The sequence below is a fragment of the Ruegeria sp. CH6 genome (assembly GCF_056537005.1).
Window position 1 is genome coordinate 113,759 of sequence record NZ_JBQFQS010000006.1, and the last position, 103,734, is coordinate 217,492.

Annotated in this window: 95 protein-coding genes (1 of these 95 running past the window's edge); 46 read left to right on the forward strand and 49 right to left on the reverse strand. The window is 54.8% G+C overall.

Translation table 11 applies throughout. The annotated features are described in order from the left end of the window. The 4 genes from ACR0CW_RS14290 to ACR0CW_RS14305 form a co-directional block, all read left to right on the forward strand. Positions 1-491, forward strand: the 3' portion of a protein-coding gene (locus ACR0CW_RS14290) for an alpha-amylase family glycosyl hydrolase (protein WP_480788296.1). The gene continues 1,165 nt to the left of window position 1, outside the view; the window shows 491 of its 1,656 coding nt (coding positions 1,166-1,656); the start codon falls outside the window, past its left edge; it ends in the stop codon at positions 489-491. Between the two features lie 3 nt (positions 492-494). Then, a complete protein-coding gene (locus tag ACR0CW_RS14295) occupies positions 495-1,577 on the forward strand; it encodes an ABC transporter ATP-binding protein (protein ID WP_480788297.1) in 1,083 nt (360 codons plus the stop codon). A 219-nt stretch (positions 1,578-1,796) separates the two neighbouring features. After that, complete coding sequence (locus ACR0CW_RS14300; RefSeq protein WP_155149352.1) at positions 1,797-2,105, forward strand: ArsR/SmtB family transcription factor; 309 nt, start codon at positions 1,797-1,799, stop codon at positions 2,103-2,105. Beyond that, complete coding sequence (locus tag ACR0CW_RS14305; protein WP_170334562.1) at positions 2,102-2,494, forward strand: VOC family protein; 393 nt, start codon at positions 2,102-2,104, stop codon at positions 2,492-2,494. The genes ACR0CW_RS14300 and ACR0CW_RS14305 overlap by 4 nt, the downstream gene beginning before the upstream one ends. 210 nt (positions 2,495-2,704) lie before the next feature. Here ACR0CW_RS14305 and ACR0CW_RS14310 read toward each other — a convergent pair whose 3' ends face one another. Further along, positions 2,705-3,691 carry an aldo/keto reductase gene (locus ACR0CW_RS14310; protein WP_480788298.1) on the reverse strand — a complete coding sequence of 329 codons (987 nt, stop codon included), beginning with the start codon at positions 3,689-3,691 and terminating at the stop codon, positions 2,705-2,707. A gap of 80 nt (positions 3,692-3,771) precedes the next feature. On the opposite strand from ACR0CW_RS14310, the gene ACR0CW_RS14315 reads away from it, so the two are divergent. From ACR0CW_RS14315 to ACR0CW_RS14345, 7 genes are all read left to right on the forward strand, one after another. Continuing rightward, positions 3,772-4,599, forward strand: coding sequence for a LysR family transcriptional regulator (locus ACR0CW_RS14315; RefSeq protein WP_480788299.1), 828 nt, complete (start codon positions 3,772-3,774; stop codon positions 4,597-4,599). Positions 4,600-4,968: 369 nt separating this feature from the next. After that, positions 4,969-5,856: a helix-turn-helix domain-containing protein gene (locus ACR0CW_RS14320; RefSeq protein WP_480788300.1), complete on the forward strand. Its 888-nt coding sequence runs from the start codon at positions 4,969-4,971 to the stop codon at positions 5,854-5,856. Between the two features lie 112 nt (positions 5,857-5,968). Further along, positions 5,969-6,922 carry an alpha/beta hydrolase gene (locus ACR0CW_RS14325; RefSeq protein ID WP_480788301.1) on the forward strand — a complete coding sequence of 318 codons (954 nt, stop codon included), beginning with the start codon at positions 5,969-5,971 and terminating at the stop codon, positions 6,920-6,922. 61 nt (positions 6,923-6,983) lie between these two features. Beyond that, positions 6,984-7,478 carry a nuclear transport factor 2 family protein gene (locus tag ACR0CW_RS14330; RefSeq protein ID WP_480788302.1) on the forward strand — a complete coding sequence of 165 codons (495 nt, stop codon included), beginning with the start codon at positions 6,984-6,986 and terminating at the stop codon, positions 7,476-7,478. A 33-nt stretch (positions 7,479-7,511) separates the two neighbouring features. Beyond that, complete coding sequence (locus ACR0CW_RS14335; protein ID WP_480788303.1) at positions 7,512-8,018, forward strand: nuclear transport factor 2 family protein; 507 nt, start codon at positions 7,512-7,514, stop codon at positions 8,016-8,018. 18 nt (positions 8,019-8,036) lie between these two features. Continuing rightward, complete coding sequence (locus ACR0CW_RS14340) at positions 8,037-8,411, forward strand: Cif family virulence factor (protein WP_480788304.1); 375 nt, start codon at positions 8,037-8,039, stop codon at positions 8,409-8,411. A 21-nt stretch (positions 8,412-8,432) separates the two neighbouring features. Next, positions 8,433-9,125 carry an SDR family oxidoreductase gene (locus ACR0CW_RS14345; RefSeq protein ID WP_480788305.1) on the forward strand — a complete coding sequence of 231 codons (693 nt, stop codon included), beginning with the start codon at positions 8,433-8,435 and terminating at the stop codon, positions 9,123-9,125. Positions 9,126-9,127: 2 nt separating this feature from the next. On the opposite strand, the gene ACR0CW_RS14350 is transcribed toward ACR0CW_RS14345, so the two are convergent. Next, on the reverse strand, positions 9,128-9,964 hold the full coding sequence (locus ACR0CW_RS14350) for a LysR family transcriptional regulator (protein WP_480788306.1): 837 nt from the start codon (positions 9,962-9,964) through the stop codon (positions 9,128-9,130). A gap of 90 nt (positions 9,965-10,054) precedes the next feature. Here ACR0CW_RS14350 and ACR0CW_RS14355 point away from each other — a divergent pair, with 90 nt between their 5' ends. Both ACR0CW_RS14355 and ACR0CW_RS14360 read left to right on the forward strand, forming a co-directional pair. Further along, positions 10,055-11,050, forward strand: a complete 996-nt coding sequence (locus tag ACR0CW_RS14355) for a quinone oxidoreductase family protein (protein ID WP_480788307.1) — start codon at positions 10,055-10,057, stop codon at positions 11,048-11,050. A gap of 26 nt (positions 11,051-11,076) precedes the next feature. Further along, positions 11,077-11,826 (forward strand): SDR family oxidoreductase, encoded by a 750-nt coding sequence (locus tag ACR0CW_RS14360; RefSeq protein WP_480788308.1) that lies wholly within the window; start codon positions 11,077-11,079, stop codon positions 11,824-11,826. A 61-nt stretch (positions 11,827-11,887) separates the two neighbouring features. On the opposite strand, the gene ACR0CW_RS14365 is transcribed toward ACR0CW_RS14360, so the two are convergent. Continuing rightward, positions 11,888-12,805: an MBL fold metallo-hydrolase gene (locus ACR0CW_RS14365; protein ID WP_480788309.1), complete on the reverse strand. Its 918-nt coding sequence runs from the start codon at positions 12,803-12,805 to the stop codon at positions 11,888-11,890. A gap of 95 nt (positions 12,806-12,900) precedes the next feature. Between ACR0CW_RS14365 and ACR0CW_RS14370 the strand changes: the two genes are divergently transcribed. Further along, entirely contained in the window at positions 12,901-13,797 is an 897-nt protein-coding gene (locus tag ACR0CW_RS14370; RefSeq protein ID WP_480788310.1) for a GlxA family transcriptional regulator, read from the forward strand. 183 nt (positions 13,798-13,980) lie between these two features. Here the strand turns inward: ACR0CW_RS14370 and ACR0CW_RS14375 are convergent, their stop codons facing one another. Next, positions 13,981-14,925 carry an alpha/beta hydrolase gene (locus ACR0CW_RS14375; RefSeq protein ID WP_480788311.1) on the reverse strand — a complete coding sequence of 315 codons (945 nt, stop codon included), beginning with the start codon at positions 14,923-14,925 and terminating at the stop codon, positions 13,981-13,983. Between the two features lie 118 nt (positions 14,926-15,043). Here ACR0CW_RS14375 and ACR0CW_RS14380 point away from each other — a divergent pair, with 118 nt between their 5' ends. Then, complete coding sequence (locus ACR0CW_RS14380; RefSeq protein WP_480788312.1) at positions 15,044-15,634, forward strand: TetR/AcrR family transcriptional regulator; 591 nt, start codon at positions 15,044-15,046, stop codon at positions 15,632-15,634. A 168-nt stretch (positions 15,635-15,802) separates the two neighbouring features. Then, positions 15,803-16,057, forward strand: a complete 255-nt coding sequence (locus ACR0CW_RS14385) for a DUF1289 domain-containing protein (RefSeq protein WP_155149318.1) — start codon at positions 15,803-15,805, stop codon at positions 16,055-16,057. Position 16,058: 1 nt separating this feature from the next. Here ACR0CW_RS14385 and ACR0CW_RS14390 read toward each other — a convergent pair whose 3' ends face one another. The 3 genes from ACR0CW_RS14390 to ACR0CW_RS14400 all read right to left on the reverse strand — a co-directional run bounded on the left by ACR0CW_RS14390 (position 16,059) and on the right by ACR0CW_RS14400 (position 17,438). Then, the gene (locus tag ACR0CW_RS14390) at positions 16,059-16,529 is read right to left on the reverse strand and encodes a Dps family protein (RefSeq protein ID WP_155149316.1); all 471 of its coding nucleotides are present in this window, start codon (positions 16,527-16,529) and stop codon (positions 16,059-16,061) included. A 111-nt stretch (positions 16,530-16,640) separates the two neighbouring features. Then, a complete protein-coding gene (locus ACR0CW_RS14395) occupies positions 16,641-17,087 on the reverse strand; it encodes a hypothetical protein (protein WP_480788313.1) in 447 nt (148 codons plus the stop codon). 135 nt (positions 17,088-17,222) lie between these two features. Continuing rightward, complete coding sequence (locus tag ACR0CW_RS14400) at positions 17,223-17,438, reverse strand: hypothetical protein (RefSeq protein WP_480788314.1); 216 nt, start codon at positions 17,436-17,438, stop codon at positions 17,223-17,225. Between the two features lie 523 nt (positions 17,439-17,961). Here ACR0CW_RS14400 and ACR0CW_RS14405 point away from each other — a divergent pair. The 3 genes from ACR0CW_RS14405 to ACR0CW_RS14415 all read left to right on the forward strand — a co-directional run bounded on the left by ACR0CW_RS14405 (position 17,962) and on the right by ACR0CW_RS14415 (position 22,247). Next, complete coding sequence (locus ACR0CW_RS14405; RefSeq protein WP_480788315.1) at positions 17,962-18,615, forward strand: TetR/AcrR family transcriptional regulator; 654 nt, start codon at positions 17,962-17,964, stop codon at positions 18,613-18,615. Positions 18,616-18,737: 122 nt separating this feature from the next. After that, a complete protein-coding gene (locus tag ACR0CW_RS14410) occupies positions 18,738-20,042 on the forward strand; it encodes an MFS transporter (RefSeq protein WP_480788316.1) in 1,305 nt (434 codons plus the stop codon). Positions 20,043-20,066: 24 nt separating this feature from the next. Further along, complete coding sequence (locus ACR0CW_RS14415) at positions 20,067-22,247, forward strand: TonB-dependent receptor (protein WP_480788317.1); 2,181 nt, start codon at positions 20,067-20,069, stop codon at positions 22,245-22,247. A 97-nt stretch (positions 22,248-22,344) separates the two neighbouring features. Here ACR0CW_RS14415 and ACR0CW_RS14420 read toward each other — a convergent pair whose 3' ends face one another. From ACR0CW_RS14420 to ACR0CW_RS14465, 10 genes are all read right to left on the reverse strand, one after another. Continuing rightward, complete coding sequence (locus ACR0CW_RS14420) at positions 22,345-23,190, reverse strand: TonB family protein (protein ID WP_480788318.1); 846 nt, start codon at positions 23,188-23,190, stop codon at positions 22,345-22,347. Further along, entirely contained in the window at positions 23,187-23,600 is a 414-nt protein-coding gene (locus tag ACR0CW_RS14425) for an ExbD/TolR family protein (RefSeq protein ID WP_480788319.1), read from the reverse strand. Before ACR0CW_RS14425 ends, ACR0CW_RS14420 begins: the two co-directional genes overlap by 4 nt. Beyond that, on the reverse strand, positions 23,575-23,946 hold the full coding sequence (locus ACR0CW_RS14430) for an ExbD/TolR family protein (protein ID WP_155149305.1): 372 nt from the start codon (positions 23,944-23,946) through the stop codon (positions 23,575-23,577). The genes ACR0CW_RS14425 and ACR0CW_RS14430 overlap by 26 nt, the downstream gene beginning before the upstream one ends. A 4-nt stretch (positions 23,947-23,950) precedes the next feature. Beyond that, complete coding sequence (locus ACR0CW_RS14435; RefSeq protein ID WP_480788320.1) at positions 23,951-24,904, reverse strand: MotA/TolQ/ExbB proton channel family protein; 954 nt, start codon at positions 24,902-24,904, stop codon at positions 23,951-23,953. 270 nt (positions 24,905-25,174) lie between these two features. Next, positions 25,175-26,236 carry a siderophore-interacting protein gene (locus tag ACR0CW_RS14440; RefSeq protein WP_480788321.1) on the reverse strand — a complete coding sequence of 354 codons (1,062 nt, stop codon included), beginning with the start codon at positions 26,234-26,236 and terminating at the stop codon, positions 25,175-25,177. A 12-nt stretch (positions 26,237-26,248) separates the two neighbouring features. Beyond that, positions 26,249-27,031 carry an ABC transporter ATP-binding protein gene (locus ACR0CW_RS14445; protein WP_480788322.1) on the reverse strand — a complete coding sequence of 261 codons (783 nt, stop codon included), beginning with the start codon at positions 27,029-27,031 and terminating at the stop codon, positions 26,249-26,251. Between the two features lie 2 nt (positions 27,032-27,033). After that, positions 27,034-28,044 carry a FecCD family ABC transporter permease gene (locus ACR0CW_RS14450; protein ID WP_480788323.1) on the reverse strand — a complete coding sequence of 337 codons (1,011 nt, stop codon included), beginning with the start codon at positions 28,042-28,044 and terminating at the stop codon, positions 27,034-27,036. Continuing rightward, positions 28,041-29,072, reverse strand: a complete 1,032-nt coding sequence (locus tag ACR0CW_RS14455; protein WP_480788324.1) for a FecCD family ABC transporter permease — start codon at positions 29,070-29,072, stop codon at positions 28,041-28,043. The genes ACR0CW_RS14450 and ACR0CW_RS14455 overlap by 4 nt, the downstream gene beginning before the upstream one ends. Before the next feature lies 1 nt (position 29,073). Further along, entirely contained in the window at positions 29,074-30,060 is a 987-nt protein-coding gene (locus tag ACR0CW_RS14460; protein ID WP_480788325.1) for an iron-siderophore ABC transporter substrate-binding protein, read from the reverse strand. 59 nt (positions 30,061-30,119) lie between these two features. After that, positions 30,120-32,369: a TonB-dependent siderophore receptor gene (locus ACR0CW_RS14465; RefSeq protein WP_480788326.1), complete on the reverse strand. Its 2,250-nt coding sequence runs from the start codon at positions 32,367-32,369 to the stop codon at positions 30,120-30,122. Between the two features lie 960 nt (positions 32,370-33,329). Between ACR0CW_RS14465 and ACR0CW_RS14470 the strand changes: the two genes are divergently transcribed. Continuing rightward, positions 33,330-34,112, forward strand: a complete 783-nt coding sequence (locus ACR0CW_RS14470; protein ID WP_480788327.1) for a class I SAM-dependent methyltransferase — start codon at positions 33,330-33,332, stop codon at positions 34,110-34,112. A gap of 10 nt (positions 34,113-34,122) precedes the next feature. On the opposite strand, the gene ACR0CW_RS14475 is transcribed toward ACR0CW_RS14470, so the two are convergent. Continuing rightward, positions 34,123-35,304, reverse strand: coding sequence for a GSCFA domain-containing protein (locus tag ACR0CW_RS14475; RefSeq protein WP_480788328.1), 1,182 nt, complete (start codon positions 35,302-35,304; stop codon positions 34,123-34,125). Between the two features lie 194 nt (positions 35,305-35,498). Between ACR0CW_RS14475 and ACR0CW_RS14480 the strand changes: the two genes are divergently transcribed. Continuing rightward, positions 35,499-37,238, forward strand: coding sequence for an FkbM family methyltransferase (locus ACR0CW_RS14480; protein ID WP_480788329.1), 1,740 nt, complete (start codon positions 35,499-35,501; stop codon positions 37,236-37,238). Positions 37,239-37,314: 76 nt separating this feature from the next. On the opposite strand, the gene ACR0CW_RS14485 is transcribed toward ACR0CW_RS14480, so the two are convergent. From ACR0CW_RS14485 to ACR0CW_RS14515, 7 genes are all read right to left on the reverse strand, one after another. Beyond that, entirely contained in the window at positions 37,315-38,241 is a 927-nt protein-coding gene (locus ACR0CW_RS14485; protein WP_480788330.1) for a hypothetical protein, read from the reverse strand. A 142-nt stretch (positions 38,242-38,383) separates the two neighbouring features. Next, a complete protein-coding gene (locus ACR0CW_RS14490; protein WP_480788331.1) occupies positions 38,384-40,456 on the reverse strand; it encodes a hypothetical protein in 2,073 nt (690 codons plus the stop codon). A gap of 18 nt (positions 40,457-40,474) precedes the next feature. Then, on the reverse strand, positions 40,475-42,610 hold the full coding sequence (locus ACR0CW_RS14495; RefSeq protein ID WP_480788332.1) for a sulfatase-like hydrolase/transferase: 2,136 nt from the start codon (positions 42,608-42,610) through the stop codon (positions 40,475-40,477). 2 nt (positions 42,611-42,612) lie between these two features. After that, positions 42,613-43,527 (reverse strand): hypothetical protein, encoded by a 915-nt coding sequence (locus ACR0CW_RS14500; RefSeq protein ID WP_480788333.1) that lies wholly within the window; start codon positions 43,525-43,527, stop codon positions 42,613-42,615. Positions 43,528-43,532: 5 nt separating this feature from the next. After that, entirely contained in the window at positions 43,533-45,149 is a 1,617-nt protein-coding gene (locus ACR0CW_RS14505) for a hypothetical protein (RefSeq protein ID WP_480788334.1), read from the reverse strand. 103 nt (positions 45,150-45,252) lie between these two features. Then, the gene (locus ACR0CW_RS14510) at positions 45,253-47,265 is read right to left on the reverse strand and encodes a glycosyltransferase family 2 protein (protein WP_480788335.1); all 2,013 of its coding nucleotides are present in this window, start codon (positions 47,263-47,265) and stop codon (positions 45,253-45,255) included. 503 nt (positions 47,266-47,768) lie between these two features. Beyond that, positions 47,769-48,833, reverse strand: coding sequence for a glycosyltransferase family 2 protein (locus tag ACR0CW_RS14515; protein ID WP_480788336.1), 1,065 nt, complete (start codon positions 48,831-48,833; stop codon positions 47,769-47,771). 516 nt (positions 48,834-49,349) lie between these two features. Here ACR0CW_RS14515 and ACR0CW_RS14520 point away from each other — a divergent pair. After that, positions 49,350-50,225 (forward strand): hypothetical protein, encoded by an 876-nt coding sequence (locus ACR0CW_RS14520; protein ID WP_480788337.1) that lies wholly within the window; start codon positions 49,350-49,352, stop codon positions 50,223-50,225. 88 nt (positions 50,226-50,313) lie between these two features. Here the strand turns inward: ACR0CW_RS14520 and ACR0CW_RS14525 are convergent, their stop codons facing one another. The 9 genes from ACR0CW_RS14525 to ACR0CW_RS14565 form a co-directional block, all read right to left on the reverse strand. Then, positions 50,314-51,264: a formylglycine-generating enzyme family protein gene (locus ACR0CW_RS14525; protein WP_480788338.1), complete on the reverse strand. Its 951-nt coding sequence runs from the start codon at positions 51,262-51,264 to the stop codon at positions 50,314-50,316. A gap of 525 nt (positions 51,265-51,789) precedes the next feature. Further along, a complete protein-coding gene (locus ACR0CW_RS14530; protein WP_480788339.1) occupies positions 51,790-52,632 on the reverse strand; it encodes a fumarylacetoacetate hydrolase family protein in 843 nt (280 codons plus the stop codon). Positions 52,633-52,649: 17 nt separating this feature from the next. Then, complete coding sequence (locus tag ACR0CW_RS14535) at positions 52,650-53,405, reverse strand: SDR family oxidoreductase (protein WP_155149266.1); 756 nt, start codon at positions 53,403-53,405, stop codon at positions 52,650-52,652. An 8-nt stretch (positions 53,406-53,413) separates the two neighbouring features. Beyond that, positions 53,414-54,916, reverse strand: coding sequence for an aldehyde dehydrogenase (NADP(+)) (locus tag ACR0CW_RS14540; RefSeq protein WP_480788340.1), 1,503 nt, complete (start codon positions 54,914-54,916; stop codon positions 53,414-53,416). 12 nt (positions 54,917-54,928) lie between these two features. After that, on the reverse strand, positions 54,929-56,041 hold the full coding sequence (locus ACR0CW_RS14545; RefSeq protein ID WP_480788341.1) for a fumarylacetoacetate hydrolase family protein: 1,113 nt from the start codon (positions 56,039-56,041) through the stop codon (positions 54,929-54,931). Between the two features lies 1 nt (position 56,042). Then, positions 56,043-56,870 carry an amidohydrolase family protein gene (locus tag ACR0CW_RS14550; RefSeq protein ID WP_480788342.1) on the reverse strand — a complete coding sequence of 276 codons (828 nt, stop codon included), beginning with the start codon at positions 56,868-56,870 and terminating at the stop codon, positions 56,043-56,045. Continuing rightward, on the reverse strand, positions 56,870-57,298 hold the full coding sequence (locus ACR0CW_RS14555; RefSeq protein WP_155149259.1) for an RbsD/FucU family protein: 429 nt from the start codon (positions 57,296-57,298) through the stop codon (positions 56,870-56,872). Before ACR0CW_RS14555 ends, ACR0CW_RS14550 begins: the two co-directional genes overlap by 1 nt. After that, positions 57,288-58,340, reverse strand: a complete 1,053-nt coding sequence (locus ACR0CW_RS14560) for an aldo/keto reductase (RefSeq protein ID WP_480788343.1) — start codon at positions 58,338-58,340, stop codon at positions 57,288-57,290. The genes ACR0CW_RS14555 and ACR0CW_RS14560 overlap by 11 nt, the downstream gene beginning before the upstream one ends. After that, positions 58,337-59,074 carry a GntR family transcriptional regulator gene (locus ACR0CW_RS14565; protein ID WP_480788344.1) on the reverse strand — a complete coding sequence of 246 codons (738 nt, stop codon included), beginning with the start codon at positions 59,072-59,074 and terminating at the stop codon, positions 58,337-58,339. The genes ACR0CW_RS14560 and ACR0CW_RS14565 overlap by 4 nt, the downstream gene beginning before the upstream one ends. Before the next feature lie 84 nt (positions 59,075-59,158). On the opposite strand from ACR0CW_RS14565, the gene ACR0CW_RS14570 reads away from it, so the two are divergent. The 4 genes from ACR0CW_RS14570 to ACR0CW_RS14585 are packed head-to-tail and all read left to right on the forward strand — an operon-like array spanning position 59,159 to position 64,277. Continuing rightward, complete coding sequence (locus ACR0CW_RS14570; protein WP_480788345.1) at positions 59,159-60,712, forward strand: UxaA family hydrolase; 1,554 nt, start codon at positions 59,159-59,161, stop codon at positions 60,710-60,712. A gap of 41 nt (positions 60,713-60,753) precedes the next feature. After that, a complete protein-coding gene (locus ACR0CW_RS14575; RefSeq protein WP_480788346.1) occupies positions 60,754-62,280 on the forward strand; it encodes a sugar ABC transporter ATP-binding protein in 1,527 nt (508 codons plus the stop codon). After that, the gene (locus ACR0CW_RS14580) at positions 62,277-63,284 is read left to right on the forward strand and encodes an ABC transporter permease (RefSeq protein WP_480788347.1); all 1,008 of its coding nucleotides are present in this window, start codon (positions 62,277-62,279) and stop codon (positions 63,282-63,284) included. Before ACR0CW_RS14575 ends, ACR0CW_RS14580 begins: the two co-directional genes overlap by 4 nt. A 48-nt stretch (positions 63,285-63,332) precedes the next feature. Beyond that, entirely contained in the window at positions 63,333-64,277 is a 945-nt protein-coding gene (locus ACR0CW_RS14585; protein WP_155149249.1) for an ABC transporter substrate-binding protein, read from the forward strand. Positions 64,278-64,752: 475 nt separating this feature from the next. Here ACR0CW_RS14585 and ACR0CW_RS14590 read toward each other — a convergent pair whose 3' ends face one another. After that, positions 64,753-65,667: a LysR family transcriptional regulator gene (locus tag ACR0CW_RS14590; protein WP_480788348.1), complete on the reverse strand. Its 915-nt coding sequence runs from the start codon at positions 65,665-65,667 to the stop codon at positions 64,753-64,755. A gap of 106 nt (positions 65,668-65,773) precedes the next feature. Between ACR0CW_RS14590 and ACR0CW_RS14595 the strand changes: the two genes are divergently transcribed. From ACR0CW_RS14595 to ACR0CW_RS14610, 4 genes are read left to right on the forward strand one after another with little or no spacing between them, the layout of a single operon-like run. Then, positions 65,774-66,076 (forward strand): DUF1330 domain-containing protein, encoded by a 303-nt coding sequence (locus ACR0CW_RS14595; protein WP_480788349.1) that lies wholly within the window; start codon positions 65,774-65,776, stop codon positions 66,074-66,076. Between the two features lie 56 nt (positions 66,077-66,132). After that, complete coding sequence (locus ACR0CW_RS14600) at positions 66,133-66,918, forward strand: CmcJ/NvfI family oxidoreductase (protein ID WP_480788350.1); 786 nt, start codon at positions 66,133-66,135, stop codon at positions 66,916-66,918. Continuing rightward, positions 66,918-67,919 carry an LLM class oxidoreductase gene (locus ACR0CW_RS14605; protein WP_480788351.1) on the forward strand — a complete coding sequence of 334 codons (1,002 nt, stop codon included), beginning with the start codon at positions 66,918-66,920 and terminating at the stop codon, positions 67,917-67,919. The genes ACR0CW_RS14600 and ACR0CW_RS14605 overlap by 1 nt, the downstream gene beginning before the upstream one ends. After that, complete coding sequence (locus tag ACR0CW_RS14610) at positions 67,916-68,680, forward strand: SDR family NAD(P)-dependent oxidoreductase (protein ID WP_480788352.1); 765 nt, start codon at positions 67,916-67,918, stop codon at positions 68,678-68,680. The genes ACR0CW_RS14605 and ACR0CW_RS14610 overlap by 4 nt, the downstream gene beginning before the upstream one ends. Before the next feature lie 106 nt (positions 68,681-68,786). Here the strand turns inward: ACR0CW_RS14610 and ACR0CW_RS14615 are convergent, their stop codons facing one another. The 8 genes from ACR0CW_RS14615 to ACR0CW_RS14650 form a co-directional block, all read right to left on the reverse strand. Then, positions 68,787-70,586, reverse strand: coding sequence for an aminopeptidase P family protein (locus tag ACR0CW_RS14615; protein ID WP_480788353.1), 1,800 nt, complete (start codon positions 70,584-70,586; stop codon positions 68,787-68,789). Then, positions 70,579-71,574, reverse strand: a complete 996-nt coding sequence (locus ACR0CW_RS14620; protein WP_480788354.1) for an ABC transporter ATP-binding protein — start codon at positions 71,572-71,574, stop codon at positions 70,579-70,581. The genes ACR0CW_RS14615 and ACR0CW_RS14620 overlap by 8 nt, the downstream gene beginning before the upstream one ends. Continuing rightward, complete coding sequence (locus ACR0CW_RS14625; RefSeq protein ID WP_480788355.1) at positions 71,571-72,569, reverse strand: ABC transporter ATP-binding protein; 999 nt, start codon at positions 72,567-72,569, stop codon at positions 71,571-71,573. Before ACR0CW_RS14625 ends, ACR0CW_RS14620 begins: the two co-directional genes overlap by 4 nt. 3 nt (positions 72,570-72,572) lie before the next feature. Further along, a complete protein-coding gene (locus ACR0CW_RS14630) occupies positions 72,573-73,430 on the reverse strand; it encodes an ABC transporter permease (RefSeq protein WP_480788356.1) in 858 nt (285 codons plus the stop codon). Further along, positions 73,427-74,368 (reverse strand): ABC transporter permease, encoded by a 942-nt coding sequence (locus ACR0CW_RS14635; RefSeq protein ID WP_155149231.1) that lies wholly within the window; start codon positions 74,366-74,368, stop codon positions 73,427-73,429. The genes ACR0CW_RS14630 and ACR0CW_RS14635 overlap by 4 nt, the downstream gene beginning before the upstream one ends. 56 nt (positions 74,369-74,424) lie before the next feature. After that, positions 74,425-76,008, reverse strand: coding sequence for an ABC transporter substrate-binding protein (locus ACR0CW_RS14640; RefSeq protein WP_480788357.1), 1,584 nt, complete (start codon positions 76,006-76,008; stop codon positions 74,425-74,427). 144 nt (positions 76,009-76,152) lie between these two features. After that, positions 76,153-76,746 carry a helix-turn-helix domain-containing protein gene (locus tag ACR0CW_RS14645; protein WP_155149228.1) on the reverse strand — a complete coding sequence of 198 codons (594 nt, stop codon included), beginning with the start codon at positions 76,744-76,746 and terminating at the stop codon, positions 76,153-76,155. Positions 76,747-76,995: 249 nt separating this feature from the next. Beyond that, on the reverse strand, positions 76,996-77,457 hold the full coding sequence (locus ACR0CW_RS14650) for an Lrp/AsnC family transcriptional regulator (protein WP_480788358.1): 462 nt from the start codon (positions 77,455-77,457) through the stop codon (positions 76,996-76,998). A gap of 114 nt (positions 77,458-77,571) precedes the next feature. Between ACR0CW_RS14650 and ACR0CW_RS14655 the strand changes: the two genes are divergently transcribed. Further along, the gene (locus tag ACR0CW_RS14655) at positions 77,572-78,714 is read left to right on the forward strand and encodes an amidohydrolase (RefSeq protein WP_480788359.1); all 1,143 of its coding nucleotides are present in this window, start codon (positions 77,572-77,574) and stop codon (positions 78,712-78,714) included. 507 nt (positions 78,715-79,221) lie between these two features. Here the strand turns inward: ACR0CW_RS14655 and ACR0CW_RS14660 are convergent. The 3 genes from ACR0CW_RS14660 to ACR0CW_RS14670 all read right to left on the reverse strand — a co-directional run bounded on the left by ACR0CW_RS14660 (position 79,222) and on the right by ACR0CW_RS14670 (position 83,433). Beyond that, positions 79,222-80,835, reverse strand: coding sequence for a GMC family oxidoreductase (locus ACR0CW_RS14660; RefSeq protein ID WP_480788360.1), 1,614 nt, complete (start codon positions 80,833-80,835; stop codon positions 79,222-79,224). Positions 80,836-80,837: 2 nt separating this feature from the next. Beyond that, positions 80,838-82,373, reverse strand: a complete 1,536-nt coding sequence (betC, locus tag ACR0CW_RS14665; protein ID WP_155149221.1) for a choline-sulfatase — start codon at positions 82,371-82,373, stop codon at positions 80,838-80,840. Between the two features lie 76 nt (positions 82,374-82,449). Beyond that, positions 82,450-83,433 (reverse strand): Bug family tripartite tricarboxylate transporter substrate binding protein, encoded by a 984-nt coding sequence (locus ACR0CW_RS14670; protein WP_196223550.1) that lies wholly within the window; start codon positions 83,431-83,433, stop codon positions 82,450-82,452. 93 nt (positions 83,434-83,526) lie between these two features. Here ACR0CW_RS14670 and ACR0CW_RS14675 point away from each other — a divergent pair, with 93 nt between their 5' ends. From ACR0CW_RS14675 to ACR0CW_RS14695, 5 genes are all read left to right on the forward strand, one after another. Continuing rightward, complete coding sequence (locus tag ACR0CW_RS14675) at positions 83,527-84,726, forward strand: ROK family transcriptional regulator (RefSeq protein ID WP_480788361.1); 1,200 nt, start codon at positions 83,527-83,529, stop codon at positions 84,724-84,726. A gap of 2 nt (positions 84,727-84,728) precedes the next feature. Beyond that, on the forward strand, positions 84,729-85,244 hold the full coding sequence (locus ACR0CW_RS14680; protein WP_480788362.1) for a tripartite tricarboxylate transporter TctB family protein: 516 nt from the start codon (positions 84,729-84,731) through the stop codon (positions 85,242-85,244). 13 nt (positions 85,245-85,257) lie between these two features. Continuing rightward, complete coding sequence (locus ACR0CW_RS14685; RefSeq protein WP_480788363.1) at positions 85,258-86,766, forward strand: tripartite tricarboxylate transporter permease; 1,509 nt, start codon at positions 85,258-85,260, stop codon at positions 86,764-86,766. Positions 86,767-86,788: 22 nt separating this feature from the next. After that, positions 86,789-88,591: a metallophosphoesterase family protein gene (locus ACR0CW_RS14690; protein ID WP_480788364.1), complete on the forward strand. Its 1,803-nt coding sequence runs from the start codon at positions 86,789-86,791 to the stop codon at positions 88,589-88,591. A gap of 119 nt (positions 88,592-88,710) precedes the next feature. Further along, positions 88,711-90,561, forward strand: coding sequence for an SLC13 family permease (locus ACR0CW_RS14695; RefSeq protein ID WP_480788365.1), 1,851 nt, complete (start codon positions 88,711-88,713; stop codon positions 90,559-90,561). A gap of 240 nt (positions 90,562-90,801) precedes the next feature. On the opposite strand, the gene ACR0CW_RS14700 is transcribed toward ACR0CW_RS14695, so the two are convergent. Together ACR0CW_RS14700 and ACR0CW_RS14705 are read right to left on the reverse strand one after the other, a co-directional pair. Beyond that, a complete protein-coding gene (locus ACR0CW_RS14700; RefSeq protein WP_480788366.1) occupies positions 90,802-91,020 on the reverse strand; it encodes a GDCCVxC domain-containing (seleno)protein in 219 nt (72 codons plus the stop codon). Between the two features lie 483 nt (positions 91,021-91,503). Then, positions 91,504-92,370 (reverse strand): LysR family transcriptional regulator, encoded by an 867-nt coding sequence (locus ACR0CW_RS14705; RefSeq protein WP_480788367.1) that lies wholly within the window; start codon positions 92,368-92,370, stop codon positions 91,504-91,506. Between the two features lie 110 nt (positions 92,371-92,480). Here ACR0CW_RS14705 and ACR0CW_RS14710 point away from each other — a divergent pair, with 110 nt between their 5' ends. From ACR0CW_RS14710 to ACR0CW_RS14755, 10 genes are all read left to right on the forward strand, one after another. Further along, positions 92,481-93,674: a TauD/TfdA family dioxygenase gene (locus ACR0CW_RS14710; RefSeq protein ID WP_480788368.1), complete on the forward strand. Its 1,194-nt coding sequence runs from the start codon at positions 92,481-92,483 to the stop codon at positions 93,672-93,674. Further along, positions 93,671-94,780, forward strand: a complete 1,110-nt coding sequence (gene leuB / locus ACR0CW_RS14715; RefSeq protein ID WP_480788369.1) for a 3-isopropylmalate dehydrogenase — start codon at positions 93,671-93,673, stop codon at positions 94,778-94,780. The genes ACR0CW_RS14710 and leuB overlap by 4 nt, the downstream gene beginning before the upstream one ends. A gap of 131 nt (positions 94,781-94,911) precedes the next feature. Beyond that, the gene (locus ACR0CW_RS14720; protein ID WP_480788370.1) at positions 94,912-96,012 is read left to right on the forward strand and encodes an MHYT domain-containing protein; all 1,101 of its coding nucleotides are present in this window, start codon (positions 94,912-94,914) and stop codon (positions 96,010-96,012) included. Between the two features lie 139 nt (positions 96,013-96,151). Beyond that, complete coding sequence (locus ACR0CW_RS14725; RefSeq protein ID WP_480788371.1) at positions 96,152-96,985, forward strand: FAD binding domain-containing protein; 834 nt, start codon at positions 96,152-96,154, stop codon at positions 96,983-96,985. Positions 96,986-96,997: 12 nt separating this feature from the next. Then, entirely contained in the window at positions 96,998-97,492 is a 495-nt protein-coding gene (locus tag ACR0CW_RS14730) for a (2Fe-2S)-binding protein (RefSeq protein WP_155149197.1), read from the forward strand. Beyond that, entirely contained in the window at positions 97,489-99,906 is a 2,418-nt protein-coding gene (locus ACR0CW_RS14735) for an aerobic carbon-monoxide dehydrogenase large subunit (protein ID WP_480788372.1), read from the forward strand. The genes ACR0CW_RS14730 and ACR0CW_RS14735 overlap by 4 nt, the downstream gene beginning before the upstream one ends. Positions 99,907-99,959: 53 nt before the next feature. Continuing rightward, the gene (locus tag ACR0CW_RS14740; protein ID WP_480788373.1) at positions 99,960-100,826 is read left to right on the forward strand and encodes an AAA family ATPase; all 867 of its coding nucleotides are present in this window, start codon (positions 99,960-99,962) and stop codon (positions 100,824-100,826) included. Then, the gene (locus ACR0CW_RS14745; protein WP_480788374.1) at positions 100,826-102,013 is read left to right on the forward strand and encodes a vWA domain-containing protein; all 1,188 of its coding nucleotides are present in this window, start codon (positions 100,826-100,828) and stop codon (positions 102,011-102,013) included. Before ACR0CW_RS14740 ends, ACR0CW_RS14745 begins: the two co-directional genes overlap by 1 nt. 12 nt (positions 102,014-102,025) lie before the next feature. Further along, complete coding sequence (locus ACR0CW_RS14750; RefSeq protein WP_480788375.1) at positions 102,026-102,838, forward strand: XdhC family protein; 813 nt, start codon at positions 102,026-102,028, stop codon at positions 102,836-102,838. Between the two features lie 106 nt (positions 102,839-102,944). Then, positions 102,945-103,397, forward strand: a complete 453-nt coding sequence (locus ACR0CW_RS14755) for an SRPBCC family protein (RefSeq protein WP_480788376.1) — start codon at positions 102,945-102,947, stop codon at positions 103,395-103,397. Positions 103,398-103,534: 137 nt separating this feature from the next. Here ACR0CW_RS14755 and ACR0CW_RS14760 read toward each other — a convergent pair. Next, positions 103,535-103,734 (reverse strand): electron transfer flavoprotein subunit alpha/FixB family protein (locus ACR0CW_RS14760; RefSeq protein ID WP_480788377.1); only part of this gene is annotated, 200 nt, incomplete at its 5' end.

Genomic DNA, 103,734 nt, shown 5'->3' on the forward strand with positions numbered 1-103,734 from the left:
CAGATGTTCCATTCGAGAAACTGCAAGACCCCTACGGCATCGAGTTCTGGCCCGAGTTCAAGGGGCGCGACGGATGTCGCACGCCAATGGTTTGGGCGACGCAGGACGAACATTCAGGTTTTAGCACCGGTGAGCCTTGGTTGCCGGTCAGTACGGCCCAAACGGAAAGAGCCGTAGACCGGCTCGAGGCGAACGACCAATCGATGCTGCACCATTATCGCCGCGCAATCGCGCTGCGCCACGCCCACCCGGCGTTAACTTCGGGTGCGCAGTCCAACATGAAACAGATTGGACCTGTGCTGACATTCCAGCGTGAGGATGCGTCTGAAGCGGTGTTTTGTGCTTTCAACCTTGGAACGGAAGCTCAGCGGGTCGACTTGCCCTTGGGCGATTGGAGGGTCATCGGGCAGGAGCTCGGCGGTAGCGACGGTGCGGGAAGCGTTACGCTGCACCCCGCACAGTTTTGTCTGATGGCTAAGGACAAGGGGTAAACCATGTCAGAACTCAAACTTACGGATGTGGCGAAATCCTATGGTCCGATCGATGTTCTGAAGCATATCGATCTGGACATCGAAAAGGGCGAGTTGATCGTCTTTGTCGGTCCATCGGGTTGTGGAAAATCAACCTTGTTGCGAATGATTGCCGGGCTGGAAAAGATCACCGGCGGCACCTTGGAGATCGAAGGGCAGGTCATGAATGATGTGCCGCCTGCCCAAAGGGGCATTGCCATGGTGTTTCAGTCCTATGCGCTTTATCCGCATTTGACCGTGCGCGAGAACATGGCATTTGCACTGAAGATCGCCAAGATGCCTGCCGCCGAGATCGATGCCGCCGTTGAACGCGCGGCCCAGACCCTTCAACTGGATCCGCTCTTGGATCGTTTGCCCAAGGCTCTGTCCGGAGGGCAACGCCAGCGTGTCGCTATCGGGCGCGCCATCGTGCGAGACCCCAAGGTCTATTTGTTCGACGAACCGCTCTCGAACCTCGATGCTGCGCTGCGCGTTGCAACCCGGATCGAGATTGCGCGCCTGAAAGAGGCGATGCCCGAAAGCACGATGATCTACGTGACCCACGATCAGGTCGAGGCGATGACACTGGCCAGCCGGATCGTCGTTCTCGCCAACAAAGGCATCGCGCAGGTTGGTACGCCACTAGAGCTGTACGAAACGCCGGATAACGAGTTTGTGGCGCAATTCATCGGATCGCCCGCTATGAATCTGCTGTCTGGCAAAATTTCCAAAACCGGAGATCTGACTGAAGTCACACTTGATGCGGGCGGAACAGCGGTTTCATCCATTCCAACTGAGCCCGAGGAAATGGGTTTGCAGGTCAATGTCGGCGTACGGCCAGAGGATTTCGTTGCCGACGATGCCGCCGGGTTTCTGGACGGCACAGTCGATTTTGTCGAAGCCCTGGGTGAAGTAACCTTGCTGTATTTTGCCAGCAGGCCGGGGGCTGAAAATATCGTCGCCAAGTTTCCTGGCGTTGAAAGAAACCGACGTGGAAAAGCTGTCAAATTGAATGCGGACCCGGGCAAAGTGCATCTGTTTCACAATGGTCTGTCGATGCGGAAATGAGGATCGATCGATCCACTCAGTGCTTAGATTGATTTGGGTTTGTTTAACCTCAGTCGAGGTGCACAGAAGAGTTAAGGAACTAAGGAGCAACTGATGTTTGCTCTGCGGACTCTGGAGCTTTTCTTTTGCTAGTCAATGACGTTCGTATTTCAACGCCCGGCAGTTATGCAGTAAATTTACTGCACTTGACATGCAGTGATTATACTGCATATAGGGCGCATGACAGATGACCAGCTCGACTTAATTTTCAAGGCTCTTTCGGACAGCACCCGACGTCGCATCATCGACCATCTGAGCAAAAGGCCAGCTCAATCGTTGTTCGAGGTGTGCGCGGCCTCGGTTGCAGAGGATGGGATTGCGTTGTCCCGACAAACGGTCTCCCAGCATCTCGCCGTCTTAGAGAAAGCGGGATTGATTGAGATCGAGTGGAAGGGGCGAACAAAGGCGCATTCTCTGAGCGTCAGCGAAGACGACATTGCGGCGGCATCATGGCTCACGAAATACAAACCGAAGGGAACCAAGACATGAAAATCTATGTCACAAGCGTCTTTGTTGACGACCAAGACAAGGCCGAAAAATTCTACACCGAAGTCCTCGGCTTCAAGGTGAAGCACAACATTCCATTGGGCACCAACCGCTGGTTGACAGTTGTTTCAGAAGAAGACCCAGATGGAATAGAGTTGCTACTTGAGCCAAGCGACCATCCTGCCGTTAGGCCCTACAAAGAAGCGATTGTTTCCGATGGCATCGCCGCGCACTCATTTCAGGTGCAAGACCTCGATGCCGAGTGGAAGAAGCTGACTGATCGAGGCGTGGAGTTCACAACCGAGCCAATGGATGCGGGCGCTGTTCACATGGCTGTTTTTGATGACACCTGCGGTAACCTGATCCAGTTGATCCAGATGAAAGACGCCTGAACAAAGCTAATCCTTGAACGAACGCAACAAAAAATTGTCGTTCGGCCAATATGCAGAATCTGGTAGATTTAAACTCTCGCAGTTCACAAGAACTCTGGCATATCGCGTTTCTGCGCACGCCACTTTCAAGGCAGGTTGCCGCGCTCTATCGGGGCTCAACAAACCACCTCGAAAGCACTCGGTGCGGAGTTTTTTGTGCCGTACTTTAGGTTATCTCGGGCGGTCTGGTTCGTCGGGGATGCGTGTGACCAGGGTTTCTATTTCATCCATTATTTCGACCGGCAAAGCACCGAAGTTTAGCGCTCCTGCAATACCCTCGATTTGCTCTTCTGTCCGTGCACCCGGGATCGGAACATAGGTTTCAGATTGGCCCCATATCCACCCGAGAGCTCCTTGCACAAGTGTTCTGCCATTTGAGGTCAGTAAGTCGCGAACTGCATCTAGTTTTCGCATGAAGTCAGGGTTTGCCTTACCATCCTTGAAGTATTCCATCCAACTTTCGCCGGATGCACGTACGTCGTCCGATGCAATGGTAGCGTTCTGATCGTATTTCCCTGAAAGCAAACCCATCGCGAGCGGTGAGCGAATAAGAGACAATAGCCCTTCTTCTTGCACTACGTTCTGCATGCGGGGTGCATCAAAGAACACGTTCATGACATATTCAACTGCCTTGAAGTTGTTTCTCGCTGCAACGGCTCGGGCGCTTTGAGAATAGTCGGTGCTCCAGCCGTAGGCGCGTAGTTTTCCGGCGTCTTTCAACTGATCCAGTTCATCGAATACGGCTTCGGCCATGCCTATCGACATATCGTTCACGTGTAGCAGCATCAGATCGATCCGATCACGGTCCAAACGCGACAGACACCCGTCAACGGCTGGAGAAACTTGATCAGGGGAGAAGGGTTCGAATGAGATCTGTTTGCTCGTCTCGTCAATTCCGACACCGATCTTTGTAACAACCAAGGCATCGGGTCGATGTTTTAACGCTTTACCCAGCAGCCGTTCCGAATGTCCTGCACCATACGCAGCTGCCGTGTCGAACAGGGTGATCCCGCCATCTAAGGCAGCGTGGATCGTCCGAATGGAAACATCGTCGTCTGAACGGGTGTAACCCAGGGATTGTTCGCCCCAATACATTTTGCCGCCGATTGGCCAGCATCCCATGCCAAGTGGGGAGATTTCGGTTTCGAGAAATTTCATCTGTGGGTCTCCTATGTGACCCTTTGAAAAAATGTGATCTCTATCTTTTCATCAACAATACAGAATGTAAGCATTGTTTCATGAATGAACGTGACTTTGACTGGGATAACCTGCGGCTTTTTCTTGCGGTCGCCAGAGCAGGTGGACTTGGGCCAGCGGCAGCACAGACCGGCAAGAGTGCACCAACGCTGGGCCGACGTATGATCGAGCTTGAGCGCAATCTTGGGATCGAATTGTTTCGGCGCAAGCCGCGAGGCTATGACCTGACTGAGGATGGGCAAGCATTGCTGGAAAAGGCGGCAGGCATCGAAGCGCGTGTTTTGCCTATCACCGAAACCAGCCTCGCAACTGCACCACCTTTGGTTAAGATTTCGGCTGGAACCTGGGTTACCAGATTATTGGTAGGTGCTGTTGGAAAGCTCTACGGATCAATACCGGTGCGGTTGCGGTTCATTTCCTCGGAAGAGGTGCTGAAAATCGGGCACCGGGAGGCGGCGATTGGAATTCGAAACCACCGGCCTGAAGAGATTGGCTTGGCTGGCCGCAAAATCGGACGGGTCCGGTTTGCCGTCTACGCCGTAGATGAGAGAGTTTCGACCTGGGCTCGGGTCTTGTCCAATACACCTTCCGCAAATTGGCTGAGGGAGAATTCGCAAGGAGACGAGGCCATTGAAGTAACTGCGCCGCAAAACGCCCTTGATCTTGCAAATGCAGGAATAGCTCGGGCTGTTCTGCCAACATTCATCGGAAATGCGCAGCGAAGGCTAAAGCCGGTGTCACCTCTGATTGTTGATCTAGAACATGATCAGTGGCTTGTGTCCCACCAAGACGACAGGTTTCTCCCTGAGGTGCGACACGTCATAGATCGCACCTACGCAACGCTGTCAGAAGCTTGTGAGAGCGGGTGAGCCGACACACGAAGAGGATTGCATGAAATCAGGCTTGTGGTTCTCGATTGCGGACCCGAGCAATATGTGTCGTGAACAGCGGCAACGCAAAGCTGAATTCCAAAAGCAGTTATCAGTCCCGATAGAGTGCGTAAGTCAATGCTGTTGAAACTAGACAAAATTCAGGAGCGTCCTTGATTTCCAGCGCGGTTGAACACCCCGCTCAACCGCTGTTGCAGCTCAATTAGGTGCTGGGACACCATTGTAGGGTGATCTTGTTTTTCTCGGATGGGCTTAGTGCAGTTAGACATCACTTGATGATATCCTGCGGCTTTGTCACTTTGGCCGGACCCATCAAGAATTGATCCCGCCCGCTTCAGGACCCAGAGATTGCCGATAAAATACGCTGACATCTACCCGTCTGAACCGCTGCTCAACAGTGATGCGATGGACCGTCCTTCGGCGGCGGGACTGATGTCTGTCCGATATTTTCAGGCCGAACCGGATCAGATGCCCGAAGAGGTGTTTGAGGAACATCACGTGCTTCTGAATCTTAATCCCAAGGCGCATCGCGTGCAAAATTGGCGAGATGGTGAATTGCGCGATTTTACGTTCTTGGCCGACGAGATTGTCGTCACGCCGGCCGGGATGCGATCGGGCTGGCGCTGGCATGAAAAGTCAGATGTGATCGTGATTACGCTGGATCCCGCCAAGATAGAGCAGTTTGCACAGTCCGAGTTAGGCATGTTGCTGGATCCTCAGCAGTTTCGGGATTTGCCACAGTTTTCCGACCCCGACCTTTGCGCTGCTGGTGTCATTCTGAGGGATGCGCTGGAAACGGACGACATGTCCTCCGCCGTTATGTTCGAGGCGATGAGCCGCGTGTTCCTGGTGAAGCTGTTGCAGAAATATGGGAAACGCCGCGCAGAAGATGTCGAACTCTCTTCGCGTTTCACCTCGCGGCATTACCAACGTGTTCTGTCCTTTGTACAGCGTCGGTTGGATCAGACGATCACGGTGGATCAACTGGCTGCCGAGGTAGGAATGAGCCCGTCTCATTTTGCTCGGGTGTTCAAAGAAACGCTTGGATCAACACCCATGCAATACGTCATGGCTTATCGGATCGAGCAGGCCATTAAGATGATGGATAACGCAGAACGCCCGTTAGGAGACATTGCTCTGGCCTGCGGATTTGCGGATCAGGCGCATTTCACACGCAGCTTCAAGCAAGTTGTGGGTCAGACTCCGCGGGCGTATCGGGCTGCAAATCCAACCTGAGCAGGATCTTTCAAAAACCCGGCAGTCAGGTGCAATTAATCTTGGCGAGGACGTCGTATCTCTTTGGTCATAGGGCCTGAGCCCAGTTGAACCAATCAACGGAGATACAACTATGAAACTGACTGCTTTGACCACTGCGACCACGCTGCTGGCTTCCACTGCTGCCATCGCTCAGGTCGAAACTCGCACCGTGACGTTTGAAAACGAAGGCACCACTCTGTCAGGCACGCTGTATCTACCAGAAGAACGTGGTGACTCCCCGCTGCCGACTGTCGTCGTGACCGGCGCATGGACTTCGGTTCAGGAACAGATGCCCGCCAACTATGCCCGCGAAATGGCTGAACGTGGCTTTGCCGCCTTCACCTTTGATTTTCGGGGCTGGGGAAAATCAGGTGACCTTCCAAACAAAGTGCGTTTCGTAGAAAGCCCCGAAGCTAAGACCTCGGACATCAAGGCTGCGTTTGAATTTGTCGCAACCCTGCCCGAAGTCGATGTGGATCACATCAACGGTCTGGGGATCTGTGCCTCGGCTGGCTACATGGTTGACGCTGTGGCGGGCAACCCGCTGGTGGATCGCCTTGGTCTGGTAGCCCCGTGGTTGCACAACAAAGAGATTGTTGAGGCCGTTTATGGCGGGGAAGAAGGTGTTGCTGGCCTGATCGAAATCTCGCATGCCGCTGAAGCCAAAGGGGGCGAGATAATTCCCGCGGCAGGTCCTGAAGGGGCAGAGGGCGTTCTGATGCCGATCGGTGGTTATTATTACGAAAGCGATCGTGGCGCGATCCCGGAATATGACGACAAGTGGAACAACGCAGGCTGGGAAGGCTGGCTGACCTATCATCCTGCCGATAATCCGCAGCGTTTGGACAAGCCTCTGGCCATCGTGCATTCGGAAAGCGCCGCCATCCCGCAAGGTGTGCAAACCTTCCTGGCAGGCTTTGCCGGCGAGGCTACCGCACAGTGGCTCGAGGATGTGACTCAGTTCGATTTCTACGACAACCCCGAGGATGTAACCCGCGCTGCTGACACCGTGGCCAACCACTTCCGCCTCGGCCTTGACGGCTGAATCGATCCGGTAGGTGCCGGGCCATGCTGCCCGGCATCACCTCTATTTCGGAGAAAAACAAATGACCCGCAAAACTCTCGCTACCTTTGTAACCGCAACCCTTGTCGGAGGCGCCGCTATGGCCGGAACACCCGAAGAAAACATGAAAGTCGTTCAGGACTTCTTTGCCGCATACGGCGCAAATGACCTTGGTGGGATAGCTGCCGTCATGGATGAAAACGTGAAATGGCACATTCCGGGTCGCCATCCCCTCAGCGGTACCAAGAATGGTCGCGATGAGGTTCTGGCCTTTTTTGACCAGCTTGGCGTGGCCGGATTTCAGGCAGACCCGATCTATTTCGGTGCTGATGGCACCCACGTGGTTGATATTCACCGAGGCTGGTCCAATGCCGAAGGCAAGCCGAATGTCGATACTACCTGGGCGTTGGTCTACCGGATCGAGAACGGCAAGATCGTTGAGGCAACCAACCTCAGTGCCGATCAGGATGCAGCCAACACTTTTTTCTGGTCGCAATACCAATTGGCTCCTGTGCCCGAGCGCTTAGCCAATGAGTGAAGTGACGCCTCCAATCGAAGTAAGGACACTGAAATGACCCGCAGAGTTATCGCAACCCTCGCAGCCGCAACCCTTATCGGAGGAGCCGCAATGGCCGATCAAACCGAGATCACCCGCACCTTGACCGACATCGCCGCCGGTGCCGACCGTCACGATTGGATCCGCGTGCGTGATGCCTTTGCCGACACCGTAACCACCGACTACACCAGCCTTTGGGGCGGAGATCCGGTCACCCAGCCCGCAGACGATCTGGTCACAGGTTGGGCTGCTTTCCTGCCGGGGTTTGATGTCACTCACCACATGGTGACCAACCACACGGTGAACGAGATGACCGACACCATTGCCAAGGCCGAAGCTGACTTCACCGCCACCCACCGGATTGATGATGAGTTATGGGTGTTGGGTGGACGCTACAGCTATGAACTGGAGAAGGACGGTGCCGATTGGCAGGTCACCTCAATGACCATGACGGCCCTGTGGGAAACCGGTGACCGCGCCCTTGTGGCACAGGCTGGCGAACGCGCTGCGGCAGCGAACTAATCCCGAAGGTACCGATCCATGTTCAGATTGACGTTTTTGGCAGGCCTAGTCACCCTTGCGATCCCGACTTGGGCCGACGACCTGCCCGCCGCGATCAGCTGTTACCAGACCGCGACCAACTCACAGGACATTGAAGCATATCTGGCCTGCTTCACTGATGACGCCGTGATGATCGATGTCAATCGCGAGTTCGTCGGACATGATGCTATCCGAGTCTGGGCTGAGCGCGAGGTCATGCCCGGTGGACAGAGCTTCAAACATCTCCAGATCCTGGAATACAAAGACGGTTACGCCAAAACCGAGGTCAATTGGGCCTCCTTAGTGGTGCACTATCACTATTGGTGGAACGGCGAAGGTAAGATCACCAAAATGTCGCTTCAATATGCCGACTGAGAGACTTGGGAGTGCATTCTCATGACCAAACAACGTATTGCCCTTGTGACCGGTGCCAATCGTGGCATCGGTAAAGAAGTTGCTCGCCAGTTGTCCCACGATCACGGATTGAAAGTCCTTATCGGGTCACGCGATCTGGAGAGGGGACAGGCGGCGGCGCATCAGATCGGGCACGGCGCGGAAACCTTGCAGCTAGATGTGTCAGATCCAACTTCGGTCGTGGCCGCCTTTACACATATTGAAGCCGCGTATAGCCGCCTCGAAATCCTCGTGAACAACGCCGGCGTGGATTATGACACTGATCAACAAGCGCATACCGCAAATCTCGCTCGCGTCCATCGCGCGTTTGAGACCAATCTTTTTGGTCCTTGGGCTACGACAATCGCTGCGGTACCGCTTTTGAAACAGGGCCAAAACGCCCGGATCGTGAACGTATCTTCCGGAGCCGGGGCGTTTAGCGGCATGTCTTCCGGCACACCGGGCTATGGCATTTCAAAGGCGGCTCTGAATGCTCTGACACTCAAGACCGCAGCGGAATTGAAATCAAAACGTATCCTCGTTAACGCTGTTTGTCCGGGTTGGGTAGCGACTGACATGGGGGGCGGTGGTCGCGCCGTGTCCGAAGGCGCAGCGGGTGTTGTTTGGGCTGCAATGCTCCCTGATACAGGCCCGACTGGTGGCTTCTTCCGAGATGGGCAACCCATTGATTGGTGACATTAGCCGGACGCCATGTGATCGATCAGCTTCCTGACCCGCACCGGCAACAAGCGGCGGCTTGGGTAGACCGCAAACATGTCTCTGGTCAGCGGAGTGGCATTCTCTACCTGCAAAGGTTGAATACCGTCCCCGACCATGTCACGTGGCAACATCGCGATCCCCAGATTACGGCGAACTGCCTGTTCGATAACATCCAGGTCAATGAAATTGTGGGAAATCTGGGTTGGCTGAAGCACCTCTCCGGTTTCGAGTACCCATGACTGTCCCGCGACTAGCGCGGGAAGGTTTAGAAACTCTTCCCGAGACAATTGTCCCCTCAAACCACGGTCAGAGATGAACTTCGCCCCGGCGCAAAAGCAATAGTGAACGGACCAAAGTCGTTTAGCTACGAGGGTGGAATCCGATAGCGGCCCCAGTCGAAAAGCCAAGTCGATGTTGTCGCGAAAAAAATCCAGAAACAGGTTGGTCGTCGTCAGTTCAAACTCCACTTCTGGGTGCTGCTGTGCAAAGTCCACTAGGCGGGGACCAATAGTTTTACGGGCGGCCAGCGGTGGGGCTGTGATACGGATCTTGTGTCGCCGTGTATCATCGGCAAAACCCGCAACCTCTTGAAGCGCATCTATCGGATCCTGGCACCGATCCAGCAGACGGCGCCCCTCTTCGGTTAAGCGGACATGACGGGTCGTGCGTTCAAACAGTTTGGAGCCAAGGTGGTCTTCAAGTTCAGCAATCCTGCGGCTGACCCGGCTGAGCGGTATGCCCAATTGTTTAGCGGCGGCGGAAAAGCTGAGATGATTGGCGACAGCGGTGAACAGGGCAAGGTCGTTGTAGATCATTATCCCATGATTGGGATTATATCTTCCTGAATCAACTATTATCCCAAACGATCCCGATCTTTATCTTCTCCCTAACACAAGGAGAACACCATGACTTATGCACTCGAAATCACCCGGATCGGTGGACCAGAAGTCTTGCGCAAAACTGAACTTGCAGTGGTTGCTCCGGGTGAGGGCCAAGTCCTGATCCGAAACTATGCAAGCGCAGTGAACTTTATCGACACGATCATCCGCCGGGGCGAAATGCCCGAAGGAATGATGCCCGATCTGCCTTTTGTGCCGGGTGTTGAAGGGGCCGGGGTTGTTGAAACTATTGGCGCAGGTGTTGACGGGATTGCTGTGGGTGACCGAGTGGCTTGGATGGGGCCTGTTGGCGCAGGTGGCTATGGTACGCATTCAGTAATCGAAGCGTCATTTGTAACCCGGTTGACTGATGACGTCAGCTTTGAAACCGCCGCTTCGATTCCGGTGAATGCAATGACCGCCTATCACATGCTGGTCAATCTGGGCGCTGCCAAAGCAGGAAAAACGGTACTGGTTCATGCGGCTGCTGGGGGCGTTGGCACTATGGCCCTACAGATCGCAAAACATCTGGGTTTGACAGTGATCGCCTCAGTCAGCACCGACAAGACCAGCTATGCGCGCGAGCAAGGTGCCGATCATGTGATCAACTATCGGAAAGAAGACGTGACCGCACGGGTAATGGAACTCACCGGTGGACGCGGCGTTGACCTGACGCTGAATCCGGTTTCGGGCGATACGCTCAAATTCGATCTCGACGCGCTGGCCCCTCTGGGAACGGTGGTGCTCTTTGGGTTCCTTGGCGGTCCGCCCGCAGGCAACTTCGCTGAGGACCTGGCGAAGCATTTCCAGAAGTCGGTGGCAGTGCGCGTCAGCGATATCTACACCTATTTCACCAATCACCCCAATGCGTTCAATGCAGATATGGCGACCGTATTTGACCTGTTGAAGCAAGATGTGTTGCGCCCGCAGGTCACGACCCTGCCCATTGAAGAGGCGGCAGAAGTACATCGTCGCCTGGAAGCGGGCGACACCACTGGGAAACTGGTGCTGCGCATCGACTGACCCATTCAAATCGACCGATTTATGGAATGACTGAAATGAACACTGTTTTTGAAACTGCCCTTGCAAACAAACACGTCGTCATCGTTGGCGGCAGCAGCGGGATGGGAAAGGCCACGGCCAAGTTGGCCGTAACTCTTGGGGCAAAGGTCACCATCGCCAGCCGCAACACCGCAAAGCTCGAGGCTGCCGCAACAGAGATTGGGAGCGCCGTACAAGTTTCTACGCTGGATATGACGGATGAAGTCGGCGTGAAAGCCTGGGCCGGAAAACTTGGTAGAGTGGACCACTTGGTGATCTCGGCCTCCAGTGCGGTGCACGGAGCCTTTACTGACCTGCCGACAGATGAGTTGCGCAGCATGTTCGAGGCCAAGTTTACAGGCCCCTATGTCACAGCAAGAGAAGTGCTGCCGTCATTGACCGATGGGGGCTCGATTACCTTCTTCTCAGGTGTCTTGAGTCGACGTCCTTCCGTAGGGGCGACGGGTCTTGGGGCTGTGAATGCGGCGGTCGAAGCGTTGACTAAAGGATTGGCGCTTGAACTTGGCGGACGCGCGCGCGTGAACTGCATCAGCCCCGGCATGGTCGACACAGAGGCATATAAGGAGATGCCTCAGCAAGCGCGGGATGCCATGTACGACGAGGTCGGTGGCAGATTGCCGGTTGGGCGTGTGGGGCAGGCCGAAGACATCGCGCAGGCCGTTATCATGGCTATGACAAACGATTATCTGTCAGGCGCAGTGTTGGACGTGGATGGCGGGCATCTGGTGCGGGCCTGAGGCATCTGTCGCAATCGCAGGGGATGAAAGCGCAAGGCGCGCTTTCTCCCGCTTGTGACCATCATGTCAGTGGAACAAAGTCAAACCCGTCGCCCATGCGTGTGACACGCCCGGTTCCGGGGTAACTCAGATGGGTGGCCGAGAAGATGGTTTGATCGTCGGCCAACTGGCCAAGAAGTTCTGTTCGGGTTGCAATCGCCTGTTCCGGGTCGGAATCGAGGGCATAGCGCACTGTTGGGTTCGCGAACTGAAGAGCTTCTGAGATGATGGCGTCGCCAACAATGAACAATTCCTCGCCATTGTCGGCCAAGATACGCACACCGCTGTGCCCTGGGGTGTGACCAACCAGCGGCACTAATGTGATACCGCCACCCAAATCCGCTTCACTCGCATAGGTCTTGATGCGACCCGCAAGCGGGGCTGCGATGGATTGCAACAGATCAATCATGGGCTTGTCAGCATCCGGCGCGGCTGCTGGCAGGTCCGGGTTGGTCCAGAAAGCCCATTCGGCCTCTGCGACATGGATGGTCGCATTCCGGAACCCGCCCGCATCCGGCCCCATCAAACCGCCGATGTGATCGGCATGCATATGGGTCAGGATGATGTCGGTGATCGTGTCTTTTCCAATTCCCTCAGCAGCAAACAATGCGTCCAGTTTGCCAACGGTTGGGAACATCTCGGACAGGGCTGCACCCGAGCCTGTGTCGACAAGGATGGTGCGCTCCCCGTCATGTACCAACCAGACGGTCGCCCCAATGTCGATGGGGTCACCTGCCAACGTCATCGCCGCGCCGTCGGCACCCTGAAAGAAGGCGGATGGGATTTCGAAATGACCGTCGGACAGCATCGAAACGGTTGTTGTGCCAATTTTCAAAGTAGCGATTTCTGCTGCAAAGGCGGCCTTGGGTAATCCGGCGATGGTGGCGGCCCCAAGAAGAGCTGTGGAGAAAGTGCGGCGGGTAAGCTCTGGAGTTTTCATCGGCTGATCCTTTCATGTTTCTGGATCCCAATTTGCTGTTTCCCAGATTTTGAGCTACTGGCATGGAAGACAAAAACTATGCATGAACTGCCATTATGACCGATCAATCACGTATTGCGATTGTCAGATACCGGGGCGCTTTGACTTCAGCCGTTCACGGCATCGAAGAAATGTTGAGTTTTGCCGGAGGTCTTGATGGGTATCGTTCTTTGCGTGTGACCATCACCGACACAGTGGTTCCCGGATATGACGCTTATATCTTGCCGCCCGCGGGACAGGAGGTTGATGTCTCAGCCCAGCCTGACATTCCCAAATTTCTGAAACAAGAACATACGCGCGGGGCGCTTGTATGCTCGGTTTGCGTGGGATTGGTTTGGTTGGCAGAGGCGGGAGTTATAGGCAATCGACCTGTGACAACCCATTGGGGATTAGAAGCCCTCATGGCCGAGCGCTTCCCCAGCGCTGCGACGGACGTCGATCAGATCCTGATTGAACATTCTGATCTGGCAACTGCAGGAGGCATGATGGCCTGGGTGGATCTGTCTATGGCGCTCATTGAACGCTTTGTTGGCCGCGATGCGATGATCGAAACCTCGCGCCGGTTTGTCGTCGACGTGGGCCGCATGGATCAACGGCGCTATCGCAGTTTCACACCGGATCTTTCGCATCAGGATGCTGCAATTCGAAAGGCACAATTGGCCATCGAAAGTGACTATGCGTCGCGTCTTTCGGTGGATGATCTTGCCCAACAAGCGGGGCTGGCAGAACGAACATTCATCCGACGCTTTACATCTGCGACAGGCATGACGCCGATGACTTATGTGCAAGCCATCAGGATAGAGAAAGCCAAAGATCAGCTGATCCATTCGACAAAGCAAATCCAGCAAATTGCGTTTGACACAGGGTATGCTGACCACTCTGCCTTTGGTCGAAAATTCCATCAGGCAACTGGAATGACGCCCAAAGATTTCCGACGCAAGTTCTCTGCCTGAGTCGAAGCCGGGATTTTGTTCAGCACGCTCATCAGTGGTGGCAAAGTGAATGTCACCACTGATGAGCAGGTCTTTCGCTAAACGGCACGGTGCCTTAGGTTTTTCGAGAAACCGTACCGCCTCGCCGGTGCTTAAGTTTGCCTAAAAAGGTAGAGGTGCAAGTGTGACCTTTACCAAATTTACTCACTTGTTGAAGAATTCCGCCACAGCGTCGGTTGACGCTTTGACGGCATCTGGCTTGTGGTAGAAATCAACATGGCTGAATTCATCGAAGGCCAGTTCTTCATGCTCGTTGGTTAGCTTTTCGACAAATTGGGTCGAGCAGATCGCTGTAAAAGCCGACTTGCTGTAGATCACCAAAGAAGGCTGAACGATCTTGTCTGCATAAGCTTCACCGATCGAAATCAGAGACTGCATGCCTTGATCACCGATATGCATGTTGGTGTAGGTCGATACAGCCTTTGGTCCTTTGACCCCATCGCGTCCGTAATAGTCATAGGTCTCTCCGGCCATCGGATTCACGCCCAGGTCAATAAACTCCTGCCGTGATTGCTCATCGTTGAGACCGAACGGGGTAACATAGTCAGGCTCGCCGGTTTCGTACATTTTCTGCATCGACGCGTTTGCAGCTGCGATCTGCTGATTGGCCATGTCGCGATCGGCCCATTGGAAGCCATCGGCCGCCATCATGCCGGAAACCATCGCGATCTTCTTGATGCGGTGGTCGGTAACGGCTGCCGACGCGATAATCGAGCCCCCTTGGCACACGCCAAGGCCATAGATCTCATCAACGAAGGACAGGGTTCCAAGATAGGAAACCGCATCCCATGTGTTTTCAATCAAACGGAACATGTACCGCGATTGCTTGAACTCTCCAGGAAGCGCAGGTGACTCACCCATGCCCAGATAATCGAAGCCAAGGTAGATGAACCCTCTTGCAGCCATTTCCGGCCCATAGGTTGCGGGAATTTGGTCTTTGACCTGAGGGAACGGGCTGGCGCCCACGATTGCTTTATATGTCTTGGTCTCATCAAAACCTTTTGGAAGATAGAGGTCTCCGACCAAATCCACTCCGAAGGATTTGAAGGTTACTTTGTTTCTTCCGGCTGTTAGGGTTTGGGTTGCCATCTTCTTGGTCCTTTCGGGTCGACCGGCATCTTGCCTTGCAAAAGTAAATTGCACTGTTTACTTATGAAGTGTGGGACGTGTTTGTAAACACATCTTTTTACTTTTTGAGATGAGAATCGTGAAACGCACTGAAAAGAAAAGAAAATATATTATCGATGCGGCCATCGAGGAGTTCCGAGAGCAAGGATTTCTGGGGGCTAAGACGACCACGATCGCCAAGAATGCGAACGTATCAAGTCGCACGCTGTACAATCATTTCGAAAGCAAAGAGGCGCTGTTCGAAGCGATTTCCGAGATCATGATCGAGCGCAACTGGAGCATGGAGCCGGTGCCCTACGACCCAGATCACGACTTCGTCGAGCAATTGAAGGACGCTCTTTGGCGCTACATTGAGGTGATCACGGAAGAGACCGCGCTCGGATTGAACCGGATGGTCATATCTGAACTAATCCGTGACCTTGATCGATCCCGGCAGTTCTTCACTGAATCCGCAACCCATGACTACCCGATAACAAGGCTGATCAGCGAAGCCATGGATGCAGGTGTAATCCGTCAGGCCGACCCGGTCTTCGCGACCAACCAGCTTCTTGCACTAGTTAAAAACTTCTTCTTCTGGCCAGAGTTCTTCCTTGGCGAAAACCCTACGCCCAAAGAGATAATGGACGATTGCATCGCAATGTTTATGGCACATTACAAACCGAAAGATTGAAGCCAGTAGCTGCTGGCTGCTTTAGATTGATTTTGATTACACTAAATGTTGTGACACACCCGGATTAATGGAATGCCTGCTCGACAAAATTAGTGAACTGGACCATTAGCTTCTGATCAACCAGCCACACGCCGCAGATTCAGCCAATCGTATAAGCGAGTATCAGTGATGAGCAAAAAAGTCCCGTCACCCTGTATCGATGTTTGCAAGTTCCGCCGCGAGGGGCATTGCATCGGGTGTTCGATGACAAAAAGCCAAAAGAAGCTTTTTAAATCGATCAAACGACCCGATCAGCAGGAGGCGTTCATACAGATGCTGATCTGTCAGCAGGAAAAAATGGGCCGGTACACCCATTGGGGACCGGCCTATCTGAAAAAGCTGAAAAAGAAGAAGGCCAAAGTAAACATCACTCTGGCCAAATAGGTCAGCGCAGGTGCGAGCGCAGGAACCACGCGAATTTCTCGTGGGTCTGACCGCGGCTGATGCACAGATCTTCGGTTAGTGTATCGCCATGTTCGGCCGCAAGCTCACCACAGCCCGCGAGGGTTGATGCAAGAGTTTCCTGAGCGTCCAACATGATCTTGATCATTTCCTTGTCAGAAGCGTCACCTTCGTGTTCGCTTACCTTGGATCGTTTGAGCATGCCGGCCAGCGTGCCTTCTGCATGCGCATCCAGGGCCTTTACACGTTCGGCCAGATCATCCTGTGCTACGAAGTGATCCTCGTAGATCTTCTGGAAAAGCTCGTGCAGTGGGCCAAACGCCATACCGGTTACGTTCCAGTGAAAGTTCTGGGCGAGCATGGTTGTCACGGCTGTTTCCGCGACAGATTGGTTCAAAGCGTCTGCAATGGCCGCACGGGAATCCTTGGTGAGGTCAATAGCTGTTTGGGTCATAATACTTCCCTTGATCCTGCTTGTTACAATGCTGATTTGAGGAACAAATACAGCGCTCCTCTCCATATCTAGAGGATCAGGGAATTTTTCCAAGTACTTTTTAGAATAATTCTAAGTCCGATGAAATTGCTCGGAAATTGAACGGATTAGAAAGGCCAGGTTTCGTTGTGTCCAGCGCGGAACGCGTGATTGAATCAGAAACCGAAAGCTGTGGTCATCATTCTGTTCAACAGCTTCGAACAAACGTCCAAGCCATGCCTCGTCAAACGAAAGATCGGTTGTTCCAGGCCTATAAAACACCGGCCGATTTGAGACAGCCTGTCTGAACCCGCGCATGAGCGTTTCCGCATGGCGCATCTTTGCGTCTGCAGGATCAGCCAGCAGCAGTGCACAAGCTTGCTCAAGATCAACGCGTGCGGCTGATCTGCTTCGGCGGGCCACTATCCGAAGATGATCAATAATACGCAGCGACCGCTCCGACATCGTGGGAACAGGAGGCGTATAGGCGTATTCTTCAATTTTGAAACCGATTGCCTGCATCACGTGGGACCGTTTCATTACTCTGACACTCTCAGGTGCCACCATCGTAACCTGACAATAGTAGTAAGGTATAGTTTCATCAAGTAGCGTTACAGATTTTTTGGAACAGGTCTTCAGCGCTTTAGCAGTTTTCGGGTTTGTCCGCCTCGGCATCTAGAGTCGCGTGAAACGGAAAAGAAGCTTCCAATTTGAATAGACCTCAAGGCGATCCACGTCTGTTGGGAAGTAAGCGCTTGGCCCTTCCAAGGGTATGAAGGCGTTTGCCATGAACCGACTGACCGAAACTTCAAACCCTGCATCCCGAAATGCTGTGGCAATGTCCTCGGTGCTATGATCCGGCACTTCGATGTTGGAAAACTCTTGTATCATCGGACGCCAGCTAGCCCACAATGGGCTGTCCCTGTGACAGCAGGTTACTGCGTAATAGCTACCGCTAAGTTCGGTACATTGCCGCCTACGATTATCAACCCGACCATGTCCCATTCTTAGTGCGGTACGTATATGTGCGCGTATATACCGGGGACGGTGAACTCGACTGTCAGTTCCTCGTCAATCGCAACATTCCATGGGGCGGTGCATTCAGGGATCATTCCGCGCTTTGAGGCTGAGTTATAACCAGCATCCGTTACAAGAAATGTGACTGCGTCTCCGGCTTAAATAATCAGACTTAAGGGTTCAAACACATTGGGAGTTTCGTGATACTCCATTAGGCAAGACTGCATGTCCCTCGAACAAAGCATGATTGTGTTTTGCTTCCGACTTGATACAGCAAAAGAACATGTGCTCAACCGGACAATCCGGGAATTCAACCGCGACAGAAGCTCATAGCAGTGGCCGAAAGAAACGCGCTCTGCTACAAAAATTGAGCAAAATTCGTTCTTTAGCTGAGATCATGCCAGATTCCCAGAATTCCTCTGTTTCCCCGCGCAAAGCAGCTCAACAACTGCGGTCACAAAAGAAGGTCGAGACCATTCTGGAAACGACTCTGACTTTGTTAAAAGAAGGGCCTGCAGACCGGGTGACCACCAATGCGATCGCAGCACGCGCAAATATTAGCATCGGCAGCCTCTATCAGTTCTTTCCCAACAAAGAGGCCATTTTTTATGAACTTTTCAAACGCTGGCTTGCTCAGACGCTAAATGCGCTGGATGAGGCCGGGCAGGCGCTTCAGGACGGACTGTCCAAAGAAGAATGCATCGACGCAATTCTTGTGGCACTGGCCGGTCATCCCGAGATTAACTCGCGCGGGCATTGGCAATTGCGCCGAGCCATGGGCAGTTCGCGCGAATTGGCCGAATTGGAGGCGCAACATTTGCAGCAGATCCTTGAGCGTATTGTTGGGCTGCATGCGAAAATCAGCGGCCACCCGCCCGCCGCGCTTGGGCAGGAGCTGGCTCTGTTACAGAATCAGATCACCATAGCCTGTTTGCAGGTATTGGCCATGACTGACGACTCGCCAAACCGCACGCGGATTCTGGGTTGGTGTAAGCGAATGATGATGCTGGCCTTCGATTTCCCAGAATTAGACGGCAAGAAGAGATCGTAATTATCATATAAAACAATCGTTTATTCAAAAATATGAGCCACAGCTCATTTTTCTTGTAAACCTGAGTAATTCTGTCTAGTTTCGCCGCGGTTTTCACCTGCAAGCAAGGCGTTCGGTCAGTAATGTCCAGGTTAAATACGATTTTCCTAACGAACCAGACGGTCCAGTCGCCGACGCCGGATCGCCTTGATGCGCGTGTGTGGTTGACGCTTGTTGGGCTTTACGTGGCTCAGGCTATCCCGATCTATTTTGTCGCCGCTGCGTTGCCGCCGATCCTTCGGGCTCGCGGTGTAGACCTGTCCTTGATCGGCGGGCTGGGGATTCTGATGCTTCCCTGGGTTATCAAACCTCTTTGGGCACCGTTGATCGACCGCCTGTCGCGCTATCGAGGAATTGGGCGCAAGGGGGTCATCATAGGCACTCAGTCAATTGTTCTGCTGACGATTATCGCCTTGTCGCAGCTTGACCCGGTTCGGGACATCAGCCTGTTCTTTCCGCTTTTGTTAACAACAGCGTTTGCCTCGGCGACGCAGGACATTGCAACCGACGGATATGCGGTCGAGCATCTGCCCCCGCGATACCAGTCGGGCGGAAACGCTATTCAAAGCGGTGCCGTTGCCGCAGGTGTTTTGATTGGCGGATCCGGCACCTTGTTCCTGTATGACATCGTCGGGTGGCAAACTGCGGTCCTGACCGCAGGTGCACTTTCTTTGGCGGCAGTAGCGGTTTCAGTGATAGTTCCAGAGGCACTGGGAAAACGAGAAGGTGGAAGCGAAAAGCAGAAACCCGGGTTGCGCCATTTTTTCACGCGACCCGGTGCTTTAGCGGTTTTTGCATTTGCAGTGATATTCAGGCTCCCTGAGGGGCTGATAAAAGCGTTGGAGCAGTCTTTTCTGGTTGACGCGGGCCTATCCCTGTCCCTGATCGGCTTGATATCCGGCGGGTCGGCTGCTGCCGTAGGCCTGATGGGCGCCTATCTAGGCATGGTCGTGATCAAGCGCCTTGGGCTGGCACCATTCTTCGCGGTGTTGATTGCCGGTCGCACACTGATCTTCGTGCTATACGGAACTGCCGCTTTGTACGGTTTGCCGTACGAAGCGTTGATAGGCCTGTCCATGCTGAACACGTTTAGCCGTTATATGGAAATTGTGGGCCTGTTCACCGTGTTCATGCGCGTTTCGTCGCTGTCACAGGCGGGAACGAATTTTACGATACTCTCGAGCGCCAACCTGCTTGTCTACATGGTCGGTTCAATGGCCGCTGGGGTCGTGGCGCAGGCCTTCGGATACGCTTTTGTTTTCTGGCTCGCTTGTGCGTTGTCATTCGTCACGGGGGGTATCGCCCTCGTTCTTCTTTCGAAATCACAGATCAGGCAGGTTGCACCCACCCAGGATCACTCTTCCACCCGGGTGCCCTCACCGAATTAACTCACACACAAAAGGAACAATCTGATGGGACAGAAACGCGTGCTGCGAACCAGCGCGGCCCTTACCGCTTTGCTCAGTGCTTCACCAGCCATCGCGCAGGACAGCGCGATCGAAGAAGATCTGTTGACGCTCGAGCCAATCACAATCTCAGCCTATCGCAGCAATGCCGACACCTCGACTATTCCGGGTACGGTTCAGGTCATTACATCAAACGATATCGAACAGCGTATCCTGCAGGGTGAGTCCCTCGAGCAGATATTGTCGGATTTCGTGCCCGGCCTCAGCGTGTCGAATGGCACGGTGTCCGGGGCCAGCCAGACGCTGCGCGGGCGAAACATCCAGATTCTGATTGATGGGGTGGCGCGCACAAGTGAACTGCGGGGCTTCGACCGCGAACTGGCTTTAGTTGATGTCAATTCAGTCGAACGGATTGAGATCGTCAAAGGATCGAATGCCCAATACGGGAATGGTGCTACTGGCGGTACGATCAATATCGTGACCAAGCGAGCAGGTGATGCCACCCAAACAACAGTCTTCACCCGATTGTCGGCACAGGGAGAAAGCGTATCAGACTCGTTGGGATATGAGATCTTTGCCGCTCATGATCAGCGTGTCGACAATATCGGCCTGCGGCTTGAACTGAGTGCTGAAAGCATCGGTGATCGTTTTGACGGGGCAGGGCGACGGCTCCCGTCGGACCCGCTTGTGGGTCAAGGCGGTGGGGATAACAGTGATATCTACTCGCTGGGACTGGCTGCTGATTACGAAGTGGGCTCGCATCGGTTCGACCTGCGCTTTGATGCTAACCGCTTCAAACAGACCCCGGATTTCTTCACTGATTATCTGACTGATCCGGTCAGCGTTGATACGGCTCAACCCTATACCGGTCAGCCGATCAAGGATGAAACACAGGCTTTGACGCTGCGCTATCTGAATTCCGATCTGGCAATTGGCGAGCTTGAGATTCAGGGCTACTACACCGACAATAAACGAACCGCGGCTTTTGTACCTGCTGGTGTTGCCAACCCGCTGTACTATCCGGTTTCACCTACTGACCCAAGGCAAAAGCCCAACGCGCAAACCCGTCTGGATACAACCACTTATGGTATTCGCACCACAGTGCGCAGCGACCTGAGTCAGCTTGCGTCCGGAGCGAAACTGACCTGGGGCGTTGATATCGGCAAAGACGATGTCAATCAGGCATTGCTGGATGGGACCGAAGTCATTGCCCCAATGGATCAACGCAGCATTGCCGCCTTTGTGCAGTTTGACATTCCGCTTGGTGAGAAGTTCGATCTGTCGGGGGGTGTTCGCTATGAACGCTTCGACCTGTCGGTTCAGAATTTCGTTCGTCCTGACGTCGTCCAGTTGACGCCAGCGGGTGCGCGCCCATTGCCAGCGGTAAACGTCACAGGCGGAAACTTTGACTACGATGCGACTGTCTTTAACTTCGGCGGTGTCTATCATCTGACTCCGAGTACCGAGATATTCGCTGGTTTCTCTCAGGGTTTCTCTCTGCCGGACGTAGGCGCGTTTACCCGTCGTGCGATGGCATCTAACCCTCTCGTTCCTGGTCAGACCGTATCCTATGCTGCGATCGGACCCGAGGCTCAGATTGTCGACACCTATGAGATCGGGGCCCGTCATACCGGTGGTGCGTTCCGTATCGAAGCGTCGGCATTTTTCGCCACATCGGACGAGGGCACGGTGTTTAATTCGGCCACCAACGCCATCACGCAGCAGAAAGAGGAAACCTGGGGCGGAGAGATCATCGCGGACTACCAAGTGAATGCGGCCTTCAATGTCGGACTGTCTGCATCCTTCACCGAAGGTCGTTTCGACAGCAACAACGACGGCGAAGTGGACAGCTGGCTGCCCAACAACCGTATCGCAGCACCGGTCAAAGCAACGCTGTATGGTGATTACGTCTTTGACAATGGCCTGCGTGTGGCGGGAGAGATTGTCTACACCGGCAAGCGGGATAACAAGGGTTACACCCTTGTCGAAGATACAACCACGGTCAACGCGCGTCTGGCGAAACAGATTGGTCTGGGCGAATTCAGCTTTGCCGTCGACAACCTATTCGACACCAATCAGTTGAACCCGACAGCCAGCTCGGTTCGCACAAACCCACTGACCGGGCAGGATATTCCTGTGGCAGCCGAAGGGCGCAGGTTCTGGGCAGGATACTCGGTGACTTTCTGACCTGACGGCTCTGCACCATCTAAATCGATACAGCCGCCGTATTCTTACGGCGGCTGTTTTCTACACGAAGCTGTCGTAGCCTCACGGTGATTGTCGTTCAGCGCGGTTCTAGCCTGATCAAAACGGAAAAACTAAAATTGTTGCCCTGCAGGTTTTTAGGTGCTTTCGGGAACCGCCCAGCACGGGTTACTGCCTTCAGGGCAGCGTCATCCAAAGCCGCGATGCCTGAAGATTTTCGGATGCCATGGCTTAACAGCTTTCCATCGCGTGATACGTGCAGCTCGATGGTTACTCCACCGCTGGCTTTGGTTCCGCGCGGAATGCGCTTGCTCCGGTCGATACGCGCCCGGATTTTCGCGCCCCATACTGCCTGCAGCTTCGCGTTCTGGCCCGGGTTACCCGTAGTCGCGTTGGCACTTCCTGTCCCTGCCTGCGCCGCTCCGCCCGACCCGGCTGCCACCTCTTTTTTTCGACCGGATGATGTTGCCTTGGCTTTCTGGGCTTGCTCAGGCTTAGCCTCTGGCGGTCGGGGCTTTGGCCGCGTGTCAGATGATACCTTGATTTCGGGTTCAGGTATTGGGGGCGGAGGCGGCGGTTGGATCGCGTCCGGATTGAAATCATTCAGGCTGTCTGGTGGCGGTGCCGCCAATCGCATTTCTGGACGAGGGGCCGGGCTTGTATCTATTTGCGGAATGGTGGTCGCCAACGAGGTCGGTTCCCTCGGTGCAGTCAGTGGTGTTTGAATTTTCGGCACCGTGACAGGCGGACGCTCCCAGGTTTCGACCATCTCAGCGACAGTGGCCGCGGCGGCCTTTATGGACACTATGGCTTCACCACCGCTACCGCCGGATTGCTGGCTGGACTCTGGTCTCTGCGCAAAGGCCAGCACATGCACCATCAAGGCGAGGGCGACAAATGCAAGGATCTCCAGCGTTTGTTTCATTGCGAAGTCACAATCAATTCAACGCGGCTCAGACCAGCGGATGTGAGGTCTTTCAACAATTTGGCCAGTACGTTCGCCTCCAGCTCAGCATCCGCACGGAGTTGAATGATCGGATCCGCCTCGCTGATGCTCACGAGTGCTTGCAGAGCCGCCTCGGCCTCATGCCCCTCAAATGAGACTTTTCCAGACTTGTCGACATACAGGATGCGTTCGACTTGCGGTTCCGTTTCAGAACCGGCAAGGGGCGGGGTAACTTCGAATGGTTCAGGTTTGGCCAGGTTCGAGGTCATCAGAAAAAAGATGAGCAGCAAAAAAACCACGTTGATCATTGGAACGATGGATTCAGATCGCTGTCTGGTCGGGGGTGGTGAAAAGTCCATCATGTCACTCGACCAAAACCACTGAAACATACCCGGCTTGCCGCAGGTTTTCGGTCACCGTTACAATACGTTGCAGGGTTGCACTGTCCTTGCCGCGCAGCACCAGCATGTCGGATGGAGATTGCATCAGCGGTGCAAGCGATTGGGCAATATCGTTGGTTTCTATGCCGTTAAGCGTTATGCGATCCGGGTATACATCGATCAGGCGCGGCGGGCCGGTGTATTCACCGCCTGAGCCAACCAACGGCAACGGTAGCATGGCGTCCGCGCCAAACCGCGATGCCAGCATGAAAAAGACCAGCAGCAGAAACACCACATCGATCATCGGCGTGAGACTTGGTTTGCGCCGGGGTCTGGCTGGTGGTGCGAATTGCATGCGTCTACTCCGCCGCCAGTCTGATCTCTTCGGGTTGTTGGGAAACAAACAGCCGGGTTGCTCCATCCTCGACATCTCGGCGAATGCGGTCGATCACGGCTTCGAACCACGTAAGTGCTGCCGATGCGGGAATGGCAACTGCCATACCTGCAGCCGTTGTCAAAAGCGCTTCCCAGATGCCGCCGGCCAACAGCGCAGGATCGGCGCGGTTTCCAGCCTGCTGAAGAGCTTGAAACGCAGCAATCATGCCCAGAACGGTTCCGAGAAGACCCAGCAACGGTGCAATGGTCGCAATCAGCTCCAGAGCCCGAAGGCCAGTTCCTGCCTGTGCAATCTCACGCTTGGCGACCCGGGCGGTTTCTTCTCTTGCGCGGTCTTCCGACAGTTTGCGGATCGAACGGATGGCATGGGCCACCACTTTCGAGCGAATGCCTCTGCGGCCGCTGACAGTGGACAAAGCGCCTTCGGTGTCGCCGGCTTCGAATTTCGCAACAGCTTGCCCGGCTTTTCCACGCGACCACGCCCCGATCAGGGCCAGACGCCAGATCTTCCACAGTATCAGCGCCAGAGTAACGACCGACAGGGCGGCTATTGCCCAGATCGACGGTCCACCGTTCTTGAGGAATTCTGCTGCCTTGCCGGATGCATTCTGCGCAGTCAGCCAAATGTCTGCATCCTGCGGGATTTGAGCCTGCGCACTTTGGATATCTGAGTCAGCTTCTAAAATGTCGGATTCAAGAGCGGAATCCGCAGGTAGTTCTTCCAATGCCGATGCTGGATTGCCAGCCAACGGTGCAGGCGCATCGCCTTCGGGTGTGTCTTGAGGATTTGCCACTACCGGGGGCGGAGCTTGCAGCGAACTCGGAAGTTCCGGTGTTGTCGGTGCGGCCGTGCTTTGGGCAAAACCTGCAACGGGAATGGCGAGGAAAGCAGCCAGTATGATCGAGTTGGTTTTCATAAGTGGCTCCAGTAGGCCGAAGTGTGTTTCGGGGTGGCGGAGTCACCTGAGACTGGCGAGATCACCCCGGATGTCAGCACAAGACGCCGAGGGACCAAGATCCCGCCGGCTTCAATTGAGTTTTCTGTGAGTTGGCTGAATTGCGGTACATGAAAGCGCAATCTGGCTCGGGTCTGCAGACCCGGTTTATAATTCCGTAGAATTCCCGTATGATTTTGTCAACATTGGTAAATTTCAATTGCCTCAGTGGCCACTTGCCGCTCAAGTGGCTCAGTCTGTGGTGCCCGGCTGGCTCCAATAAGCGGCGATATAGGCACGTGCTGAATCGCCATTCCTTGCCTTGTATTCTGCCCGTACCCGTTGGACATCGGCCTTTTCGCACGCAAACCACAGAAAGTGGTCCGGAAACTCTTCCATGGCGGTCAGGGCAATATCCGCCAGGCTGTGTTCGTCGTTCCGATCCAGCCAGGTGACCGACACACCCGGTGGTGCCGTCAGCGAATAGGCGCAGTTGGCCCCGTTTTCTGTTAGTGCTGTTACATGCCCTAACGTGTCTGCAGGCAGAGCCTCAAGGATACGCGCCATCGCGGGCAAGGCGGTCTCATCTGCGAACATCAGAATTCGATTGGTTTCAGGAATCCCACCCCCTCCTGGCCCTACAACAGCAACCTGCGCGCCAAGCTCAACACTCCGGGCCCATTCCGTCACGCGACCGCCTTCGTGGACGAACACGTCGAAGTCCATCAGCCCCTGTGCATGGTCGATCCAGCGCGTCGTATAAACTGGGCGATGCAGGGCTTTGTCTCCCTTTGGCCATACCGTTGCACCGCTTTCGGAGACGTAAGGCCATTCGACATTTTCAGAGTCTTTGGGCGGCAGAACGATGCGAAAGTGGATGGCGTCATCCTTAAAACTGGACAATCCGCGGGCTTTGACCCGGACCCGGACAAAAGACGTGCCAACCGGCGTGACGGCCTGAACCGTCGCAAAGTGGAAATTGGGTGGCAGACCCCCAGCTTGATCCGCATCAGACCAACGAATTTTCTCTTCAACGCCGGGTAGGAAATGGGCCAGGTGTTCGACCAGTTGCTCTTTGAGCATGAACAACCAATCTTGCTTGGCTGCAGTCACTTTGAATGTGACACCGCCTTTGGCAGCCTCAATACAGTAGCAGCCGAACGGGGTTTCCAGCGTCACCCGCGTATCCTCGTTTTCGAGAACGGGCAGATCGTGTTCTTTCGCTTCGTGCAGCATGATCTGCCGCATGGTGTTGAAGTCCAGTTCGGCAACATGTGTTTCGGCATTCAGTGAAAAGTCGGGCCGGATTGTCATAGGAATCTCCTCTCAGGCCGGAATGACATGGGGTGAGCCGTGGACTGGATCCGCGATCACAGTGCAGGGCAGAGCAAAGACGCTGTCCATATTCGCCTCGGTGATCACCTCTGCCGGAGATCCTGCGCGATGCACGCGACAATCTTTCAACGCGATGATGTGATCGGCGAACCGGGCGGCAAGGTTGATGTCATGCAGAACCATTGCCACGGTTCGCCCCGTCTCGCGATTGAGTTTCTGAACCAAGGTCAGCAGTTCGATCTGGTGCGGCAGGTCGAGATAGGTGGTTGGCTCGTCCAGCAGCAGGATGTCGGTATCCTGCGCCAACGCCATCGCAATCCATGCCCGTTGTCTTTGACCACCAGAGAGGGCCTCAAGAGGTCGACCAGCATTGTGTACCATGCCGGTTTGCTCAAGCGCGGTCTCAACTGCAGTCGCGTCTTCTTGTGACCATTGCTTCAGTGCGGATTGGTGCGGGGTACGTCCCCGGATAACCAAGTCGCGAACTAATAACCCTTCGGGCGCGGTGGGCATCTGCGGCAGGATTGCCAGACGCCGTGCCACGGATCGGCTGTTCTGCTTATGAATGGCTTTGCCATCCAGAACGACCTGCCCCTTGTTGACCGGCTGCAGCCGGGCCAGAGATCGCAGGAGCGTGGACTTTCCACAGGCATTAGGTCCAACAATTACGGTCAGCTTGCCGTCCGGTATGTCGGTATGCAGCTCTTTCAACACAGGTGTTTTGCCGAATGAGACGGATATGTCCCGTGCCGAAAGGCGACAAGGCTGGGTCATGTCTAAAGTGTCCCTTTTTTGAATTGGACGAGCAGCAGCCACATCAGGACGGGCGCGCCGATGATGGCGGTGAAGACGCCGGTTGGCAGATGAACAAGTGGAACCGAGCGGGCCGCCATATCGGCCAGCAAAGTCACCAGCGCACCGACAATTGCGGCTTGTAGCAGCGCTGGCTTACCCTGGCGCACAAGGCGTCTGGAGATCGGGCCGGACACAAAAGCCACAAACGGCAGCGGCCCGGCGACACTGACGGCAAGCGCCACTAATGCGACGGCTGTCGCGGTGATCGCAAGACGCATAGGGGACAGCGCAACGCCCAGCCCATTTGCAATATCATCCGCCATCGACAGCCGGGTCAGAGGGAATTGCAGCCAAAGCGCCAGGGGCAAAAGGATGGCCAACCCGACCCAAATCAACCGAACATCCGCCCAATTGCGAGCGTTAAGTGACCCGACCAACCACTTTGCCATTTCTGCGGCGGTTAGGGCGTCCAGCTTGGTCATAAGAAGATCAGCCCCGGCTGAGAGGGTCAGACTGGCTCCGATCCCAACGAGGATCAGCCGATAGGGGTGCAAGCCGTCTTTCCAAGCAAGACCGATCACCACCAACGCGGTCACGATACCGCCGATCAAAGCACCAAACAGAACAAATCCGCCTGTCAGGATTATGGCCAGCAGAGCACCACAGCTGGCCCCGGCGCTGAACCCGATCACGTCTGGCGAAGCCAACGGGTTGCGCAGCATGGTTTGGAACATTGACCCGGCAATACCAAACGCCGCGCCAGCTCCGATCGCGGTCAGGATTCTGGGCAACCGGTGATCCAGAACAATCATCCGCTGAATTCCCTCGGCATGACCAAGTACGGCTTGGCCAATCTGCGAGATGTTGAGGGGATAAGCTCCGAGGTGAAGCGCAGAAAGAAGCGCAACGATCAACAGAGAAACCAGGCATAGGCTAACAGTGATTGCTCGTGCTGACACTTGCATCGACAGGAAAGGCAGACGAAGGATCATATCTTGCGAACTCCGTTGCGGCGCACCAGCCAGATCAATACCGGGCCACCGATCAGGGCCGACATGACACCGGCTTGCATGTTGCCGCCAAACAGGGGCAGCCGCCCCAGCAGGTCAGCGGCAACCATCAGCGCGGCTCCGATGCTGGCGGAAAACACCAGCATCCAGCGCATATCAGCACCTGCGATCCAACGTGCGATATGAGGGACAATCAGGCCGACAAATGCGATTGGACCAGCCATTGAAACTGTTGCGCCGCACAGGATCACGATTGCCAGTCCGATCAGGATTTGGGCCAGGCCGACCCGGACGCCCAGACTGCGTGCGGTATCCGTACCCAGCATCAGGGCGTTCAGAACAAGACTTGCCAGCAACGATAGGACGATGCCGACCGCAAAGAAGGGCAACAGAGCGGTGATTGTTCCGAAGTCGATGCCGTCGAAGCCGCCAAGAACCCAGAACCGGTACACGTCCAGCGTCTGCTGGCTGACCAAGAGGAGTGATCGGCTGAGTGCCAGAAACAATGCGGAAACTGCAGCCCCGGCAAGGATCAGTCGTGCAGGGTTCGCCTGATTGCCGCCACCCAGCAAAAACACCAAAAGAGAAGCGATGAATGCGCCACCGAGTGCTACCCAGACAAAGGCGGCGGGATCCGTGATACCCAACACCAAAACACAAAGCACGACACCCATAGAGGCACCGGCATTCACGCCCAAGAAGCCCGGGTCCGCCAGCGGATTGCGTGTCATGCTCTGCATGAGCGCTCCGGCCATTCCCAGAGAGGCTCCGGCCAGAACGGCCCCTACCAGCCTTGGAGCCCGGATCTCGCGGAGTACTATCTGATCGGGGTTCAGGGGTTCAAATGCGGCGAAGGCTGACCAGATGCTGCCCCAGCTTATCGGCCTCAGGCCAAAACGCAGGGCAAATACGGACAAAACAATCAGCCCCAACACCGACAAGCCAAGCCACATGCCTCGGGCGTCGGTGTTGGGGGCTTCCGAGGGAACGGAAGTCATATGCGCCGTCATCTCAGAACTCCTCAGGTAAAATGCCTGCATCGCGCGAGGACGGAACCACGGTTGTCGGGTCACCATCCATCGCGGCCTCAAGCAGCGGGACGAGTTTATCCAGGGCGTAATCCAGACTCAGGGGGCTGGAATGCGAGAGTGCTGCTGACAGCAACGGATCAGAGTAAACTTCGCGCCCTTCTTTGTAGGCGCGCATGGTTGGGCGCAGTGGCATGCGGTTCAGGGCCGATGCAGAACTGCCCCCGTCGATCCACACCAGCGCATCAACATCGATCGGTGACAGGTCTTCAGCCGGGATCAGGACATATGAAATGTCCAGCGCCCCGCGGTTGTTCACAGCTTCTGGTACAACAAATCCGAGGTCCTCGAGAAATTTTCCACGAATGTCCCGGTTTGTATATGCGCCTGCTTGGCCCGCCCAAACCATGACCGAGGAGGCACCCTGCCAATCTGGATGCGCGTCACGGATTTCCTGGAACCGATCCTGCAGGCGCGTGATCTGGGCCTCGGCCTCTGCAGATTTTCCAGTTGCCAGCCCCACAGTGCGATGCATCTCCTGCCATGACATACCGTGGTCGCCATACCCAGCAGCAGGCGGAACGGTTGGAGCGATTTGTGACAATAGCGAATAGTCGCGTTCAGTCATGCCCGACCATTGACCCATAATCAGGTCGGGTTTCATGGCAGCGATCTGCTCGATATTGATTTCGCCCTGCATGACTATGGGTTGCGCATCGCCAAGGGCTTCGTGCCCCCAGGCCCAGACTCCATAGGGGTCGGTCCCGTACCACTTTCGCAGCGCATAGGGTTTAAGCCCCAAAGCAAGCAGAAAGTCATGGCCAATAAAGCTGAGCGATACGATCTTCTTCGGCTCGCTTTCGATCCGGGTCGTTCCGTACTTATGATCGATTTCGACCGGAAATGAATCAGCACTCGACCCGACGGGCCAGAGTGCCAATACAAAACAGGTCAACAGTTTTCGCAGCATCTTTGGACCTTTGAAAGAAGGACCCGGGCGGCATCATGTCCGCCCGGGTTGGGATAAAGTTAGAATCGGCGGCTTAGTGTCAGCTCGACCGAGCGACCTGCGCCATAGGCGCACCCGCCTGCCTGCGACGCATTGATCGCGGGGAACAGCGCGAGAATGCCGGTGTTGTCGATCTGGCAGTAGCTTACGTATTCCTTGTTCGCGAGGTTGCGGGCTGCCAGCGTTGTTACCCAACCGTTCTTTTCATAGGTCAAGGAGGCGTCATAAACCGTCACGCCGCCGACTTTGAAAGCGGCTGTATTGGCGTTGTCCGAGAAACGCTCGCCGGTATAGCGCGCGCCCAGTCCCAGACGCAGACCGGGTGCCTGAGCAACCTCATAGGCCAGCCACAACGAGGCAGAATGTTCCGGGATCCGTGCCAGTCGGTTGCCTTGGTTGGTCGCGTTCTTGGTGATTTTCGCGTCGATGTAGTTGTACGCACCCAAAATCGACAGGCCATTTCCGAACGCATAGTTTGCTTCGACTTCGATCCCTTTCGACTTGACTTCGCCTACCTGTTCAAACGCTCCGGGACGTCCGGCAACGGCCTGAGGTGTGTTCTTCTTGGTGATGTCGAAGTACGCGACCGACAACAGAGAGTTTGTACCCAGCGGACGGAATTTCGTACCAACCTCCCAGGAATTTGCTTGCTCGACATCCAATTGCTTGCCCGCGACATCGACACCAGCCGGAGGCAGGTTAAACGATCGCGCCAGCGAGCCGTAGAAGCTCAACCCGTTATCAAGGTTGTAGGACGCAGCCAGATTCCCGCTGGTAAAGTTCCGCTTGTTGTCCAGATCGGTGGTCGTATTGGGAACGAATGGCAGCGGTGACACGGTGCTGGCTGTCCCGCTGATATCAACCCAGTCGTGGCGCAGGCCCGCATCAACAATCAGGTTGCTTCCGATTTCAAAATTACCAAGCAGATACAGGCCTGTTTGCTTGATGTTTTGGGAAATCGAATTGGTGACCAAAGTACCGGTTGGAATACCCGGAGGTGTGATAATCGAGTTGTTTTGGAACAGATTAACGCCACCAAACGCGTATGATTGTGTCCCGTCATAGTCACTTTGATAGTAGTCCAGACCACCGATGATGGTTGCATTCACGTTGCCAAACGAGAAGTCTCTCGAGATCGCGTTGTCGAATGTCGCCTGCTTGGCCTTGTTGTCGACATCGAAGTTGACCAAAACCGCTGCGTCAATCGCATTCGGAACCGGCGGGCGACCGGCAAGGATCGCTGACGAAAAGAAGGCTGCAGCATAACCGGTGTTGTTGGTCCAGTCGTTGTCGGCATACCGCGCACGAGACCGGAAGGTGAAACCATCGCCGAATGCATGATCGAATTCATAACCAATGTAATTCTGGGTCGTTTCTATATCGTTGCGGCTAGGATTGTTCGAATAGAAATCGTTGCCGTAGTGGCGCACGGGGTTCGGCAATTGCGACCCGTATTGCGGAACCAGAATGTATGAATCCGGCACCTTGTCTTTCTGATACTGTGCAAAGACCGTCAGATTGGTTGCGTCCGTCGGTTTCCAGGTAACGGATGGTGCAAAGTAAAGGCGGCTCTGGTCTGTTTCGTCATATTGGGTGCCTGTTTCCCCACCCAGGAATACAAAGCGATATGCCAGTTCATCAGATGCAGCCGCATTGATATCGACGCCAAGCTCGACACCGCCATAGGCCGAAGCACGCGCCATAAGCTCAGTGCTGTTTTCAAATTTGGGACGTTTGGTGATCGAGTTGACCAGCCCGCCTGGTTGGCCTGCCCCATACAGGCTTGAGGTTGCACCGCGCAGAACTTCGATCCGTTCAAGACCAAAGGTTTCTGTCCGCCAACCTGCAAACCCATAAAGACGCAATGGCATGCCATCGCGATAGCTGTTTGAATTCTGTACTTCGAAACCCCGAATGGCAAATTGGTCGAAGCGACCGTCTACGCCAAATGTCTGTGCGGTTACACCGGGTGTATATGAGATCGCTTCTTCAATGGTGGTTGCACCTTGGTCGTCGATCTGCTGTGGGGTGATGACGCTGATCGCGCGCGGTGTTGTTGCAACGTCTGCCGGAAGCCCGCGCGTTGCGCTGACAGCTGCCTCTGCCGCATAGCCTTCGACGTTATCCAGTGCGCTGGTCTGACCACCCTCTATGGTGATCGGCTCCAGCACGACTTCGTCTGTTGCGGTCTGAGCCTGCAGCGGTTGCGCGGCCAAACCTACTGTTACCACAAGTGGCCCTGCCGCCAGAACCTTGCTTCGTGTTGACATATTCCGTCTCCAGGCGCCGACAGGCGACGCCGGCGCATTATGTGTTCAAAACACAAAAGCTTTCCCGGTCTGGCTTGGGTGTTTTCACCTCTGCCCGGGTTCGCTGTCCCACATTTTTTGGCTGGACTGTGCGTCGCCGGGGCGGTGACTTGGTCTTGCTTCTTAGCATGCAATGCACGCTCTGGCAGCGGCGTAAAATTCTAGAGTGATTTTGTCAAGTTTACGTGAGGCGTTTCTAGGTATAGTTGACGTAAGGGACAATGCATTGAGACAGAAATGCTGCAGCAGGCCCTGACGGGGCTGCTGCCAAGTCGTTGTGTCGCAAAATGTAGAGTGATCAGAATCGATCCTTTTGCTGAGCAACCGAACTGCTTCAGGATCTTGTTTAATACTCGAATACCAGCTGCATTCGCGTGCTCTTTTCGACTATGATCTTACCCGTGATGCTGTTTGAAAAAACACCTTGTCGCGGTTGAGTTATCGCTCCGCTCAGGTAGCATGACGTCCCAGATATTTCCTACTTTGTCGACCGTGCAATACATTTACATTCACTCGCCGCGCGAACTTAGGTAAGTCACATTAATTCTCAGGGAATTCTGTGCTGGACTTTTCATCAATTGTGCTCGGGCTGAGATCAGCGACGCGTAGTTTACAATCCACCTGTTGAGAGTCGAGTGGTCAGTCTGCAAACCGTGTTTGGCCGTGATCTCTTCCAGATCACGATGGGAAGCCGTGTCTCGCAGATAGAAGTCCACAGTTTTCAGAAGTGTATCCTTGGAAATAGGCAGTCTCTCAACAAGAGCAGACGTCAGTATGCCCATGTTCGTCAAAAAGACCCCAAAGCTTGAGGCACATCCTGAATCGTGCCGCTCAGCCGAAATCAATGGATCCTGCCCCTAGAAACAACTTGTGCACAGCGGGCCAGAGACGTTACCCGTAAACCCACGACCCGCAGCATGATTGTGCATTGGTGCTGTTCAACTAACTAACTCAGGCTTAATTATCATGGCTATACCCGATACGCTGGCTGCGCGATTGATCGAAGTCACCAAGAACAACAACTTGGGTGGTCACTTTCTCATGCTCGGGCGACAGCGTTGGATTGGAACGCGCAAGGGTAAGGCAGCCAAGTTGCTGGCAGATACGATTGGCACCTATTTGCCCGGAAAATCTGAAGAGGACCTGAAAAATCCGAACGATGCCTATTCTGAGCAATTTTTCAAAGCGCTTGGATACGACCAGGTCGACTCTCTGGACTTTTCTGAATTTGAAAATGCCAGCATCATACAGGATCTTGGCGCAGAGCTGGACCCTGCTTTGCACGAACGCTTTGACGTGATCTATGACGGCGGCACGTGTGAACACATTTTTGAGTTGCCTACGGCCTATCGCAATATCCATAAAATGCTGAAAAAGGGTGGTGTCCTAATTGCGCATTCGCCGTGCAATAACTGGATCAATCACTCATTTTATCAGATCAATCCCGAAATGGTGTACGGGTTTTGGGAAAAAGCCATGGGTTATGAACTGTTGAGCCTGATCCTTCAGCCCCTGCTGCCAAATTTTTCTGACAGAGTGGTAACCACGACCAATCCCAACGTCACAGGCGTACGCCCGCGCCTCAAGGGAAAGCTACCTCAGAACTCCCCAATTATGATGTGTTATGCGGTTCGAAAACCATTCGACACAGAAGGGAAAGGGGTCGCGTATCAGACGGACTATATGGAAAAGTGGCAGGATTGAGGAATAGGACTTATTGGTCTGACTGAAGCGCGCCAGCTTTTCGTTCGGCATCCCAGCGGAACAGCAATCGTTTCAACATGGCGATTTTGCCTGAATGCACCTTATCATCCCGGTCGAGACGCTCACCACCGTTGATCAGTTGCCGCATGCGGTACGGTCGTTTCCCGGACACTATTCCATCCAGCTGAGCGGGTAGTAGCCCGGCGGCGGCACAAGCTTTGACCCAGGCCTCATCAAGTGATGGCGGCGGGTTCTGTTCCGATGATACGCACCAACTGTGCTCGAACCGCGTCATGATATAGTCCAGTACTGGAATGTGCGGATGCCTGCGATCGGATTTGTACGGCATCTTGAAGACATCCGTGACCAGTTCATAGGAAGGCCAATAAAACAGTTTGCCTTCTGCTTTATGCGCGCGCACCACTTCATCAATGGCAACACGCAGCGATGCCTTGGAAACTGAATTCGAGGTTATACAGGAATTGTCGCGAAAGGTTGCGATCAGCGGTATCGGTGACAAGGTTACGATTACTTTCGCATCTGGACGATGCTTGCGGATCAACTGGTAGATCGCGTCAATATTCTGGCGATTTTCCTCCACACTGGCGACCCGGAACTTGTGGCGGGATGGATCATAAACGTCCTTTGGGATCGTGCGCCAAAAGACATTGCCCGTGGGCTCGTCGTACCAAACTTCACTCAACCCGAAGGTCAGGATGAAGACGTCTGTTTTGTCAAACAGCTCTTTGGTTTGCGCCTGTGCCACAGGGTCATAGCCATATTCTTCTGCCTTGTACCCATGCCAAAGAACCTGCGAGAAAACCTTGTTTTCCCAAGCCCATTCAAACTGTTGGCGAATTACGAACGAGTTAACCATCCCTTCGCCGCAACTAACTACATAGGCACGCTTGGCCTCTTCGCCCTGGGTCAGAACCCGAAAATTCCGTTTTGACAGCCAATTTGAGATATTCGCCGCAAAACAAGAACCGAAGGCAGTTATCTGGGTTTCCGGGGTTATACACGGAGTATCTGGTTGCCACCCCTTTAAAACAAAGGTCTCTACGGCTTCTTCATCGACCATTTGTAAGGCTGTCGGATTGAAGTTTGTATGTTCGCCCCGAAACCAGGTTCGGAACTCGGGGCCATCTTTCGTCGTGGACTGGAAGTTGTGAGAAATTGCCTTTTTAGTCATCCAGACACGCCCTGATCGCCGAAAAAACCACCTGCCCAAGGTGCCTGAAATGAGTTTCCGAGGCAAGTTCAGCGCAACAATTGGTAACTTCAGAAAATAGCAACAATGATCTTCAGACGGGCAGCAAGGTGTAGAATTCAAACCAAAACAGATAGTATACAGAGGCAGAAACTTTGCATGGGAATTTCTGTAGTATGAATGATCTGAGCTACGATGAGCTGATTGAGGTTCAGGGTATAAAGTTGCCTCTTTGTAAGAACATCGTGACCCCTCGCATCGAAAGACAGATGAGGCTTGGAAATTACGAAGTTGGCGAATGCGCTGCTGCACGAAAATTCATACATAAGGGTGACAGGGTTCTCGATCTTGGGGCAGGTATCGGCCTTGTCGCAAGTGCGGTCTCCAAGATTGAAGGCGTCGAAAGGATAGTGTCAGTAGAGGCCAATCCTGAATTACTGGAAGTTATCCGAGAAACACACAAAATCAATGGAATAGACACGGTTGAACTGCGCCATGGGATAGCGTCAAGGGTAGCGGCAGAACAAGTTCCGTTCTATTTGCGGGGTCATTTTTGGTCTTCCAGTATGGAGCCGGATTCGCGCCCATACAAAGAAGTGGTTCCCATGACCGCTTTTGCCATGAACGATTTGATCGAAGAGATCGACCCAACCGTGATCATCGCCGATATTGAAGGCGGAGAACTCGAGATTTTTGATGGGTTGACGTTGGATAACGTTCGGACAGTTATCATCGAGCTGCATCCGCTGGTCTACGGAGTTGAAGGGCAGCGCAAGGTTCTGAAGTTCTTTGATGACCTCGGGTTCCGTGCCGAAGATGAGTACCGCTCGGGAAGTGTTTGGGTGTTTTCGAGAATGCCCGTCAAACAAGTGCCAAGGTTTTTGACACGAGGTCCATCCAGCCCGGTACATAATCACGACAACCCTCAGTTCATCATTCCGACCTGCATGCGAAATGAAGGCCCATTCCTGCTGGAGTGGCTGGCCTTTCATCGTTCGATAGGAATTCAGAATTTTGTGGTATTTTCTAATGACTGTTCGGACGGAACTGACCTTCTATTGGATCGGTTGGATGAGTTGGGTGTCGTGACCCATCTGCCCAATCCGGCCAAGGCAGCCAAGTCAACGTACTTTCAACCTCTCGCCATGAAATTTGCGATGGACATGCCTCAGGTACGAAGGGCGGATTATGTAATTCAGACGGACGTTGATGAGTTCATCAATATTAAGGTCGGCGACGGAACGGTGACCGATCTGTTGAATGCAGCGGGGCCTTTTCATGTTCTTTCGATCTCGGAACTGAATTTTTCGAGCAGCGGGAACTGGGAATTAAAAGACGGCTGGCTCACCGAGATGTTCCGGGAGCACGAAACTGACAAGCCGGGTCATTGGCAGGCCCGGCGGGGGGTTAAGTCGATCATTCATGGCGCCGATAATTTTGAAACCTGGCCAGTACATCGACCAGGGATATTCGCGGGCTCATTTGATCAATTGGTCTGGCTGGATGGATCGGGTAATTCGGTTCCTGAGGACTTTGTTGTTAACCACGAAAACGGCATCGACAGGCGCGGTCGCTATGATTTGGTCCAATTGGATCACCATCCATTGCGCAGCGCGGAATCTTACCTGATGAAACAGTGGCGTGGGAGTGTTGCCGATAACCGGCGAAGCACGGATCATCATTATTATCGTAAGCGGTCTCTTGGTGGTAATTTTTATGGACACATTGATAGGCTGCTGCCTCGGGCCCGCAAAGAGTGGGATGCGTTAATATCGGACAAGAAACTCCTGGATTTACATCGGGCCTCGATTGACGTGCATCGGGAACGGATCAGGTCAATTGAGAACGAGCCAGCTATCTCTGAAGTTCGCGATTGGATTCGTGAAAACTATTTCGCTGATCAAGGGTCGGATTGATCAAACAGATACAGGAAGCCAAAGTAATGGAAGCTGGGTGAAACGAGGGCATACCAATCAGGCCCAATATGCTTCCTCAAACAGGTTTTTTTCCCTGTTTGATCAGCACAGCATTTGCCTCGTTTCTGGCGCGTAGAAACTTAGGACGCTTCTGTGGTTTGCAGGCTTCGAGAACGGCGTTGCAATACTGCGCTGTCCAATACGGCCGCCCACGTTTCAGCAGATGGTTCAACATGCGTTTCTGATAAAAAGCGCTGCTTTTGCGCGCGGTTAGGAGGGCGTAGATCTCTTGTTGCGTCAAGCTGTCTTCAATGCAACCGGTGATGATCTTGCTCAACACTCCCATGTGCCGCCACGTGGTCAGCATCCCGTGACCGTGGTGACGGCACAAATACTTTTCTGTGTTTGACCCTTGGTATAATGCGACATGCAAGGCATCCGCTGCAATTGTCGGGTCATAGAACAAGCGAACCTTACGGGCTTGACGCACACCATCCGGCCCATAGCCGTAAGCGCCTTCATAATCGCGCCTCCATGCGGGCTTAAAACGGGTTTCCCAGCCCAGAGTAACTTTGCGGCTTAACGTGGCTTGTGGGTTCACAGCCAAAACATCTGCGCCAGGACAAGAAGCGGCGTAGGCGGTCGCAGCATACCCACCCATTGACACCCCATAGAAAATCACCCGCTCGAATTGTTTGAAGAAACCTTTGTCTCGAAGTCCGTCGAAAAATGTGGCTATAGCGGGGTCACGATACCAAGTGTGGCCATGGGCCATGATCCCTAATGCAGACCATCCCCGGGATGTTATGAAATCCATTCCCCAGGGCAGACGATTGTCAGGGTCCTGCCGTGCGTCATCGAGATTTTCGAATGCGACAACAAGCACTTTTCCCTTTTGAACGAACAATGCCCGATGTTCATGACTCAACTCCTCAAAGAACCCATTCTCTCCTGCGGCTTCTTGAAAATTGTCGCGCCATTTTCGGTTACGTTCGTGGTTCATGTTTGAGTTCTACTCTTCGCCTTCAAACTACAGGGGGCACTGTTTGTCTCTGACAAGTGCTTTATGCGTAATCAACAGTGAACGCGACAATTGCTAGCGCGTTTTTGAGCAGATGCGAAGTTCGAAAAAAGAAGCACGCGCTTCACTCTTTCCGTAACAGAGGCACCCGGCCCGACAAGGCATAGCGATGCAGTGTTTGTCCAGAAACTGCAAGGCTGTCGGCTTGCCACCGGTCGCGCAAAGCACCATGGTTAGCTGTGCGGTTTTCGCGGTCTTCACTCCCCACATGACCCCATGCGTAAGCAAGGCTTAGTTCGGGCTCATCTGGTTCTTCCTCTAAAACCAGGCGGATGTGACGGTCTGAAATTACCTCGGCGCCAATGATTGCCGGCAAATTTTGCGCCATGCCATCGAGACGAAACCCATGTGTATCATTCTCCAGCACCAACCCGTCCATTGATGAAAACTCGGCCAGAATTTCGCGCCCTTCCAAGTGAGCGATCTGCAGAGAAGGGCAGAACCATTGTTTTCCCATTTGCACAGCTTGAACGGCTAGATCACAGAGTTCATCCATCATGAGAGCAGACACAGAACTGGGTGTTGCTGGCGTATCGGGCATAAGGGGCCAAGGATATGACGGAGTTGCAACGACCGATTTCACACCGGGATTGTCCAAATCAAATCGACCTTCGGACAACAACGCTTCAATACGCCCTGTGTCCTCGAAACCACCCCCTTGGGTTACAACTATTACAGGTTCGGCGGACTGTCCGGTTATCTGTGTCAGATCACGTACCAAAGAGGTGGTGGTTTGCCTGTAGTGTCTTGCCGCATCCAACTCGGAAATTGTCATGTCACCGCGAAGCAGTCCGAGGCGGAGGCGGTCAATAACCAGAGCCTTTTCCCAACCCTTCAACGTAGCGCAAGCAACCTTCACCCTTTCCAGCAATAACCTGTAGGGTTCTGCGTGCGGGTCTGCATCCGCTGCAGTTATACCGGGCTGAGGTTGGCTTAAGGCAACATTGGTAAACAGAGTTTCCCCACTCTCATAGCGGCGTTCACTGCTTAGTGTTGCTTCAGCCAAGGGGCCGAAAGGTGCTCCGGTTCCATCCAGTTTTTCGTTCACGACATGCCAGCGGAATCTTCGCGCCAGAGTTCGGGGGACATGCAGATCGCCCCCAAATCCCACGAAACCCAATGCCGTGGGAGGTGTCTGAGCCAGTGTCACGCCATCGCGTTCTTCAAAACCGATGGTTGTTCTTTCCCACCGGTCGGAAAGATAGCGCAGGCAATCTGGTCGCACGTCCAACATCCAGACGTTTCCTCCTCCGCTAGGCCACGCAGTTTCTGGATTGTAAGGCTTGGCTCGTATCCAGGCGCCCACCTTTTGAGGACGCTCAGCCTCTGCACGCATCACCAGCTTCTCAAAAGGTAATTCTGGTTTTGTGAGATAGCTCCGCCGGTTCTGGAAGGCACGGCGGAACCTGGAGGCACGTTCAACTTGGCCGCGCGCGACAAGCGCTGCTTCGATACCTTTGCGGTAAAAAGGAAAATCCTTGCGCCCTCGCAAACGTTCATAAAACAGATCCGGGGGCAACTCACCTCGCAACAAACCTGGAAGGATTGCTTTCAGGAATTTTTTCCGCCTTAGGCCGGGCGTACAGCTGGCCCCGAAACCAAAGCACTTGAGATATGTTGCCTGATTTTCATCATAAACCTGCCGCAGCCCTTTTAGTGGGTCATGAAACGGATCGTACAGGATATAGGTCCGAGCAAGATTGGCTGCGCGCGCCCTGTCCACCCCGGGCGACACGGGAGCGAGATCTTCTGGCGGATCGACAAATAAATGGGTGGCATTCGGCAGGAAATTCCCCAATGCCACCAAGCTGTGAGATGCATCTTCCGCGGCGCAGAGTGTGTGAGAACTAAAGTCATCAACCAGCAAACCTTCGGCCAGAGTTTCGAAGAAAGCCATTAACTCGGGTGAAATCGAAGTTGTTTCGTCAGTGAGGATAACGCGCATCTGACTGAGCTCATCTTCCTCGCAAAGTTCGTCGGTTAGGGAAGGCATTCCGTTCTCGGTCAGGAATTGGATAACCAGACGGTTGGGAGTTCGGCGGGTCAGCGCTATGCGATATCCGGCAATAGCGATGTCTTCGCCCGTTCGCAGTGCTGCAATAAGATCGGCATGGGACTTCTCCTGAGCGTGCTCCATGTCACATCCGCTCCTGTTTCAAGCTATTTCCAAACCGCAGATCGCTGCGAGTAGCGATGCCTGAGGCACGCCGGCAAAAACCACCCGTTCCGTCCCACAGCTGAGTATCGTGTCATCTTCGGATTGCCTGACACGCACTTGACCTAGTGAGGCCCAATCACTCAGGTCAATCTTTCCACCTTGGAATCCTTGGATCTTTTGGGGCAGGCCGGTTCGTTGGATAGTGATTGTTGTGTTCGCACTGCGCAAAGTAACATCATTGCTGCCTTCGGCCAGAGTGATTTGCGTATCACCGTGTCCCCCTGTGATGCGATTGCAGCCGCTACCGGTGACAATCGAAACAGGGCCGTGGCCACCAATCATAGTGGTATCACCGCTGTCGCCGACCATTCGGGCGAACCCCTTTCCGGCCGTCATCGTTGTTTTCCCGGTCCCGCCGTAGAGAACACAATTGGCATTTGCTGCCAGAATGGAGTTCTCGCCCTCACCACAATAGACCACCAGATCGTCATTCTGCACGGTGATACGGTTTGTCCCCGGACCGGGATGCACAGTTAGCTGGAAGCGATTTACGCTCCCAGGGAAAAGAAACTCATTGTCTTGCTGGTTTCCGGTCGCAACAAAGCGGTTTACACCGCCACTTGCATCGGCGCCATAGTGCATGCGGGCAAACCCATCGGGCAGTGCTGCTGTACCGTCATGGTTTAGTGTCGAATAATGAACTCTGGCCCCCGGCGCGGTCGGCGCAGTGTCTTCAGGAGAAGCGTCCAACGATCCGATGGCCCCAACACTGCCAGCTTTGGGTGGATCCGTCGAATCTGTAAAGCTTACGTGAAATGGCGCCGCACTGCCTTCTGCCTCGGGGAGGAGCAGGCCGTGGGAGGCGCAAACCTGACTCAAATCTTGTCGCCATTTCGCGTAGTCTGGATGTTTACCCGCGAGGTTCTTGGTCAGCCATGGGTCGTCTTGAACATTGTGAAACTCGCTTTCACCGTTCTGATACAGCGTGATCCTATATGCGCCTTTCCGCATGGATGTATTGCCATATAGAAATGTGGGAACAGCGCGCTCTGGGTCAGAGGTACCGTGCGTCATATCTTTCAGCGATCTGCTGATCGTACTGTGCATCGGCGGGCAACCAGCATAGTCAAGAATGGTCGGTCCGACATCCAATAAAGCAACTGGATCACGAACCTGTCTTGGTTGCGCATCAGGGTCGTGAATGATCAGGGGAACGCGACAGCTTTCTTCCCAGAGCGTGAATTTGCGCATCCGCCCCTTATCGCCAAGATGGTAGCCATGATCTGAGGTAAATATCAGGACAGTGTTATCCGCATGGCGCGACGATTTGAGTGCGGCCCAGATGCGACCAATCTGGCTATCAACATGAGAATAGGCTGAGAAATAATTTCGAACCGATTTACGCCAGTAGTCAGCGTCTCGAAGATCCATGTTCTTTCCCATAAATCGGTCGGGATACCCGGTCGTATCGAACCCATCATTCCATGCCTCAGGTATCTGGAAATCCTGTTCGTTGTACAACCGCTTAAAGGCTTCAGGCGTTTTGAACGGTATGTGCGGATGGTGAAAGCCGATCTCGCGATAAAATGGCGCGGCCCCATCGTAGGTCTCCAGAAACTCTACTGCATCTGTCGCGGACTGATGGTCATAATAGAGTGAATCGTGTGTGGGATCAGTAGTACCGGCTCCGCCGGTCAAGCCGCCAAAACGCCTGACAGGGACGGATTGAGGAGGACCAAGGCGCAACGGGTGTGGGGGGTGCGAATAAAGAATATCATGCACCGGCCTGGGAAGAGGAGCAAAACTGTGATGAACCTTCCCGGCGGTCGAACAATAGTATCCCCTTTGCTTGAGCTTGAATTGCCAAAGCTGTTCGGGGCGCAACACATCGAACAGGTTCGTATAATTGTCCAGAATGCCAGTTTGGTAAGGTGACAGACCCGACATCAGGCTATTGCGTGATGGACCACAAATCGGGGCCTGACAATATGCCGAGTCAAACGCCGCCGAATCCTCGGCGATCCGATCAAGGTTGGGAAGGTGCAGAGGTGCGCCAAAAGCTTCACGATACTGAGAGTAGGCACCGCCATCGTCGACGGTAATCAGAACAATGTTCTTTTTCTCTTGCGCCATGATTACCGTTCCCCGGGCAATTTGGCTGATTGCTCATCGACGGCTGCAGCCGAAAGCTGAGATTTGCGTCTATTGGTACGAAAGGCGCGGCGAAACCTCGCGATTCTATCTTCTTTGCCACGGGTGCTCAGGTGCGTTTCCATGACGATACGGTAAACGTACAGTTCTCTCCGCTTGCGAATCCATTTATAGAACTCTGACGGTTGGAGCTCTCCGCTGATAGCGCCCTGCATAAATGGCTTCAAAAGCCCCAGTCGTCGCAGAACCACAGCCGATTTGTGCCCAAACCCGAAGCCCTGCAAGTGAATAAGCTTCTGCTGCGGTAAACGCATGACATGTCGTTTGTCTGGTGCAAAGAAAGGATCATAGAGAACATAGGCTTTCCCCAAACCATTCAACTGAGAAGCAGCGTCAGAAAAAGGTAACGACCAGTCTCTATCCCGCCCTTTGCCAAACCGTGTTTCCCAAGGAACCAGATCGCTCTGCAATGTAGATTGCGGGCTAAGTGCCACGACTGTGGCACCGGGACAAAGAGAGGAAAATGTTAATGCAGCAAACCCACCCATTGACGTCCCGATCAACGCGATTTTCTCGAAGCCTCTAAAGAAGCCTGTACGTTCTAACTGTTCGAGAAACGCAATCAGCTTTTGATCGCGAAACCAGCTTGGACCACGGGCATATATACCAAGATGGCTCCAGCCGTTTTCGCGAACAAATTTCCCGGCCCAAGGTTCGATATCAGGATACGGGTAGCCCGCATCTGAAAGATTGTCGAAGGATATTACGAGTTGCGCCGTATCGCGTTCGACAAAGGATGCGGCATGTTCTCCGAACTTGTGGTACCAACCATCGTTTCCGCCAGCCGGAAATATTTCTCCGTACCAACTGGGTATCTTGTTGTGGTCCACGTCTTCCATGACAATCAGCGCTTATGCACAATCAGAACCTGATCGCGACGGGTCTTGTCAAATTGCGCCTGAAATATGAAAGCTCCCGAGAAATCCAGTCTCATTGCATTGAATTCTGCGGCTGTTTTGCTGTCAGAGTGGCTGAACACACCGTTTTTGAGGTATGACTGAAACAAAGCCGCGGTTTTTGTGATGCCGGGTTTTTCCATTGTATCGGGTTGCCATCTCAGGTCCTCGATAATGTACATTCCGCCCGATTTCAGCTTTCCGAAAAGTTCCAGAAACCCATTCTGCTGATGGTGCGATGCATGGCTTGCGTCATCAATTATGATGTCGAACTCATCGTGCATATCTCGAGCAGCGTTACGAATGTTCTCACGCGTATCCATATCGCAGCGATGGAAGGTAAACCTCGGATCGCTGAACCAACTAAAATCTGATACATCCAGCCCATGAATTTGGGCGTTCGGAAAGAACTCTAGCCACATTCTCACCGAGGGTGCGTCCGTAGTGGTTCGGTCGGCATGCTTGCCGTGCTCGGGCCCCCCGATTTGCAAACCCATTTCCAAAAACGAGATATCCTTATCTCGATATGGAAGAAAGAGCATCTGGTAGAGTTCTGAATAGCGGTGCTTTTTCGATCCTTTGTCCGAATTGTAGCGATCCGCCAAGTCGGTCAGATTAATCTTCCCTCGACCATATTTTTCAGATGCAGGAACAGGAGATGCGGGGTCAAGATCAATGGTTGTGGCTGGCATTGCAGGAGTGTCTTTAGCAATCGGCTTACTGTTTCTTTCGGGGCGGCCTTTGTTGGGGATCGGCGCGAGGTCCGGATCAATTCCGTGCTTGATCAGAAGCTTTCCCAACAGGCTTTTGGGGTGGGGTGCGCCGCCCTCTTTTTCTACCAGACGCGCACGCATGCGACGACCGTAAAGGTGAATGGAACAGGTGTTTTCGGTTATGTAGGGAGACACGTCGAATTTGCGCTTCAACATCATGCGACGGTCTTTGAAAGTGAATGGATAGAGCCTGTCCTGAGGCAGCGCAAACTCGATCTCACCGGTCGCGTGCAGAAAATGTGTCACTGCGTGTGGACCCCAAACACCCCATGGCTGTTCACCGACATGAACCGGATTACCTGCGTCCCGGGCGGTTTCAAGCTCTTTGACATAATCCTCGCCATACCATGCGGGGATTGCAAATTCATCGCTTGTATGAGCCAGAAGCGCGCGCAGCGTATCGCTGTCACGTGGTAATCCAAGAACACCTCCATTCACGTGTTTTTCGGATTCCCAACCGTAAAAATGGCCATTGGGAGTCTCGAAAGGCTTCATGCAGTAGGCATCTGTATCAGCCCAGATCATGTTGTCGTTCTGTTCAAGCAACCGGTAGCGAAACAGATCAGAATGCAGGGCGGGGCTACCAGTACGCTCATGTGCCAGAAAGTTCTCACGCGGCAAGATATCGGCGGCATCTGCAAATTCGACGCCATCTGGCACGTTTTTCAGTGGCCCATAGTGATACAGGACAGTGGTGTGACCTGCATCCACAAATGATTTAATACAAAGCTGCTCCAGGAAGCTGAGCGATCCTTCCATCCACAGCATTCCAATGACCGGTTTCTGATTCAAGACGACCTCAATAACAAAAGACTACTTAGACTTGGCATTCCTGACCTTTCGAGCAAATTCTGCTATCAGTTACAATGGGTGACGGGCGACCAATTCAGGTAACCTAGTGTTGTGTGACATCCTGACGTTCCACCGTGAAGAACCAATCAGCATCCGGACGTTTGGCGATCACTTCATCTGGCACGACCTCCGGGCCGGACAAAAAAACATTCGCACCAAAGTGACTGTGCAAGAGCGAGAGGCGTTCCATCCGGTGGCTCGTTAACGCAGAATAGAACTGGTTGTAGTCGGGCCTCGCTTTAAGCTCCTCGATCTTGGTCCGGTGGCACTTTAGTGAATAATGATGGGCTTCGGCGATCTCAGGATCTTTGAGAAGTTTGTTCAGTTCGACGCGCATCTTTGGCAGCATCCGGGCAATAGAGCGATCAACTTCAGCGTTATTGTTCATACGAAACCAGTAAGCGAGTCCCTGATCGCGGTCCACATGGTTCACGCGGCCCCTGTCTCTTTTTACCAAAAAGCTCTCTGCCGAACGCACTGCGTAGTGGTTGAGCTGCACAAGATCGTACCCGTAGGTTCCGGTCGTGGAGCGCCAGCTGTTGCGATACATTTGGCGCGGCAAAGGCTGCCCTGATCCGTTCACCCAATGAACACTTTCCCACAGTTGCGGATTGAGCCCTTTCGGCCGATGAACGCCCAGCTTCTTGAACAGACCAACGTTCCGGAAAAGCGTTTTGAATCCCCATGCCTGATGTGGCTTGGGTGTAAATTCACGTGCGCAACGGATGAATTGCTCGATAACCGGGCTTTCGTCAAAAAGATGCACATTGCCGTTGCCGAACAAACGCCAGGTCATTGCAATCATGTTGGCATCCGGAACGTGTTCGAACAACGCATCAAGTGTGCCATTGCCGCATTTGATATTCACAAACTCATCCACGTCGATACAGGTCACCCATGCGGCGTTGGCAACGATCTCTTCTTCTTGCGCTGAGCGGAGTGCAGCGTGCTGCGGTTTTAACCCCATCTCGCGAAACGGGTTTTCTCGGTGTTGTACGTATCCCTTGCGCTGTAAGAGCTTCAGCATTGTGTCCGTACCATCGGTACAGTCGTTTGTGTATACGATCACATCGTCGAAACCGATTGCACGATGATATGCCAGCCATTCAAGTATGAAAGGGCCTTCGTTTTTCATGGCAGTCACGATGACACGTCCGCCAGTTTGGTTGGCCGCTGGCGTCAGGGCAATTTGTGGAACACGCTCGGGGCTTCCATTCCAAAGTGTTTCAGATTGGTTGATCAGATATGAATCTTCAACCAAAGAGGTTTTAGGCACGATTTGCGAAACTGACGGCGCAGGATGACGTAGAGCTGTGAAACGGTAAAACGCCCCGGTGACAGATCCACTCGGATTGACATTGCCGATCCGAACAAGCCGCCAGACGGCGCGATCGGACACCTGTTTTGGTGCTATGCACCAACGATTGCTCGCGCCGGGATTGTCAAACTGAACACAGATATGGTCACTAAAGTGCGGATTGGCCCGATCACGCAATCGCCAAGGGTAACAGCGCCGGCCAACCAGAGAAATCAATCCACTGGATGTATTCACGGCGAGATCGAAAATGGAATCCTCACCACGCGTGATGAGGTCGCATACATCAATATTTGCGACAGCCCGAGCGTGCGATAGGCCGCGCAAACGCATCATTTCATAAACGGACACTGCGCCCAGAGGGCTATGCCAACGGTCAGGAGACGGCACGTCCATTCGGTCTTTGCCCGGGGCATCTGGGGCACAAAACGGGTGCCATTCGGGCGGTAGGTCAGCTCGGCCAAGAGGCATGTCACTGCTGAGTAATTCGACGTTGCAGGTCAGACCACGTTGCCGCAGACCGGCCTGTAAATCTCGGGCGAAAGCCTCATCCTCTCCGGGCTTTGCGCGGTCTAGGATCATAGCCGCATCCATCTGGTGTTGATCCACGTGATAGGCCAACCAATCCAGCACAACTTCAGCGTCTTCACCGTTGCGCACTGCAGCAAGTGCATTTCGTCCTTCGAAGGCGGCAAAGTTGGGTGTTGCGACCTCAATCGAACATTCTTGGCCGTCTATCATGAACACCAGGGATACTGCGTCGTGCAAATGAAAGCGCATCACCGTTTGGCCGCCGAGTGTGCCATATGTATATAGCTCGGCACCTTGGCGTGGGCAGATTTGTTCGGGCAGGACTTCTCGGTCAAAGAACAGAGTTAGAAGCCGCCCGTCGTCTCTGACCGTTTCAACTGCATCAAGAAGAACGAACGCCCCAAAATCACGGCTCTTCAGGCGGCTTCGATTAAACGCGACCATAAGGATAGCCTCTTCCACAACAGTGTTCGCACAGACAGAACACTGCGCTTCGTTCCTTCAACGGGATTACACCAGTCTGACTTTTCCAATTCAAGTTTCAGACCCATCATTTGCAATCAGTTGCGTCAAAGCGTGCCTTTTTTGTGTTCGGGGACAAACATGAATAGTCAACGTATCTAGCCAGCGGTCTATCCTTGGATTCTCAACAAAAGCAGTTTTCCCAGCTTAAGCGCACATCCGCAGCGGGTTTGAGCTATCTTGAACAAAGGTTATCTGGTCTTGCTGTTTTCTTCTGCTTCCGCAAGATTGCGCAGTTCCGTCCCCTTTGCGTGCAACTTTCTTGCAAGTTGCGGATCTACGTCGCGCCGTTCCGTTCCAATTATTCGAGTCAAAAGCTGCAGCCCATCCAGCGTATCCATAACCTCGTTCGCGTGCTTTATGTGCCACCGTAAACCTTGTTGTGACAATCTGCTGAGTTCTTTGTCAGCGTTTAGTTCGTCGAGCATTTCCTTCAACGCCGGCAAATGACGCTGGATCGACCTTTCTTCAATCGAGTTGAAATTCCGGTCAGCCCAATATCCCAGGTCGATTTCTTTGTGCGATCGGTTTGGCAGGCCACGAGAGGACTTCACCAGATAGGCAAGGGCAGATTTGACCGAATAGTGATTGAGACAAACCAGATCCATCCCCGCCAAAGGCCCGAACGTTATTAAGCCACGCTGTTGGTAAAAACCTGGTAGCGGTCGACCTGAGCCGTTAACCCACCGAAAACTGTGCACGCGATCTCTCTCAGGTTTTTTAGGGCGGTGCACGCCAAGCTTTTGATAGGTCCCGTCATTGCGGAATAAGGTTTTGAAGTGGCTTGCCTCCCAAGGTGAGTAGCAGGGAAACGGGGCAGCATGTGTGAACTCCTCCAGAACAGGGGACGCTGAAAGGTCCACCTTTCCGCTGTTGCCAAAGAGTCGCCATGTCAGCGCGTACGCATCAGCATCAGGAGCTGACGCAAACAGATCATCAAGATGTCCTGTACCTGTCTTGATGTTTACGAACTCATCGATGTCCGAAAACAAAATCCACTCGGCAGCCTTGGTAAGCTTATGCTTGCCGGCCAGTTCTAGCGCGGTCCACTGCACCCCCTTCTTTGCATAGTCTTGATTGCGCTCGTGGGTTAACCACCCTCGTGCCGCAAGCGCATCCAGCAGATCATCAGTGCCATCTGTACAGTCGTTTGAGTAAATGAGAATGTCATCAAAACCGATCAGTCGGTGATACGCTACCCACTCCAGAATATACGGCGCTTCATTTTTCATCGCCGAAATTAGGAGACGTGCCATCTGGGTACCTGCATTGTGCTTATTGATCAGAGTTGGATTGGTGCGAAGAACGCGTTTTTGCTCGTGTTCACCTAGGTGTCAATGTCGATTGGGTTCGGTGTTCTTTGCCCGGAGATTTGTGCCAGCTTAGGCACAAAGATTGGGTGCCACAAACTTTGATTTTAGATTGACGCAAGTGCAAGTGCTCCCCTGCTCAACCTTTTGTCGTGCATACCTAGAACTTGCTAAGCATGACGATCTAGTATCGTCACTTGAGATTTTTGGCATTGTCGGAGGGATATTCCCGGTGGTGCTGTGAGGTCTTTCATCTTTTTCGCTGCTTGTCCCAGTCAGGGGTTCATCTCGAAAAAATCTAACTACTTTCAGCAGGAAATTCAGGTTTCAGAACAAGATCGAAAGTAATATCTTTCAACATGTCACTGGAAGAATTATGTCCTTCTGTCGGGTGCTTTGCGACAATCGATACTTAGACTTGATGTGGGGGCAGGAGTTACAGGATGCAAGGACAAAAATAGAATGCAGTTGGTCATCCATGCTGGTGTCGCTTTTACCGATGAAGGTCGACTGTTGCAGTCTCTTCAAGCCAACGGGCGTGTATTCTCAAAAAATGGCGTGGACATTCCCAGGCCTCGCAGATTTAAGCATTCGGTTTGGCCTGTCCTTCAATCATTGTGGACGGAACCACCAAGTTCGGCCCTACACGAACAATTGCGACGAGCTTTACCGAACAATCCAGACGTCAAACGGACGATGTTGTCCAGCGATGAAATCCTGGGCGGTATCGCCGAAGCCATCCATGAAGGCCAGTTTTATCCATTGGCAGGTCAGCGATTGGCTTATATTGATGAAGTACTACAAGATACTCAGATTGAGTTGTTTTTAGCGGTACGGAATCCCGGTGTTTTTATTCCCAAAGTGCTGATGTCATTAACTGAAGATCAGCGAAGAGCCGTTTTTGAAAACACCGACCTGAGCTGCCTGAGCTGGCTCAGTATGATTGAGGATATCAGAGATCTGGCCCCCAATGTGAAAATGACTTTGTGGAGCAATGAGGACACGCCATTGATTTGGGGTGATATTCTCCGTTTGATGGGGGGCTTTCAGGATGACGTAGTTTTCGACGATGAATATGGGTTACTAAGTTCATTGCTACGTCCGACCGGTCAGCGCGAGGTTTTGTCCTTAATCCGGCAAGATCCAGCGCCAGAGAAAGAAGATTTGCGAAAGGACTTGTCGCGCATCCTGAAAGACTTTGCAGAACCCGACAAAATCGAGGAAGAGATTGATCTACCCGGTTGGTCAGATGATATTCTCAGCGCATTTTCAGAACTGTACGAACAAGATTTGGCACAAATCGCAAACATGCCTGAAGTCCGGTTTCTGAAACCTTAAAAGAGTATTTCTGCCAACCGGATTTGCGTGGATCTCGAGTGCAAACTAAGGGATTTAAGTCGATACGTGTGCGAGTTTCGACTTTGTTTCATGAAGCTATCCTGAAGCCGGTATGCCCAGTTGAACTGTCTGGCATATTCCAGGTTCGGGAGTGAACAAAGTAGCGCTCACAATAAGAGGCATGGCATAGATATGACCCACCCCGTATGATTTTACCTGGGCCATCCACCTGGGATAGCGGGTTTACAGCCGGAGATCCTTGGGTGCCATGTGGCAGTGGCCCAAACGCGTCCGCACACCATTCCCAGACGTTACCGGTCATTGTGTATAGGCCATAGTTATTTGGATCATAACTGTCGGCCGGTGCCGTGCCGACGTAACCGTCTTCTGCCAAATTCTCATTAGGGAAAATGCCTTGCCAAACGTTCTGTGCATGGCCTGACCCGGGTACGAGAGCATTGCCCCAAGGCAGACGCTTCCTCTTTAATCCACCGCGTGCTGCGTACTCCCATTCCGCCTCAGTCGGTAAACGCGTACCGGTATATTCGCAAAATGCCACGGCATCATGCCAACTGATGTGAGTTACCGGATGTCGCCCGCGGGCAGTAACATCGCTTCCCGGTCCTTCGGGGCTACTCCAGCAGGCGCCCTCTACCCCACACCACCAAGGGGTATGTTGGGCAAATCCTCTGGTAAGACAGGTGTCAGGTACAAATTGGTAAAAGACATAAGACCAGCCTTCAATTTCAGCGGTTGTTAGATAACTGGTCTCCGCCACGAATGCTGCAAAAACCTCATTTGTGACGGTAGTGCGCCCAATATTGAAGCCCGACAGTTTTACCCGTCGCGGCGGGCTGTCAAGATCATCCGCGTAGCGTGATTTTCTCGTCCCCATCTCAAAAATACCACCGGGAATAGGAACCATTAACGCATTGATTGTGTCACGCAGAGAACGTGAAACACCAACCTGCGGCAGTGGCGTTCGATGAGTAGTGCGCGAAGGTGTGATGGGTGCGCAGCCGCATACTTTGTTCTTCATCTGCTTGTCTCAAGATGTTCCTTGATTACCCTCATTAAGGGCGAAGGTCCGCAACAAACAACACTGTGCCAGTGATCAGCTTCACCCAAGTAGCCAAACTTGATTGTTAGTGCATGATTGTCCTTTGATCCAATCGTCTTTGAAGGGCGAAAGCAAGCTGGTTTGTCAGCGGCTGACCGGAGGATCGAGGTGATAACTGCGCCGACGACGGGGGTCCTTATGAGACGACAACAATGGCACCTTCAGGGAACCGTTCTCTGCCCACCTTTTCCAACCGAGCAACTCCGGCATGCAGGGCACTTCACGCACTCAGAGCCAAGGCTACAGCTTTAATTGGAACCGTATTGCCGCAATGATATTGAGCGGCATTGCCAAATCGGTAAGCCGAACCGGAATTCCAAGTGAAATACGCACGTCAACGCCTGTGTTGTTTGGGTTAGCGCATCTCTTTAAGGCCAAACCCCGAACGCTTGATCCGGGGTTTGGCTCAACAAGTGTTTTGAGGATTACTTGAACCTTTTCAGGTTATCCGGCCACAACGTCCTGCCGCTGCACACCTAATCCTTCTATGCCAAGCTCCATTTTGTCGCCGGGTTGCAGGTAGATCTGCGGATCTTGCCCCATACCGACGCCGGGCGGTGTTCCTGTTGAAATCACATCCCCGGGTTGCAGCGACATAAACTGCGACAGGTGAGATATGACGGTTGCCACGCCAAAATGCATCGTTTTGGTTGAACCGTTCTGATACCGGTGCCCATTTACCTCAAGATACATCGGCAGGTTTTGCGGGTCTGGCACTTCGTCCCGGGTCACCAGCCAGGGGCCAATCGGGCCGAACGTGTCGGCGGATTTTCCTTTGACCCATTGGCCTGAGCGGTGAAGCTGAAAGTCACGCTCAGACAGGTCGTTGACAACGCAGTATCCGGCAACGTGGTCCATGGCTTCATCCTCTGAGATGTATTTGGCCTCTTTGCCGATGACCACGCCCAGTTCCACTTCCCAGTCGGTTTTGACAGATCCGCGCGGGATTTCGACCGTATCGTTGGGGCCAATGATGGCAGAGGTTGCCTTGAAGAAAATCACTGGCTCAGCAGGCAACTCCATGCCGCTTTCTGCGGCGTGGTCGGCATAATTCAGACCAATGCAAATGAATTTGCCGACATTGCCGACACAAGGGCCAATGCGTGGATCGCCGTCTACAACAGGCAGGCTGGCCACATCTACAGTGCGCAGTTTTTCAAGAACGGCATCACTAAGAGTTTCACCTGAGATGTCATCGACCAATTCGGAAAGGTCGCGAACAGTGCCGTCCGAGGTTAACATGCCGGGTTTCTCAGCGTCTCGGGGGCCATAACGTAGTAATTTCATTATAAGGTCCTTCCTGCTCAGATCGTCCAGCCGCCGTCGATGGCAAAGGGCTGACCCGAAGTGTATTTGCTTGCGTCACTGGCCAAATACAGCGCCAGTTCTGCGATTTCTTCCGCTGTACCAATACGACCCATCGGTTGACGTGCAATGAAATCCGTCATTGCTTGTTCATAGTCTCCGGTGGCCTGCAGTCTTTCATGCAGACTCGGGCTGTCGACGGTGCCCGGACAAATCGCGTTGCATCGTATGCCCTGGGTCACGAAATCGGCAGCCACAGATTTGGTCAAGCCAATTACCGCCGCTTTTGAGGCGCAATAGGCAAATCGGTTGGGTACACCCTTCATTGATGATGCCACCGAAGACATGTTGATGATCGACCCGCCGCCTGCCTCCAGCATTCCGGGAAGGGTCAGCTGGATCAGTCTGAACATTGCTTTGACGTTGAGATCAAAACTGAAGTCCCAGTCCTTTTCGTTGCACTCAAGGATTGAGCCTCCCGCAACATAGCCCGCACAGTTAAACAGAACGTCCAGATTTGGCAGGTTGGCTATAGCAGCGGTCACGGCCTCATTGTTCGTTACGTCCAGATTGAGCGGTTCAATCCCGGGGATACTGCCCAATTCGGCAAGCGAAGCATCGTTGATGTCGCTCGCGATCACACGGGCACCTTCGGCCGCAAACAATTCAGCGGTTGCGCGTCCAATGCCTTGACCGGCCGCCGTGATCAGAGCGGTCTTATCCGCAAGCCGGTTGGATGGTTTGAATGTCGACATGGGCAACCTCACAGTTTCTCGGGCAGAAGGTCAGATGGGATGTCCTGATAACAAACCGGTCGCAGAAAGCGCCGGATCGATAATGTCCCGACGGATGTGGCACCAAAATTGGTCGAGGCAGGGTAAGGGCCGCCGTGGACCATGCTGTCGCAAACTTCGACTCCTGTGGGAAAGCTGTTGGCAAGCAGGCGCCCTGCCTTTCGCTCGAGCAGCGGTAGCAATGCCTGAGCCGCTGGTTTGTCGTCTTCATCGAGGTGCAGCGTGCATGTCAGCTGGCCTTCTATGGCCCTGGCGATTTGTTGTATCTGCTCAATGTCTTTCACGCGCACTATAATGCCTAAAGGTCCAAAGACCTCTTCCTGCAACTTGTGATCGGCGAGCCAGTCATCACCGGAAACGGTGAAAAGATATGGGGCAGAGTCGCGCCCGTCGCATCCGGTGCCCATGACCTTCGAAACGCCTGTTCCAGCGGCGACACGTGAAACACCGTCCCGATACGCCGCCGCAATTCCATCGGTCAGCATGGTCTGGTCATCTACCGAAGACAGGCCGGCCTCGGCTGCGGACTGAAATGCATCGGCATCCGGACCGGAAATGATCACGGCGATACCGGGATTGGTGCAGAACTGACCTGCGCCCATCGTCAGCGAAGTCGCCCAGCCCGCACCGATCTCAACCCCGCGCGCGGCTGCGGCTCGTGGCAGTATGAACATTGGGTTGACGGAACCCAGCTCTCCAAAAAACGGAATGGGCTCATCGCGTTGTGCGCACAGATCAAACAGGGCGCGCCCTCCACCCAGGCTGCCGGTAAAGCCCACCGCCCGGATCAGCGGATGTTGTACCAAACGGGTGCCAATATCGCGTTTGCCGCCCTGAACCAACGAAAACACTCCGGGATGAACACCGGTCGCCTTGATGGCGGCGTCGATTGCTTGGGCAACGATCTCGCCAGTACCAGGATGGGCCGAGTGACCTTTGACGACGACCGGGCACCCCGCAGCCAGCGCTGCGGCTGTGTCGCCGCCCGCGACAGAAAATGCCAAAGGAAAGTTAGACGCACCAAATACAGCAACGGGGCCCAGCGGCCGCTGGATCATCCGAAGGTCGGGGCGGGGTAGGGGCGCACGATCTGGCTGGGCAGTGTCGTGGCGGTGGTCAAGGTAGTCTCCGGCCTCGATATGATCTGCAAACAGGCGCAACTGACCCACGGTGCGACCACGTTCACCCTGCAAGCGTGCCTCGGGCAGTCCGGTTTCCTGTGTTCCGATTTCGGTGATCGCATCTCCTCGCGCATCAATTTCATCCGCGATTTTTCGCAGCAGCGCAGCGCGCTCGGCGCGGGTGGACCAACCAAAACTGGCAAAGGCATCCTCAGCGGCTTTCACGGCTCGGTCGACAAGCACGGGGGTTCCCACGGCAAAGTCATGGCTGGGACCATGCGCGGGTTCCGACGCAAAGGTCGCTTCTGCGCCGACCCATTCGCCAGCGATCAGGTGTTTTCCAGTCAACATGTTAGTTCTCTCTTATAGCAGGCCGCGATGGGCGAGGTTTCGCATCAGGTGAGACGCCCCGAAGGTCCATTCGGGGCATTCCGTCGACAGGCGCACCGTGTTTGTCAGCGCCCCAAGTTGTGCGTTGGCGATAGTGACGACATCGCCAAGCTTATGAGTAAATCCACCACCGGGAGTATCGCGGTCCTGGGTTGGGGCGAATAGAGTTCCGAGAAACAGCATCAGCCCGTCAGGATATTGATGATGGCGTCCGATGGTCTGCTTCACAAGATCTACTGGATCACGGCTAATCTGGGACATCGACGAACTACCGTCTAACACAAACCCATCTCGTCCTTTGACGGTAAGCGTTAGTTCGGCCTGACGTATATCGTCCAACGAAAACTTCTCGTCAAACAGCCTTATCATCGGCCCGATTGCGCAAGAGGCATTGTTGTCTTTTGCCTTGCTCAGCAACAGGGCTGAGCGGCCTTCGACATCACGCAGGTTTACGTCATTCCCAAGTGTTGCACCCTTAATTTCACCTTGCGAAGTCACGGTCAGAACAATTTCGGGCTCGGGATTGTTCCAGGTTGAAATGGGGTGAAGCCCAATATCCGCACCAAACCCGACTGAGGACAAAACCTGTGCTTTGGAAAACACTTCGGCATCGGGGCCAATCCCGACTTCCAGGTATTGGCTCCAGAGATCTTCGGCGATCAGGGCCTCTTTGACCTCAGCGGCATCGCTCGATCCCGGTACGATGTTCGAGAGGCTTTCCCCGATCCGGTCCCCGATACGCGCTCTGATCGCATCTGCCTTGGCAGGATCGCCTGCAGCCTGTTCCTCGATCACGCGTTCGACCATAGACCCGGCAAATGTGACACCGCAGGCCTTTATGGCCTGCAAGTCGCACGGGGCGAGCCATCGGTGGTCAGTGTCCAGCGGGCCGATATCTTGACCTTGAGCTTTTTGTACATAGTCCGCTGTATCGTCGCGTTCCAGGATATCCCGGACAGTTGGTGCCGTATTCGACGTGATATCTACAACTCGCCCATGGCGCAGTGTTACCACGCTGGGGCCGATCCCGGCGCGTTCAACACGCCCGAGCCACAGCCCGTCTGAATCCAGTGTGGGTATATTCATTTCAGTCCCTGAGGTTATAGGCCCGGGCGGCATTCCCACCCATTATTGCTTGGCGTTCTGCGATGCTCAGTTGGCTTAGCAGCATATCGGTGGTTTCAAGCCAGCGCTGGTAACTGCAGGCCAAGGTGCAAACTGGCCAGTCACTGCCCCAGATCAGGCGCGACGGACCGAAGGTGTTCAGTAAATGATCTACGTACGGACGCAGGTCTTCGGTCGTCCAATCTGCGGCAGCCTCGGTTACCAGGCCCGACAGTTTGCACCAGGCGCAGGTTTCTCGGGCTAACGCTGCCATGTTCTCGAACCAATCACCCAAGATCGCGTCTTTGATCAGTGGCTTCGACCCATGGTCGATGATCACGCGCATATCGGGCCGGCGTTCAAGAAGTTGCCTAAGCGGGCCCAGGTGCTGGGGCAAGGTCAGGGCATCGAATGTCAGGTCATGTCGCTGAATTGCTTCGAAAGCCGGTGTCAGCGTACCGCCCAGCATCCACAGAGGGTCAGCGATGTCCTGTATCATCGGGCGAAGGCCGACCAGTGCTGGGTGTGTGGCCAAAGCGGCGATCTGTGCCGGCGCATCACCGGCTTCAAAGTCAACCCAACCCACAACACCTTTGATGAACGCGTTTTGATCCGCCAGAGAGAGCATGTATTCAGTCTCGGCCGAAGTCGGTGCCGCCTGCACAAGGACTGTGCCATCAATCTCAGCAGCACAGAGCAGAGGCACTATATCGTCTGGAGTAAAATCCCTGTAGATCGCGCCCAGATCGGGCGTCAGCCAACCATAGTCGCCGCGCGCCAGAGCCCAGAAATGCTGATGCGCATCGATCATCATCCGATCACACCTTTTTTCAGAATGATGTTGCCATAGAGTCTGCGCTCGCCTGTCTGGACGATGGCAAAAGCGTTGGTGGCACGCTCGTAGAAAGCAAACCGTTCCATCCCTTGAATCTTTGCTGGAGTGTCCGCGGTCGCGTCGATGATGCGCTGAAAGTCCGCCACAGCGTCAGGAATTGCGTCCGGGTCTCCGACAACCTGCATGGTCAAAGCCGGATCAGGAACGAACGTGTCCAAGGGCATCACGGACAACACGGCCTGCAATATTTCGCTGGCCGAAGACCCATCCGCCCGGATGCATTCCGGCCCACTGCTAGACCCCGGGAAATTCGCATCTGCGATAACGATCTCATCCCCGTGGCCCATGGCCCTCAGGGTATAGAGAAGATCCGGCGAAAGTATCGGGTTGATGTTACGCAGCATCTGCAGCCTCACTTGGTATAGGTGCGTCCGGGCGGATCAGGCCCTCGGATTTCAGATCCGACCAAAGACTCGGAGGTATGTCGCGCTCCATCAGCGCAACATTGGACTGCACCTCGGATGCGTTGACGGCTCCGGGTACCACTGTTTTCACACAAGGATGACCCAGAACAAATTGCAGCGCTGCAGCGATCAGCGGAGTTCCGTGGGCTGCGCAAACGATTTCGATCTTGCGGATCCTATCCAGAATGTCCTCGGGCGCGTCCGCGTAATTGTACTTGGCACCGGGCACTGCCCCAGTTGCGAGAATGCCCGAGTTATACGGCCCGCCCAGGATGATCCCGACATCGCGCTGCTCGCAAAGCGGAAGGAAACTGTCGAGGGCTTCCTGTTCCAAAAGTGTATACCGCCCGGCCAATAGGAACCCGTCAAAGTCACCAAGCCCAAGAAGCTTTTCGCAAACCTGCCATTCGTTTACGCCTGCGCCGATTGCGGCGATCTCACCCGCATCGCGCAGTTCGGTCAGCGCTTTGTATCCCCCGCCATCAAACAATTCGCGCACCTTGGCGTCCGACAATTCCTGACTGCCTTGGCTGAAGACACAGACATCATGGACCAATAGAATATCAGAATTGGCGACACCGATCCTGTCGCGGCTGGCCTCGTAAGACCGCATTACCCCGTCATAGGTATAGTCAAACACGATCCTCTTTTGGGGCACGTCGACGAAGGCTTCGGGTGTCACCTCATGTGGTTCGCAATCCAACAGAAGGCGACCGATCTTGGTCGAAAGCTGGATGTTCTCTCGACCGAACCGGGCAATCGCTTCGCCAAACCGGTTTTCGGATCGGCCAAGCCCGTATTGCGGCGCAGTGTCGAAAAAGCGGATGCCAGCGTCATATGCCGCCTGCAACGCCGCTTGTGCGTCAACATCGGTTACTTTGCGGTAAAGGTTTCCCAACGGCGCTCCGCCAAAACCCATTCGGGTCAGTGGAACAGGCCGCGCAGTACGATTGTTCAATGGCTCTGTCTGAGAAACGGTCATCCTGCCTCGCTATCCGGCTGTTGCGTGAGGTTGAACAAATGGGGCTTTTGCCGCTCCAGTTGCTCGATACGCGGCATCAACTGCCCAAGGTGAATGCGCATGGCGTCCTGCGCAGCCTGTTCATCGCGGTTGCTGATCGCCTCGAAAATTGCCCGATGTTCGGCCAGTGTTTCGGCGATCCGGCCCGGCGTAGGCAACAGCAGCATACGGGCGCGGCTGACCTGCAGGGAAACGGTCTGTGCCACGTCCGCGAGGCGTCGGAAGCCGGTGAATTCCATCAGCAGAGCATGGAACTCTTCATCGGCCTGATAAAAGCCGGGGATGTCCTCATCTTCGATCAACAGTTCCTGCAGGCGCATATTGCGGCTTAACCGTTTGCGCTGATCGTCGGTCAGATCGCGTGCAGCCTTGGCGACGGTTGCGAGCTCAAGTGCCTCGCGCAGGAAAACACCTTCGCGGATTTCGGCCATCGAAAAGTAGGACACGCGGGTTCCAGATTGCGGCACCACATCCACCAACCCTTCCGAGGCCAGTCGTGCAATCGCATCGGCAACAGGGGCGCGCGAAACGCCCAGTCGCTCACACACAGGCGCCTTTCGCAGATTTGCGCCGGGTGGAAAATCCAGCGACAGAATCGCCCGCTTCAGTGAGTGGTGGACCCGTTGAGTCAGCGACCCTTCGGTTGCCGTGATCTCAGGCAGCAAAGCGGCGTCTATGTCTTGTTGTTTGTTCATGCTTAGCAATTTAGCATTCTAACATGTTAGTTGACAAGTAACGATTTTGAGCTTAGCAACATTGGCCATGCAAGCGGGGAAGACATGCAAGCACATAGCGGCATAAGTGTATTGGAGGAGGCGGCGCGCGATGTCGTGAAGCTCAATCCACAAGACAATATCGTCATAGCTCTGCGGGACTTGGAGGCGGGTGAGCAGCCCACTTCTGTTCCACTGCCGGTAATCTCGTCAGTCCCCCGAGGTCACAAGATTGCTGTGGCTCCAATTCAGGCTGGCGCGAATATTATCCGTTATGGCCAGATCATCGGGCAGGCCAAGTGCGACATCGCGCCGGGTGAACATATCCATGTGCACAATCTTGGTATGGGGGCGCACCAGCAGGACTATGCGCATGCAAGCGCAAACACGCCGCTGTCTGCTTTGAGCGAAGGTCGGACGTTCGACGGTTACCATCGAACCGACGGCAGAGTGGGCACACGCAATTACATCGGCATTTTGACTACAGTGAACTGCTCGGGCTCTGTCGCACGTTTCATTGCCGAAGCTTCTGAAAGGTCTGGGTTTCTGGACAGTTTTCCTAATGTCGACGGTGTAGTTCCAATCGTGCACGGGACCGGCTGTGGAATGTCCGGCAAGGATGAAGGCTATGCCACCTTGTTCCGGACGCTGGCCGGTTATGCGCAGCATCCGAATTTCGGGGGTATCCTGCTGATCGGTCTGGGTTGTGAGGTCATGCAAGTGGCCGATCTTGTCGGTGGGCGTCCAATCCGCGCTGACGGGGCGCTTCGCTATATGACCATTCAGAGCGAGGGCGGAACCCGGCGTACCATTGAACGGGGGCTGGAAGAACTGCGCGGCATCGCGGAACTGGCCAATCAAGCAGAACGCGCCCCGGCTCCGATCAGTGCCATTACGGTCGGCATGCAATGTGGGGGATCAGACGGGTATTCAGGGATCACCGCGAACCCGGCATTGGGATATGCCTCGGATCTGTTGGTGCGCCACGGCGGCACGACGATCTTATCGGAGACCTCGGAAATCTACGGGGCGGAACACCTGCTGACCCGGCGCGCCGAGACGGTAGAGGTCGGTGAAAAGCTAATCGACCGCATCCACTGGTGGGAAGATTACACTTCCCGCAACGGCGGTGAGATGGATAACAATCCCAGCCCCGGCAACAAGCGCGGCGGGCTTACGACAATTCTCGAAAAATCGCTGGGCGCTGTCGCTAAAGGAGGCACCGCGCCGCTACGAGATGTCTACAAGTTCGGTGAGATGATCGACAAGCAAGGTTTTGTCTTCATGGACAGTCCCGGGTTTGATCCATGTTCGGTGACCGGACAAGTGGCCTCGGGCGCGAACCTGATCGTGTTCACCACCGGGCGAGGATCAGTGTCGGGGTACCAGCCGACGCCCTGTATCAAGCTGGCCACCAATTCCGAAATGTACGCACGCATGGCTGACGACATGGACCTGAATTGCGGCGACATCGTCACCGATGGAATCAGCATCGAGACTAAGGGCGAAGAACTGTTCGAGATGCTGATCCGCGTCGCCTCGGGCAACAAAACAAAAAGCGAGGAACTTGGCTTTGGGGGCGTTGAATTCGTTCCCTGGCAAATCGGCGCGGTGATGTAATCCGCGTTTGGCCCAAGGGAGAAGGGCACATGGGAGGAAGCATGACTAAACTGGTCGAAATGACGGGGATTGATAAATTCTTCCCCGGCGTGCACGCACTGAAATCCGTGCAGTTCGATCTTGAATCGGGCGAAGTTCACGCACTGATGGGTGAGAACGGGGCCGGAAAAAGCACGCTGATGAAGATCCTGTCGGGTATCTATCAGCGCGATGGCGGAACGCTGAAGATCGAAGGGCGTGAGGTTAGCCCGACAACTCCGCGTGCGGCACAGGATCTGGGCATTGGGATCATTCATCAGGAACTGAGCCTGATGAACGACCTGACCGTCGCCCAGAACATTTTTATCGGGCGCGAGCCGCGTAAGAGCTTTGGTCGTTTGGATGAGGCGGCGCTGAATACGCAGACCGCCGAAATCTTTGCTTCGATGAACCTCAGCCTTGATCCCAAGGCGTTGGTTGGCAGCCTGACCATCGCAAAACAGCAAATGGTCGAGATCGCCAAGGCACTGTCGTTCAGATCCAAAGTGCTGATCATGGACGAGCCCACGGCGGCCTTGAATGACGCCGAGATTGCGGAGCTGTTTGTGATCATCCGCCGCCTCAAGGCCGAGGGCGTGGGCATCGTTTACATCAGCCACAAGATGGACGAGTTGAAACAGATTTCAGATCGTGTGACGGTCATGCGCGATGGGGAATATGTCGGAACGGTAGGGGCCGCCGAAACCCCGATCAGCCAGATCATCGCTATGATGGTTGGACGTGAGGTCAATGAAGAGCCGCTGGACGTACCTGATCTGGGCGACGCTGAGTTGTCTCTGCAAGTCACCGGACTGAACCGGGACAAAGAAATTCAAGACGTCACCTTTTCGGTCAAAAAGGGCGAAATTCTGGGCTTTGCTGGTCTGATGGGCGCAGGTCGTACCGAGGTTGCACGGGCTATCTTCGGGGCCGATCCCAAGGATAGCGGCGAAATCCGGGTACATGGGCAGGTGGTGTCGATCAAATCACCAACTGACGCCGTCAAAGCGGGGATTGGATACCTGTCCGAGGACCGAAAGCATTTCGGTCTCGCCACTGGTATGAATGTACGCGACAACATCGCGCTTGCCTCGATGGACCTATTCACCGGCGCAGGCGGGGTTCTGCACGATAGTGAAATCAGCGACACCGCCAAAAGCTACATTAAGCAGTTGGGCATTAGAACGCCATCTGACGTTCAGGAGGTACGACTGCTGTCAGGCGGTAATCAGCAGAAGGTGGTCATCGCCAAATGGCTGCTCCGCGACTGCGATATCCTGATTTTTGACGAACCCACGCGGGGTATCGACGTCGGCGCTAAATCCGAGATCTACAGACTACTGGAAGACCTGGCGGGGCAAGGCAAGACGATCATCGTGATCTCATCGGAACTGCCCGAAATCATGCGCCTCAGCCATCGCATCGCCGTGATGTGCGAAGGCCGACTGACCGGCATTCTACCCGGCGGAAAAGACACCACTCAAGAAGACATCATGCATCTGGCCACGCAGCGCGCGGCGGCGATGCAGGTAACAGGGACAGTCCAATGACCACAGCTACGGATATCGACAAGAAGAAACCCCTCGCGGGTCTGTCGGAAAGCGGTGCCTACCAAAAACTGCTGGCGTTCGCGAGTTTGATCGCCCTGCTGATCGGCTTCTCGATCGCGTCGCCGAATTTCATGCAGACCTCGAACATGATCGCGATTTTGCAGGCGACCTCGGTCAACGGGGTGCTGGCGGTGGCTGCGACGCTGATCATCATCACCGGCGGGATCGACCTATCGCTGGGCACATTGATGACCTTCTGTGCGGTGATCGCGGGCGTTGTACTGACCTATCTGGGGATGCCCTTGCTGTTGGGTGTCGCAGCGGCCATCGCGGCGGGGGCGCTTTGCGGTCTGTGCTCGGGTACGTTTGTGGCCAAGATGAAGATCCCGCCCTTCATTGCGACTTTGGGCATGATGCTAATCCTCAAGGGTATGTCGCTGGTGATCTCGGGCACAAGGCCGATCTATTTCAACGACACGCCGGGCTTTGACCAAATTTCGCGCGGGTCACTGATCGGCGAGGTTTTTCCGCCTCTGCCCATCCCCAATGGTGTGCTGATCCTGTTCCTTGTGGCTATCGCAGCATCTTACATTCTGGGGCGCACGGTGCTGGGTCGTTATACCTTTGCACTTGGGTCAAACGAAGAAGCGGTGCGCCTGTCCGGTGTTAACACCGACATGTGGAAGATGCGCATTTATGCGCTGGCCGGAGCGATTTGTGGGATCGCAGGTATCCTGATTGCTTCGCGCCTGAATTCCGCGCAACCAGCACTGGGGCTGGGCTATGAGCTGGAGGCGATCGCCGCCGTGGTGATCGGTGGCACGTCGTTGTCCGGTGGGCGCGGGACGATCCTGGGTACGCTGATAGGTGCCTTGATCATGGCTGTGCTGACCAACGGGTTGCGCGTGCTGTCCGTCGCGCAGGAATGGCAGACCGTTGTGACCGGAGCAATCATCATCCTGGCTGTCTATGCCGATATGGCACGGCGCAAGAAATCGGGATGACCAAGCAACTAAATCAATAATCAAAACGACCAACTGGAGGAGAAAAACATGTTTTCACGTCGTTTCATTCTGGGGGCGCTGAGTGCAGTCACCCTGGCAGGACCCGCCTCGATGGCGGCGGCAGAAGAAATTTACATCCCGCTGGTATCCAAAGGTTTCCAGCATCAGTTCTGGCAGGCAGTGAAGTCTGGCGCGGAACAAGCAGCTGACGAGTTTGATGTCACCATCACATTCGAAGGTCCGGACAATGAAACAATGGTGGACCGCCAGATCGATATGCTGGCTGCCGCTTTGGCCAACAACCCCAAAGCCATTGGGTTTGCCGCTTTGGATAGCCAAGCCGCAATCCCGCTTTTGAAGCAGGCCAACGAAAAGGGCATTCCGATCATTGCTTTCGACAGCGGCGTTGACAGTGACATTCCGCTTTCAACCGCGACAACGGATAACTTGGCGGCAGCCGGGCTCGCTGCCGACAAGATGGCAGAGAAAATTGGCGGCAAAGGCAAAGTCGCTGTTGTCGCGCATGATCAGACCAGCCGCACTGGTATTGATCGCCGCGATGGCTTCGTCAATCGCATGGCAGAAAAGTACCCGGATATCGAAGTTGTCACGGTTCAGTATGGCCAGGGTGACCACCTGAAATCGACCGAAGTCACCAAGGCGATCCTGACGGCGAATCCAGATCTGAACGGTATCTTTGGTACCAACGAAGGTTCTGCTATCGGCGTTGTAAATGGTGTTCAGGAACTGGGCACCGAAGGTCTGGTCATCATCGGCTATGACAGCGGTAAGGCCCAGAAAGACGCAATCAAGAGCGGTTTAATGGCGGGCGCTATCACGCAAAACCCTGTGGGCATCGGCTATGAGACGGTGAAGGCGGCGGTTGCGGCTTTGAACGGGGAAGAGGTTCCAGGCCTGATCGACACGGGCTTTTATTATTACGACGCCTCGAACATTGATGACCCAAAGATCGCGGCCGTTTTGTACGACTAAGAAATTTTAGTTTAGTGAGCGGTCCGGCCTGCCTTTTGGGTGGGCCGGATGCTTTGATCTGAAGTCTACCAGGCGAATGGATGCGAAGGCGTACTGGGTAGGCACATTCGGCTTGTCCTTCCGATTTGAATTCTCCAACATGTGGTTTCTGGAAACGGATCGTTTGTCGAACTAATAGGCTCTGCGATGTACACGGTAGAGAACTCGGGCAATACCGTTCGCACACTAGGAACTCATCCTTATGTACCTGAGTTCCGTTGCATCTCTTCGAGCAGCACTTGTACCGCTTCCGACAGAGAGACAGCTTGATTTGTGATCAGAAAAACAGTTGCGCTTGGCTCGTTCTCATAAGGCGGAAGGCGGAACAGGTCGCCTCTTGCTGCGTAAGGGTCAGCTAAATGAACTGAAAGGGAGCCAATACCCAATCCGCATTCGCTCATGGGTCTGACTTTGTTCACATGACTGGATTGCCCATTCAACGGTTAGGCTTGAGCCATTGTGGGTTTCGACCGATGCGTTCGAGTAAGAAGTCCATGAAAACGCGCACTTTGGCCGAGAGAACATTTGTCTGTGGATAGATTAGCCAAAGCGCAGTATCTGCGAAACAGGTGTAGTCTGGAAGTACACGAACGAGGCTTCCGGAAGAAAGCTCACTATGGACGCTCCATAGAGAATGTGGTGCGATACCAGCTCCCGAGAGTGTCGCGACCTTGTGGCTATGTCCGTCATCAATGATAAGTTTGCAGCTTCTGGCGTTTGGATCAAACTCGGAAAATGTGCCATCATCTCTGACCATGCGTTGCGGTGCATCGTTTCCGAATGCAACAAGGTGGTGGTGCCGAAGATCTTCAGGCCTCTCTGGATAGCCGTGTTTTTGCAGGTAGTCCGGCGAAGCACAGAGAACGCGGGTGTCGTCTGCAAGTTTGCGACCACGTAGCGTGGAGTCTTCCAGGACGGCATTACGAATTGCCAGGTCAAAACTTCCTTCGATCAGATCAAATTGCTTATCCGACAAACGCATATCCAGGCGGAGCTTGGGTTGTTTCGCCATGAAATCCGGCAAGATGGGCGCGATATAGAGCTGCGCGAATGTACTGGGAGCGGTGAAGCGCAGGGTGCCTGATACCTCTGCGCGACCTTGTCCAAGGGCCGCCCTGGCTGCGTCTTCGCGCGCAATGATATCTCTGGCGTAGGGCAGAAACTCCAACCCTTCGGTCGACAGGGCGACTTTCCGAGTGGAGCGGTGGAGGAGGTCAGCGCCGATGCTTTTCTCCAGTTTTGTCATCCACGCGCTGGCCACCGAGGGTGCAAGACCAAGCTCGCGGCCGGCTGCGCTGATGTTCAGCTTGTCGGCGGCAAGAACAAACAGTCGAAGGGTGTCCGTTTCCATTTTATATCCAAAACCAGAATTCTGCTTTCAAATTAACCTTAGTTTTTTCTGGTTTTGCAATAGGGCATATCTCCATCGAACGACACGAACCTCAAGGAGGCACCCCATGGTCTATTATTCTGTACTGGCAGTCACACCGTCCAGCGAGGACTGGATTCCCGACTATCTACCAACGGCGAACAAGTTGGTTGCCAAGCACGGTGGCAGGTATCTGGCACGCACGGCATCACACGAGCAAGTAGAAGGCAGCGAGCAAGCTGCCGCGTTACGCATCATTCTAGAATGGCCGTCTCAGGAAGCTGCCATGAGCTTTATGAATGACCCGGAATACAGGCCTCATCTCGACGCTCGCACCAAGGGCTCGGAAAGCTATCATTTTGTGATCGAAGGTAAGGACGACCTGACCTGAAGATGCAGCACTAACCTGATGTGTTGCACAGGCACTAATTTTCGAGGAATCTAAAGATGATCCCAAAGGCGACCGTCAACTACCACGTTCACGCACCTGCGCGCCAAGCTTACCACATTGATGCCGGAGGTGTCGTGGGAGAGCTGATCTCGCCCGAACAGGTTGTGACCGAAGTTGAATTACGTGATTTCCGTGCAGGTGCCAGTGTGAACTTCGCCGGGGATAGTGTTGGGTTTTTCAACTCTCGCTCTGAAGTGAGCATCTTTGGCAAAGACCGCGCTTGGCAGCCGGTTTATGATCAGGAGTTGACGGATCTTCTGACCCGCGAGATAGGCGCGAAAGAAGTCATTGTTTTCGACCATACCGTCCGTGTGGATGATCCTAATGCCATCCGGAAACCAGCGCGTAATGTCCACAGTGACTATAGCCCCGAAGGTGCGCAGCAACGATTGACCGACATTCTTGGCCAAGAGAAAGCAAGGGAATGGTCAGATGGTCATTATGGTTTCATCAATGTCTGGCGCCCGATCGAAAACCCGATCAACTCAGCCCCTTTGGGCTTTGTACGGCCTTCAAGTGTGCCGGAGGAAGACTGGCTTTTGCTTGATCTGATCTATCCGGATCGGCGTGGGCAAATCATGGGGCTTGTAGCGAACCCGGACCACGAGTGGATTTACCAATCACGCATGACGCCCGACGAAGTAGCTGTGTTCAATATCTATGACAATCGGGGCAAGCCCTCGGTTGCCCATTCTGCGCTCGACATGGTGGAGGATCCAAAGATCACTACCCCGCGTAAAAGCATAGAAAGCCGCACCTTGGTGCGTTACGGAGGGAAATAATGACAGACCTTCAAACCACGTTTGTCTCAGGCGAACCTGCCACGTTCCCGAAGTTGAACCGCGCCTACAACACTGTATTCCAGCCGGGTGCATTGAGCGTTGGGTTGGTTGTCCCGTTGGACGCGCACCACACCGACCCTGTGCCCGATATGGCGCGACATCTCGAACGGGCGAAGCTGGCTGATGAGCTTGGCTTTGCCGCGCTGTGGCTACGGGACGTGCCGTTCAATGTACCGAGTTTTGGGGATGCGGGGCAGACGTTTGACCCATTTGTATATCTTGGTCATTTGTCGGCTGTGACCCGTGACATCGCTCTTGGGGTTGCCAGTATTATCCTGCCCCTGCGCCATCCTGCCCATGTGGCCAAGGCTGCGGCATCTGTCGACCAACTGTCTGGAGGGCGACTTTTGCTGGGTGTTGCCTCTGGTGATCGACCGGAAGAATACCCCGCGTTGGGCATGAGCTTCCCCAACAGGGGTGCACGGTTCCGCGAAAGCCTTGCCTATATCCGTGCATTGGGCACTGACTATCCGAGTTATAACGGCGATCATGGTTCCCTGAATGGTTCGATGGATATGTTGCCCAAACCAACAGGCGCACGGATGCCCATCCTCATCACAGGTGGTTCACAACAATCCCCTGATTGGGTCGCTGCACATGGTGACGGCTGGATGACCTATCCGCGCGATATCGCATCACAGGCGCAGATTGTACGGGATTATCGCGCGCGCGGTGCGGAGGCAGGCGCGCAGGCCAAGCCGGTAATGCAGTCGCTCTACGTTGATCTTGTCTCAGATGACAAGGCAGAGCCCCGGCCCATACATCTGGGGTTCCGTTCTGGGGTTGCCTTCCTAAAATCCTATCTGTGCGAGTTGCGTGAGCACGGGATCAACCACGTCGCCCTGAACCTGCGGTTTAATCAGGCTGATATTGAAAACACGATGAAGCGCCTCGCCGACGAGGTACTTCCGGAATTTCCAACTCAAGGAAACATGCAATGAGCAAAACCATTCTCATCACCGGATCAACCGATGGCATCGGCTTGCTGACGGCAAAGGCCCTTGCCGCCAGAGGTCACCGGGTCATTCTACATGGTCGCAATGCCAGCAAACTGGAGGCTGCTGCCAAAGACATTGGCGGTGAAGTCGCTGCCTACGAAGCAGACTTGGCGTCTCTTGAAGCAACTCGGGAGTTGGCCAAGACAATTGCGGCCAATCACGACAGGATCGACGTTCTGATCAACAATGCAGGCGTTTACAAAACACCCAATCCGATCCTGCCAAACAGGCAGGACGTTCGCTTTGTCGTCAACACCTTGGCACCGCATGTCCTGACCACTGCGTTGCTTCCGCTTCTTCCAAGCGATGCTCGTGTCATCAACCTGTCTTCCGCCGCGCAAGCTTCTGTCGATGTCGCGGCCCTATCAGGCGAAAGACATCTGGATGACATGGGGGTATACGCACAGAGCAAACGCGCAATTGCTCTTTGGTCTGCTGAGATGGCAGCGGCGCACCCAACAGGCCCCACATTCATCGCAGTCAATCCTGGTTCACTGCTGGCGTCCAAGATGGTGAAAGAGGGTTTCGGGGTCACAGGGAATGATATGCAAATCGGTGCTGATATCCTTTGCCGCCTCGCCTTGGATGATGATTTTGCCACTGCCTCAGGCCGCTATTGGGACAATGACGCCGGTACCTTTGGCTCCATCGATTTGGGGCAGGCCAAGGAAGTGGTGAAGGCGATTAGTGCCTTAACCATCTAAGTGCCCACTTGGTTGATGAACCAGCCCAACGACTGTCGGCTGACAGTGTATCGCTGAAGATTCGAACTCGTGGCCAGCTGCGGCCAATTCTGTGGTACTAATCCCGTCAGATGATCTGGCCGCAGTTGGAACTAACCCAAGACAGGGCCTTGGCAGATAAATGTGAGCCAATTCGTTGCACTAACTCAGCATGATAGCTGTTGAGCCAAGACCGTTCGGCATCGCTCAGTTTGTCGAGCAGCAGCATGTCGGTCTGGATTGGTATCCACGTGAGGTTAGAGAACCCCATGAAACCATCTTCTGCTTGGACAATCTCAAACAGGTTTTCGATGCGAATGCCAAATCGGTCTGTCTCATAGTATCCCGGCTCAATCGACAGGATCATGCCCGGAGCCAGATCGACGGGGTTGTGAGGTTTTCCTATACGTTGAGGGTGTTCGTGAACCGATAGCCTATGGCCGATCCCGTGACCTGTACCGTGGTCGTAGTCCAGCCCCAGATCCCACAGCGGTCGCCGACAGATTGCATCAATATGGTGGCCCTGAGTACCGGCAGGGAATCGCAGGGTCGCTATTGCATGAAATGCTTTGAAGACAGCTGTATAAGCACGGTCGTAACCCTCGGGCCTGTGTGTCCCAAAAGCGAAACTGCGCGTTGCATCCGTGGTTCCCGTCTCATACTGCCCACCTGAATCCAGCAGATATGTGCCGTCCGACGAGATCGGCACCTGATTGTCCGGGCCTGTCGCGTAGTGGCACATGGCGGCATTGCCTGCAGCTGCAGAAATTGTGTTGAAGCTTTCGTAGATAAAGCCCGGCTGCTGGCGCCGGAACGACAGTATCTTTTGCTCTGCCTCCCGCTCAGTCACCGGATGACCGGACGTGGCGCGTGCCGGAACCTCGTGTGCCAGCCAGGCGCAGAACTCGGTCCAGGCGACCCCGTCTGCTATATGACAAGCTCTTAGGCCTTCGACTTCTATTTGGTTTTTCCCGGCCTTCGTCAGCGTTATGAGGCCGCGTTGAGGCTGCTCTTTTGCACCTTTCTCTCGTAACACAGACCGCACAGCTTCAGGCGAAAAGTCGGGATCGAACAGAACTCCCTGACCAGCTCGGGCCTTATCAGAGAGCGTCGGGAGGAGTGCTTCCATGGGTAGCAGGCGAACGTACGCCGGCAAATGGTCGGTAATATCCGCGTTCACCTTACGATCCGCCACAAACCAATACACCTGCCCGGATACATCCACCAACAGGAAGGAAAGTGGTATCGGATTGAAGGCCACATCGGACCCCCGCACATTGAGCAGCCAGGCAATATTGTCGGGCTGGGTTTCAACCAGCAGCGCCGCGCCTTGAGCCCGCATTTCAGAGACCAGCTCAGAAATTTTATCTGCTGCACTCTTGCCCGCGAATTGTAATGGAAATGGCTCGATCTTTCCCGTCGGAGGGGCTGGTTGATCAGGCCAGACGACATCGACCGGGTTGGTTTTTGTCGCAACCAATTCGGCACAGGTTTCTGTTAGCGCAGAGAAAAACCGATCATACCAAACTGGTGGCAAATGCATTGCGTCATAGCCAATTTTCCAGTCTGAACTTGCAGCCGATGCCAACCAGTTTTCTGGTGGCTCATTGTGCAAATGATGATGGGAAAAGATCGGATCAGCGCACTGGTTTGCGGCTTGCACCACATAGCGACCATCAACAAAAATTGCGACGGTATCCGGTGTCACAATCGCCATCCCCGCCGATCCGGTGAAGCCCGTGACATGCGCCAGACGCTCATCATGTGGGGCGACATACTCTGCCTGATGCGCATCATATCTGGGCAGAATAAATGCATCCAACCCCTGTTTGGCCAATTCATCACGCAAAGCTGAGACAATGGTTCTGTGGTCGGGTGCATCAAGCATGGGCATTTATCTCTTCGACATGATGACAGGCAACTTCGCCGCGACCTTCAAAGGGCAACAGCGCAGGTACCGATTGTTTGCAGACGTCCGTGGCGTGGTGGCACCGGACATGGAATGGGCAGCCTGAGGGCATGTTCAGGGGTGAAGGCAACTCTCCCTCCAGACGGGCCACTTTGCCTCGATCATCGGGGTTGAGGGTGGGTGCTGCAGAAAGAAGCGCCTGACTATAAGGATGGGCTGGCGCTGAGAACAGGGTCTCGCTGTCCCCGATCTCGACGATCCGGCCCAAATAGATCACGGCAACCCGATTAGAGACATGGCGAACCAGCCTCAAATCGTGGGCAACGAACAGGATCGTCAGATCCAGTTCTTGCTGCAACTCCAGCAGCAAGTTCACAACCTGTGCCTGCACCGAGACATCCAGCGCAGAAACCAGTTCATCCGCAATCAGGACTTCGGGCTCAACTGCCAGCGCGCGTGCGATTGCGATGCGCTGACGCTGACCGCCGGAAAACTCATGCGGAAGCTTGTGCTGTGCATCCTGAGGAAGGCGCACAAGATCCAGAAGCTCGACTACCCGGGCCGGAATCTCGGCCTCGGGGCGCATGTTATGAACGCTTAGTGCTTCGGCCAATATCTGGCCTGTTGTCATGCGTGGGTTGAGCGAAGAATACGGATCCTGAAACATCATCTGGACGCGTCGGTTGTAGGTGCGATCAGAGCGATTATCGTCTCCAAAAACATCCTGACTTTCGAACTCGATCGTTCCCTCGCTGGGCGCATGTAGCCGCACGATGCAACGTGCCAGCGTGGATTTCCCACAGCCGGATTCACCGACAACACCCAAAGCTTCGCCCTTGATCAAATCCAGGCTGATACCGTTCAACGCTTTGACCACGCGCCCCGGCCGGCCCGCTGCATAGTCCATCAGACTGCGCCCCAGAGGGAAATGCAGATGCAGGTCACGTATTCGTAAAACAGCACTCATGCAGCATTTCCTTTGGTATTGATCACCGGGTTGAAGCAGGCCACATGCCGCGTGTCAGTAACGCGCGACAGATCAGGCCGGCCTTGCACACAAGCCTCAACGCAGGCAGAACAGCGAGGTGCGAAAGCGCATCCCGAGGGCAATGTGTCCAGACTGGGGGGAACGCCCGGGATCGAATAAAGCGGTGTTCGAGGCGGCAAGTTTTCAGGCACCGACCGCATCAGACCAACGGTGTAAGGATGGCGAGGTTCACGCAGCACATCACGTACTGGCCCCTGTTCGACAATACGCCCGGCATACATTACCGATACGTTGTCACAGGTCTGGGCCACCACGCCCAGATCATGGGTGACAAGAACGACCCCCATTTCCATTTCTTCAGCCAATCGCAGGATCAGGTCGAGGATCTGCGCCTGAATGGTCACGTCCAGAGCGGTAGTCGGTTCGTCCGCCAGCAGAAGTTTCGGATTTGCGGCGAGTGCTATGGCAATCATAACTCGTTGCCGCATCCCACCGGAAAACTGATGAGGATAGTCTTTGAGCCGTTGTGCTGCTGAGGGGATACCAACCAAATCCAGCATCTCGATCGCCCGGTCTCGCCGCGCCGCACGAGGCAGGTCTGTATGCGCAAGCAAGTTCTCTTCTATTTGCAGGCCAATGGTCAGTAGCGGATTAAGCGAGGTCATGGGCTCTTGAAAAATCATCGCGATTTCCCGCCCCTGTATGAGGCGCAATTCACGATCCGGCATTGGTACCAGATCACGCCCCTGCCAACGCACCTGCCCCGAGACGTCCCCATAGCGACGCGCAAGCCCCATGATCGATCGTAAGGTGACGCTTTTGCCTGACCCACTTTCACCAACCAGTCCAAGAACTTCGCCGCGCGCGACAGAGAAGTTTACGTCCCGAACCGCAGGTAGCGCCTGCCCGTTGCGATAGAAGGTGGTGTTCAGTCCTTCGACTTCGAGGATCGGCGTCTTGTCGTACATACCCATCCCTTATCCCCGCGGCCTAAGCAGATCGGCGAGCCCATCACCTAACAAAGAAAAGCCAAGACCTGTCAGTACGATGGCGATGCCGGGCATCAGGCTCAACCACCATGCCGTTGAGATGAAATTGCGCCCTTCGGCAATCAATACGCCCCATTCCGCCTGAGGAGGTTGCGCGCCCAAGCCCAGATAGCCCAGCGATGACCCGAGCAGGATTGCCAGTGCCATATCGGTCATCCAATAAACGATGACCGGGGTAATCGCATTGGGCAGCAAATGGCGAAAGATGATGCGTCGGTCGGAATATCCCATGACGATCCCGGCAGCTGCATAATCATTGCCCATCTGTGCAATCACCTCGGCCCGCATTAGGCGGGCATAGTAGACCCAGCCAACAACTGTGATGGCGATGTACATATTGATCAGACCGGGGCCCAGTACGGCGACAACGGCGATTACCAACACCAGAAAGGGAAAGGTAATTACCGCATCGACAACCCGGCCAAAGATGAGATCGGCAATGCCGCGATAGTAGCCGACCAGCGCCCCAATCACGACGCCGATCAGCAGGGCAAATACGGTGGCAAACACGGCCATCTGCATATTCACCTGATAGGCCCAGATCACGCGTGACAGGCTGTCTCGCCCCAACAGGTCGGTGCCAAAGGGATGTGCCCATGATGGAGGTTGCCGCACTGCCAGGTAGTCGATCGCGTTTGGGTCATAGGGCGCGAATGCTCCGGGAAAAACAGCAAGCATGATCGAAAACCCGATGATCATCAGGCCAGCCACAAAGCCTGGCTTACGCAGAGCCTGACGCCATTTGGACGGGTTTTGGGCCACGGGATTGAAGGTTGCATCGCTCATTGCAGGCGCATCCTTGGATCAAGGCGGCTCTGGAAAAGATCCGTCAGAAGAAAAACCAGCGAAACGAGGACTGCGAATGTCAATGTCAGCCCCTGAATCAACGGATAATCGCGGGCAAAGATGGCCTCGAGCATCAGTCGACCCATGCCCGGAACAGCAAATACGGTTTCAGTCACCAGCGTACCGCTCATCAGATTGCCAATAGACAGGCCCAGCAAGGTAACTGTTGAGATGAGTGCGTTTCGCAGAACATGTCGCCCGAGGATCAGACGCGTGGGCAGGCCTTTGGCACGGGCGAACTGAACGTATTCCGCATCCAAAACTTCGATAATTGCGCTGCGTAGGTTCCGCATGATGATGGCTGAAGTGTAGAGCGCGACTGTGATCGAGGGCAGAAACAGATGGTACAGACGCTCTCCGAACGTGTCGCCATATCCGCCAACCGGAAACAGGCGCAGCTGCGCTGCGAGAAAGGTCAGCAAGACCAGACCGATATAGAAAACTGGCATCGAGAGTCCGATTTGGAACACGGTGCGAATGACAGCGTCCGGCCAGCGCCCTCGATTGAGCGCGGCAACAAATGCCAGCGGTCCTGCGATCAGAAGCGACAATACGACCGAATAGAGGGTCAGAAACACGGTGATCGGCAATCGATCCGCGATCACGTCAATCACATCCGTACGCATGAGGATCGATCGGCCGAGATCGCCGTGAAGCGTGTTGCTCAGAAACAGCCAAAACTGCACCAGCATTGGCTCGGTCAGACCCAGCCTTTCCCGAATGGCCGCGATATCCGCGTCCGAAGCCCGGTCACCGGCCATCGCGATGGCAGGGTCGCCCGGCAGAAGACGCACGAGTAAAAAGATGATGACCATGACCAGAAAGAAGGTCGGGATCATCAGCAATAGCCGTTTCAAAATGTAAGTCAGGCTGGACAAGTCTACGCTCCGCAAAGGGCCCCGCCGCATCCGGCGGCGAGGCAAGAGGTCAGCTCTTAACGGCTGATTGTAGCTTCATCGAAGATGTTATTGCCCAGAGGCGTCTGAACATAGCCCTCGACTGCATTTCCAAGCGCGACTGCAAAGGGTGTTTCATACATGAACAGCAACGGGGCAGCCTCGGCATAAAGCTCCTGCATCCTTGCAAACTTGGCCTCACGCGCGGCCGGGTCCATCTCATTTGCGGCTTCTTCGAACAAAGTGTTGAACTCGGCGTTCTCCCAGCCTGTGCCCACGGCCTTAGCGGTGGGGGTATAGCCCAGCCATCCGACAACCTGACTTGGATCGTTCACGTCATTGACCCAGCCATATGTGTGGATGTCGAATTCACCAGAACGGTTCTTGGCCCCGCGGGTTGCTCCGTCCACCTGTTCGACGACCAGATCGATACCCAAAGGCGCCCACATCTGTTGCAGCGCGGCGAAGATCGTCGCATCATCCGCCGATCCGGCCAACGTGGTCAGGGTGACTTGTGTCCCGGGTTCAACGCCAGCTTCGCTGATCAGCGTCTTGGCCTTGTCCATGTCGTAGGTGTAGAGCGGACTCAGATCTGCTGCATACTGTGTCGCTTTCGCCATCAGGGGTGAACTCATGGGCTGGCCGGCACCATGTAGAACGACGCCAATCAGAGCGTCCTTGTTGGTCCCGTAGTTCAGAGCCTGCCGAACACGCGCATCGGCAAGCGGATTGGGCGATCCATCTGCGCGTGTTTCCCGCGTGTTGATCGGCGAGTAGATTATGCGGGTCGAAGGATAAAGCTGCATGCTGATATTCGGATCAGCTTCCAATTCGGCCACACGGCTAAAGGGGATAAATTCGGCAGCGTCGACCTCGCCCGCCTGCAGGCGCAGGATACGTGTTGCATCATCCGGAACAATTTCGAAATGCACGCCTTCGAGATATGGCAGCGGTTTGCCGTCCGACCCCATGCGCCAGTAGTGTTCGTTGGCACAGAAATCCATTGAGGCGCCCTGTTCGAAGCCGCACAGATAGAAGGGGCCGGAACCCATCCCAGCGGCCGTCGCTGCAAAGATTGCTGCCGATTTGTCCTGATCTGTTTCGCCGGATGCGGCATCAAACGCGGCTTTGGAAACAATCGCGGTGTTGAAAGTGGCCAACATCGATAGGATCGTAGGATCAGGATCATTCAGTGCAATGGTGATGGTGTTTCCATCCGCCGTTACACCACCGATAGATCCCAGCAATCCCGCCCATGGGCTGAGGTCAGGGTTACGCGCGCGATCCAATGAGAAGACAACATCCTCCCCGGTCATGGGTGAACCATCTGCGAATTTGATACCTTCGCGCAAGGTAAGCGTGACACTCTTTCCGTCATCAGAGACCGAATGGCTTTCCGCCAGTCCCGGTTCTACTGAATTTCCATCCGGGCTGCCGCGCAGCAGTGTGTCGAACAGACTGCCCACCATCCAAATGTCCGGATTGCGATCCGCATAGATCGGATCGATCAGGCGCGATCCATCGTATCGTGCAAAATTGAGCGTACCGCCCCGTTCCTGCGCAAACACTGGCATCGCCAGTGTTGCGGCAACTGTCACTCCCAATACCGTTCTCAGCTTCATCATCTTCTCCTCCCGCAAAGTCTTTGCTTTGTGAGGAGGGACAATAAGCGATTCTTAGTTTAACTAAAGTTTTTTTTAGTAATAAGTTAAAAAATCTTACTACCCATCGGATTTGAGGTGGCTGAGAAGCAGAATTTGGAGGGGTCAGCCTGCCTCAGTCATTGGTGATGTGGTCACCCAAAGCTCAACCGCTTCGACCTCGCCAAGTACGACGGAATAATGGCGTACCGAGGTGTCATGGTGAATCACATCTCCTGGCGACAGGATGAACACCTTGTCCCCAAGGTGATATTCCAACTGCCCAGACAGCAGGTAACAGAACGCCTCGCCGCCATGACACATCTTTTCTGACACATGCCCCGGAGGGCGATGCACGATCTGCGGGTGGAACAATGCACCGGCAAATCCAGGGCCCAGCTTTTCGTAGAACCGGCCTCGGGTACCAAGAGAATATGTCTGCCTGGCATCTTTGGCGACATATTCCGAAAACACTTCGGGTACACTCAGCAACTGCTCGATGCTGGTTTGCAGGGCTGCGGCTATAGCCATCAGAGACGTCAGTGAAGGTGAGCTTAGTCCGCGTTCCACTTGCGACAGAAAACCGGTCGTCAGATCTGTTGCCTTGGCAACTTGATCAAGGGTCTGCCCCATGGCCTTACGTCGCCGCCGGATCGCCGCACCCAGTTCGGTAGGCCGCCCTTTGGCTTTGGTCTTGGTATGTGCGGTCGGAGCTTGCATCCGATCTCTCCTGCTTCTTATCCGGCTTGAACCATTCAATAGGAGATTTGCATGAAGATCAAAATTAATTTTAGCCAGAGTAAAAACACGTACGTAACAATCGGTCTTTGGTATTCTCGTACAAGGCAAGGGTCAGCGTGATTGAGTTCAGTGTTTTGGAGGCCGCTCATAGTGCGTTCTTCGCTTTTGCTGCACATGCCACGGTGACCTTCAGGCAGGTCCATTTGTCCTGAGCCCAGGTCCTGACATTCAGATGTTAAGGGTGCTGCCGGTTTTGATTGCATCCATGGCGACATATGTCCTGAATTTCTTGATATTCTCGTTCGCGAAGAACATGCGCCGCGTGAAATCTTCATACGCCGACATGCACTCTACGACCACAACGAGCATGAAATCGATTTCCCCAGTCACATAGAAACACTGCTGCACCTCTGGGGCATCGCGGAATGCGAGCTTCGCGGCATCTATCTCAGTAGGTGTCTCGCTAACCAACTCCACCTCGACAAAGATCGTGAGCGCTAAACCCACCAATGCAGGGTCGACAACCGCTGTATTGGTTCGGATCACACCTTCTGCTTCCATACGCCTGATACGTCGCTGCACCGATGGAGCAGACAGATTTACAGCATTGCCAATCTTCTGCTGTGGCGTGCGGTTGTCCTTTTGCAGGATGCGGAGGATTGCCCTGTCAAAGTCGTCCAGTTGTATCATGTGAAATATTATTGCGTCAGCTAGCGCAATTTCCAGCGGATTTTTCCCTAGAGATGAAATAAAAACCCTCATCCTCTTAGGAGATATCGAGTTCATCGAATTGGAGCTGCATGAATGGGTGATTTTTCAGAGAATCTTCGTGCCTTACGTCACGAATTTCACGCTAACCCAGAGTTGGGGTTCCAGGAGGAATGGACAAAATCCCGTATTACCAAGCACTTGCATGATCTCGGGATAGAAGTGCACGAAGGTGTGGGCATAGTCGGCATCCTCCGAGCGGGCAAAGGCAATCGCGCCATCGGATTGAGGGCTGACTTCGATGCGCTCCCCATTACCGAAATCAACGACTTCCCTCACCGTTCCCGAAATGAAGGGATAATGCATGCATGCGGACATGACGGGCATACAACTATGTTGCTTGGCGCGGCTGAGTTACTAGTCAAAGACCCGGATTTCGATGGTACGGTTGTCTTACTGTTCCAGCCCAATGAAGAGCATGGTTTAGGTGCCAAGGCGATGATCGACGAAGGTGTATTGGAGCGCTTCCCAATCCAAGAGGTTTATGGCGCACATAATTTACCCGGCGAACCGGTGGGGCACGTGTCAACACGAGCAGGCGTTATTACGTTTAGCGAAAACTTGTTTGAAATCGAAATCAAGGGGCAGGGTGGTCATGCTTCCATGCCACATGTCGGGCGGGAGACCATAACTCCTGCCTCTGAACTCGTTCTTGCGTTGCAGACCATCGTTTCGAGGAGATTGCCACCCTCGTCCGGCGCGGTGGTTTCAGTGACCGAGTTCATTACGGATGGTCAGCGCAACGTCCTGCCTGGCTGCACGGTATTGAAGGGTGATGCTCGCGCAGCTTCGCCTGAGGACCGGCGCTTGATTGAGGACAGTATGCGCCAGATTGCTGCTGGCATTGCGCTGAGTCACAACGTTGATGTTAATGTGGAATTTCGTACTGAGTTCGTCGAGGCTGTTAACAATGTCGACGCGGCAAACCACGTTATTGCAGCCGCTGAAGCGCTTCAACTTGACACTGACGGCAATCGCCCCCCTATGACTTTCTCAGAAGATTTTGCCAATTTCGCGGCGGCGGTGCCGGGATGTTTCCTGCTTATCGGTAACGGGAAAGAAGGGTCTCATGGCCGCCCTTTGCATTCTGCGGATTACGATTTCAACGATGAGCTTCTTCCGATTGGCGCAAATTTGTGGGCTGAACTTGTTCGCCAACGGCTACCCAAACGCGGCTAACCTAGGAATCCAAAAGTCTCAAATATCTTCCTGCCATTCAGGCAATCCCCATTTCGGCCCGACAGCTCCGTGGGCGCTTGGTGGATTTGCGCCCTCTGAAGCGCGAGACTTCTCGACAACTAGCCAGAACGTTCCGTCGGAGGGTGTCCGTGAATATCTTGGTCGAAAGTGAGCGCCAGGATCCGCGGGTATCTGCAACGGAGTTGAAAATAATGTCTGGTTCGAAGTCGATGACAGGTGTGACGATATAGGACGCGAGAATGAGATTGGTGAATTCGCTTACGGCCTCTGCCGTTCAAACGGCTCGCTGGCCTAGCTATCTGACTCTGATGTGATCGCTAAACCCACTCACCGTGCTCAAAGTTTTGCAAAGCCTCCCCTTTCTCATTGCTGCTTGATGCCCTGCCAATGCAACACGGTGCAAAATGTAGATGTACAAAAACTGGTCTCTTATGGCTCTGGCTATCCGTCCAAGCGCGTTAACTCAAAACTGTCAGCGACATTAGCTTACTCCTTTCTTCTGTCCTCCAAAACCAAAGTGCTGCATTTCTCGCCGATCATGATCGATGGTGCATTTGTATTGCCGCTGACGATGTCTGGCATGATCGAGGCATCCGCCACACGCAGTCCACGGATGCCATGGACCCGAAGTCGCGGGTCAACGACTGCGCGGTCATCTGTGCCCATCTTGCAGGTCGAGGTGGGATGATAGATCGTCTGCGCCATGTTGCGGGCGGCTTCGAGGTGCTCTTCATCCGTTTCGATTTTGCCTGACGGCACATGTTCACGCACGATAAAGGGTGAAAGGGCGTTGGTCCTCGTCATTGCACGGGCAAATTTCACGGCCCGGATCGCGCAGAGTTGATCTCCGATTGTCGAAAGATAATTTGGCACGATCTTGGGATAGGCATGCGCATTAGGCGAAGAGATATGGATGTGGCCGCGGCTTTCAGGTCTCAGTTGGCAAACCGAGGAGGTGAAGCCGGAGAACGGATGCATTTCGATCCCCGGTTTGTCAGCAGATAGCGGCTGAAAGTGGAATTGAATGTCTGGCGTCGCCAGTCCTTCCATCGATTTGGCAAAAATTGCGACTTGGCTGGCGCCTAGGCTCATAGGCCCTGTTCGACGCAAGGCATATTCGATGCCGATCCCTGCGCGATGGAAGATATTGTTGATCGCGTCATTCAAAGTGGGGACGTTGACTTCATAGACTAGGCGGATCTGCAGGTGGTCCTGAAGATGCTCGCCAACGCCGGGCAGGGCGTGACGAACGTTTACACCAGCGGCCGTCAGGACATCGGGGTTTCCGATGCCCGATAACTCCAGCAGCTGTGGTGACCCGATAGCGCCGGCAGACAAGATGACTTCACCGCCCGGGTTCAGCATCGCTTGTTGTGCGGCGCCTTTGACGTCGTAGGAAACTCCCGTCACCTGCTTCGGTGCGTCAGAGGCAAAGATGAGGTTGGTGGTATGTGCGTGCGTGACAACGTCAAGGTTTCTCCGCTTGCCTTTGATGGGCGTTAGGAATGCCTTGGCCGAAGAGCAGCGGAAACCTTTGCGCGCGGTTTGGTGAAAATAACCTGCGCCCTCTTGTTTCTCGCCGTTATAATCGTCGGTCCGGGGCACGCCCATTTCGACGGCGGCTTCGATGAAAGCCTCGGATATAGGAGATTTGGCGCGGATCAGAGATACCGCCAATTCGCCATCTTTACCGTGCAGATCGGGGTCTGCATCTTCGTGAATTTCTGATCGCTTGAACAATGGCAACACATCATCCCAAGACCAGCCGGTGTTCCCCAATTGCGCCCAGCGATCATAGTCCTCTTTCTGGCCCCGCACATAAAGCAAGCCGTTGATCGAAGACGATCCGCCAAGGGTCTTTCCGCGCGGCCAATCCAGTGCGCGCCCGTTCAGACCGGGATCGGGGTCGGCCTTGTAGCACCAATCGGTGTTTGGATTATGCAGGGTTTTGAAGTACCCGACCGGAATGTGAATCCAGGGATTTGTGTCCTTTCCCCCGGCCTCGAGAAGCAGAACCCGGATTTTCGGGTCGGCGGACAATCTGTTTGCGATGACGCAGCCAGCAGAGCCTGCGCCAACAATAATATAATCATACGACATTTTTATACTCGGTCAGGCTTGGCCGGAGCCACATAGGGAAGGCGCGCGCGCGCTTTAGTATCCGCAGCACCAGCGTTCCGGATATAGCGTTCGTCGTCGTCTTTGCGGACGGTATATACGTAGGTGGGATCGCCTTCGGTTACCTTGTGTATGGCAAGGCGACGGACTTGGCTGGCACGGATCGTGTCGCGCAGTTCGTCCGGATTCCAACCATCAAACAAGATCGCTTCAAGTTCGGCTCTGATATCCGCACATTCCGGATCGGCGGCGCGGTTGGTTACTTCGTTGGGATCTTCTTCAACGTTGTAAAGAAGCGTATCGACCCCTTCGAGCCACATCAGTTTCCATGGACCCTTTCTAACCATGCGGCTGGGGCCGGTGGACCCGTCTGCGGCGAATTCCGAGATCACAACATCTGACAGTCCAGACGTGTCACCGTTCAGGGCAGGGACCAGAGACTGGCCGTCGATAGGAGCAGCATAGTCCTCGAATGAACCCTCAGCTGCGAGGTCCGTGAGTGTCGGCAGAAGATCTATGAGTGAGATATTCTCCTTCACTCGTGCCGGTTTGAAACGATCCGGCGCGTATACGATGAAGGGCACGCTGGAGGCCCACTCGAAGAAGTGTTGTTTGAACCACATGCCGCGCTCACCCATCATCTCGCCGTGGTCGGCGGTCAGTATGACGATGGTGTTGTCGATCTGGCCGGTCTTTTCCAGAACATCCACAAGGCGACCGACTTTTTCGTCTATATACGAGATCATTCCGTAATAGCCGTGGCGGGCTTTGCGGCGGTCTTCGGGTGTGACCGTGAACTCGTGCCGGGACTGACAGTAGTGCAGGTTGCGGCTGAGATGATCCATCTCATTCAATTCCAGAGGTGGGACCGCAGGGTATTCGATCTCATCATGATCGTAGAGGTCCCAGTACTCTTGCCCAATTACGAAAGGTGAGTGCGGAGACGTGAAGGACACCGTCAGCATAAAGGGGCGGTCGTCACCTTTGCGGGCCAGATCATACAGGGCCTGAACGCCGTGGTATTCGACCTCATCGTCATAATCCATTTGCATGGTACGGATCGCGGGGCCACTTTCCAGGATCGGGGCCATTGTCAGGTTGGTGGGCTTGTATTCGCGGCCCTTGGACCAATCTACGGTCCAGGCAAAGTTGGCCGGGTAGATTTCGGTCGTGTGACGTTTGTCATAACCGTGTAGCTGATCGGGGCCCACAAAGTGCATCTTGCCAGACATCTCGACCCGGTAGTCCATGCTACGCAGGTAGTGTGCGAATGTCGGGATGTCGGCGTGGAATTCACTGGCGTTGTCATACATGCCAATCGAGAACGGAAGCTTGCCTGCATGCATTGACGCGCGGGACGGTCCGCACATAGGCAGGTTGCAATAGCAGTTTTCAAACACCACTCCATTTTCCGCAAGCCGGTCAATGTTGGGCGCTTTGACGGTCTTGTTGCCATAGGCCGCCAACGCGTTCGCCGCAAGCTGGTCCGCCTGAATGAATAGGATGTTTGGACGTGCCATATTCGTTTCCTGAGAAATAAGGAGATTAAGCCCGGGCGGCGATAAGAGGGGAGGACCGCCCGGGACGCCGAGGTTGTTACTGGATTACCATTCCCAACTTGTCGGCTGTGTCGCTGAAGGTTTTAACCTGACCTTCAACGAATGCTTTTGTGTCGTCTGGTGACAGAACTGTTGGGACTGAGCCCAGTTTTTCTGTGGTCTCGACCCAGCTTTCATCAGCTGCAATTGCCCCAAGCACCTCGACCCATTTTGCCACGACATCCTCAGGCAGGTCTTTGGGTCCCCAGACACCTGTCCAGCCGACAACATTTTCCAAGTTAGGGTGCCCCAGTTCCTGTGCGGTTGGCGTGTCAGGAATGGCTGCAAAACGTTCGGGTGTGGTGGTCAGCAGGGGGCGGATCTGGTCAGATTCGATCGCACCGGACAGGCCCGAGAGATTGTGGAAGATCAAGTCGGCATGCCCGCCCACCACGGCTGCGGTCGCCTTGCCGCCGCCTTTGAACGGGACATGGATCAGCGCTTCGGAGTCGACGCCGAGATCATCCAGCATGATGAGCATCGCCATGTGCAGGAGGGTGCCAACACCGGCAGACGCATAGGACAGGCGCTCACCGTTTGCGATCGCTGTCTTCAGCTCATCAAAGCTCTGATACGGCGAGTCCGCGCTGACGCCCAATACAAACGGGTTCTTTTCGATCAGACCCAGAAAGGTAAAGTCGTCCCACTTGTACGGAATTGTGCGGTTAATCGCCGGAACGGTGGCCTGAGATCCAACGCGCGCCATCAGGAGGGTGTAGCCATCGGGGCGTGATTTGGCGACCTGAGTCGAGCCAACAACACCTCCCGCACCGGTCTTGTTTACCACTAGAATGTTCTCGCCCAAGTAGTCCGGCGCCTCAGTGCTGAGGGTACGCGCGGCCAGATCAGCAGCGCCGCCGGGGCCATATGGCACCACTAAAGTCACTGGTTTACTTGGATAATCTTGCGCGGACGCTCCCATCGGGATCGCGAGCAGAGCAAGGCTGCTCAGCGCTGCGGTTACTGTGTTTCTGACTGTCATTTGTTGCGTCTCCCTGAATCGAGTGGGACTCACCATAATAAAATACTTGCAGTAAGTAAATAATTAAGTAAAGATACATTCAGGAGGTGCAAAATGGCAGGTTGGTCACAGGAAGAGATCGGTCGCGGGAACCGGCAAAGGGTTCTGGGTGAGATACTGGGATCAGGCACGATTTCGCGAACGCAGATCGCAGATAACCTCGCGCTGAATGCCGCTAGCGTTTCGAGAATTACGCGAGAGCTGATCGAAGCGCGGCTGGTTCAGGAGGTTGGCGTGTCCCAACCCGAAGGGCGCAGGGGGCCAAGAACTAAAAAACTGACCATGGACCGATCCGGGGGTTATGTGATCGGAATCGGTATCAATGCGTATCAGCAGGTAGTCACGCTTGCCGATCTGTCGAATAATCGCATCGCATCTTGGGATGCGGGCGGGGCGGGTCTAACCGACGGCACCAGTTTCATAAGGGCTTGCTGTAAGCAGGCAAAAGCCTTGATTGAAGAGCATGTCCCAGAAAAGGATCGGCTTTTTGGGGTTGGCCTGACGATCGCCGGCAATCTGGACAAAGCCCGCGGGATTGTCATTTCCGCGCCCACACTCGGCTGGGCAGAAGAAACCAATGTTTGCGGGATCGTGAGACAAGAGCTTGGTGTTCCAGTTGCGCTTGAAACACCAAGTGCTGCGATCTGCCAATCCGAAGTTGCTTTTGGTGCTGCGCGGAACATCGAAAATGTCGCTGTGATTTACTGCGCAATGGGTTTCGGTATCGGGCTACAGGTCAACGGCCAGCCCTATAGTGGGATTGGTCGGGTTGGTGGCGTTTTAACCGAGGCCAGGACCACTGAAGGAGTGGGATCCAACTCAGCCGTTTCTCTGTCTGATCTGTGTGGCGGAAAGGCGTTGTTACGTCAGCTGCTGACACCAAAGATATTTGATGCGCTGTCCGATCAGGAGAGAGCCCAGAAAATCCGGGATGTTGTTTCAGCGGCCAATGACGCGGATGGAGAATATAGAACTGTCGTGGAAGATTTCGGGGCCAGGGCGGCAAACTGCTTTTCGCTAAGCCTGACGGTTCTGCAGCCTGAACTGGTTTTGCTCGCCGGCCCTTTGGCGCAGTCGCCATACTATCTGGAGGCATTTCGAAAGCAGATCGACAATCTGAAAGCCGACCTGCAGCAGCCGATCAAAATCAAATCCAGCGCGATGACCCACATGGGGGCGGCACGTCTGCTGTCGCTTCACGAAAACATCGCAAACGCAGAGCTGGATCTGAATCTGCTAAAGGGAGGAAGCTGACAGTGGATAGTTCAAAGAAACTCGACCTGTTTGCAGGGGCGTTATTCCTTGTCCTGGGCATTCTGACGCTGATTGTGCTTATTCCCGTAGGTGTCGATTCACCGGGGTCTGTTGAGATTTCAGCATTGTCGCCGGAATTCTGGCCAAGAGTGATCGCTATTGCGGTTGTGGTCGTCGCGCTATGTCTGATGGCTGAGTCCTACTTTTTGAAAGTACCTGAAGCCGATGCGAACGAAGATGCAGAAGCTGATGCTGTCTATAAGCTGGATACGCTTCCCGGAACTCTGCGGACGATCATCCTGATCTTCGCGTTGTTCCTGTTCTACTTTGCTTTGACGACCCTGGGCGTGGTTGCAAGCTCGATCGTTCTGATGCTCGCCATGATGCTCTTTTTCGGCGAACGCAAGTGGTACTACATCGTCCCGATCAGCATCATTCTACCTATTCTTCTGTACCTGTTCTTTCTGCACATCGCGGGTGTGCCGATGCCGCTTGGCATGTTCGAAACGCTAGGCTGAGGAGACCCTGAGCATGATCGAGAATATTTCCACAGCCTTCCAGCTATTCCTCAGCTTCGAGAACATTCTGGTTATCGGCATCGGTGTTTTGATCGGTACTATTATCGGTGCAATACCGGGGATGACGACACCGATGGGTGTGGCTTTGGCCCTGCCGTTTACATTCACGATGCAGCCAGTGACCGGCATTCTGCTGTTGTTGGGTGTTTACAAGGGCGGTTTGTATGGCGGGTCCCTGACCGCAATCCTGATCAAGACGCCCGGAACCCCGGCAGCGTCCTGTACCATTCTGGATGGTTATCCACTGGCCCAAAAGGGACAAGCGCGAAAGGCGTTGGATATCGCGCTTTATGCATCTTGTGTGGCCGATCTGATCTCGAACATCGCTCTGATCATGTTCGCTGGTTTTCTGGCAACCTTCGCATTGCGTTTTGGGCCGCCGGAGTTCTTCACTCTGATCGTCTTTTCCCTGACGATCATCGCCGGTGTTGCGGGCCCCAGCCTGACCAAAGGTATCCTGTCCGCCTGCCTCGGCCTGATGCTCGCCACCGTTGGACTTGATCTAATCTACGGCACGAACCGGTTCATCTTTGGCAATTATGAACTGATGTCCGGGCTGAACTTTATTCCGGTGCTCATCGGCCTGTTTGCGATCCCGGAAATCCTCGACCGTGCAACACGCCGTCCCCGTCCTCCGGGGGCACAACGCCAGGAACTGGGTAGCGGTGCAAGCTTTGCCGAATTCCGCAAGACCTTGAAATCGGTTATCCGCGGTAGCTTCATCGGCGTTATTCTGGGCGCTATTCCCGGTATTGGCGGCGCTCCGGCGGCCTTCCTGAGCTACAGCGAGGCGCGCAGAAACTCAAAACATCCGGAAAACTTCGGTAAGGGCGAACCCGAGGGTGTCGCCGCAGCCGAGGCGGGAAACAATGGCGTGGCCGGCGCGACGATGATCCCATTGCTGGCGTTGGGTGTGCCGGGTGATGTGATCACGGCCGTGATCCTTGGCGCGTTCATGATCCACGGATTGCGTCCGGGTCCCATCCTCTTCGCGGAAAACCTGCCGATGATCTATGCGCTGTTCATGGGTATCCTCCTCAGCTCGGCCTATCTGTTCATCGTCGGCAAGGTCGCCATCAAAACCTTCAGCCGCGTTGCTCTGATCCCGAACCGCATCCTTTACCCGATTGTCTTCACGCTGTGCGTCTATGGCGCCTACGCGGTGAACAACAACCTGTTCGACATTCTGGTTATGCTGTGCATGGGCCTCGTTGGTTTCGCGATGCTGCGGTTGGATATCCCGGTCGCGCCGTTCCTGATCGCCTTCGTTCTTGGACCGTTTCTTGAGGATAATTTCCGCCAATCACTGCTGTTGTCTGACGGCAGCCTGTCAATCTTTGTCAGAAACGCGATTTGCTGGCTTTTCTGGTTACTCACGGCCCTGTCGATCTTTGTGCTCATCCGATCCCGTATACGTGCGTCACGCACGGGACAGGCATCAGTGCTGACGACTGGCGGATAATCTCAAAGACAAGGACAAGACAATGGCTAACGCAGACAATGCTGGTCTGGGGCGCTTTGCATACAGTTTTGCAGTGATATCGGACACGCATGTCAATCCGGATGAAGACAAGTGTAATTCGCCTTTTCCCGTTAACGCCCGTGCTAACAGACGCTTCCGATATGTCGTGGCGGATATCAACCGCAGAAAGGTGGATTTCGTCGTCCATCTTGGTGATTTACTTCATCCGGTCCCCGAAACCGGAGCGCTGTATGCGCAGGCTGCCAATGCCTACCGCGCGATCGTGTCTGACCTGACGATTCCGATCCATGTGCTGCCGGGCAATCACGATATCGGAGACACGCCGATCAGTGGTGGGCCGGCAAGCCCGACCACGCTGGCGATGATCGACGCATGGGAAGGTGAGTTCGGCGTACATTACCAAAGCTTCGAAAAGGGTGGCGTTCGCTTCATTCTGTTGAATGCGCAGTTGATAAATTCCGGTCTGCAGGCAGAGGAAGATCAAAGAAACTGGGTCGAGACCGAGCTTGCGGCCGCACAAGGTCAGCGCGTCATGCTCATGCTGCACCACCCGGCCTATCTGTGCCATCCCGACGAGTTGGATCACTATGACAACACCGATCAGCCGGGACGGGGTTGGCTGTTGGGCCTGTTAGAGAACCATGGGGTCGAGGCCATGTTCTCGGGTCACGCTCATAACTTCTGGTATGATCGCTATGGCGAGACGGATTTCTACCTGGCTCCGGCGACCAGTTTTGTTCGCCAGGACTATTCGGAAATGCTGCGCGCGATCCCGCCCGATGGCAGCGAATTCGGCCGCAATGATGCGGCCAAGCTGGGGTACTTTGTGGTGAACGTCTACGAGAACGGCCACGTCACCAAGTTTGTTCGGACAAATGGGGTGGAACTTGCTCAGGGTGAAAAACTCGTAGGCGAGATGTTGGAGCTCGCGCCGGAACCAAGGGAAAACACCAACCCGCTGATCGGTTTCGACCTGCGTCAGAATTGGGCCGAAATCTTGGAAGTGCCGCCCAGTGGTGGACTGGATGAGTTCGATCGAAAACCTGTGCGCAACGACTATCACCTGCTAGCTCTGCAAGAGATGGGTGTGCGCGATATTCGCATCCCTCTGCACGACCTCCTCGATCCTGCACGACGAGCACGGATTGGTGTGCTGAAGCATCTTGGGTTCCGAATTACTCTGTTCGGATTTGGTGTTCCGGAGAAACACCTGGATCTGATCGCTTCCGAAGCGGACAAACTGACCGATTGGGAAATCACGGTTAACTGGAGCGATGTGGAACCAGCGACTGATGCACTGGTCAAAGCTCACGCCGCGACTGGCCTGCCAAACTACATCTCCCGGATGCGTACAAAGGACGATATCAAGGCCGAAGGTACGTATTTCCATGTTATCAATCACGGGTTCAACACAGAGGATTCCGAACAGCTTGCCTTCCTTGCCGCGCTACCAAAGCCTTGCGGCGTTGTCGGCGCTGTTTTTCGTCTCGGCAACAGTGATCCGGTCAGCCAGAAGTTGGATACTGCAGATCGCGCAGTCGCGGCCCTCGGCTTGAAAGCATCGGTGCACCTGAGGGTCGCCGGCGACAACCCAGCCGTACCGCACATGGATGATAACGCAACGGTTGCGCGGGTCCTTGAAGCGATGGACACCCGCGCGAAGCTCAGGAATACGCGTGTTTTCTGTGACACTCTGGTTGATGTGGATCGGGGGTATTTCGTGCGCAACGGAGCCATTGATCGCTGTAACAATCCACGGCCACTGCATGATGCTGTTCGTACGCGGCATGCACGGAATGCCTGAAATCCTCAAGACTTGGCCCTCGCCTGACTTTCCGGTGAGCTCTTCTTCTTGGGGTGCCGCCTCGCTGAACCCGCTCCCACGGGTTAACTCTCGGTTTCAAGCCTAGGTAGGACTATGTAATGGAGACCTTCGGCCTTACGACAGAAATGATTGTCGTATTGATCCTGTTAGGCGTAACCGTCTTCCTCTTCGTCTCTGAGATCGTTCGGGTCGATGTGGCAGCTATATTGATCATGGTCACCTTGGGAGTGCTTTCGGCCATACCCGGACTGCAGGGTCTTGCCGATCCCCGGCATCTGTTTGACGGCTTTGCAAGTAACGCAGTGATTTCTATCATTGCCGTCATGATCATCGGGGCGGGGCTGGATCGGACCGGTGTCTTGTCACATGTGGCCCGCTGGATCATGCGCGTGGGCGGTACAACAGAGACCCGGATCATGTTGTTGATTTCGTCGATTGTGGGCGTCATCTCATCCTTCATGCAGAACGTTGGCGCCGCGGCCTTGTTTCTGCCGGTCGTCTCGCGCATTTCGGTGCGATCCGGCCTTCCAATGTCGCGGCTTCTGATGCCGATGGGGTTTTGCGCCATTCTGGGCGGGACCATGACAATGGTTGGATCGTCACCCCTGATCCTGCTCAATGATCTTATCCTGACTATCAACAACTCGCTGCCTGCTGAGCAACAGATGGAGACCTTTGGCCTGTTCGATGTCACGCCAGTGGGTGCAGCATTGGTCGTGACCGGACTTGTTTATTTTACCGTGATTGGCCGCTTTCTGTTGCCGACAAGGCAGGACGTTGGCGGTGCCGAGGGTCTCAGCGTCGAAGACTATCTCAACGCAACCTACGGGATTGTTGGAACAATCCATGAATTGACGCTGCCAGAAAAACACGAACTTGCGGGGCAGACGGTCGATGAAATCCAGCGCAGCAACCATATCCAGATCATTGCTGTTCAGCAGGGTGCAAACACCGTCATGGCACCGCCGCGCGACATGGTTATCGAAGTTCCAGGCGCGTTGGCGGTCATTGCGGATGCTGAAACGCTGAAACAATTCACGGCGCGGTATGGTCTTTCCGCGCTGGAAAAGCTGGACCGGTTTTCAGATGCTTTAGAGCCGGGCAAAGCAGGTATCGCTGAGGTCGTGATTCCTCCGGGGTCGGGTATGATCGGTGAAACGGGGCGTTCAAGCTGGCTGCGCAAAGTCTATGGCTTGGCCCCGCTGGCGATTTACAGGGGCGGTGAGACTCTTTCCAGCGACCAGGAAGATATTGGTGAAATTCCGTATCTGGCTGGTGACACGCTAGTGTGCCACACGCCGTGGGACGCGCTTGTGAGGTTAGAAAAGAACCGGGATTTTGTCGTCGTGACCTCGGATTTCCCGCACGAGGAACTGGTTCCTCAGAAAGTAGGCTGGGCTTTGTTGTTCTTTGCGATTGCACTTGGGCTGGTACTATTTTCGGATTTGCGGTTGTCAATCTGCCTGCTTGTCGGGGCCGCGGGTATGATCGTCAGTCGCGTTCTGACAATAGATGACGCTTACAGCGCCGTCAGTTGGAGCACGGTGTTCCTGCTGGCCAGCCTAATACCTCTCGGGGTCGCCGTGCAGTCGACAGGAACGGCTGAGTGGATTGCACAGCAAGTCCTAAAACTTCTTGGCGACGCCCCGATTTGGGTGTCGCAGGCGGCGATTGCTGCGCTTGCGACTGTGTTCACACTGTTGATGTCCAATGTTGGCGCAACGGTTCTTCTGGTGCCTTTGGCAGTGAATGTCGCAATCGGTTTGGGCGCCGATCCCGCGTTATTTGCAATTACCGTGGCGTTGGCGACCTCAAATTCGTTCCTGATCCCAACCCATCAGGTCAACGCACTGATCATGGGACCGGGTGGATACTCTGTTGTAGACTTCTCAAAAGTGGGCGGTGTCATGACACTGCTGTTTCTGATTGTTCTAGTGATCGCCGTTTAACGAGTTCGATCAGCTAGGCTGGACATGGCTGAGCGCGGGTGAAACCGAGCATCGAGCGGAACCGATATTTGGTGTTCGGGTTTCAGTCCTTTACATCTGCGTCGGCATCCTAGGCGGGTCTTGAAATCGCGCACGTGATCCGAAACCCGGATACATTTGAGCGTTCATCATCCGATAAAACCGGTTCTTCAGTAAGCTGTAGTGATAGCTTTGAGGACGGGCGTGATCTCATGGCGAGGATCACCCACAACAGCTCTTTCCCTCTTGGATCGGTGGGCAGGCGACGGTCCCATAAGAGCAGAAAACGCAGCAATCCCCGGGCAACGGCTTCAAAATGGTGCGGCAAGCAGCGCACTCGTAGAACCACTGGCACTCATCGGTAGGCATGGTTTCGACGGTTGAATGGCCGCACTCAGAACAAGTGATTTTGCTTTCTAGGGTCACATTCAGGTCATTCATATTGTCACTTTGGAGATACGAGACAGTCGTGAATACGGGCTTCGTAGAACACGATAATCTAGGTCAAGGCAGTTGGTATACTGGTTTCCGTGAGCGTATCCATTTAGATGCGCCAGTGTTTTCTTTATGTATTTCCAATACTCAAGCAATCAGCACCATGATAAAGACCATGGCGAGCAGGTAGGAATTCGCTGCCGCAATCTTTCCGAACACAACCAGCCAACCTCTGCCCTGGCCGATGATCTAAACGGCAATAGGCGACCTGCAGTGAGAAGGACGCACAAGTGCAAACAGGCCCATTGCGCCAATCAAGGTGCAGCTTGAGCCCGTGGCGCTTGCTCCCATTCGTGCTGCTATGCATCCCCTAGTAGCTGAGGGTTGATATGAAAAAATGTTCGCATAACCGCGGTTGGTGGAGCATCAAGGCATGGCGGAGCACCGATAGAGACAATCTGTTACTACAAAAGAATTCTGTCATGCCGCCTAACTCAATTTCTCTTTTGCTCGGCTCCTTATCCAATCGGCGAATAAGTTGGCGATTGGTTGAGCATCAGAGTTTACCTCAAGCCGGTAGCCCCGGTTGGAGCGGACAGACTGTGTTCCTACGTGAACGAGCCGCCCTTGTTCGAAGAACTTGTCAACAAACGGTAAAAATCCGATCGCAACCCCCCGCCCAAATGCTGCAGCTTCGAGAACGATGTGTGGTTCTTCCAGTACTTCCCCGCGTTCAGCATACTCCGCTGGAGCGCCTGTAGCAGAAAGCCAGTGGCGCCATGCGGTGCGATCACGGTAGTGAATTGGTGGTAGCTTACCTTCCCAGAAATTCTCACCGACGTTCAGACCGGGTGCTGCAACAGGGACAGCTTTGGTGTTGAAAAGCAGAGTTGTTCCGGTTGCTGGATCGTCCAATTGATCCCAGATGATCGAAACATCTGCCAAACGCGCATCCGGCCGCCCGATCACATGGATCAAATCCACTCGCAATCCGGGATGCTGGGCCTCGAACGCGCCGATCCTCGGCAGCAGCCACTGCGATGACAGATAAGGTCCAACCGAAACGCGCAACACCTCATGGGTTGTCAATTTACCAGTGATCTCTTTGAGTTCATTCCAGATCACTGCGGTAGCACGCACCAGCTCGGCGCCATCCTGAGTGAGTCTGACTTCTCGCACGCGACGCTCGAACAACCGTTTTCCAATGGCGTTTTCAAGCGCCGTGATGCGGTGGCTGACAGCCGACGGCGTCACGTTCAGGATATGAGCCGCGCGGGAAAAGCTCAGGCTTTCGGCGGCATGATGAAAATAGACTAAGGCACCCAGATAAGAGGGGTCTTTGGGATCGGCCAGCATTTGGATTCCATAAGTGAGCTTAGCTCAACCTTCCTGTGTTGAATTCGAATTTGTCAAACAAAATCGAAGTGGACCTTATTGCAAACAGGAAACCTACAGGGAACAGACCAATGCCAACCGCCCGCCACAGCATTCGCTCCGCCGCCATTGAAAGTGGTCATTTGTTCGTAGTCTGGGAAGACGGCCACGAAAGCCGGTTTCATCCCATCTGGTTGCGGCATCAATGCTGGTGCTCGGACTGCGGCACTCCGGAGACCGGTGTGCGCGGCATCCGCTTGCATCACATCGACGAAGGAACCCGTATCGAGAGTGCCAGAGTGGAAGACGATACCATTCTCGTCATCTGGCCGGACGGACACCGGTCCGAATATGCGGCTCGCTGGCTGCGCAATCACTGTTACTCGGACGCCGAACGCAGCCGCAGGCGTGTGCGGCCTGTTCTTTGGGACAGATCGATCAACGCGGATATTCCGGTCGGATCGTTGGTTGAGGCCGAGGGTGATCCAGCAGCCCGATTGAAAATCCTTGAAATGGTCCGGGACTACGGTTTCTGCAAAATCGTTGAAGCGCCCACTGACAAGGCGGAAAGCCAGCGGATGATTCAACTGGTAGGAGCGCAGCGTCAGACACACTATGGCACCTATACGCTGAAAAAGAAAAAGACAGTGACCAATGTTGGCGACACTACCGGTCCGTTGGATCCGCATGTGGACGAACCCTATCGCTATGCCGCGATTGGTATCACCGTCTTTCAGGTTCTGCGACCCAGTTCGAACGGAGGCGCTTCGACTTTGGTTGACGGGTTCGAAGCCGTCCGGCGCCTGAAGGAGAAGTGGCCCGAGGACTTTGATCTGCTCTGCAACATGCGGGTGACGTGCCAGCGCTTTGACCCCGGTGACAACAGCCATGGCAACATGCGCTGGTACAAATCCCGTTTGCCGATCATTCAGCGGGATGATCAGGGTGAGGTTTGCGGAGTACGGATGAACGAGCGGCAGATTTCTCCGTTGGACGTGCCCGCGGATCAGGTGGTGCCAGCCTACCGCGCTTTGAAAAGGCTCTTTGATCTGCTGTACAGTAATGACCTGCGCCTGACACTGGATCTCAAAGCGGGCGAAGGACTGCTGTTCGACAATCAGCGGCTGTTGCACGGTCGAACCGGGTTCACGCCTGAAACGCCGCCGCGTGCAGTCCTGACATCTTCGGTCGATCTGGATGACTTTCATTCCAGCCTGCGCCTGCTGCAACGCGATCTGGATCCGGATTCCATGCATATGGTGCTGCAGCAGGGGATGGCGGGATGAACGGCCCGTTCAAGGTACTTGCCCTTGGCGGTGACCACATTGGCCCCGAGGTTGTCGCCAGCGGGCTGGAGGTGTTGCGCCACGCTGCCAATCAATTCGATGTCGGGGTCGACATCGACGAAGACCTTCTTGGCGGTGCGTCCTGGGACTTACATGGCACGTTCTGCACGGATGCGGTCGTTGACAAGGCGCGGGCCGCAGATGCCATTCTTGTCGGCGCAGTGGGCGGGCCGGAATGGGACGGCATCAGGATCGACGGACCCATTACCGAAACCGATGGCCTGACCCGCCTGCGGATCGAATTGGACGTGTACAACGCCCTGCGTCCTGCGCGTGCCTGGTCGGCGCTCTTGCCGCAGACACCGTATCGGCCAGAAGTCGTGGAGGGGGCTGATCTGCTTGTTGTTCGGGAAAATTCAGGCGGCATCTACTATGGTGAACCTCGTGGGCGCGAGGTGCTCAATGACGGCCAAGCCCGCGCTTTTGAGATCAGCGAGTACCGTACGGCCGAGATTGAACGCATCGCCCGCTGTGCCTTTGAGGCAGCGCGCGGACGGCGAGGGCATGTGACCTCTCTGGACAAGTCCAACGTAATGGAGAGTGGCAAGCTCTGGCGTGAAACGGTGGCGCGGATCGGGCACGACGAATATCCCGATATCGCGCTCAACCATTTGTTGATGGACTACGCACTCTTTGCTGTGGCGCGCGCGCCTCGGGACTTTGACGTACTGCTGGCAGACAATCTGTTCGGGGATCTCATCTCGGATCTGATCGCTGTGGTTTCCGGATCGCTGGGGATGCTGCCTTCTGCGACGCTTCCTGCCGCTGCGCGGGCTGGACATCCGGTCAAGGGAGGGCTCTACGAGCCGACCCATGGCAGCGCGCCGGATATCTCCGGACGAGGTATCGCTAACCCGATCGGCGCGATCCTGTCTGTGGCGATGATGTTTGAGCACGGCTTTGGGCATCTTCACGCAGCGCGTGCGATAGAGCGAGCAGTGGATAACGTTTTGTCAGCTGGGCTGCTGCCGCCAGACTTGGGTGGGGTGGCCAGCACGGCCTCCATCACGCAATCGGTTTTGAATGGTTTGAGGCCGAACACATAATGATCGGAACGGCCCGATTGGTCGTCATCACCAGCCAGCGACAGACTGATCCCGTCCAATCAGAGTAGATTGTACCATGAATTGCAGTTTGCTAACTTCATGCACGCGCTGGGGAGGGCGTGCATACCATAATGTTGGACTATTCGCATAACGCGTGGCTCGTGGCGGCCTCATTGGCCGTGGCGCTGATGGCTGGGTTTACCGGCCTCTATCTGACACATGGCGCGTCCAAACTTGATAACCAAAAGCGAAAGTTCGTTGTTGCGCTTGCAGCCGTCATTCTGGGCGGGGGCATCTGGTCGATGCATTTTGTTGCAATGCTGGGATTGCAACTTCCGATCCTGTTCTACTACGACGCGTTGGTTACCCTGATTTCAGCTTTGGTTGCCATTCTGATGGTTGGTTTGGCGCTGTTGCTATTACATTTCCGTCCCAGAACCATGCCAACCATTGTGGGGGCCGGCGTTATTGTCGGGCTGGGCATCGTGGTAATGCACTATGTCGGAATGGCGGGGATGGAGCTTTGTCGACCGGTCTACAATGCGCTCGACGTGGTAATTGCGACTCTCGCCTCTGTAGTGCTGTCCGTGCTTGCAATCTGGGTTGCTTATGACAACCGGACACAGCGCAATATTCTGCTTGGAACGGTCTGTTTTGGTTTGGCCGTGTTTACTATGCATTTTGTGGCGACCGGTCTGACTGATTTTGTTGCCAGTGATAACGCCAGTGGGGCCGGACCTGCGCTGAACAACCAGGTTCTGGCCATGGGCGTTACCATTGCAGTTTTCCTGATCTGCGGGGCGTTTCTTCTGACAGGTGTTACCTTCCTTGGATTTGAGACAGAGGTAACAGCACAACCTGACACTTCTGAGCCGGAACCCAACGCGCCAGTTCAGATGCGTGCGGGTGTTCCATTCGAGCGAGAAGGGCAAACGTTCTTTAGTGAATCCGGCAAGATCGCGGCCATCCGCGCCGAAGGGCACTATACCGTTCTTTACATCGGGTCCGAGAAGCTGTTCTGCCCCTGGTCGATTACCGAAGCCGAAAGTCGCCTGAAACCGGATGGCTTCCTGCGGGCGCATCGTAGTTATCTGGTAAACCCGAAACATGTGACAAGTTTCGAGCGACACAAGGATAACGGCACCTGCTATTTCGACGGAGTCGACGCGTTGACAAAGGTTCCGGTCAGCCGATCCCGTCTGACGGATGTCCGAGAGGCACTGGGTCTCTGATCGCAACTCGTGCAGCTTATTCGCAACTCGTGAAACAAGCGACGCGCCCCGTTTCCGCCTGCTGGAACGGCTGATCCCGTCGTCTTTTTCTTACCCTAGGTCCCCCAAGGCATTTCGTCCGGACCCAGGGAGGAAAAACATGATACCAGCCGGTTTTGAGTATCACCGGCCAGGCGACATCGCCTCAGCCATAGGCATTTTACAGGAACATGGAGACGAAGCGCGCGTGATCGCGGGCGGGCACAGCCTGATCCCGATGATGAAGCTTCGCATGGCCGAGATGGGCCATCTGGTTGATCTGCAGGCCATTGAGGAACTCAAGGGCATCGAGGTCGGCTCTGATACCGTGACGCTTGGCGCGATGGTGACCCAGCACGAACTGATCACCCATGACGGCCTGGCTTCGGCCATTCCATTGCTCCGCGAGGCGGCTCTGCAGATCGCTGACCCTCAGGTCCGCTATGTGGGCACTGTCGGAGGCAATGTCGCAAACGGTGATCCGGGTAATGACATGCCGGGGTTGATGCAGTGTCTGAACGCGATGTTCGAACTGTCCGGTCCTGACGGCTCGCGCAGTGTGGCGGCGCGGGATTTTTACGAGGCCGCTTATTTCACCGCGCGAGAGGATGAGGAAATCCTGACACGGATATCAATTCCGGTGCCGGGTGCGGGTGTCGGGCAGGCGTATGAAAAGCAGAAACGCAAGATCGGCGACTACGCGACGGCAGCTGCTGCGGTGATGGTTGGCAGCGGTCAGGCATCGGTCGCGATGACCAATTTGGCGGATACGCCCATCTGGTCCGAAAGCGCAAGCAATGCGCTCGCCGAAGGAGACGTCAGTGGCTGCGTCGCCGCGATGCTCGACGCTATCGACCCTGTTGCCGATAACCGCGGGCCGGTCGAGTTCAAGAAACACGTGGCCGCCGTGATGCTGCGCCGCGCCATCGACCGTGCGCAAAGCCGCGCGGGTTGAGGGGAGGAAATCATGTCGAAAATGCACGTAAAACTAACAGTGAACGGCAAACAGGTCGAAGGTCTGGCCGAGCCGCGCACGCTGTTAATCCACTTCCTGCGGGAAGATCTGAAAATCACCGGCCCCCACATCGGGTGTGAAACCAGTCATTGCGGCGCCTGCACCGTGGATATCGACGGTAAGTCCGTCAAATCCTGCACGACATTCGTGGCGCAGGTGAACGGAGCCGATGTCACCACTGTCGAAGGGCTGACCAATGACGACGGCAGCCTTGGTGTTCTGCAAGAGATGTTCCGGGAACATCACGGGCTGCAGTGCGGCTTCTGCACGCCGGGCATGATTACCCGCGCGCATCGTTTGCTGCAGGAAAACCCGAACCCGACCGAGGAAGAAATCCGCTTTGGTATGGCTGGCAACCTGTGCCGGTGCACCGGATATCAGAACATCGTCAAGGCGATCTCGGCCTCGGCTGACATGCTGAACGCTCAGAAGGAGGCCGCGGAATGAACGATCAAACCATGACCCCCGAAGAACGCGCCGCCAACCTCAAAGGGATGGGAAGCTCGCGCAAACGCGTCGAGGATGTGCGCTTTACCCAAGGCAAGGGCAACTACGTCGATGACATCAAGCTGGACGGGATGCTGTTCGGCGCCTTTGTCCGCTCGCCCTATGCCCATGCCCGCGTTGTCAGTGTGAACAAAGAGGCCGCGCTGGCTGTGCCCGGTGTTGTTGCTGTGTTGACCGCCGAGGATCTGGCTCCGCTGGGCTTGCATTGGATGCCGACGCTGGCAGGTGACAAGCAAATGGTGCTGGCCGATGGCAAGGTTCTGTTCCAGGGCCAGGAAGTCGCCTATGTCGTCGCCGAAAACCGCTATATCGCGGCGGATGCGGCAGAGCTGGTTGAGGTTGACTACGAAGAACTGCCCGTCCTGACTGATCCTTTCGAGGCGCTGAAATCAGACCTAGTCTTGCGTGAAGACCTTGCAGGTCAGACCGAGGGCGCTCATGGTCCACGCAAACATCACAACCACATCTTCACCTGGGAACAGGGCGACAAAGACGCGACCGAGGCCGTTCTGGGAGAAGCCGATGTCGTGGCCGAAGAGATGGTCTATTACCATCGGACCCATCCCTGCCCGCTGGAGACCTGTGGCTGCGTTGCCTCGATGGACAAAGTGACCGGCAAGCTGACGCTCTATGGAACCTTTCAGGCCCCGCACGCGATCCGGACCGTTGTGTCGCTGATCTCTGGCCTCGCCGAGCACAATATCCGGGTCATCAGCCCTGATATCGGTGGTGGCTTTGGTAACAAGGTTGGTGCCTATGCCGGCTATGTCTGCTCGGTCGTCGCCTCGATTGTCACCGGCCAACCAGTGAAATGGGTAGAGAACCGGATGGAAAACCTGATGTCCACCGCCTTTGCCCGCGATTACTGGATGCAGGGCAAGATCGCTGCGACCAAGGATGGCAAAATCACTGGCCTCTGGTGTCATACCACGGCGGATCATGGTGGATTTGACGCCTGTGCCGACCCGACCAAGTTCCCGGCTGGTTTCATGAACATCTGCACGGGGTCATATGACATCCCAACTGCTTATCTGGCCGTGGATGGGGTTTACACCAACAAGGCACCGGGCGGTGTCGCTTATCGTTGCTCATTCCGGGTGACCGAGGCTGCCTATTTCATCGAACGGATGATTGAGGTTCTGGCGATCAAGCTGAATATGGACGCGGCCGAGCTGCGCCGGATCAATTTTATCCGGAAAGATCAATTCCCGTATCAGTCCGCGCTGGGTTGGGAATATGACTCGGGCGATTATCACACCGCTTGGGACAAGGCGCTGAAGGCCGTCGACTATGAAGGCCTGCGGACGGAACAGGCGCAACGGATCGAGGACTTCAAAGCCGGAAAGACCCGCAAACTGCTGGGCATCGGCCTGACGCATTTCACCGAAATCGTCGGGGCCGGACCGGTGAAGAACTGCGATATCCTTGGGTTGGGTATGTTCGATTCCTGCGAAATCCGCATCCACCCGACCGGCTCCGCCATCGCGCGGCTGGGGACGATCAGCCAGGGTCAGGGGCATGCCACGACCTTTGCCCAGATCATCGCCAGTGAGATTGGTCTGCCAGCTGATGACATCACGCTGGAGGAGGGCGACACTGACACCGCACCTTACGGGCTTGGCACCTATGGCTCTCGGTCGACACCTGTGGCCGGAGCGGCAACTGCGATGGCTGCACGCAAAATCCGCGCCAAGGCGCAGATGATCGCAGCCTACTTGCTGGAAGTGCATGACGACGACGTTGAATGGGACGTGGACCGGTTCTCAGTCAAAGGCGCGCCAGAGCGGTTCAAGACCATGAAGGAAATCGCCTTCGCTGCCTACAATCAGGCAATCCCAGGCCTGGAACCCGGTCTGGAGGCTGTCAGCTACTATGACCCGCCAAACATGACCTACCCCTTCGGTGCCTATATCTGTGTCATGGAGATCGACGTGGATACCGGCGAATGGGACGTTCGGCAGTTCTACGCGCTGGACGACTGTGGAACCCGGATCAACCCTATGATCATCGAAGGGCAGGTCCATGGTGGCGTGACCGAGGCGCTGGCCATCGCGATGGGTCAGGAAATCGCCTATGATGAGATGGGCAATGTGAAGACTGGTACCCTGATGGACTTCTTCCTGCCCACGGCATGGGAGACGCCCAACTACACCACTGATCACACGGTGACGCCGTCCCCGCATCACCCGATCGGTGCCAAAGGCGTGGGCGAGAGCCCGAATGTCGGCGGTGTGCCTGCGTTCTCGAACGCGGTGCATGATGCATTCCGGCCATTTGGCCTTGTTCAGAGCCACATGCCGCATGACCACTGGCGTATCTGGAAGATCGCCAACGGTTTGGGAATGCACGGCTAACAGGAAAGGCCGCCGCGCTGAAATACAGCGCGGCGGCAATCCGGGAGAATGGCATGAGCTTGCATGACATACAGCAAGGCCTCGCCGAGGTGGGCTATGTTGCCGACGACCGTTTGGCGATGGCACTGCATCTGGCGCAGACGCTTGGGCGTCCACTGCTGCTGGAAGGCCCGGCTGGGGTCGGCAAAACCGAGGTCGCCAAAGCGTTGGCCGCACAGCGCGCCGCGCGGTTGATCCGGTTGCAATGCTACGAAGGGCTGGATGCCAGCCACGCGATTTATGAGTGGAATTACCAGCGCCAATTGCTGGCCATCCGTGCAAGCGAGGCGCAGGGCGGCACCAGCGAAGCGCAGTTGTTCACCGATGACTACCTGCTCAAACGACCATTGTTGGAAGCAATCAGCGAAGAAGAGCCGCCTGTTCTGCTGATCGATGAAATCGACCGCGCGGATGAGGAGTTTGAAGCTTACCTGCTTGAGATCCTGTCTGACTTTCAGATCACCATCCCTGAACTCGGCACGATCAAGGCGCGGTCGCGGCCCATTGTGATCCTGACGGCAAACGGGACGCGGGACCTGTCGGACGCGCTGCGGCGTCGGTGCCTGTACAGTTTCCTCGACTACCCGTCGCGTGAAACGGAAATGGCGATCCTGAAGGCCCGAATGCCAGAAGTCGAAGGCATGCTGGCGCGCCAGATCATTGGCGTTGTGCAGGCGCTTCGCAAAGAAGACCTGGAAAAGACCCCTGGCATCGCCGAGATGTTGGATTGGGCGGCCGCCCTTTCAGGGCTGGGCGTCAACGACATGGCGCAGTCCCGTGAAGAGGTTCAGGCGACTCTCGTTTGCCTTCTGAAAACCGCAGCCGACTATGACGCTGCCCCGCCCGAAGTGATGGATCGCTTGATCGGAAAGGTGGCATAATGCAGGTCACCCGATTCCCCTCGCGCGCGTTCGGTTTGTCGGATCGCATGTCCGGCTTCATCGCGCATCTGCGCATGAACGGAATGCGCGTCGGGCCGGCTGAAACGGGCGACGCATTGGCTGCACTGGCGGCGGTTGAGGCGACGGATGTCAGACAGGCCCAGCAGGCGCTTTGCGTGCTGCTGGCCGGCGACGCCGACGATTGGCATCGGTTCGATGATCTGTTTGAAGCATATTGGTTCAACGCTGGCAAGCAACGCGCGGGAGCCGCCCAAACGGCTCATGTGCGGGTTCAATCTGCCAAGCCGATGATCTGGCAGCCAGAGAGCCAGGATGCTCAGGAATCCGAGACCGGCACGGATCAGGCCGCCACACCTGATACCGGCGATGGGGAGGCCGTGGGGAGAGACGGGAAGCTGATTGCAACCCGTACGGCCAACCTGTCGCGCCGGGATTTGCGCGAGTTGATGGATGAAGACGCGCTGCGGCAGGCCGAACAAGCGGCAACCGCCATCGCGCGCGCAATCCGCGACCGGCGCTCGCGCCGGCGCAAACAGGCGCTGCGAGGACCTGCTTTGGACATGCGTCGCATACAGCGGGCCAGCCTTGCGCGGGGCGGAGAACCAATGGACCTGTACCGTCGTGCCCGTCCGCCGCGCCCGATGCGGATTGTGGCTTTGTGCGATGTCAGTGGATCGATGACGGTCTATTCGCGGGTTTTTCTGGCCTTCCTCAAGGGTCTGATCGGCAGCGGAACGGACGCGGATGCTTACCTCTTCCATACCCGCCTGATGCGCGTCACGGATGCGTTGCGCGACCACGACTCGTTACGCGCGGCAGGGCGGCTGTCACTTATGGCCGAAGGGTTTGGTGGTGGTACGGACATCTCGGGCAGTCTTGAGCATTTCCTGAACGGATACGGCGCGCAGGCTTTGAACGGGCGGACCATCGTGCTGATCCTGTCCGACGGGTATTGCAGTTCCGACCCGCAGGCCTTGGGAGATGTTTTGTCCCGGATACGGCGAAAGGCGCGGCGGATCGTTTGGTTGAACCCGCTGAAAGGCTGGCGCGACTATCAACCCATCGCAGCTGCGATGCAGGTGGCTGAGCCCTATTTAGACGCGCATCTGCCCGCCAACACGCTGGCAGCGTTGGCGGCGTTGGAAACCGAATTCCGAAAACTGTGAAAGGACATGGCCATGGCAGGTTTCGATATTTTCGACACGATTGAGGAGTTGCGCAGAAAAGGTGACGCCTTTTGTGTGGCTACGGTCCTTCGTACAGCCGATGCCACCTCGGCCAAAGCTGGCGGTAAGGCGGCGATCACGCGAGATGGACGGATTTTGGGTCATCTGGGCGGAGCATGCGTACAGCGCGCCGTTCGTGCATCCGCGCAAGAAGCATTTGCGAGTGGAACTCCGAAAATGATCCGCGTGAAACCCTCGGACAAGGTGGTGGCGATGGCAGATTCCGATGGTGTTCAGACTTTCAAAAGCGGGTGCCCATCAGGTGGCACAGTGGATTTGTTGATCGAGCCATATCAACACGCTCCGCGCCTGATTATTTTTGGTGAATCTCCGATAGCCCATGCTCTCGCGTCTCATGCGGCGTTGACCGGATTGCGCGTTTGTTTGCCTGAGGGTTCTGAAAGTGCGGTGGATTTTGCCAGCTTTGATCCTGACGACGTAACCGCATTTGGCGTCGAACCGCGCGATTTCGTTGTTGTCGCCTCGCAGGGGCAGGGGGATGGCGCTGCGTTGAAAGCTGCCTTGGAAACTCCGGCACGCCGGGTGTCTATGGTTGCAAGCCGCCGTAAGGCTCAGGTGTTGTGCGATAGACTGGTCGCACAGGGGTTGGCCCTTGAAAAAACCAAACGGCTAAAGTCACCGGCAGGTCTCGATATCCGCGCCATTGATCCGCATGAGATCGCGCTGTCGATCCTTGCAGAAATTATCCTCTGGCGAAATTCAGACAAATCCGAGGAGACTTCGCATGATGAAAAAATGGCGTGATTGGTTGCGCGCCTTCAGGGCTGCGCAACCCAAAATGACCCCGGAAGAAGCGACCGAAGCTGCGCTTCGCGTTTATCCCAGATGTTGTTGAGAGAAGGACCCTCAGATGGAACTAAGTGACGAAATCCGCATCGCTGCTCCGCGAGATGTCGTGTATCGCGCATTGAACGATCCGGATGTGCTGCGGGAGTGCATCCCCGGTTGCGAGGAATTGATACAGCATTCTCCCGAGCATCTTGAGGCCAAGGTCGTATTGAAGATCGGCCCCGTCAAAGCACGCTTCAGCGGGGAAGTGACATTGGATAACTCCAAAGCGCCAGATGAGTTTTCTCTGACTGGTGAAGGTAAAGGAGGTGCAGCTGGTTTTGCCAAAGGCGGTGCAGATGTTTCTCTCTCTCCGGATGGGGAGGAGACGGTGCTGTCTTATACAGCGAAGGTCGAAATCGGCGGAAAAATTGCACAGCTGGGAAGTCGGTTGATTGCGGGTACGGCGAAGAAGCTCTCAGCCAAGTTTTTCGACAGTTTTGGTGAAATAGTCGCCGAGCAATTTGCTGACTAGAAGAGCTTGCCTTGCATTTTCTTGGACCATCGGCACATCGTCATATTGCGTCATGTTTGTATGGCGCGGTTTTGGATCTTGGATAGAAAAAGGCCCGCCGGATGGCGGGCCTTTGCAGATCAATCCGGATGTCCGTTTCAGCCGAGCTTTTCGGTCAGTTCCGGTACCGCCTGGAACAGGTCCGCTACCAGTCCGAAGTCCGCGACCTGGAAGATCGGGGCTTCTTCGTCCTTGTTGATCGCGACAATGACCTTGGAGTCCTTCATGCCCGCCAAATGCTGGATCGCGCCCGAGATGCCGATGGCGACATAGAGATCGGGAGCAACAACCTTACCGG

What these genes read in the sequence shown, in the direction of transcription:
- ACR0CW_RS14295 (WP_480788297.1), top strand. Translation starts at nt 495, where the DNA reads ATGTCAGAACTCAAACTTACGGATGTGGCGAAATCCTATGGTCCGATC.
- ACR0CW_RS14300 (WP_155149352.1), top strand. Translation starts at nt 1,797, where the DNA reads ATGACAGATGACCAGCTCGACTTAATTTTCAAGGCTCTTTCGGACAGC.
- ACR0CW_RS14305 (WP_170334562.1), top strand. Translation starts at nt 2,102, where the DNA reads ATGAAAATCTATGTCACAAGCGTCTTTGTTGACGACCAAGACAAGGCC.
- ACR0CW_RS14310 (WP_480788298.1), bottom strand. Translation starts at nt 3,691, where the DNA reads ATGAAATTTCTCGAAACCGAAATCTCCCCACTTGGCATGGGATGCTGG.
- ACR0CW_RS14315 (WP_480788299.1), top strand. Translation starts at nt 3,772, where the DNA reads ATGAATGAACGTGACTTTGACTGGGATAACCTGCGGCTTTTTCTTGCG.
- ACR0CW_RS14325 (WP_480788301.1), top strand. Translation starts at nt 5,969, where the DNA reads ATGAAACTGACTGCTTTGACCACTGCGACCACGCTGCTGGCTTCCACT.
- ACR0CW_RS14330 (WP_480788302.1), top strand. Translation starts at nt 6,984, where the DNA reads ATGACCCGCAAAACTCTCGCTACCTTTGTAACCGCAACCCTTGTCGGA.
- ACR0CW_RS14335 (WP_480788303.1), top strand. Translation starts at nt 7,512, where the DNA reads ATGACCCGCAGAGTTATCGCAACCCTCGCAGCCGCAACCCTTATCGGA.
- ACR0CW_RS14340 (WP_480788304.1), top strand. Translation starts at nt 8,037, where the DNA reads ATGTTCAGATTGACGTTTTTGGCAGGCCTAGTCACCCTTGCGATCCCG.
- ACR0CW_RS14345 (WP_480788305.1), top strand. Translation starts at nt 8,433, where the DNA reads ATGACCAAACAACGTATTGCCCTTGTGACCGGTGCCAATCGTGGCATC.
- ACR0CW_RS14350 (WP_480788306.1), bottom strand. Translation starts at nt 9,964, where the DNA reads ATGATCTACAACGACCTTGCCCTGTTCACCGCTGTCGCCAATCATCTC.
- ACR0CW_RS14355 (WP_480788307.1), top strand. Translation starts at nt 10,055, where the DNA reads ATGACTTATGCACTCGAAATCACCCGGATCGGTGGACCAGAAGTCTTG.
- ACR0CW_RS14360 (WP_480788308.1), top strand. Translation starts at nt 11,077, where the DNA reads ATGACTGAAATGAACACTGTTTTTGAAACTGCCCTTGCAAACAAACAC.
- ACR0CW_RS14365 (WP_480788309.1), bottom strand. Translation starts at nt 12,805, where the DNA reads ATGAAAACTCCAGAGCTTACCCGCCGCACTTTCTCCACAGCTCTTCTT.
- ACR0CW_RS14370 (WP_480788310.1), top strand. Translation starts at nt 12,901, where the DNA reads ATGACCGATCAATCACGTATTGCGATTGTCAGATACCGGGGCGCTTTG.
- ACR0CW_RS14375 (WP_480788311.1), bottom strand. Translation starts at nt 14,925, where the DNA reads ATGGCAACCCAAACCCTAACAGCCGGAAGAAACAAAGTAACCTTCAAA.
- ACR0CW_RS14385 (WP_155149318.1), top strand. Translation starts at nt 15,803, where the DNA reads ATGAGCAAAAAAGTCCCGTCACCCTGTATCGATGTTTGCAAGTTCCGC.
- ACR0CW_RS14390 (WP_155149316.1), bottom strand. Translation starts at nt 16,529, where the DNA reads ATGACCCAAACAGCTATTGACCTCACCAAGGATTCCCGTGCGGCCATT.
- ACR0CW_RS14395 (WP_480788313.1), bottom strand. Translation starts at nt 17,087, where the DNA reads ATGAAACGGTCCCACGTGATGCAGGCAATCGGTTTCAAAATTGAAGAA.
- ACR0CW_RS14400 (WP_480788314.1), bottom strand. Translation starts at nt 17,438, where the DNA reads ATGATACAAGAGTTTTCCAACATCGAAGTGCCGGATCATAGCACCGAG.
- ACR0CW_RS14405 (WP_480788315.1), top strand. Translation starts at nt 17,962, where the DNA reads ATGCCAGATTCCCAGAATTCCTCTGTTTCCCCGCGCAAAGCAGCTCAA.
- ACR0CW_RS14410 (WP_480788316.1), top strand. Translation starts at nt 18,738, where the DNA reads ATGTCCAGGTTAAATACGATTTTCCTAACGAACCAGACGGTCCAGTCG.
- ACR0CW_RS14415 (WP_480788317.1), top strand. Translation starts at nt 20,067, where the DNA reads ATGGGACAGAAACGCGTGCTGCGAACCAGCGCGGCCCTTACCGCTTTG.
- ACR0CW_RS14420 (WP_480788318.1), bottom strand. Translation starts at nt 23,190, where the DNA reads ATGAAACAAACGCTGGAGATCCTTGCATTTGTCGCCCTCGCCTTGATG.
- ACR0CW_RS14425 (WP_480788319.1), bottom strand. Translation starts at nt 23,600, where the DNA reads ATGTTTCAGTGGTTTTGGTCGAGTGACATGATGGACTTTTCACCACCC.
- ACR0CW_RS14430 (WP_155149305.1), bottom strand. Translation starts at nt 23,946, where the DNA reads ATGCAATTCGCACCACCAGCCAGACCCCGGCGCAAACCAAGTCTCACG.
- ACR0CW_RS14435 (WP_480788320.1), bottom strand. Translation starts at nt 24,904, where the DNA reads ATGAAAACCAACTCGATCATACTGGCTGCTTTCCTCGCCATTCCCGTT.
- ACR0CW_RS14440 (WP_480788321.1), bottom strand. Translation starts at nt 26,236, where the DNA reads ATGACAATCCGGCCCGACTTTTCACTGAATGCCGAAACACATGTTGCC.
- ACR0CW_RS14445 (WP_480788322.1), bottom strand. Translation starts at nt 27,031, where the DNA reads ATGACCCAGCCTTGTCGCCTTTCGGCACGGGACATATCCGTCTCATTC.
- ACR0CW_RS14450 (WP_480788323.1), bottom strand. Translation starts at nt 28,044, where the DNA reads ATGATCCTTCGTCTGCCTTTCCTGTCGATGCAAGTGTCAGCACGAGCA.
- ACR0CW_RS14455 (WP_480788324.1), bottom strand. Translation starts at nt 29,072, where the DNA reads ATGACGGCGCATATGACTTCCGTTCCCTCGGAAGCCCCCAACACCGAC.
- ACR0CW_RS14460 (WP_480788325.1), bottom strand. Translation starts at nt 30,060, where the DNA reads ATGCTGCGAAAACTGTTGACCTGTTTTGTATTGGCACTCTGGCCCGTC.
- ACR0CW_RS14465 (WP_480788326.1), bottom strand. Translation starts at nt 32,369, where the DNA reads ATGTCAACACGAAGCAAGGTTCTGGCGGCAGGGCCACTTGTGGTAACA.
- ACR0CW_RS14475 (WP_480788328.1), bottom strand. Translation starts at nt 35,304, where the DNA reads ATGACTAAAAAGGCAATTTCTCACAACTTCCAGTCCACGACGAAAGAT.
- ACR0CW_RS14480 (WP_480788329.1), top strand. Translation starts at nt 35,499, where the DNA reads ATGAATGATCTGAGCTACGATGAGCTGATTGAGGTTCAGGGTATAAAG.
- ACR0CW_RS14485 (WP_480788330.1), bottom strand. Translation starts at nt 38,241, where the DNA reads ATGAACCACGAACGTAACCGAAAATGGCGCGACAATTTTCAAGAAGCC.
- ACR0CW_RS14490 (WP_480788331.1), bottom strand. Translation starts at nt 40,456, where the DNA reads ATGGAGCACGCTCAGGAGAAGTCCCATGCCGATCTTATTGCAGCACTG.
- ACR0CW_RS14495 (WP_480788332.1), bottom strand. Translation starts at nt 42,610, where the DNA reads ATGGCGCAAGAGAAAAAGAACATTGTTCTGATTACCGTCGACGATGGC.
- ACR0CW_RS14500 (WP_480788333.1), bottom strand. Translation starts at nt 43,527, where the DNA reads ATGGAAGACGTGGACCACAACAAGATACCCAGTTGGTACGGAGAAATA.
- ACR0CW_RS14510 (WP_480788335.1), bottom strand. Translation starts at nt 47,265, where the DNA reads ATGATAGACGGCCAAGAATGTTCGATTGAGGTCGCAACACCCAACTTT.
- ACR0CW_RS14515 (WP_480788336.1), bottom strand. Translation starts at nt 48,833, where the DNA reads ATGGCACGTCTCCTAATTTCGGCGATGAAAAATGAAGCGCCGTATATT.
- ACR0CW_RS14520 (WP_480788337.1), top strand. Translation starts at nt 49,350, where the DNA reads ATGCAGTTGGTCATCCATGCTGGTGTCGCTTTTACCGATGAAGGTCGA.
- ACR0CW_RS14525 (WP_480788338.1), bottom strand. Translation starts at nt 51,264, where the DNA reads ATGAAGAACAAAGTATGCGGCTGCGCACCCATCACACCTTCGCGCACT.
- ACR0CW_RS14530 (WP_480788339.1), bottom strand. Translation starts at nt 52,632, where the DNA reads ATGAAATTACTACGTTATGGCCCCCGAGACGCTGAGAAACCCGGCATG.
- ACR0CW_RS14535 (WP_155149266.1), bottom strand. Translation starts at nt 53,405, where the DNA reads ATGTCGACATTCAAACCATCCAACCGGCTTGCGGATAAGACCGCTCTG.
- ACR0CW_RS14540 (WP_480788340.1), bottom strand. Translation starts at nt 54,916, where the DNA reads ATGTTGACTGGAAAACACCTGATCGCTGGCGAATGGGTCGGCGCAGAA.
- ACR0CW_RS14545 (WP_480788341.1), bottom strand. Translation starts at nt 56,041, where the DNA reads ATGAATATACCCACACTGGATTCAGACGGGCTGTGGCTCGGGCGTGTT.
- ACR0CW_RS14550 (WP_480788342.1), bottom strand. Translation starts at nt 56,870, where the DNA reads ATGATCGATGCGCATCAGCATTTCTGGGCTCTGGCGCGCGGCGACTAT.
- ACR0CW_RS14555 (WP_155149259.1), bottom strand. Translation starts at nt 57,298, where the DNA reads ATGCTGCGTAACATCAACCCGATACTTTCGCCGGATCTTCTCTATACC.
- ACR0CW_RS14560 (WP_480788343.1), bottom strand. Translation starts at nt 58,340, where the DNA reads ATGACCGTTTCTCAGACAGAGCCATTGAACAATCGTACTGCGCGGCCT.
- ACR0CW_RS14565 (WP_480788344.1), bottom strand. Translation starts at nt 59,074, where the DNA reads ATGAACAAACAACAAGACATAGACGCCGCTTTGCTGCCTGAGATCACG.
- ACR0CW_RS14570 (WP_480788345.1), top strand. Translation starts at nt 59,159, where the DNA reads ATGCAAGCACATAGCGGCATAAGTGTATTGGAGGAGGCGGCGCGCGAT.
- ACR0CW_RS14575 (WP_480788346.1), top strand. Translation starts at nt 60,754, where the DNA reads ATGACTAAACTGGTCGAAATGACGGGGATTGATAAATTCTTCCCCGGC.
- ACR0CW_RS14580 (WP_480788347.1), top strand. Translation starts at nt 62,277, where the DNA reads ATGACCACAGCTACGGATATCGACAAGAAGAAACCCCTCGCGGGTCTG.
- ACR0CW_RS14585 (WP_155149249.1), top strand. Translation starts at nt 63,333, where the DNA reads ATGTTTTCACGTCGTTTCATTCTGGGGGCGCTGAGTGCAGTCACCCTG.
- ACR0CW_RS14590 (WP_480788348.1), bottom strand. Translation starts at nt 65,667, where the DNA reads ATGGAAACGGACACCCTTCGACTGTTTGTTCTTGCCGCCGACAAGCTG.
- ACR0CW_RS14595 (WP_480788349.1), top strand. Translation starts at nt 65,774, where the DNA reads ATGGTCTATTATTCTGTACTGGCAGTCACACCGTCCAGCGAGGACTGG.
- ACR0CW_RS14600 (WP_480788350.1), top strand. Translation starts at nt 66,133, where the DNA reads ATGATCCCAAAGGCGACCGTCAACTACCACGTTCACGCACCTGCGCGC.
- ACR0CW_RS14605 (WP_480788351.1), top strand. Translation starts at nt 66,918, where the DNA reads ATGACAGACCTTCAAACCACGTTTGTCTCAGGCGAACCTGCCACGTTC.
- ACR0CW_RS14610 (WP_480788352.1), top strand. Translation starts at nt 67,916, where the DNA reads ATGAGCAAAACCATTCTCATCACCGGATCAACCGATGGCATCGGCTTG.
- ACR0CW_RS14615 (WP_480788353.1), bottom strand. Translation starts at nt 70,586, where the DNA reads ATGCTTGATGCACCCGACCACAGAACCATTGTCTCAGCTTTGCGTGAT.
- ACR0CW_RS14620 (WP_480788354.1), bottom strand. Translation starts at nt 71,574, where the DNA reads ATGAGTGCTGTTTTACGAATACGTGACCTGCATCTGCATTTCCCTCTG.
- ACR0CW_RS14625 (WP_480788355.1), bottom strand. Translation starts at nt 72,569, where the DNA reads ATGGGTATGTACGACAAGACGCCGATCCTCGAAGTCGAAGGACTGAAC.
- ACR0CW_RS14630 (WP_480788356.1), bottom strand. Translation starts at nt 73,430, where the DNA reads ATGAGCGATGCAACCTTCAATCCCGTGGCCCAAAACCCGTCCAAATGG.
- ACR0CW_RS14640 (WP_480788357.1), bottom strand. Translation starts at nt 76,008, where the DNA reads ATGAAGCTGAGAACGGTATTGGGAGTGACAGTTGCCGCAACACTGGCG.
- ACR0CW_RS14645 (WP_155149228.1), bottom strand. Translation starts at nt 76,746, where the DNA reads ATGCAAGCTCCGACCGCACATACCAAGACCAAAGCCAAAGGGCGGCCT.
- ACR0CW_RS14650 (WP_480788358.1), bottom strand. Translation starts at nt 77,457, where the DNA reads ATGATACAACTGGACGACTTTGACAGGGCAATCCTCCGCATCCTGCAA.
- ACR0CW_RS14655 (WP_480788359.1), top strand. Translation starts at nt 77,572, where the DNA reads ATGGGTGATTTTTCAGAGAATCTTCGTGCCTTACGTCACGAATTTCAC.
- ACR0CW_RS14660 (WP_480788360.1), bottom strand. Translation starts at nt 80,835, where the DNA reads ATGTCGTATGATTATATTATTGTTGGCGCAGGCTCTGCTGGCTGCGTC.
- betC (WP_155149221.1), bottom strand. Translation starts at nt 82,373, where the DNA reads ATGGCACGTCCAAACATCCTATTCATTCAGGCGGACCAGCTTGCGGCG.
- ACR0CW_RS14670 (WP_196223550.1), bottom strand. Translation starts at nt 83,433, where the DNA reads ATGACAGTCAGAAACACAGTAACCGCAGCGCTGAGCAGCCTTGCTCTG.
- ACR0CW_RS14675 (WP_480788361.1), top strand. Translation starts at nt 83,527, where the DNA reads ATGGCAGGTTGGTCACAGGAAGAGATCGGTCGCGGGAACCGGCAAAGG.
- ACR0CW_RS14685 (WP_480788363.1), top strand. Translation starts at nt 85,258, where the DNA reads ATGATCGAGAATATTTCCACAGCCTTCCAGCTATTCCTCAGCTTCGAG.
- ACR0CW_RS14690 (WP_480788364.1), top strand. Translation starts at nt 86,789, where the DNA reads ATGGCTAACGCAGACAATGCTGGTCTGGGGCGCTTTGCATACAGTTTT.
- ACR0CW_RS14695 (WP_480788365.1), top strand. Translation starts at nt 88,711, where the DNA reads ATGGAGACCTTCGGCCTTACGACAGAAATGATTGTCGTATTGATCCTG.
- ACR0CW_RS14700 (WP_480788366.1), bottom strand. Translation starts at nt 91,020, where the DNA reads ATGAATGACCTGAATGTGACCCTAGAAAGCAAAATCACTTGTTCTGAG.
- ACR0CW_RS14705 (WP_480788367.1), bottom strand. Translation starts at nt 92,370, where the DNA reads ATGCTGGCCGATCCCAAAGACCCCTCTTATCTGGGTGCCTTAGTCTAT.
- ACR0CW_RS14710 (WP_480788368.1), top strand. Translation starts at nt 92,481, where the DNA reads ATGCCAACCGCCCGCCACAGCATTCGCTCCGCCGCCATTGAAAGTGGT.
- leuB (WP_480788369.1), top strand. Translation starts at nt 93,671, where the DNA reads ATGAACGGCCCGTTCAAGGTACTTGCCCTTGGCGGTGACCACATTGGC.
- ACR0CW_RS14720 (WP_480788370.1), top strand. Translation starts at nt 94,912, where the DNA reads ATGTTGGACTATTCGCATAACGCGTGGCTCGTGGCGGCCTCATTGGCC.
- ACR0CW_RS14725 (WP_480788371.1), top strand. Translation starts at nt 96,152, where the DNA reads ATGATACCAGCCGGTTTTGAGTATCACCGGCCAGGCGACATCGCCTCA.
- ACR0CW_RS14730 (WP_155149197.1), top strand. Translation starts at nt 96,998, where the DNA reads ATGTCGAAAATGCACGTAAAACTAACAGTGAACGGCAAACAGGTCGAA.
- ACR0CW_RS14735 (WP_480788372.1), top strand. Translation starts at nt 97,489, where the DNA reads ATGAACGATCAAACCATGACCCCCGAAGAACGCGCCGCCAACCTCAAA.
- ACR0CW_RS14740 (WP_480788373.1), top strand. Translation starts at nt 99,960, where the DNA reads ATGAGCTTGCATGACATACAGCAAGGCCTCGCCGAGGTGGGCTATGTT.
- ACR0CW_RS14745 (WP_480788374.1), top strand. Translation starts at nt 100,826, where the DNA reads ATGCAGGTCACCCGATTCCCCTCGCGCGCGTTCGGTTTGTCGGATCGC.
- ACR0CW_RS14750 (WP_480788375.1), top strand. Translation starts at nt 102,026, where the DNA reads ATGGCAGGTTTCGATATTTTCGACACGATTGAGGAGTTGCGCAGAAAA.
- ACR0CW_RS14755 (WP_480788376.1), top strand. Translation starts at nt 102,945, where the DNA reads ATGGAACTAAGTGACGAAATCCGCATCGCTGCTCCGCGAGATGTCGTG.